The organism is Polaromonas sp. Polasp52 (genome assembly GCF_059491565.1).
On sequence record NZ_CP168513.1, the window covers coordinates 1009806 to 1122621 of the forward strand.

Annotated in this window: 109 protein-coding genes (1 of these 109 running past the window's edge); 73 read left to right on the top strand and 36 right to left on the bottom strand. The window is 63.7% G+C overall.

What is annotated here, in order from left to right; all coding sequences use genetic code 11:
• Window positions 1–21 precede the first annotated feature (21 nt).
• Both ACEN9P_RS04775 and purN read right to left on the bottom strand, forming a co-directional pair.
• A complete protein-coding gene (locus tag ACEN9P_RS04775) occupies window positions 22–576 on the bottom strand; it encodes a fasciclin domain-containing protein (RefSeq protein WP_495621240.1) in 555 nt (184 codons plus the stop codon).
• A 154-nt stretch (window positions 577–730) separates the two neighbouring features.
• Window positions 731–1327 (bottom strand): phosphoribosylglycinamide formyltransferase, encoded by a 597-nt coding sequence (purN, locus tag ACEN9P_RS04780; protein ID WP_495621241.1) that lies wholly within the window; start codon window positions 1325–1327, stop codon window positions 731–733.
• Window positions 1328–1483: 156 nt separating this feature from the next.
• Here purN and ACEN9P_RS04785 point away from each other — a divergent pair, with 156 nt between their 5' ends.
• Window positions 1484–2665, top strand: a complete 1182-nt coding sequence (locus ACEN9P_RS04785) for an acyl-CoA dehydrogenase family protein (protein WP_477661279.1) — start codon at window positions 1484–1486, stop codon at window positions 2663–2665.
• A 21-nt stretch (window positions 2666–2686) separates the two neighbouring features.
• Complete coding sequence (locus tag ACEN9P_RS04790) at window positions 2687–3802, top strand: acyl-CoA dehydrogenase family protein (RefSeq protein WP_495621242.1); 1116 nt, start codon at window positions 2687–2689, stop codon at window positions 3800–3802.
• A gap of 13 nt (window positions 3803–3815) precedes the next feature.
• On the opposite strand, the gene ACEN9P_RS04795 is transcribed toward ACEN9P_RS04790, so the two are convergent.
• A complete protein-coding gene (locus tag ACEN9P_RS04795) occupies window positions 3816–5084 on the bottom strand; it encodes a serine hydrolase domain-containing protein (RefSeq protein WP_495621243.1) in 1269 nt (422 codons plus the stop codon).
• A 10-nt stretch (window positions 5085–5094) separates the two neighbouring features.
• Window positions 5095–5652, bottom strand: coding sequence for an HNH endonuclease (locus tag ACEN9P_RS04800; protein WP_007863332.1), 558 nt, complete (start codon window positions 5650–5652; stop codon window positions 5095–5097).
• 152 nt (window positions 5653–5804) lie between these two features.
• On the opposite strand from ACEN9P_RS04800, the gene ACEN9P_RS04805 reads away from it, so the two are divergent.
• The 5 genes from ACEN9P_RS04805 to ACEN9P_RS04825 all read left to right on the top strand — a co-directional run bounded on the left by ACEN9P_RS04805 (window position 5805) and on the right by ACEN9P_RS04825 (window position 13283).
• Entirely contained in the window at window positions 5805–6836 is a 1032-nt protein-coding gene (locus ACEN9P_RS04805) for a bifunctional riboflavin kinase/FAD synthetase (RefSeq protein WP_477661282.1), read from the top strand.
• Window positions 6837–6943: 107 nt separating this feature from the next.
• Window positions 6944–9775, top strand: a complete 2832-nt coding sequence (gene ileS, locus ACEN9P_RS04810) for an isoleucine--tRNA ligase (RefSeq protein ID WP_495621244.1) — start codon at window positions 6944–6946, stop codon at window positions 9773–9775.
• Complete coding sequence (gene lspA, locus ACEN9P_RS04815; protein WP_495621245.1) at window positions 9775–10275, top strand: signal peptidase II; 501 nt, start codon at window positions 9775–9777, stop codon at window positions 10273–10275. Before ileS ends, lspA begins: the two co-directional genes overlap by 1 nt.
• Window positions 10276–10422: 147 nt before the next feature.
• Entirely contained in the window at window positions 10423–11628 is a 1206-nt protein-coding gene (locus tag ACEN9P_RS04820) for an AGE family epimerase/isomerase (RefSeq protein WP_495621246.1), read from the top strand.
• The gene (locus ACEN9P_RS04825; protein WP_495621247.1) at window positions 11625–13283 is read left to right on the top strand and encodes a Na/Pi cotransporter family protein; all 1659 of its coding nucleotides are present in this window, start codon (window positions 11625–11627) and stop codon (window positions 13281–13283) included. Before ACEN9P_RS04820 ends, ACEN9P_RS04825 begins: the two co-directional genes overlap by 4 nt.
• Before the next feature lie 16 nt (window positions 13284–13299).
• Here the strand turns inward: ACEN9P_RS04825 and ACEN9P_RS04830 are convergent, their stop codons facing one another.
• The 4 genes from ACEN9P_RS04830 to ACEN9P_RS04845 all read right to left on the bottom strand — a co-directional run bounded on the left by ACEN9P_RS04830 (window position 13300) and on the right by ACEN9P_RS04845 (window position 18725).
• The gene (locus tag ACEN9P_RS04830; protein WP_495621248.1) at window positions 13300–14118 is read right to left on the bottom strand and encodes an NUDIX hydrolase; all 819 of its coding nucleotides are present in this window, start codon (window positions 14116–14118) and stop codon (window positions 13300–13302) included.
• A gap of 693 nt (window positions 14119–14811) precedes the next feature.
• Window positions 14812–16113 (bottom strand): DUF1501 domain-containing protein, encoded by a 1302-nt coding sequence (locus ACEN9P_RS04835; protein WP_495621249.1) that lies wholly within the window; start codon window positions 16111–16113, stop codon window positions 14812–14814.
• Between the two features lie 76 nt (window positions 16114–16189).
• Window positions 16190–17623 (bottom strand): DUF1800 domain-containing protein, encoded by a 1434-nt coding sequence (locus ACEN9P_RS04840; RefSeq protein ID WP_495621250.1) that lies wholly within the window; start codon window positions 17621–17623, stop codon window positions 16190–16192.
• A 106-nt stretch (window positions 17624–17729) separates the two neighbouring features.
• Complete coding sequence (locus ACEN9P_RS04845) at window positions 17730–18725, bottom strand: quinone oxidoreductase family protein (RefSeq protein ID WP_495621251.1); 996 nt, start codon at window positions 18723–18725, stop codon at window positions 17730–17732.
• A 153-nt stretch (window positions 18726–18878) separates the two neighbouring features.
• Here ACEN9P_RS04845 and ACEN9P_RS04850 point away from each other — a divergent pair, with 153 nt between their 5' ends.
• Window positions 18879–19778 (top strand): DMT family transporter, encoded by a 900-nt coding sequence (locus ACEN9P_RS04850; RefSeq protein ID WP_495621252.1) that lies wholly within the window; start codon window positions 18879–18881, stop codon window positions 19776–19778.
• Between the two features lie 87 nt (window positions 19779–19865).
• On the opposite strand, the gene ACEN9P_RS04855 is transcribed toward ACEN9P_RS04850, so the two are convergent.
• The 9 genes from ACEN9P_RS04855 to ACEN9P_RS04895 all read right to left on the bottom strand — a co-directional run bounded on the left by ACEN9P_RS04855 (window position 19866) and on the right by ACEN9P_RS04895 (window position 28905).
• Window positions 19866–20726, bottom strand: coding sequence for an ABC transporter permease (locus ACEN9P_RS04855; protein ID WP_477661292.1), 861 nt, complete (start codon window positions 20724–20726; stop codon window positions 19866–19868).
• Window positions 20723–21613: an ABC transporter permease gene (locus ACEN9P_RS04860; RefSeq protein WP_495621253.1), complete on the bottom strand. Its 891-nt coding sequence runs from the start codon at window positions 21611–21613 to the stop codon at window positions 20723–20725. Before ACEN9P_RS04860 ends, ACEN9P_RS04855 begins: the two co-directional genes overlap by 4 nt.
• Entirely contained in the window at window positions 21613–22710 is a 1098-nt protein-coding gene (locus ACEN9P_RS04865) for an ABC transporter ATP-binding protein (RefSeq protein ID WP_495621254.1), read from the bottom strand. Before ACEN9P_RS04865 ends, ACEN9P_RS04860 begins: the two co-directional genes overlap by 1 nt.
• A 147-nt stretch (window positions 22711–22857) precedes the next feature.
• The gene (locus ACEN9P_RS04870) at window positions 22858–24009 is read right to left on the bottom strand and encodes an ABC transporter substrate-binding protein (RefSeq protein WP_477661331.1); all 1152 of its coding nucleotides are present in this window, start codon (window positions 24007–24009) and stop codon (window positions 22858–22860) included.
• Between the two features lie 78 nt (window positions 24010–24087).
• Complete coding sequence (locus ACEN9P_RS04875; RefSeq protein ID WP_495621255.1) at window positions 24088–25368, bottom strand: glucarate dehydratase family protein; 1281 nt, start codon at window positions 25366–25368, stop codon at window positions 24088–24090.
• A gap of 11 nt (window positions 25369–25379) precedes the next feature.
• Window positions 25380–26549 carry a Bug family tripartite tricarboxylate transporter substrate binding protein gene (locus ACEN9P_RS04880; RefSeq protein WP_495621256.1) on the bottom strand — a complete coding sequence of 390 codons (1170 nt, stop codon included), beginning with the start codon at window positions 26547–26549 and terminating at the stop codon, window positions 25380–25382.
• A 104-nt stretch (window positions 26550–26653) separates the two neighbouring features.
• Window positions 26654–27697, bottom strand: a complete 1044-nt coding sequence (locus ACEN9P_RS04885; RefSeq protein WP_477661297.1) for a LacI family DNA-binding transcriptional regulator — start codon at window positions 27695–27697, stop codon at window positions 26654–26656.
• A gap of 36 nt (window positions 27698–27733) precedes the next feature.
• Window positions 27734–28102, bottom strand: a complete 369-nt coding sequence (locus ACEN9P_RS04890; protein WP_495621257.1) for a hypothetical protein — start codon at window positions 28100–28102, stop codon at window positions 27734–27736.
• 8 nt (window positions 28103–28110) lie between these two features.
• Window positions 28111–28905: an SDR family oxidoreductase gene (locus ACEN9P_RS04895; protein ID WP_477661299.1), complete on the bottom strand. Its 795-nt coding sequence runs from the start codon at window positions 28903–28905 to the stop codon at window positions 28111–28113.
• Between the two features lie 70 nt (window positions 28906–28975).
• On the opposite strand from ACEN9P_RS04895, the gene ACEN9P_RS04900 reads away from it, so the two are divergent.
• The 3 genes from ACEN9P_RS04900 to ACEN9P_RS04910 all read left to right on the top strand — a co-directional run bounded on the left by ACEN9P_RS04900 (window position 28976) and on the right by ACEN9P_RS04910 (window position 32145).
• Complete coding sequence (locus ACEN9P_RS04900; protein WP_495621258.1) at window positions 28976–29554, top strand: SH3 domain-containing protein; 579 nt, start codon at window positions 28976–28978, stop codon at window positions 29552–29554.
• A 34-nt stretch (window positions 29555–29588) separates the two neighbouring features.
• Window positions 29589–30635: a M48 family metalloprotease gene (locus tag ACEN9P_RS04905; RefSeq protein WP_495621259.1), complete on the top strand. Its 1047-nt coding sequence runs from the start codon at window positions 29589–29591 to the stop codon at window positions 30633–30635.
• Window positions 30636–30783: 148 nt separating this feature from the next.
• Window positions 30784–32145, top strand: coding sequence for a tetratricopeptide repeat protein (locus tag ACEN9P_RS04910; protein WP_495621260.1), 1362 nt, complete (start codon window positions 30784–30786; stop codon window positions 32143–32145).
• On the opposite strand, the gene ACEN9P_RS04915 is transcribed toward ACEN9P_RS04910, so the two are convergent.
• A complete protein-coding gene (locus ACEN9P_RS04915; RefSeq protein WP_495621261.1) occupies window positions 32123–32746 on the bottom strand; it encodes an RBBP9/YdeN family alpha/beta hydrolase in 624 nt (207 codons plus the stop codon). The two genes, ACEN9P_RS04910 and ACEN9P_RS04915, sit on opposite strands and share 23 nt — an antisense overlap.
• A gap of 34 nt (window positions 32747–32780) precedes the next feature.
• Between ACEN9P_RS04915 and ACEN9P_RS04920 the strand changes: the two genes are divergently transcribed.
• Window positions 32781–33239 (top strand): Lrp/AsnC family transcriptional regulator, encoded by a 459-nt coding sequence (locus ACEN9P_RS04920; RefSeq protein WP_477661303.1) that lies wholly within the window; start codon window positions 32781–32783, stop codon window positions 33237–33239.
• A 35-nt stretch (window positions 33240–33274) separates the two neighbouring features.
• On the opposite strand, the gene ACEN9P_RS04925 is transcribed toward ACEN9P_RS04920, so the two are convergent.
• From ACEN9P_RS04925 to ACEN9P_RS04965, 9 genes are all read right to left on the bottom strand, one after another.
• A complete protein-coding gene (locus tag ACEN9P_RS04925) occupies window positions 33275–34177 on the bottom strand; it encodes a DMT family transporter (protein ID WP_495621262.1) in 903 nt (300 codons plus the stop codon).
• Window positions 34178–34186: 9 nt separating this feature from the next.
• Complete coding sequence (locus ACEN9P_RS04930) at window positions 34187–35797, bottom strand: gamma-glutamyltransferase family protein (protein WP_495621263.1); 1611 nt, start codon at window positions 35795–35797, stop codon at window positions 34187–34189.
• A gap of 145 nt (window positions 35798–35942) precedes the next feature.
• Window positions 35943–36923, bottom strand: coding sequence for a Bug family tripartite tricarboxylate transporter substrate binding protein (locus ACEN9P_RS04935; protein ID WP_495621264.1), 981 nt, complete (start codon window positions 36921–36923; stop codon window positions 35943–35945).
• Window positions 36924–37033: 110 nt separating this feature from the next.
• Window positions 37034–38545: a tripartite tricarboxylate transporter permease gene (locus tag ACEN9P_RS04940; protein ID WP_413330946.1), complete on the bottom strand. Its 1512-nt coding sequence runs from the start codon at window positions 38543–38545 to the stop codon at window positions 37034–37036.
• 13 nt (window positions 38546–38558) lie between these two features.
• Window positions 38559–39044, bottom strand: coding sequence for a tripartite tricarboxylate transporter TctB family protein (locus ACEN9P_RS04945; RefSeq protein ID WP_495621265.1), 486 nt, complete (start codon window positions 39042–39044; stop codon window positions 38559–38561).
• Between the two features lie 230 nt (window positions 39045–39274).
• Window positions 39275–41077: a type IV pilus assembly ATPase TfpB gene (gene tfpB, locus ACEN9P_RS04950; RefSeq protein WP_495621266.1), complete on the bottom strand. Its 1803-nt coding sequence runs from the start codon at window positions 41075–41077 to the stop codon at window positions 39275–39277.
• A 43-nt stretch (window positions 41078–41120) separates the two neighbouring features.
• A complete protein-coding gene (locus ACEN9P_RS04955; protein ID WP_495621267.1) occupies window positions 41121–41912 on the bottom strand; it encodes a class I SAM-dependent methyltransferase in 792 nt (263 codons plus the stop codon).
• Window positions 41912–42433: a DNA-deoxyinosine glycosylase gene (locus ACEN9P_RS04960; protein ID WP_495621268.1), complete on the bottom strand. Its 522-nt coding sequence runs from the start codon at window positions 42431–42433 to the stop codon at window positions 41912–41914. Before ACEN9P_RS04960 ends, ACEN9P_RS04955 begins: the two co-directional genes overlap by 1 nt.
• The gene (locus tag ACEN9P_RS04965) at window positions 42430–43275 is read right to left on the bottom strand and encodes a TatD family hydrolase (protein WP_495621269.1); all 846 of its coding nucleotides are present in this window, start codon (window positions 43273–43275) and stop codon (window positions 42430–42432) included. The genes ACEN9P_RS04960 and ACEN9P_RS04965 overlap by 4 nt, the downstream gene beginning before the upstream one ends.
• 207 nt (window positions 43276–43482) lie before the next feature.
• On the opposite strand from ACEN9P_RS04965, the gene ACEN9P_RS04970 reads away from it, so the two are divergent.
• The 12 genes from ACEN9P_RS04970 (at window position 43483) to ACEN9P_RS05025 (ending at window position 55174) form a co-directional block, all read left to right on the top strand.
• Complete coding sequence (locus tag ACEN9P_RS04970) at window positions 43483–44559, top strand: extracellular solute-binding protein (protein WP_477715696.1); 1077 nt, start codon at window positions 43483–43485, stop codon at window positions 44557–44559.
• Window positions 44560–44719: 160 nt separating this feature from the next.
• Window positions 44720–45820 (top strand): ABC transporter ATP-binding protein, encoded by a 1101-nt coding sequence (locus tag ACEN9P_RS04975; protein WP_477715695.1) that lies wholly within the window; start codon window positions 44720–44722, stop codon window positions 45818–45820.
• 7 nt (window positions 45821–45827) lie between these two features.
• Window positions 45828–46733 carry an ABC transporter permease gene (locus tag ACEN9P_RS04980; protein ID WP_495621270.1) on the top strand — a complete coding sequence of 302 codons (906 nt, stop codon included), beginning with the start codon at window positions 45828–45830 and terminating at the stop codon, window positions 46731–46733.
• A 16-nt stretch (window positions 46734–46749) separates the two neighbouring features.
• A complete protein-coding gene (locus tag ACEN9P_RS04985; RefSeq protein ID WP_495621271.1) occupies window positions 46750–47610 on the top strand; it encodes an ABC transporter permease in 861 nt (286 codons plus the stop codon).
• Between the two features lie 521 nt (window positions 47611–48131).
• The gene (locus tag ACEN9P_RS04990; RefSeq protein WP_495621272.1) at window positions 48132–48890 is read left to right on the top strand and encodes a S1C family serine protease; all 759 of its coding nucleotides are present in this window, start codon (window positions 48132–48134) and stop codon (window positions 48888–48890) included.
• Window positions 48891–48935: 45 nt separating this feature from the next.
• Window positions 48936–49949, top strand: a complete 1014-nt coding sequence (locus ACEN9P_RS04995; RefSeq protein ID WP_495621273.1) for an AAA family ATPase — start codon at window positions 48936–48938, stop codon at window positions 49947–49949.
• A 117-nt stretch (window positions 49950–50066) separates the two neighbouring features.
• Window positions 50067–51044, top strand: coding sequence for a DUF58 domain-containing protein (locus ACEN9P_RS05000; RefSeq protein ID WP_495621274.1), 978 nt, complete (start codon window positions 50067–50069; stop codon window positions 51042–51044).
• A 23-nt stretch (window positions 51045–51067) separates the two neighbouring features.
• Window positions 51068–52171 (top strand): VWA domain-containing protein, encoded by a 1104-nt coding sequence (locus ACEN9P_RS05005; protein WP_495621275.1) that lies wholly within the window; start codon window positions 51068–51070, stop codon window positions 52169–52171.
• A gap of 152 nt (window positions 52172–52323) precedes the next feature.
• Window positions 52324–53133, top strand: a complete 810-nt coding sequence (locus tag ACEN9P_RS05010; RefSeq protein ID WP_495621276.1) for a type II toxin-antitoxin system death-on-curing family toxin — start codon at window positions 52324–52326, stop codon at window positions 53131–53133.
• A complete protein-coding gene (locus ACEN9P_RS05015; protein ID WP_495621277.1) occupies window positions 53130–54149 on the top strand; it encodes a transglutaminase family protein in 1020 nt (339 codons plus the stop codon). The genes ACEN9P_RS05010 and ACEN9P_RS05015 overlap by 4 nt, the downstream gene beginning before the upstream one ends.
• Window positions 54150–54162: 13 nt before the next feature.
• Window positions 54163–54819, top strand: coding sequence for an RHS repeat-associated core domain-containing protein (locus ACEN9P_RS05020; RefSeq protein ID WP_495621278.1), 657 nt, complete (start codon window positions 54163–54165; stop codon window positions 54817–54819).
• A gap of 1 nt (window position 54820) precedes the next feature.
• Window positions 54821–55174: a hypothetical protein gene (locus tag ACEN9P_RS05025; protein WP_495621279.1), complete on the top strand. Its 354-nt coding sequence runs from the start codon at window positions 54821–54823 to the stop codon at window positions 55172–55174.
• A 4-nt stretch (window positions 55175–55178) separates the two neighbouring features.
• Here the strand turns inward: ACEN9P_RS05025 and ACEN9P_RS05030 are convergent, their stop codons facing one another.
• From ACEN9P_RS05030 to ACEN9P_RS05040, 3 genes are all read right to left on the bottom strand, one after another.
• Window positions 55179–55340, bottom strand: coding sequence for a hypothetical protein (locus tag ACEN9P_RS05030; RefSeq protein WP_495621280.1), 162 nt, complete (start codon window positions 55338–55340; stop codon window positions 55179–55181).
• A 151-nt stretch (window positions 55341–55491) separates the two neighbouring features.
• A complete protein-coding gene (locus ACEN9P_RS05035) occupies window positions 55492–55689 on the bottom strand; it encodes a hypothetical protein (RefSeq protein ID WP_495621281.1) in 198 nt (65 codons plus the stop codon).
• Between the two features lie 81 nt (window positions 55690–55770).
• Complete coding sequence (locus tag ACEN9P_RS05040) at window positions 55771–56931, bottom strand: serine hydrolase domain-containing protein (protein WP_495621282.1); 1161 nt, start codon at window positions 56929–56931, stop codon at window positions 55771–55773.
• A gap of 226 nt (window positions 56932–57157) precedes the next feature.
• On the opposite strand from ACEN9P_RS05040, the gene ACEN9P_RS05045 reads away from it, so the two are divergent.
• The 4 genes from ACEN9P_RS05045 to ACEN9P_RS05060 all read left to right on the top strand — a co-directional run bounded on the left by ACEN9P_RS05045 (window position 57158) and on the right by ACEN9P_RS05060 (window position 60522).
• Window positions 57158–57772, top strand: coding sequence for a TetR/AcrR family transcriptional regulator (locus ACEN9P_RS05045; RefSeq protein ID WP_495621283.1), 615 nt, complete (start codon window positions 57158–57160; stop codon window positions 57770–57772).
• 89 nt (window positions 57773–57861) lie between these two features.
• Complete coding sequence (locus ACEN9P_RS05050) at window positions 57862–58719, top strand: oxidoreductase (protein WP_495621284.1); 858 nt, start codon at window positions 57862–57864, stop codon at window positions 58717–58719.
• Between the two features lie 18 nt (window positions 58720–58737).
• A complete protein-coding gene (locus tag ACEN9P_RS05055; RefSeq protein ID WP_495621285.1) occupies window positions 58738–59739 on the top strand; it encodes an NADP-dependent oxidoreductase in 1002 nt (333 codons plus the stop codon).
• A gap of 78 nt (window positions 59740–59817) precedes the next feature.
• Window positions 59818–60522: an SDR family oxidoreductase gene (locus ACEN9P_RS05060; RefSeq protein ID WP_495621286.1), complete on the top strand. Its 705-nt coding sequence runs from the start codon at window positions 59818–59820 to the stop codon at window positions 60520–60522.
• 137 nt (window positions 60523–60659) lie between these two features.
• Here the strand turns inward: ACEN9P_RS05060 and ACEN9P_RS05065 are convergent, their stop codons facing one another.
• Entirely contained in the window at window positions 60660–60875 is a 216-nt protein-coding gene (locus ACEN9P_RS05065) for a YMGG-like glycine zipper-containing protein (protein WP_495621287.1), read from the bottom strand.
• Window positions 60876–61260: 385 nt separating this feature from the next.
• Here ACEN9P_RS05065 and ACEN9P_RS05070 point away from each other — a divergent pair, with 385 nt between their 5' ends.
• The 18 genes from ACEN9P_RS05070 (at window position 61261) to ACEN9P_RS05155 (ending at window position 74344) form a co-directional block, all read left to right on the top strand.
• On the top strand, window positions 61261–61647 hold the full coding sequence (locus tag ACEN9P_RS05070) for a hypothetical protein (RefSeq protein ID WP_495621288.1): 387 nt from the start codon (window positions 61261–61263) through the stop codon (window positions 61645–61647).
• 212 nt (window positions 61648–61859) lie between these two features.
• Entirely contained in the window at window positions 61860–64790 is a 2931-nt protein-coding gene (locus ACEN9P_RS05075; RefSeq protein WP_495621289.1) for an autotransporter outer membrane beta-barrel domain-containing protein, read from the top strand.
• A gap of 66 nt (window positions 64791–64856) precedes the next feature.
• A complete protein-coding gene (locus ACEN9P_RS05080) occupies window positions 64857–65324 on the top strand; it encodes a GNAT family N-acetyltransferase (RefSeq protein ID WP_495621290.1) in 468 nt (155 codons plus the stop codon).
• Window positions 65325–65394: 70 nt separating this feature from the next.
• Complete coding sequence (locus ACEN9P_RS05085; RefSeq protein WP_495621291.1) at window positions 65395–65856, top strand: tetratricopeptide repeat protein; 462 nt, start codon at window positions 65395–65397, stop codon at window positions 65854–65856.
• Window positions 65857–65938: 82 nt separating this feature from the next.
• The gene (locus ACEN9P_RS05090) at window positions 65939–66220 is read left to right on the top strand and encodes a hypothetical protein (RefSeq protein WP_495621292.1); all 282 of its coding nucleotides are present in this window, start codon (window positions 65939–65941) and stop codon (window positions 66218–66220) included.
• Window positions 66221–66244: 24 nt separating this feature from the next.
• Window positions 66245–66745 carry a DMP19 family protein gene (locus ACEN9P_RS05095; protein ID WP_495621293.1) on the top strand — a complete coding sequence of 167 codons (501 nt, stop codon included), beginning with the start codon at window positions 66245–66247 and terminating at the stop codon, window positions 66743–66745.
• Window positions 66746–66840: 95 nt separating this feature from the next.
• Complete coding sequence (locus tag ACEN9P_RS05100; protein WP_495621294.1) at window positions 66841–67290, top strand: hypothetical protein; 450 nt, start codon at window positions 66841–66843, stop codon at window positions 67288–67290.
• On the top strand, window positions 67287–67760 hold the full coding sequence (locus ACEN9P_RS05105; RefSeq protein WP_495621295.1) for a DUF3592 domain-containing protein: 474 nt from the start codon (window positions 67287–67289) through the stop codon (window positions 67758–67760). Before ACEN9P_RS05100 ends, ACEN9P_RS05105 begins: the two co-directional genes overlap by 4 nt.
• Window positions 67761–67783: 23 nt before the next feature.
• Window positions 67784–68233 carry a hypothetical protein gene (locus ACEN9P_RS05110; RefSeq protein ID WP_495621296.1) on the top strand — a complete coding sequence of 150 codons (450 nt, stop codon included), beginning with the start codon at window positions 67784–67786 and terminating at the stop codon, window positions 68231–68233.
• On the top strand, window positions 68230–68490 hold the full coding sequence (locus ACEN9P_RS05115) for a hypothetical protein (RefSeq protein WP_495621297.1): 261 nt from the start codon (window positions 68230–68232) through the stop codon (window positions 68488–68490). Before ACEN9P_RS05110 ends, ACEN9P_RS05115 begins: the two co-directional genes overlap by 4 nt.
• 2 nt (window positions 68491–68492) lie before the next feature.
• Complete coding sequence (locus tag ACEN9P_RS05120; RefSeq protein ID WP_495621298.1) at window positions 68493–68828, top strand: hypothetical protein; 336 nt, start codon at window positions 68493–68495, stop codon at window positions 68826–68828.
• The gene (locus ACEN9P_RS05125) at window positions 68809–69192 is read left to right on the top strand and encodes a DUF805 domain-containing protein (protein ID WP_495621299.1); all 384 of its coding nucleotides are present in this window, start codon (window positions 68809–68811) and stop codon (window positions 69190–69192) included. Before ACEN9P_RS05120 ends, ACEN9P_RS05125 begins: the two co-directional genes overlap by 20 nt.
• Window positions 69193–69708: 516 nt before the next feature.
• The gene (locus tag ACEN9P_RS05130; RefSeq protein ID WP_495621300.1) at window positions 69709–71613 is read left to right on the top strand and encodes an AAA family ATPase; all 1905 of its coding nucleotides are present in this window, start codon (window positions 69709–69711) and stop codon (window positions 71611–71613) included.
• 167 nt (window positions 71614–71780) lie between these two features.
• Entirely contained in the window at window positions 71781–72338 is a 558-nt protein-coding gene (locus ACEN9P_RS05135) for a hypothetical protein (protein WP_495621301.1), read from the top strand.
• A 32-nt stretch (window positions 72339–72370) separates the two neighbouring features.
• Window positions 72371–72862 carry a hypothetical protein gene (locus ACEN9P_RS05140; RefSeq protein ID WP_495621302.1) on the top strand — a complete coding sequence of 164 codons (492 nt, stop codon included), beginning with the start codon at window positions 72371–72373 and terminating at the stop codon, window positions 72860–72862.
• Window positions 72863–72922: 60 nt separating this feature from the next.
• Window positions 72923–73486: a prolyl hydroxylase family protein gene (locus ACEN9P_RS05145; RefSeq protein ID WP_495621303.1), complete on the top strand. Its 564-nt coding sequence runs from the start codon at window positions 72923–72925 to the stop codon at window positions 73484–73486.
• Between the two features lie 226 nt (window positions 73487–73712).
• Complete coding sequence (locus ACEN9P_RS05150; protein ID WP_157214509.1) at window positions 73713–74009, top strand: hypothetical protein; 297 nt, start codon at window positions 73713–73715, stop codon at window positions 74007–74009.
• 104 nt (window positions 74010–74113) lie between these two features.
• On the top strand, window positions 74114–74344 hold the full coding sequence (locus ACEN9P_RS05155) for a hypothetical protein (RefSeq protein WP_495621304.1): 231 nt from the start codon (window positions 74114–74116) through the stop codon (window positions 74342–74344).
• A gap of 66 nt (window positions 74345–74410) precedes the next feature.
• Here the strand turns inward: ACEN9P_RS05155 and ACEN9P_RS05160 are convergent, their stop codons facing one another.
• From ACEN9P_RS05160 to ACEN9P_RS05170, 3 genes are all read right to left on the bottom strand, one after another.
• Window positions 74411–74653 carry a hypothetical protein gene (locus ACEN9P_RS05160; RefSeq protein ID WP_477664613.1) on the bottom strand — a complete coding sequence of 81 codons (243 nt, stop codon included), beginning with the start codon at window positions 74651–74653 and terminating at the stop codon, window positions 74411–74413.
• Window positions 74654–74697: 44 nt separating this feature from the next.
• Window positions 74698–75372: a lipoprotein-releasing ABC transporter ATP-binding protein LolD gene (gene lolD, locus ACEN9P_RS05165; RefSeq protein WP_495622141.1), complete on the bottom strand. Its 675-nt coding sequence runs from the start codon at window positions 75370–75372 to the stop codon at window positions 74698–74700.
• Window positions 75373–75463: 91 nt separating this feature from the next.
• Window positions 75464–76717, bottom strand: a complete 1254-nt coding sequence (locus ACEN9P_RS05170) for a lipoprotein-releasing ABC transporter permease subunit (protein ID WP_495622142.1) — start codon at window positions 76715–76717, stop codon at window positions 75464–75466.
• Window positions 76718–76795: 78 nt separating this feature from the next.
• On the opposite strand from ACEN9P_RS05170, the gene ACEN9P_RS05175 reads away from it, so the two are divergent.
• Window positions 76796–77809, top strand: a complete 1014-nt coding sequence (locus tag ACEN9P_RS05175) for a hypothetical protein (RefSeq protein ID WP_495621305.1) — start codon at window positions 76796–76798, stop codon at window positions 77807–77809.
• 52 nt (window positions 77810–77861) lie between these two features.
• Complete coding sequence (recJ, locus tag ACEN9P_RS05180; protein WP_495621306.1) at window positions 77862–79586, top strand: single-stranded-DNA-specific exonuclease RecJ; 1725 nt, start codon at window positions 77862–77864, stop codon at window positions 79584–79586.
• A 190-nt stretch (window positions 79587–79776) separates the two neighbouring features.
• Here recJ and ACEN9P_RS05185 read toward each other — a convergent pair whose 3' ends face one another.
• Window positions 79777–80445, bottom strand: coding sequence for a glutathione S-transferase (locus ACEN9P_RS05185; protein ID WP_495622143.1), 669 nt, complete (start codon window positions 80443–80445; stop codon window positions 79777–79779).
• A gap of 203 nt (window positions 80446–80648) precedes the next feature.
• Here ACEN9P_RS05185 and ACEN9P_RS05190 point away from each other — a divergent pair, with 203 nt between their 5' ends.
• The 12 genes from ACEN9P_RS05190 to ACEN9P_RS05245 all read left to right on the top strand — a co-directional run bounded on the left by ACEN9P_RS05190 (window position 80649) and on the right by ACEN9P_RS05245 (window position 91895).
• A complete protein-coding gene (locus ACEN9P_RS05190; RefSeq protein WP_495621307.1) occupies window positions 80649–81704 on the top strand; it encodes an ABC transporter ATP-binding protein in 1056 nt (351 codons plus the stop codon).
• Window positions 81705–81781: 77 nt separating this feature from the next.
• Window positions 81782–83086 (top strand): ABC transporter substrate-binding protein, encoded by a 1305-nt coding sequence (locus ACEN9P_RS05195; protein WP_495621308.1) that lies wholly within the window; start codon window positions 81782–81784, stop codon window positions 83084–83086.
• A gap of 152 nt (window positions 83087–83238) precedes the next feature.
• Window positions 83239–84153 carry an ABC transporter permease gene (locus tag ACEN9P_RS05200; protein WP_495621309.1) on the top strand — a complete coding sequence of 305 codons (915 nt, stop codon included), beginning with the start codon at window positions 83239–83241 and terminating at the stop codon, window positions 84151–84153.
• Between the two features lie 101 nt (window positions 84154–84254).
• Window positions 84255–85136, top strand: coding sequence for an ABC transporter permease (locus tag ACEN9P_RS05205; protein ID WP_477715663.1), 882 nt, complete (start codon window positions 84255–84257; stop codon window positions 85134–85136).
• Window positions 85133–85855 carry a GntR family transcriptional regulator gene (locus ACEN9P_RS05210; RefSeq protein WP_495621310.1) on the top strand — a complete coding sequence of 241 codons (723 nt, stop codon included), beginning with the start codon at window positions 85133–85135 and terminating at the stop codon, window positions 85853–85855. The genes ACEN9P_RS05205 and ACEN9P_RS05210 overlap by 4 nt, the downstream gene beginning before the upstream one ends.
• Before the next feature lie 17 nt (window positions 85856–85872).
• The gene (locus ACEN9P_RS05215; RefSeq protein ID WP_495621311.1) at window positions 85873–86607 is read left to right on the top strand and encodes an aspartate/glutamate racemase family protein; all 735 of its coding nucleotides are present in this window, start codon (window positions 85873–85875) and stop codon (window positions 86605–86607) included.
• 64 nt (window positions 86608–86671) lie between these two features.
• Window positions 86672–87532: a 3',5'-nucleoside bisphosphate phosphatase gene (locus ACEN9P_RS05220; protein ID WP_495621312.1), complete on the top strand. Its 861-nt coding sequence runs from the start codon at window positions 86672–86674 to the stop codon at window positions 87530–87532.
• Window positions 87532–88437 (top strand): DMT family transporter, encoded by a 906-nt coding sequence (locus ACEN9P_RS05225; RefSeq protein ID WP_495621313.1) that lies wholly within the window; start codon window positions 87532–87534, stop codon window positions 88435–88437. Before ACEN9P_RS05220 ends, ACEN9P_RS05225 begins: the two co-directional genes overlap by 1 nt.
• Window positions 88438–88453: 16 nt before the next feature.
• Entirely contained in the window at window positions 88454–89089 is a 636-nt protein-coding gene (locus tag ACEN9P_RS05230) for an L-threonylcarbamoyladenylate synthase (RefSeq protein WP_495621314.1), read from the top strand.
• Window positions 89090–89217: 128 nt separating this feature from the next.
• On the top strand, window positions 89218–89892 hold the full coding sequence (locus ACEN9P_RS05235) for a site-2 protease family protein (RefSeq protein ID WP_495621315.1): 675 nt from the start codon (window positions 89218–89220) through the stop codon (window positions 89890–89892).
• Window positions 89889–91181 (top strand): tryptophan--tRNA ligase, encoded by a 1293-nt coding sequence (locus tag ACEN9P_RS05240; RefSeq protein ID WP_495621316.1) that lies wholly within the window; start codon window positions 89889–89891, stop codon window positions 91179–91181. Before ACEN9P_RS05235 ends, ACEN9P_RS05240 begins: the two co-directional genes overlap by 4 nt.
• Window positions 91182–91361: 180 nt before the next feature.
• Complete coding sequence (locus tag ACEN9P_RS05245; protein WP_495621317.1) at window positions 91362–91895, top strand: LuxR C-terminal-related transcriptional regulator; 534 nt, start codon at window positions 91362–91364, stop codon at window positions 91893–91895.
• A 341-nt stretch (window positions 91896–92236) separates the two neighbouring features.
• Here the strand turns inward: ACEN9P_RS05245 and ACEN9P_RS05250 are convergent, their stop codons facing one another.
• A complete protein-coding gene (locus ACEN9P_RS05250) occupies window positions 92237–93598 on the bottom strand; it encodes a sensor histidine kinase (protein ID WP_495621318.1) in 1362 nt (453 codons plus the stop codon).
• 486 nt (window positions 93599–94084) lie between these two features.
• On the opposite strand from ACEN9P_RS05250, the gene ACEN9P_RS05255 reads away from it, so the two are divergent.
• The 13 genes from ACEN9P_RS05255 to ACEN9P_RS05315 all read left to right on the top strand — a co-directional run.
• A complete protein-coding gene (locus ACEN9P_RS05255; protein ID WP_495621319.1) occupies window positions 94085–95425 on the top strand; it encodes an MASE1 domain-containing protein in 1341 nt (446 codons plus the stop codon).
• Complete coding sequence (locus ACEN9P_RS05260) at window positions 95347–96312, top strand: ATP-binding protein (RefSeq protein WP_495621320.1); 966 nt, start codon at window positions 95347–95349, stop codon at window positions 96310–96312. Before ACEN9P_RS05255 ends, ACEN9P_RS05260 begins: the two co-directional genes overlap by 79 nt.
• Window positions 96309–97091 carry a response regulator gene (locus ACEN9P_RS05265; protein WP_477664858.1) on the top strand — a complete coding sequence of 261 codons (783 nt, stop codon included), beginning with the start codon at window positions 96309–96311 and terminating at the stop codon, window positions 97089–97091. Before ACEN9P_RS05260 ends, ACEN9P_RS05265 begins: the two co-directional genes overlap by 4 nt.
• A gap of 61 nt (window positions 97092–97152) precedes the next feature.
• On the top strand, window positions 97153–98709 hold the full coding sequence (gene tssA / locus ACEN9P_RS05270) for a type VI secretion system protein TssA (protein ID WP_495621321.1): 1557 nt from the start codon (window positions 97153–97155) through the stop codon (window positions 98707–98709).
• Window positions 98710–99072: 363 nt separating this feature from the next.
• The gene (locus ACEN9P_RS05275) at window positions 99073–99699 is read left to right on the top strand and encodes a hypothetical protein (RefSeq protein WP_495621322.1); all 627 of its coding nucleotides are present in this window, start codon (window positions 99073–99075) and stop codon (window positions 99697–99699) included.
• The gene (locus ACEN9P_RS05280) at window positions 99699–100076 is read left to right on the top strand and encodes a hypothetical protein (RefSeq protein ID WP_495621323.1); all 378 of its coding nucleotides are present in this window, start codon (window positions 99699–99701) and stop codon (window positions 100074–100076) included. The genes ACEN9P_RS05275 and ACEN9P_RS05280 overlap by 1 nt, the downstream gene beginning before the upstream one ends.
• Window positions 100073–100681: a hypothetical protein gene (locus ACEN9P_RS05285; RefSeq protein WP_495621324.1), complete on the top strand. Its 609-nt coding sequence runs from the start codon at window positions 100073–100075 to the stop codon at window positions 100679–100681. Before ACEN9P_RS05280 ends, ACEN9P_RS05285 begins: the two co-directional genes overlap by 4 nt.
• A 184-nt stretch (window positions 100682–100865) precedes the next feature.
• Window positions 100866–101570 (top strand): OmpW/AlkL family protein, encoded by a 705-nt coding sequence (locus ACEN9P_RS05290; protein WP_495621325.1) that lies wholly within the window; start codon window positions 100866–100868, stop codon window positions 101568–101570.
• Window positions 101571–101821: 251 nt separating this feature from the next.
• On the top strand, window positions 101822–103510 hold the full coding sequence (locus ACEN9P_RS05295; RefSeq protein ID WP_495621326.1) for a prolyl oligopeptidase family serine peptidase: 1689 nt from the start codon (window positions 101822–101824) through the stop codon (window positions 103508–103510).
• A 946-nt stretch (window positions 103511–104456) separates the two neighbouring features.
• Complete coding sequence (locus tag ACEN9P_RS05300; RefSeq protein ID WP_495621327.1) at window positions 104457–104744, top strand: hypothetical protein; 288 nt, start codon at window positions 104457–104459, stop codon at window positions 104742–104744.
• A gap of 25 nt (window positions 104745–104769) precedes the next feature.
• Window positions 104770–105654: a hypothetical protein gene (locus tag ACEN9P_RS05305; protein WP_495621328.1), complete on the top strand. Its 885-nt coding sequence runs from the start codon at window positions 104770–104772 to the stop codon at window positions 105652–105654.
• A 42-nt stretch (window positions 105655–105696) separates the two neighbouring features.
• Entirely contained in the window at window positions 105697–106533 is an 837-nt protein-coding gene (locus ACEN9P_RS05310) for a hypothetical protein (RefSeq protein ID WP_495621329.1), read from the top strand.
• Window positions 106530–112816: the 5' portion of an SPM autocatalytic domain-containing protein gene (locus tag ACEN9P_RS05315; protein ID WP_495621330.1), read on the top strand. It continues 6844 nt past the right edge of the window; only the first 6287 of its 13131 coding nucleotides appear in the window; its start codon is at window positions 106530–106532; its stop codon lies beyond the right edge, outside the window. Before ACEN9P_RS05310 ends, ACEN9P_RS05315 begins: the two co-directional genes overlap by 4 nt.

Here is a 112816-nt window from a genome sequence, read left to right on the forward strand (position 1 = left end):
GGGCCTCAAAGCGCTGCTTTGTTACTTGGGCAGCAGCACCTTGTCCACCACGTGGATCACGCCGTTGGACTGGTAGACGTCGGCGATGCTCACGGTGGCGACGCCACCTTTCTCATCGGTCACCGTGACCTTGCCGCCGGCCGACTTGGCCACCAGCGTGCCGCCGGCCACCGTCTTGATGGAGGCCATGCCCTTGCCGTCGGCAATCATCTTGCTGATGGCCGCGGCGTCCCATTTGCCGGGCACCACGTGGTAGGTCAGCACGCCGGTCAGCATGCCCTTGTTCTCGGGCTTGAGCAGGGTGTCCACCGTGCCGGCGGGCAGCATTGCGAAGGCCGCGTTGGTGGGCGCGAACACCGTGAACGGACCCGGGCCCTTGAGCGTATCGACCAGGCCGGCGGCCTTGACCGCCGCGACCAGCGTGGTGTGGTCCTTGGAGTTGACCGCGTTGTCGATGATGTCCTTGCTGGCCAGCATGGGCGCGCCGCCCACCATGACCTGCGCGAACGAGGGAAGGGCCGCAAACGACAGGGCCAGCGCGACACCCAGGGAAGCGAGTTTGTGTTGAGTCTGCATAGGAAGTCCTTTGATGAAAGAAGTTGAACCAGAAGCCGAAATCACCATGATTCAAGCGGCTGTGATGAATACGGGGCGCGCGGCCCGCTGGATTCAAAACAGCTTCGGTTTCAACACTTTCAAGGCCATCACGGCCGCAAGAAGCCCGCAGGCTTCAGCCGCCGCGCTCGAAAAACCCGCGCACGGCCCGCGGATAAATCAAATGCTCCTGAGTCAGCACGCGCGCGGCCAGGCTCTGCGCCGTGTCGCCCGGCAACACCGGCACCACGGCCTGGGCCAGGGTGGCGCCGTGGTCGAGTTCGGCCGTCACCTGATGCACCGTGGCGCCGGCCACCGTGCAGCCGGCGTCTATGGCGCGCTGGTGGGTGTTGAGTCCGGTGAATGCCGGCAGCAGCGAAGGGTGGATATTGATGAGCCGCCCCGCGTAGTGCTGCACAAAGCCGGGTGTCAGGATGCGCATGAAACCGGCCAGCACCACCAGCGCCGGCGCGTAGCCGTCTATGCGCGCCATCAACTCCGCATCAAAGGCCTCGCGCGACGCAAACTCCTTGTGCGGCACCACGGCGGTGGCGATGCCCAGGCCGCGGGCCACTTCCAGCCCCGCGGCGTCGGCCCGGTTGCTGATGACGGCCGCTACCTGGGCGCCGAAAAGCCCGCGCCAGCCTTCCTTGTCCGCGGCGCGGGCGATGGCGGCCATGTTGGAGCCGCTGCCGGAAATCAGGATGACGATGTTTTTGTTCGCGCTGGACATAACCCCCTAGTTTAGAGGGGCGCAGACCGCTGGCCGGCCCGCCCCCTGCCCCATGTCCCACCTGAGACATAAAATTGCGAACGACCGTGCTAAAAATAAGAAATCCACCGCAGGCAAACCGCTGCGGCAGCCCGACAACCCCGGAGACATCCCGCCATGGATTTAGCTTTCACCCCTGAAGAACAGGCCTTCCGCGAAGAGATTCGCGCCTGGGTCCGCGCCAACCTGCCGGCCGACATTTCGCACAAGGTGCACAACGCCCTGCGGCTGACGCGTGACGATATGCAGCGCTGGGCCAAGATACTCGGCAAAAAAGGCTGGCTGGGCCACGGCTGGCCCAAGGAGTTCGGCGGCCCGGGCTGGAACGCGGTGCAAAAGCACCTGTTTGAAGAAGAGTGCGCCCTGGCCGGCGCGCCGCGCGTCGTGCCCTTCGGCCCGGTGATGGTGGCGCCCGTGATCATGGCCTTCGGCACGCCCGAACAGCAAAAGCGCTTCCTGCCCGGCATCGCCAGCGGCGAAGTCTGGTGGAGCCAGGGTTATAGCGAACCCGGTTCGGGCTCCGACCTCGCCTCGGTCAAGTGCCGGGCCGAACGCCAGGGCAACAAATACATCGTCAACGGCCAGAAGACCTGGACCACGCTGGGCCAATACGGCGAGTGGATTTTCTGCCTGGTGCGCACCAGCAACGAAGGCAAGCCGCAGACCGGCATTTCCTTTTTGCTGGTCGACATGAAGTCGCCCGGCGTCACGGTGCGCCCCATCGTGCTGCTGGACGGCGAGGCCGAGGTCAATGAAGTCTGGTTCGACAACGTCGAGGTGCCGGCCGAGAACCTGATCGGCGAAGAGAACAAGGGCTGGACCTACGCCAAGCACCTGCTGAGCCATGAGCGCACCAACATCGCCGACGTCAACCGCGCCAAGCGCGAACTCGAGCGCTTGAAGCGCATTGCCAAGGCCGAAGGCGTGTACGACGACCCGCGTTTTCGCGACGAGATCGCCAAGCTGGAAGTCGACGTGGTGGCACTCGAAATGCTGGTGCTGCGCGTGCTCTCGGCCGAAAAATCGGGCAAGAACTCGCTGGACATCGCCGGCCTGCTCAAGATACGCGGCAGCGAGATCCAGCAGCGCTACAGCGAACTCATGATGCTGGCCGCCGGCCCCTTCAGCCTGCCCCTGATCGAGGAAGCCATGGAGGCCGGCTGGCAGGGCGACTTCCCCGGCGGCCTGGCTGGCGACGCGCCACTGGCGTCCACCTATTTCAATCTGCGCAAGACCACGATTTACGGCGGCTCCAACGAAGTGCAACGAAACATCGTCTCGCAAGTCGTTCTCGGCTAAACCGGTTTAAAGGAAAGCATCATGGATTTCGATTTCACCGACGACCAGGAACAGCTGCGCGACGCCGTGCGCAAATGGGTGGACAAGGGCTACGGCTTCGAGCGCCGCCGCGGCATTGCCAAAGCAGGCGGCTTCTCGCGCGAGGCCTACGGCCAGATCGCCGAACTGGGCCTGACCGGCCTTTACATCCCCGAGGCCGATGGCGGCCTGGGCATGGGCCCGGTCGAGGGCATGGTGGTGATGGAGGAACTGGGCCGCGGCATTGTGCTGGAGCCTTTTGCCCAGGCCCTGATCGCCGGCGCGCTGCTCTCCGGTTATGCGCCCGCCGCGCTCAAGGCCACCTGGCTGCCGAAAATCGCCTCAGGCGAGGCCCTGGTGGTGCTGGCCCACCAGGAGCGTGCGGCACGCTACGACTTTGAAAAATGCCAGGCCACGGCAACGGCGGCCGGCGACGCCTGGACGCTGGACGGTAGCAAAAGCATAGTCCCGGCCGGCGACCAGGCCGAGGCCTTGATCGTGCCCGCCATGGCCAAAGGCAAGCTCGCGCTGTTCCTGGTCGAACGCACGGCAGCCGGCGTGGCGACGCGCGGCTACGGCACGCAGGACGGCGGCCGCGCCGCCGAACTCACGCTGAAGAACGCATCCGCCGCGCTGCTCACGCTGGACGGCCTCACGGCCCTGGCCCATGCCGTCGACATCGGCATTGCCGCCACCTGCGCCGAAGCCGTGGGTGTGATGGACAAGACCCTGGCCATCACCGTCGAGTACATGAACACCCGCAAGCAGTTCGGCGTGGCCATCAGCAGCTTCCAGGCCCTGCGCCACCGCGTGGCCGACATGAAGATGCAGCTGGAGCTGGCCCGCTCCATGAGTTATTACGCCTCGCTCAAGCTCAATGCCCCGGCCGACGAGCGCCGCCGGGCCCTGGCCCGCGCCAAATACCAGCTCGGCGTGTCCATGCGTTTTGTCGGCCAGCAGGCCGTGCAGCTGCACGGCGGCATAGGCGTGACCGACGAATACATCGTGAGCCATTACTTCAAGAAGCTGACCCAGCTCGAAATGAGCTTTGGCGACACGCTGCACCACCTGGGCGAGGTGTCCAGCCGCATGCAGGACACCGCCGGGGTTTTTGCCTGAAGCCCCGCGGCCCTCAGCGCTGGTAGAGGTCGGTCTTTCCCCCCAGCGCCTTGAGAAGGGCGCCGGTGAAGTAGTTGCGCTCGACAAAGATGTCACCGGGGACATCGGCCGACTTGAGCACCGAAGTCATCACGATCACCACCTTGGCTTCCGGCTGCACGATCAATTCCTGGCCGAACAGGCCGCGCGCCTGGAAGGTGCGCGTGTGGTACGGATACAGCCAGGTCTGGTAGCCATAGCCGAAGAACGGGGTGGCCTTGCGCGGCTTGAGGTGGTCGGGCTGGCGGCCGGCGTCGGTCGCGTCCAGCAAAAACTCGCGGGGGATGAGCTCGCGGCCGTCCACCATGCCGTCGTTGGCGAGCAAAACACCCAGCCGCCCATAGTCGCGCAGGCGGGCGTTCAGGCAGCAGTTGGCGGCCTCCAGGCCTGAGCGGTCGACCAGCCAGGAGGCATCCGCCTCCGCCCCCATGGGCTGCCAGATCTTTTCCGCGAGGTAGCCGCTCAAGTCCCGCTGGACGGCGCCGCGCAAGGCCACGCCGAGGGCGAAGGTTTCCGCGGAGTTGTAGTTAAAACGTGTGCCCTGCGCGTAATCGCTGTCCTTGACCCACGCGACGGCGGCCGCGCCGCCCTGCCCGCGCTGGTAGAACGATTCCGCCGCCAGCCGCGCGCCGTCCGTCGTCACGCCGGGCATGACCTTGTCGTTCCACTTCACCCCCGAGGACATGCGCAGGAGGTTGCGGATGGAGACCGGCCCCCAGGCCGAGCCCTTGAGGCCGGGCGCGTACTTTTCCGCGGGGTCGTCGAGCGAGGCGATCAGCCCGTCGCGCAGCGCAATGCCCGTGAGCAAGGCCGTCACGGTCTTGGCCATGGAAAACGAGGCCAGCTTCATCTGCGCGGTGCGCTCGTACTGGTAGCGCTCGATGACGACGGCGCCATCCTTGATCACCAGCAGCCCCGTGATGCGCTGACGCGCCAGGAAGTCCTCCAGGGTGTAGGTCTTGCCCTCAAAGGGATAGCTGATCGCCAGGGCCTGCGCCGCCGCTGACGGCAGGGGCGGCAAGGGCGAGGCGGCGCCCGACTTCACGCGGCGCGGCCACAGGATCTCGTCCATGTGGCTGAAAGTGCCTACCTTGTGGGTTTCGTCGAACAGGCTGAAGTTGGGGCCGAAAGACGGGACCGGGTAGCCGCGCGGCTTGCCCAGTGCGTCCTCGTCGGGCGCCGCGGCTACGGCGGAAGCCGCCATTGCCACGATGCAGGCCAGGATGCCGAGGCGCCTCCCCATGCCCCGGGCGCTAGGCGTGCAGGCGTGAGGTTTTGGGAATGTGCGCCATCAAAAACTCCATCTGGTCCGCCAGGATGCGGCGGTTGCGCAGGATGAAGTCTTCCCAGAGGCTGGGCACATAAGGCGTGTACAGCAGCGGCATGTGGGCCTGCTCGGGCGTGCGGCTGCTCTTGCGGTGGTTGCAGGCGCGGCAGGCCGTCACCACGTTCATCCAGGTGTCCACCCCGTTCTGGGCAAAGGGGATGATGTGCTCGCGCGTCAGGTCTTCCTCGTGGAAATGCCCGCCGCAGTAGGCGCACACATTGCGGTCGCGGGCAAACAGTTTGCCGTTGGTCAGGCCCGGCTTGAGGTCGAAGGGGTTGATGTTGGGCACGCCCTTGGTGCCTATGATGCTGTTGACCGTGATGATGGACTGCTGGCCCGTGATCGCGTTGTGGCCGCCGTGGAAGACCACCACCCGCGCGCCCATCTCCCAGCGCACCTCGTCGGCCGCGTAATGCAGCACGGCTTGTTCAAGGCTGATCCACGACTGTGGCAATCCCTGGGCTGAGAGCTTCAAGACCTTCAAAACGGACCTCCATCAAGGTGGACGACGCATGAGACACGGTACTGTGTATCAATATACAGTGAAATTGTGAAAAACGCCCCCAAATCCCCCATTAACCACGTTCAAGCCCCGTTCAACAGGGCTCCGGCGCTACAAAAACGATAATTGCCCCCATGAAAGTTTTCCGTGGCTACCACCATCCCCAGCTGGCCGAACACTGCGCCCTGACCATAGGCAACTTCGACGGCGTGCACCGCGGCCACCAGGCCATGCTGGCGCTGCTGAAAAACGAGGCCCAGCACCGCGGGGTGCCCAGCTGCGTGATGAGCTTTGAACCCCATCCACGCGACTATTTCGCGGCCGTGGCGCGCAAGCCCGAACTTGCGCCGGCGCGCATCGCCACCCTGCGCGACAAGCTCACCGAACTGGCGCGCTGCGGCATAGACCAGTGCGTGGTGCTGCCCTTTAACGCCGCGCTGGCCTCCCAGCCGGCTGAGGCCTTTATCCAGGACGTGCTGGTGCGCGGCCTGGGGGTGAAATACGTGCTGGTGGGCGACGACTTCCGCTTCGGCGCCAAACGCGTGGGCGACTACGCCATGCTGGACGCCGCCGGCGAAGGCCTGGGTTTTGACGTGGCCCGCATGAACAGCTACGAGGTGCACGGCACCCGGGTCTCCAGCTCCGCCGTGCGCGAGGCCCTGGCCCAGGGCCGCATGGACCGCGTCGCCGGCCTGCTGGGCCGGCCCTACAGCGTCTCGGGCCACGTGGTGCACGGCCGAAAACTGGGGCGCGACCTCGGTTTTCGCACCCTCAACCTGCGTTTTTCCCACTGGAAACCGGCCGCCGGCGGGATTTTTGCGGTGCAGGTGCACGGCCTGGCCGACAAAGCCATCCCGGGCGTGGCCAACCTGGGCATACGGCCCTCGCTGGACCCGGCCGACGTCAACGGCGGGCGGGTGCTGCTGGAGACCCATTGCCTCGAATGGCCCGCCGGCCTAGGCCCCGAGGGAGCATACGGTAAAATCATCCGCGTGGAACTGCTGCACAAACTGCACGACGAACTGAAATACGACAGCCTGGAGAGCCTGAAAACAGGCATCGCCAAGGACTGCGACGAGGCGCGGGCGTTTTTTGCCCTGCCCCAGTCGTTTTCAGCCGCCATGCACACGGAAACCAGCCGCCAGACCACGCGCGACCGAATTTAGACGATCTCGTCGCCTCTGGCCCCGCCCTGCTTTCACGGCGGATGGCTTTCCTCCCCACCGTATGGCCGGCGCCCCGCTTTCCCGGGCCGCCCTAACAAGAGCATCCCATGTCCGAGACCAAAACCGATTACCGCAGCACCCTGAACCTGCCAGACACCCCGTTTCCCATGCGCGGCGACCTGCCCAAGCGCGAAGCGGGCTGGGCCAAGGAATGGGACGACAAAGGCATTTACAAAAAGCTGCGCGACGTGCGCGCCGGCAAGCCCAAATTCGTGCTGCACGACGGCCCGCCCTATGCCAACGGCAAGATCCACATCGGCCACGCCGTCAACAAGGTCCTCAAGGACATGATCGTCAAGGCGCGCCAGCTCAAAGGCCTGGACGCGATCTATGTGCCCGGCTGGGACTGCCACGGCCTGCCGATCGAAAACGCCATCGAAAAGCTGCACGGCCGCAACCTGCCGCGCGACGAGGTGCAGGCCAAGAGCCGCGCCTTCGCCACCGAGCAGATCGAGGGCCAGCGGGCCGACTTCAAGCGCCTGGGCGTGCTCGGCGAGTGGGACAACCCCTACCGCACCATGGACTTCGGCAACGAGGCCAATGAGATCCGCGCGCTCAAACGCATCATGGAGCGCGGTTTTGTCTACCGCGGCCTGAAGCCCGTGTACTGGTGTTTTGACTGCGGCTCCTCGCTGGCCGAGTTTGAGATCGAATACGCCGACAAAAAGTCCAGCACGCTGGACGTCGGCTTCAAGTGCGCCGAGCCGCAAAAGCTGGCGCTGGCCTTCGGCCAGGCCACGCTCAGCAAGGATGCCTTCGCCGTCATCTGGACCACGACCGCCTGGACCATCCCCGCCAACCAGGCGCTGAACCTGAACCCCGACCTCGAGTATTCGCTGGTGGACACCGAGCGCGGCCTGCTGGTGCTGGCCTCGGTGCTGGTCGAAAAATGCCTGGAACGCTTCCAGCTGGAAGGGCGCGTCATCGCCGTCACCAAGGGTGAAAACCTCGGCAAGATCAACTTTGAGCACCCGTTCTACGACGCCGATCCGGGCTATCGCCGCTTCAGCCCGGTGTTCCTGGCCGACTACGCCACCGCCGACGACGGCACCGGTATCGTGCATTCCTCGCCCGCCTACGGCGTGGAAGACTTTAACTCCTGCGTCTCCAACGGCATCGCCCATGAGGACATCCTCAACCCGGTGCAGGGCAACGGCCGCTACGTCGACGAGCTGCCGTTTTTCGGCGGCCTCAACATCTGGAAGGCCGCGCCGCTGGTCATCGACAAGCTGCGCGAGCACGGCCGCCTCTTCGCCACGCAGGACATCCAGCACAGCTACCCGCACTGCTGGCGCCACAAGACGCCGGTGATCTACCGCGCGGCGGCCCAGTGGTTCATCCGCATGGACGGCGAGACCGCCGGCACCCAGGGCGTGTTCGCCAGCGACAAGGCCGGCAAGACCCTGCGCGAGCTGGCCCTGGCCGCCATCGAGGAAACCAGCTTCTACCCCGAAAACGGCAAGGCCCGCCTGCGCGACATGATCGCCGGCCGCCCCGACTGGTGCATCAGCCGCCAGCGCAACTGGGGCGTGCCCCTGCCCTTTTTCATCCACACCGCCACCGGCGAGCTGCACCCGCGCACCATGGAGATCATGGACCAGGCCGCCCGCATGGTGGAGGCCGGCGGCATCGAGGCCTGGAGCAAGGCCAGCGCCGAATCCATCCTGGGCGCCGAAGCCGCCGACTACATCAAGAGCACCGACATCCTCGACGTCTGGTTCGACTCGGGCACCACGCACGACCATGTGCTGCGCCACAGCCACGCCGCGCAGTCGACCTGGCCGGCCGACCTCTACCTCGAAGGCCACGACCAGCACCGCGGCTGGTTCCATTCATCGCTGCTCACCGCCTGCGCGATGTACGACCGCGCGCCCTACAAGGGCCTGCTCACGCACGGCTTCACCGTCGACGGCAAGGGCCGCAAGATGAGCAAGAGCGAAGGCAACGTCGTGGTGCCGCAGGAGGTCAGCGACAAGCTGGGCGCCGAGATCATCCGCCTCTGGTGCGCCTCGACCGACTATTCGGGCGACCTGGGCATAGACGACAAGATCCTGGCCCGCGTGGTCGATGCCTACCGCCGCATCCGCAACACGCTGCGCTTCCTGATGGCCAACGTCAGCGACTTCGACCCGGCCAAGGACGCCGTGCCGTTTGACCAGATGCTGGAAATCGACCGCTACGCGCTGAGCCGCGCTTCGCAGCTGCAGGCCGACATCCTGGCGCATTACGAGGTCTATGAATTCCACCCGGTGGTCTCCAAGCTGCAGATCTATTGCAGCGAAGACCTGGGCTCCTTCTACCTCGACATCCTGAAAGACCGGCTCTACACCACCGGCCCCAAATCGCTGGCCCGCCGCAGCGCGCAGACCGCGCTCTGGCAGATCACGCACGCCATGCTGCGCTGGATGGCGCCCTTCCTGAGCTTCACGGCCGAGGAGGCCTGGAAGGTGTTCGGCTCGTCCGAATCCATCTTCATGGAAACCTATGCCGAGTTCCCCGCGCCCGACGCCGCGCTGCTGGCCAAGTGGTCGCGCATCCGCGAGCTGCGCGACGCGGTCAACAAGGACATCGAAACCCTGCGCGCCGACGGCAAGGTGGGTTCCTCGCTGCAGGCCAATGTGATGCTCGAAGTGCCGGCCGAGGACCACGCGCTGCTGGCCGGCCTGGGTGAAGACCTGAAGTTCGTCTTTATCACCTCCGCCATCGAAGTGGCCGCCGCCAGCGTGGTTGCCACCCAGGTGACGCCCAGCACCGACGCCAAATGCGAACGCTGCTGGCACTACCGCGCCGACGTGGGCCATGACCCGGCTCACCCGACGATTTGCGGCCGCTGCACCAGCAATTTGTTCGGCGCCGGTGAAGCGCGGAAGTTCGCGTAATGGCAAAAACCACCTTCACGCGCTCCCCCAGTTCGCTGCTTCCCTGGCTGGGCCTGGCGCTGATCATCCTGATCGCCGACCAGTTCACCAAGGTGCTGATCCTGGGTTATTACCACCTGGGCGACTCCACCTACGTGACCAGCTTCTTCAACGTGGTGCGGGTGCACAACACCGGCGCGGCCTTTTCCTTCCTGGCCGAAGCCTCGGGCTGGCAGCGCTGGTTCTTCACCGCCATCGGCGTCGCGGCGGCGCTGTTCATCCTGTGGATGCTGCGCTCGCATGCGGGGCAAAAGCTGTTCTGCTTCGCGCTGGCCTGCATCCTGGGCGGCGCCCTGGGCAACGTGATTGACCGCGCCATGCACGGCTATGTCGTGGACTTCCTGCAGTTCCACTGGGCCGGCTGGTATTTCCCGTCCTTCAACATCGCCGACAGCGCCATCACCGTAGGCGCGATCTGCCTGATCCTGGACGAGCTGTTGCGGGTGCGCAAAACCAGTTAGGGCCTGTGCCAGGGTTTCCACAGCTTCGGGCAAGGCATCGCCCGATTCCGGGAAAAACAGCGATTTGGGGTGCAAAATCAGGTTCTGGCCGCGTAGCGGCCGCCTGACGAATAACAACTCACGCCCAACCCGCTTTTGCCACGCTTGATGCCCCCAGAGTCCTTCCCTGCTTTTCTTGCCGACACAGGCCGGCATGCCAGGCACTGGCTGTTCGAGTCGGCCCTGCCCCTGTGGTGGGAGCGCGGCGCGGACCACGCAGGCGGCGGTTTCCATGAAAAGCTGGGCCAGGACGGCCAGCCCATCGGCAAGCCGGTGCGCGTGCGGGTGCAGGCGCGGCAGACCTATGTGTATGCCCGGGCCGGCGCCCTGGGCTGGAGCGGCCCCTGGCAGGCGGCCATGCGGCATGGGCTGTCCTTCATGCTCTCGCGTTACCCCCGGCTCGACGGCCTGTTCCGCAGCACGCTGGACACCCACGACGAAAGCATAGACCTCTACGACCAGGCCTTTGTGCTGTTCGCGCTGGCGCATGCCTATGAAGCCGAGGGCCGGCCGCCAGAATTACTGGACACCGCGCAGGTCCTGCTGCGGCAGATTGAAGCCGCGCTGGCGCTGAGCGAGGGCGGCTATTACGACGGCCTGCCGCGGCAGCCCATCCTCAAGTCCAACCCGCTCATGCATTTGCTCGAAGCCCTGCTGGCCTGGGTGGCCATGGGGGTGGAAGGCCGCTTCCGCGCGGCGGCCCTGGCGCTGTGCGAACTGGCGGCCACGCGCCTGATCAACCCGGCCAACGGTGCCATCGGCGAACTCTTCACCACCGGCTGGGCGCCGCTGGGCCAGCCCCAGGAGCGCCTGTATGAACCCGGCCACCAGTTTGAATGGGCTTACCTGTTGCTGCAGGCCGAGGGCCTGCTGGGCATCAAGGCACGCAGCGAAGCCATTGCGCTCGAAAACTTCGGCCGCTCCTTCGGCATAGACAGCGAGCGCCAGGTCGCGCTGTTTGCCGTCGATGAGGCGGGCAAGCCCACCGACCGCAGGGCGCGGCTGTGGGCGCAGACCGAAAGGCTCAGGACCTCGCTGCTGTTCGCCACCCAGGGCCTGGGCGATGCGGCCAGCACCCCGGCTTTCCAGGCCGCCGTGGCCGGCAGTTTCTCGGGCCTGATGCGTTTCCTGGCCACTGGCGTGCCAGGCTTGTGGCATGAGTGGCAGCGCGAGGACGGCGGTTTTGATCTCGCGCCCTCGCCGGCCTCCTCGCTTTACCATCTGATGACCGGCCTCGAAGGCCTGTCGGCCTTTGCTCCCCTGACGCCCGCGGCACACCGCGCGGGCATTGTTGAACGGACAATCACCGCATGAAGCATTTGTTGAATCTCCTGGCGGCGATCGCGCTGCTGGTCTGGGGCACCCACCTGGTACGCACCGGCATCCTGCGCGTCTTCGGCGCCAACCTGCGCCATGTGCTGGCCGTCAGCATCAGCAACCGGCTGGCCGCCGCGGTCTCGGGCATAGGCGTCACGGCACTGGTGCAGTCCAGCACCGCCACCTCGCTCATCGTCTCTTCCTTTGTCGGCCAGGGCCTGGTCACCTTGCCGCTGGCGCTGGCCGTGATGCTGGGCGCGGACATAGGCACCAGCCTGATGGCCGTGGTGTTCTCCTTCGACCTGTCCTGGCTGTCGCCGCTTTTTATCTTCGCCGGCGTGGTGCTGTTCATCTCGCGCCAGGACACCAATGTCGGCCGCGTGGGCCGCGTGTTGATAGGCCTGGGCCTGATGCTGCTGGCGCTGCGCCTGGTCACGGCCTCCACCGAGGTGCTGACCCAGGCGCCGGCCGTCAAGGCCTTGCTGGCCTCGCTGAGCAGCGACCTGCTGCTTGAAATCACCGCCGGCGCCTTCCTGGCCGTGGTCTCGTATTCCAGCCTGGCCATCGTGCTGCTCACGGCCACGCTGGCCGCCTCAGGCGTGATCCCTCTCGACGTGGCGCTGGGCCTGGTGCTGGGCGCCAACCTGGGCAGCGGCCTGCTGGCCGTGCTGACCACCCTGCGCTCGCCCGTGCAAGTGCGGCAGGTGCCGTTGGGCAACCTGGTGTTCAAGCTGCTGGGCATTGTGGTCGCCGCGCCTTTTGTGGGCTTGTGGATACGCCACGTGCGGCCCTACCTCGGCGAGGCCGCCACCGTGGTCGTGCTGTTCCACCTGGCCTTCAACATGCTGGTGGGCGCGGTCTTCATAGGCTGGACGCAGGTGATCGCGCGCTGGGTGGAAAAACTGCTGCCCAAGCCCGACAAGAGCAAGGCCGGCGGGCGGCCGCACCACCTGGATCCGTCGGCTCTGGCCACACCCTCGCTGGCGATCTCCTGTGCCGCGCGCGAAGCACTGCACCAGGCCGACGTGGTGGAGAGCATGCTTCTGGGCGTGCTGCAGGTCATACGCAACAACGACCTCAAGCTGGCCGAGGACCTGCGCAAGATGGACGACATCGTCGACGAGCTGTATTCCTCGATCAAGTACTACCTGACCAAGATCTCGCGCGAAGCCCTGGCCGAGGAAGAAAGCCGCCGCTGGACCGACATCATCAGCTTCACCATCAACATGGAGCAGATAGGCGACATCATCGAGCGCGTGCTGATCGACATCGAGGACAAAAAAATCAAGCCGGGCCGCAATTTCTCGGAAGCCGGCATGGCCGAAATCGTCGAGCTGCACGAGCGCCTGGTCGACAACCTGCGCCTGGGCATGAGCGTGTTCCTGAACGGCACGGTGCGCGACGCGCAAAAACTGCTGGAAGAAAAAGCGCGTTTCCGCGACCTGGAACGCGCCTACGCCACCACCCACCTGGGCCGGCTCTCGGCCAACACGGTGCAAAGCCTGGAAACCAGCTCGCTGCACATCGATTTGATCAGCGAACTCAAGCGCATCAATTCGCACATCTGCTCTATCGCCTACCCGATTCTCGATTCGGCCGGCGCGCTGGCACCCAACCGGCTGCGCGCTTCCGCGCTGACCGACCAAGGCTGAACCTGCAGGGAAGGCCTCAGGCCAGGCCCATGGCGTCCGAGAGGATCAAGGCCGCCTCAGGCGTGAACTCGCCGCGCTGCATCGCGTCCAGCAGCTGCGCGGCATCCATCAGGCGGAACTGCTCGACCTCGCCATCCTGGTTGTCCGGCACCATGCCCTCGGGCACGGTGCAGACATACCAGTCTATGTCTTCCACCACATAACCCGCGCCGTCTCCATCGGTGGCCGGTCGCCGCGTCGCGAGCCGCCCGCCGTAGCGCATGGCCAGCAACTGCTTCACATGCAGGCCGGCCTCTTCCCAGGTCTCGCGCGTGAGCGCGGTTTCCACCGTGTCGGCAGCCGACACCATGCCCCCCATCAGCGTGTCCCACAGGCCCGGGTCGTTGGACTTGTTGAAGGCGCGCTGCTGCACCCAGAAGCGCCCGTCGGACGACTGCCCCACCAAATGCACCGCCAGCGTGGTGATGCCCAGCGGCCGCACGGCCGCGCGCTCCACCGTGCCCTTGCGGTGGCCGAACTGGTCGGGCACCGCAAGCTGCTCATCGCGCCAGGCGCCGGCCAGGCCGGCTTCGTGCAGCGCGACCGCGATCTTGTTGAGGCTGGTCGTGACGTCACCCATCACGCGCCAGCCCAGGGTTCCGGGGCGCTCTTCCTTGAGGAGGGGATGGTCGCCATCGGTCATGGTGTGCAGGGCGAGCTTGTGGAAGAAACCCGGTTCCACCGAACCGATCACGGATTCGCCGGCCCATAGCGGCACGCGCGGGTGCAAGGGTGGGACGATTGCGCCTGCTCGCAGGTCGCGCAACCAGTCTGGATTGTGGTTCGGGTTGGTCATGGTTTTTGAGGCTGTCAGTTTACTTCTTGGGTTTTGTTTTGAGGTGTGTTTTTCTTAGTTCAGCTGGCCGGGTCTCGCCCCGGCGGGCGAGGCACTTTTCTTTGCTTCGCCAAAGAAAAGTACCCAAAAGAAAGGCGACCCTGGTTCCTGCGTCCCTTCGCTTCGCTACGGGCAACCTGCGGTGCTCGGTCCAGCCGGGGTCAAAAACAACTCGCTTCGCTCAAACAAGTTTTTGCCCTTATCCGTCTGGCCCTGCGCTCCTCGGCGCATCTACAAGGGGGTGGGGACAGAAATACCAAACAGCCGAAAACCAATACCGAATACCTGAAGAAACAAGGACACGCCGTGGCGTGTCTTGTTTGTATTTGGAGTCCGGCTGTTTGGTATTTCGGACTTCCCCGTCCTGGCTGGGCCGAGGAGCGCAGAGACAAGCGGATAAGGGCTGGCGTTGTCTGAGCGAAGTGAAACGTAGCGAGTTTAGCCAGACCCCGCTTGGCTCGAGCACCGCAGGTTGCCCGTAGCGCAGCGGAGGGACCCAGACTGCGGGTCGCCTTTTCTTTGCTTACGTTCTTTTGGCGAAGCAAAAGAAAGTAAGTCGCCCGCCGGGGCGAGACCCGGCCAGCTGAACTAAGAAGAGGAAGGAGGAGGATGAGGAGGAAGAGCGCGTAAGGCCGGAGCAAGACCCGACCTCATTCAGGCCTTATTAAAAACCCCATCCAACCTCTTATCCCACTTAACCCCAGGCAACACCTCCGCCAACTGCGAATCCCCAAACGCAAAGGCGCCACGAAGCACCTGCGCCAGCACGGCGCGATAGTCGTGGTGCGCAGGCAGGTCGCGGCCTTCATTAAGCCGCGAAAGCCCCGTCCACGCCCCATGCCAGCGCCCACCGGCAACCCGGCTCCCCATCAGCCACATCGCATTACCGAAACCGTGGTCGGTACCACGGGTCCCGTTCTCCGCGCTGGTGCGGCCGAACTCGCTCATCACCACGACCACATCGCCGGGCTCCGCAAAATCCTGGCGCAGCTGCGCGATGCCGCGCGCAAGGTTGCCTAAGTTGTTGGCCAATTGGCCGGTGGCCGCACCCTGGTTGGCATGGGTGTCCCAGCCGCCGGCCGATAAAAAGCCCAGGCGCAGCTTGCGGTCGTTGCGCATCAGCGTGCCCAGGTGCTGCGCATCCAGCTGCAAGCCCACCGGGTCGGCCGCACCGTTGCTGGCGGCCAGCATTTGTGCGTTCAGGGCCTGCAGGTTGGCGGGCGTGCCGTCGCGGTCCAGCGTTCTGTCGGCCATGCGCCTGCTGTCCTGCGCCATCTTTTCGGCCCTGGCGCTTTTTTGTTCAGTCAATTCCTGCGCGCTCTGCATGCGGCTGCCCGCGCCCTGGCGAAAGGCTTCGCTGAGTTTGTCGTCGCCGCCATACAAATCCATCAGCGCCTGGCGGGTCTTGTCGTTGGCCAGCACGCCGGTGCGCTCGGCCGACTGGCCGCGCGGAATCAAACGCACGGCGGCGGCCTGGCCGGCCAGGATGGCGGGGTTGGCCTCGCCCACACCGAGCGCAACCGCGCCGCCCGCCCCGGCCCGGCCTATGCCCGCCGTGGTGTTGAGCCAGCCGGGCGCGCTGCTGGTCTTGCCGCTTTGCGCGATTTCCATCTGGTACTGCGCATCAAAGTGCGAACGATTCGGCGCCGGCAGGCCGGCCGCGGGCACAAAGCCGAGCACGCCCTGCTGCCACAGCGGCAGCAGCGGAGCGAGGGCCGGATGCAGGGCAAAGGTTTTGTCGAGCTTGATCGCGGTTTGCGCCGTGCCGTCGGGCGCGGCGATCGCGATGCTGGGGCGCAGCGCGTAGTAGTCCTTGTCCGCATAAGGCACAAAGGCCGACAGACCGTCATAAGCGCCGCGCAAAAAAACCACGACCAGGCGCCCCTTGTCCAGGCCGGGTGCGGCTTGCGCCCACACGCCGGGCGCGGCCAGCGACAGGGCGGACAAGGCGCCCATACCAAGCAAGCTTCGGCGCTGCAGTGAATGTGGCGATGAAGAATTGTTTGAGCTCATGAAATCCCCGCTGCCGTTTTTATTTACGCATGAAATCAGGACTCGCCAGCATCAGGCCGGTGCGCATCTGCGCGGGCTCCTGGGCGATGCGCTCGCGCGTCGCGACGCTGAAAAAAGCATTGAAGTAGGCCGGCTCGGCCGTGCGCTGGGCCAGGCCCATGGCGTAGTCGGCGCGCCGCGTCAGCGCCTCGGGCGCGAGCCAGGTGTTGGCGTCGGTCTTGTAGCCGTCGGGCGTCTGCCAGCCGTGCATGGGCTGGCCGGCCTGCGCGAGAAAGCCCAGGGTCTGGCCTATGTCACGCCTGTCCCTGACGCCGCCGGCTGCGGCGAGCGCCGAGCAGGCAAAGTCCAGCGGGGTCTTGAACAGCTGGTTGTCCTTGGCCCAGAACTCGGGCGATTCGATCAGGCTGCGCATCACCGCGCGCAGGTCGCCCTGGGTATCGGTAAACACAGCGGCCAGCCGGGCCACCAGCGCGGGCGGTGGTTTGTCGGCCACAAAAAAAGTTGCCAGCCGGGTGGCGACGCGACGCGCCGTCTCGGGCCGGCGCGCCAGGTAGCGTATGGCTTCCTCGCCCTCGGCCACGCTCCCGTTGCCGAAGGTGCGGCCCAGCAGGACCTTGCCGTCCTTGTCGTGCAGGCGCTCGGCAAAACGAAAGCCTTCGCCGTCCTTGAGGTTGACCGTCCAGCCGGTCAGGATGCGGGCCAGCTCGCGCACGTCTTTTTGCGTGTAGCCGCTGTTCACGCCCAGGGTGTGCAGTTCCATGAGCTCGCGCGCGTAGTTTTCATTGAGGCCGCGGCTGTTGCTTTGCGCCTGGTCCAGGTAAAACAGCATGGCCGGGTGTTTGGCGCTGGCCAGCAGCAGGTCTTCAAAACGGCCCAGGGCGTTGGCGCGTATCACGTTGATCTCATAGTGGCCGACAAAGGGGCGCACCGGGCCCTTGCCGACAAACACATTGAGGTGGTTGAACCAGAACTCGGTCATGCGCGCGAGCAGCGGGTTTTCGAGTGCGGGGTCGCTGCAGGACATCAGCCGCCAGGCGGCCGCGCCCTGGGCCATCTCGCGGCTGAATTTTTCATTGCCCGCTGCCGCATCGGCGGCGGCTGCCATGCCGGGCTTGGGCGTCTGGCGCGCGTTGCGGCGCGTCTCGCGCTCGGCCTGGAAGCTGCGCGCGATGTCACCCAGCGGCGCGTTGATGCCCGCAAGTTCGGCCGGGAGGTTGGGCGGGCGCTTGCTCGCGGCATAGGCCGCGTCAAGCTGCTGCAGCGCCCAGGCGCGGGGCGAGGCGGCGGCCTGGGGCCAGGCCGGCGTGGGTGCATAACCCAGGCGCGAGGCCGCGCGCCAGGTGGCCGAAAGATTGGCCGTGGGGGGTATGGCTTCGGTTTGTCCTTCGGCCTGCGCCGCGGGGCCGGCCAGCAAGGCCGCCAGCAGTGCGGCCACGGGTTTCGCTGTGGGCATGTTTTTCTCCTGCGATCCCTTCTAACGCACACCCCCCGGCTTGCGTTGAATCCCCTCCCGCAGCTTTACACAGCCTAGGCCCAGAGGCCGGCCATTTCGCCCCGGTTTACAAAGTCAGAATGGTGCAGCCCGTGGTCTTGCGGGCTTCCAGCGCGCGGTGCGCCTCGGCCACATCGGCCAGGGCAAACCGCTGGTCAATAGGGATATGGACCTTGCCGCTGGTCACCATGGCAAACAGCTCGTCGGCCATTTCCTGCGTGACTTCACGTGTGGCGATGTGGGTGAACAGCGTGGGCCTTGACACATAGAGCGAACCCTTGGCCGCCAGCACACCTATGTCCAGCGGCGGCGTCTTGCCCGAGGCATTGCCGAAGTTGGCCAGCAGGCCGAAGGGGCGCAGGCAGTCCAGCGACTTCATGAAGGTGTCCTTGCCCACCGAGTCATACACCACCTTCACGCCCTTGCCGCCGGTGATGTCCTTGACGCGGGCCGCAAAGTCCTCCTTCGTATAGTTGATCGCGAAGGCCGCGCCCTGCGACAAGGCCAGCGCGCATTTTTCGTCGGAGCCCGCCGTGCCTATAAGCTGCAGGCCCATGGCCTTGGCCCACTGGCAGGCGATCAGGCCCACGCCGCCGGCCGCCGCGTGGAACAGCACATAGTCGCCCGCCTGCAGGCCGCCCTGCGGCTGGGTGCGGCGCAGCAGGTACTGCGTGGTCAGGCCCTTGAGCATCATGGCCGCGCCGGTCTCGAAGGAGATCGCGTCGGGCAGCTTGCACACACACTTGGCCGGCATCACGCGCAGCTCGCAATAGCTGCCGGGCGGCTGGCTGGCATAGGCCGCGCGGTCGCCCACCTTGAGGTGGCTGACGCCCTCGCCCACGGCCTCGATGACACCCGAGGCCTCCATGCCCAGTTGCAGCGGCATGGCAAAGGGGTAGACGCCGCTGCGCTGGTAGACGTCGATGTAATTGAGGCCCACGGCCTTGTGGCGTATGCGTATCTCCCCCGGGCCGGGCTCGCCCACCGTGACGTCCACCAGCCTGAGTTCTTCGGGGCCGCCGTGCTGGTTGATGTGGACGGCTTTGGAGGGGTAAAAGGCCATGGGCGTGTTCCTTGCAGAGGGGGAAAGTAAAAGCAAAATAAAGACAAAAAAGCGTGGCTGCCATGGTGCCATGAATCGAAATGGGCCGCTCGGGCCGAGGGTTGAATCCCGGCAGGCCCACGGGCAAGGACGGCGCTTGTTAAAGTCGCCGCCATGACTCAGCGCCTGACTCCCGCCACCGCCTCGCTGCTGGTGCTTCCCCCCATGCTCTGGGCAGGTAATGCCGTGGTGGGCCGCCTGGTCACCGGCCTGGTGCCGCCCATGACGCTCAACTTCCTGCGCTGGGCCCTGGCCTTCGTGATCCTGCTGCCGCTGGCCTGGCGCCTGCTCAAGCCCGGCAGCAGCCTCTGGCCCCACTGGAAGCGCTTCGCCGTGCTGGGCCTGCTGGGCGTGGGCTGCTACAACGCGCTGCAATACCTGGCGCTCAAGACCTCGACACCGCTCAACGTCACGCTGGTGGCCTCCAGCGTGCCCATCTGGATGCTGGTGGTGGGCGCGCTGTGCTTCGGCCAGCCCGTGTCGCGGCGCCAGCTCGCCGGCGCCGTGCTGTCGATTGCCGGCGTGCTGGTGGTGCTCTCGCGCGGCCAATGGGAATTGTTGATGCAGGTGCAACTGGTGCCCGGCGACCTCTATGTGCTGCTGGCCACGCTGGCCTGGGCGTTTTACAGCTGGCTGCTGTCGCAACCCAGGGAGCCCAAAGAGATTCGCGGCGACTGGGCCGCGTTCCTGATGGCGCAAATCGTGTTCGGCCTGGGCTGGTCGGGCGCGTTCGCCGCCGGCGAATGGGCGCTGACCGACGCGCACATCGCCTGGGGCTGGCCGCTGGCCGCGGCCCTGCTGTATGTGGCCGTCGGGCCCGCGGTGATCGCCTACCGCTGCTGGGGCATGGGCGTGCAGCGCGTCGGGCCGGCCATCGCGGGTTTTTTCTCCAACCTCACGCCGCTGTTCGCCGCCCTGCTCTCGGCCGCCTTCCTCGGCGAGCTGCCGCATCTCTACCACGCGCTGGCCTTTGTGCTGATCGTGGGCGGCATCGTGGTGTCATCGCGGCGCTAAGCGGTTGCGGCAAAAAAAAGCACGGAGAACAGCCCGTGCTGCTTTCCGTGCCCAATTTCCACCAACGGAAATTTTTGACTGCCGTACTCAAGCCTTGACCGGATGCTCCTTGACGCGGCTGACCAGCTGCGTCGGGTTCACAAAACGCAGCGCGATCAGCAGCCACAGCACCGTGATCGCCATGTAAATCATGGCCATGGCATCCACCGACTGCCCGGCGCGCACGCCCGCGGCGAAGACCGCGTAATACAGCGCAACCACCAGGGTCTGGGTGTCGGGGCCGGCCACCAGAAAGGTCAGCTCGAACATGGCCACCGTGCGCACCAGCACCAGCAGGCCGGCCGCCAGCACGCCGGGCGCCAGCAGCGGCACCAGGGTATAGAGAAACATCTGCCGCGTATTGGCGCCGAAGACGCGCGCGGCCGATTCGATGTTGGTGTCCACCTGCTCGACAAACGGCGTCATCACCAGGATCACGAACGGCAGGGCCGGAATCATGTTGGCGATGATCACGCCCGGCAAAGTGCCGGCCAGGTGCAGCTGGTACATCACCGTGGCCAGCGGAATGCCGTAGGTGATGGGCGGCACCATGAGCGGCAGCAAAAACAGCAGCGTGAGCAGCTTCTTGCCGCGAAAGTCCTTGCGCGCCAGCGTGTAGGCGGCCGGCACGCCGATCAGCAGCGACAGAAACACCACCGAGAACACCACCACCACGGTGACCACCAGCACATGGCTGAGCTGGAATTCCTTCCAGGCCGACACATACCAGGCCGTGGTGTAGGCCTCGGGCAGCCAGGTGCCCAGCCAGCGTGTGGCCACCGAGTTGGTCGCGACCGCGAGGATCAGCAGGCCGACATTGACCAGGAAAAAAGCAATGACCCCCCAGACCAGCGCGCGCCAGGCACGGTCGCGCAGCGGGTGGGGATGGTGTTGTGCCGCGGCGCTCATCCCTTGCCTCCGGTGACCGGGCCGCGGTAGAACAGCCGGCGCAGGCCCAGCGCGGCGGCAACGATGGCCAGCTGGGCCAGGCCCATGATCATGGCGACGGCCGAGGCCAGCGAGTAGTCGTACTGTTCAAAAGCCGCTTCGTAGGCCGCAATCGCAATCACGCGCGTGGTGCCGGCGGGCGAGCCCAGCAGCACCGCCGAGGGAAAGACCGAGAAGGCCTGCACAAAACTCAGGCAGAAGGCCATGACCAGGCCCGGCGTGAGCAGCGGCAAATAAATGTAGCGAAAGCGGTTCCAGCCGTCAGCGCCCAGCGTGGCCGCGGCGCGCGGCAGCGCCGGATCTATGCCGGTGATGTAGGAGAGGATCAGCAGGTAGGCAAACGGGAAACCGGTGATGACCAGCGAGATCAGCACACCCCAGTAGTTGTGCGTCAGGCGTATCGAGCCTTCATAGAGGTTCAGCCAGTGCAGCGCCTGCGCCAGCCAGCCGCGCGGGCCGAAGTAGGTCAGCATGCCCTCGGCGATCAGCACCGTGCCCAGGGTCAGCGGCACCACCAGCAGGGTGGACAGCAGGCGCTGGTAAGGGCTTTTGACGCGGGTGGCGTAAGCAATCGCCAGCGCAAAGCCGACGTTGATCAGCGTGGCCGGCAACGCCAGCTGCATGGTGTTGCCTATGGTCTGCCACAGGTCGCGTGTCTGGAAAAAATGGATGTAGTTCTGCAGCACCCCGCCCTGCGCCGGCTGGAAGGACAGCAGCAGGCCGTAGGCAAAGGGGTAGACAAAAAACATGCCCATCACCGCGGCCGCCGGCGCGACCAGCATCACGGCCGGGTCCAGCGGCGGCCGCGCATGCTGGGCGGCGGGGGTTGGCGTGGCGAGCCCGGCCATCAGGACTCTCCCGCATAGACCAGCACCCGATCGGGCGCCGCGGCCAGCATCACGCTGTCACCCGGCGTGACGGCGCGCGACGAACGCACATAGAGCAGGTCCTCAAAAGCCGTCCTGACCTGCAGCAGCCATTCACGGCCGCCGTATTCCGCGGTTTCCACCGTGCCGGGGAAAGCATGTTCGCCTTCGGCAATCGCGATCTCGTCGGGCCGCACAGCCACCATCACGTTGGCGCCCGCGGCCAGGGCCTGCATGGCCGTGCCCGCCAGGCGCACGCCGCCCGCGCCTTCAACCGTGACGCTGGCGCCGTCGGAACGCAGCACCCGGGCCGGCAGCACATTGCGGTAACCCATGAAGCGCGCCACGTCCAATGTGGCCGGCCGCGCGAACACCTCCTGGGGCGTGCCGACCTGCTGCACCACACCGAGCTTCATCACCACCACGCGGTCGGCCATGGCCAGCGCCTCGTCCTGGTCATGCGTCACATAGACGGTGGAGCAACCCTGAGCGCGGTGTATGCGGCGTATCTCCGAACGCATTTCAATGCGCAGCTTGGCATCCAGGTTGGACAGCGGCTCGTCCATCAGGATCAGCGGCGGCTCGATGACGATGGCGCGCGCGATCGCCACGCGCTGCTGCTGGCCGCCCGAGAGCTGGCCGGGCAGCTTGTCGGCATGGCCTTGCAGCTGCACGGTGTCCAGCGCCGCGGCCACACGTTTGTCGATCTCGGCCGCCGGCACGCCGCGCATCTTCAGGCCGAAGCCCACATTGCGGCTGACAGTGAGGTGGGGGAACAGCGCGTAGTTCTGGAACACCATGCCGAAGCCGCGTTTTTCCGGCGGCAGCGTGTCTATGCGCTGCTGGTCCAGCCAGATGCTGCCGCCCGACAGCGGCAGCAGGCCCGCCATGCAGTTAAGCGCGGTGGACTTGCCGCAGCCAGAAGGGCCCAGCAGCGCGATGAATTCACCGCGCTCTATGGTCAGCGACAGCTGGTCCAGCGCGTTGGCCCCGCCGAACTGGCGGCTCACCCCCTCCAGGCGCAGCTGCTTGAACTCGTTTTTTTCCACGGGCCGTCCCGTGGTGTTTGGCATCACCATGTCGAAAACCTTTTGTTATATCTACTCCCTCTCCCCCTGGGAGAGGGTTGGGGTGAGGGCCAGCGGCGGCAATAACACCACGCTTTCGTGCACAGGCCGCGGCCCTCACCCCCGCCCTCTCCCAGAGGGAGAGGGAGCAATATCCTTTTATTTGCCTTTACCGGAGCCGATTTCCTGATCCCACTTCTTGAAAGCGGCAACCATGGCCTTGTCGTCCAGCGGCTGGGTGTGCGGCTGCTTGGCGATCCAGTCGGCGTACTCGGGGCGGCCGTATTCCTTGATGATGTCCTGGCTCTTTTGCGGCGCCGCGCTCAGCGGCACGTTTTTCACGGCCGGGCCGGGATAAAAATAACCGGAGTCATAAGTCAGCGCCTGCTGTTCGGGCTTGAGCAGATAGGCCATCAGCTCCATCACGGCCGCCTGGCGGGCGGGCGGCAAGCCCTTGGGCACGGCCATGTAGTGGGCGTCGTTGATCCAGGTGAAGCCATTGAGCGCCGCCACCTTGAACTGCTTGGGCACCACGCCCAGCGCGCGCGGGTTGATGTCCCAGCCGGTCACGGTGACCGTCATATCGCGCGAGCCTTCGCCGAGTTCCTTCATGACAGCGCCGGTGCCCGTGGGGTAGTACTCGATGCAGCTGTTGAGTTCCTTCAGGTAAGCCCAGGTTTTGTCCCAGCCGGCCAGCGGTTCCTTGGGGTCCTTGTCGCCCAGCAGGTAGGGCAGGCCCATCAAAAAGGTGCGGCCCGGGCCCGAGTTGGCGGGGCGCGCGTAAATCAGCTTGTTGGGGTTGGCCTTGCACCAGGCCAGCAGTTCGGCCGGCGTCTTGGGCGGCGCCTTGACCTTGTCGGGGTTGTACTCAAGCAGCGGGCCCGCGGGCATATAAGTCACCATGACGGCCTGGCCGTTGGCCAGGTCCTGCATCTTGCGGGCGCTGGGCAGGTAGTTGTCCATCAGGTTGGGAAACTTGGCGGCATGCGCGGGCAGCATGGGCTCCCAGAGGTTCAGCGCCATGCCGGCGGCCAGCGCATCGGTGCCGGTCAGCACCAGGTCGATGTCGGTGCGGCCTGCCGCCTGCATGGCGCGGATTTTTCCGGGCAGCTCGGGCGCGGGCGCCTTGGTGAAGGTGATGCGCGAGACCAGGTTGGGGTTTTTCGCCGCGAAACTCTCCAGCGCCTCCTGCGTGAGCGCCAGGTTGCCGGCCACGTCAACGACGTTGAGCGTCACGGGCTCCGCATGGGCCGCGCCCGCAAGCGCTGCCAGGATACCGGCGGCCCGCAGGCCCCCTCCCAGGCGGGACATCAAATGTTTGAACTTCGTCATGGTCTTGTCTCCTTCGTTGTTGCTGTGGACTGAAAACACGAGGCTCGTGGCGGCCTCTTAAAAACGCGGGCTGGCGCCGGAAAACCCCGGCTGGTACTTGCGCATCTGCGCCAGGTCGTTGCGGTTGCGTATGCCGCAATCCAGGTACTGCTGGTGCAGTTCGACCAGTTTGGCCGGGTCGAGTTCCACGCCAAGGCCCGGGGCTGTCGGTACCCTGACGGCCCCCTGCTCAAATTTGATGCGGCCGCCCTTGATGACTTCCTCCTCCTGCCAGGGGTAGTGCGTGTCGCAGGCATAGGTCAGGTTGGGAATGGCGGCGGCCGCATGCGTCATGGCCATCAGGCTGATGCCCAGGTGCGAGTTCGAGTGCATGGACATGCCCATGCCGAAGACTTCGCACATGCGCGCCAGCGAGGCCGTGGCACGTAAGCCGCCCCAGTAATGGTGATCGGACAGCAAAATTTTCACCGCATGCGTGGAGGCATTGCGCTTGAACTCCTCCATCGTGGTGACGCACATATTGGTCGCCAGCGGCATGCGGCAGTGCCGGGCCAGCTCGGCCATGGCCTCTTGGCCGGGTGCCGGGTCTTCGTAATATTCCAGCAAGTCGTCGAGTTCTTTTGCGGCGGCGATGCTGGTCTCCAGCGTCCAGTTGGCATTCGGGTCCAGCCGCAAGGGCACACCGGGGAAGGCTTTGGACAGCGCCTTCATGGCCGCGATTTCTTCAGCCGGCGGGAACACGCCGCCCTTGAGCTTGATGCTCTTGAAGCCGTAAAGGCTCACCATGCGCTGCGCTTGCTTCACAACCTGCTCGGGCGTGACGGCTTCGCCCCAGGCGTCAGGTGCATAAGGCCTGTCAGCGTGCTCCGCGTATTTGTAGAACAGATAGGCGCTGTAAGGCACTTCCGCGCGCACGGCACCGCCCAGCAAGTCGCACACGGGCATGCCCAGGATCTGCCCTTGCAGGTCGAGCATGGCGACTTCCATCGCACTGATGACCTTGTCGGCATTTTTGGCGGTGTGCGAGCCCGGCGCAAGCTCGAACTGCACGCTGCCGTCGGCGGCGTGTCCGGGCTTGATGGCTGCGCGTACGCGCTCTTCCATGGCGTTCAGCTCAAACGGGGACAGGCCGAGGATCAAGGTACGGGCCTGCTCCAGCACTTTCACCATGGGCTCGTCGCCGTAGGTTTCAGAGATGCCAAGGCGTCCGTCCGAAGTTTCCAGCTCGACAATGCTGCGCAGGGCCCAGGGCTCGTGGATACCGCTGGCATTGAGCAGCGGCGCATCGCGAAACGCGATGGGCGTGATTCGAACTGCGCTGATTTTGATATCTTTCATCCGTCCCACCACTATTCAGCCTTGATTCCGGCAATCTTGATGACCCGCGTCCAGCGGTCCAGCTCCCGTGCCACGAACCGCGTGTATTCCGCACTGCCCTGGGCCGGCACCACAAAACCGTTGGCCTCCATCCGCGCGCGGATGGCGGGGGACTGCATCGCCTGGACGGCGGCGGCTTCTATTTTGTCCACAATGGGCTTGGGCGTGCCTTTGGGGAGCGACAGGCCTGACCATGACAAGGCGGAGAAACCGGGGTAGCCCGATTCGTGAATGGTGGGCACGTCCGGATACAGGGGATTGCGCGCCAGGCTGGTCACAGCCAGGGCCCGGAGCTTGCCCGCCTTGATATGCGGCAGCGCCACGTCCTGGTTGATGAACATGAAGGGAATCTGTCCGCCGAGAAGGTCCGTCATCATGGGGCCGCCGCCCCGGTAGGGAATGCCCACCATGAACAGGGGCTTGCAGTTTTCTTTTTTCACGCCCGAGCAGGTGCCAACGGTTTGCTTGAGCAGCTCCATGGCCATGTGACCGGAGGCCGCAGGGACATAGCCATAGCTCAGTTTTCCGGGATTCGCTTTCCCGTAGGTGATGAGCTCCTGGAAGGTGGTGAAAGGCGTAGAGGGATGGACCACCAGCACGTTGGGCCCCGAGTGGACTTGCGTGATGTGGACGAAGTCCTTGAGGGAGTCGTAGCCGAGCTTGGGGTTGAGGCCGTGCGCCACCGCATTCTGGCCGACACCTGTTTGTATCAGCGTATAGCCATCGGGCGCCGCTCTGGCGCCCTTCTCCGTGCCGATGACCCCGCCGGCGCCCCCGAGGTTCTCAACGACCACGGGCTGCTTCAGGGCTTTGGTCAATTCATCCGCAATCATGCGTCCCATTACGTCGCTGGTGCCGCCCGCGGGAAACGGAACAATGAGCTTGATCGCCCTCGTCGGGTAGTCGGTCTGGGCCTGAACCGGAAGGGCCAGCAGGCCGGCGGCTGCAGCCACGCACACAAGCGCGGCGCAAAGCACTTTCCTGGTTGTTTCTTTTCCAGCCCGGGTCAGGCCATCGCGGCCCCGGTACCGGCAATGGTTTTGAGAAAGCTCCGGCGCGCGCATAGTGACTTGACTCATGCTTGTCTCCTTTTTTATTTGCCGACGGCGAGGTCGGCGGCCTGCATTGAATTCGAAAAACAAGGGCTGGGGCCGTGTGACAACAGGAAATCAAATCTACTGCGGTCTCAACCAATTTGTTAGCGCTAACAAATTAATGGTAGAGTAAGGGCCAGCCTTGCGTCAAGTCAGGCACTGGCTCTTTTTACTATGAGAAACCCTAGGTCTCGCACCCGTGCGCCGACGTCGCGATTTTCAGCGACGTCGAGGATGAACCGGGCCGCCTGACGGCCTATGGATGTGCCGTCGATACGCACCGTGCTCAGGGACGGATGGGTAAAAGCAGCAAACGGGAGGTCGCCAAAACCCATGACCGCCACATCACCCGGAATGGACAGGCCCAACGCCTGGGCCTCGGTGATGACGCCGTGGGCAATGACATCGGAGCCACAAAAAACCACATCAATATCAGGATGACGCGCGCGCAGGTCGGCGAAACCGGCTCTGCCGTTGGCCAGCGATGAAGGCGCAGGCACGGTGCAGACCGGGATGCCATGCACGCCCAGCTCGGCCAGCCGCGCCTCAAACCCGGCGCGGCGGCGCAAGGCGCGCTGGTCTTCCGCGATGACCACGCCGGGCCGGCGAAAGCCCTGGCCGTACAGGTAGTCGGCTACCGCCGCACCGACTTTCTCGTGGGAAAACCCCACGATCATGTCGATGGGCGTGGGCGTGATGTCCCAGGTCTCGACGATGGGAATGCCCGAGGCCAGCAGGCGCTTGCGCCCTTCGGGTGAATGCATGATGCCGGTCAGCACGATGCCGTCGGGCCGCCGGCCCACGATGGCGTCTATCAGCGCGTCCTCGCGCGCGCCGCTGTAGCCGCTTTGCCCCAGGATCAGCTGGCAGCCGGCCTCGGCCAGCGCATCGGTCAGCGCCTGTATGGTTTCCAGGAACACCGGGCCGGCGATGGTGGGCACCAGGGCCGCGACCAGCCGGCTGCGGTTGGAGGCCAGGCCGCCGGCGACCAGGTTGGGCACATAGCCGCTGCGCGAAATCGCGCCGCGCACGCGCTCCAGGGTTTCGGGCGAGACCGCCGCCGGCGTGTTGAGCGCGCGCGACACCGTGATGGCCGACACGCCGGCCAGGCTGGCCACGTCGCTCAGGGTGATGCCGCCGGTTCCGGGGCGCGGGGCGCGCTTGGCCTTGCGCAGCGTCTCAGAGGGTGATTTCATGCCCGGATGTTAACGCTAACTTGGCACCCATCGTACTCAATCCAGGCCGAACTGTTGCCGGAAGGCCTCGCAAAAGCCGGCGCTGCCGCTCAGCGTCAGGGTCAGGGTGTGCCGGGCCTTGCCGGGCGCGCCAGGCTGCACCGCCAGTCGCCCCGCCGCCTCGTCATACAGCAGCGCCTCGGGCGCCGTCAGTTCGCGCATGCCGTGCAGGTTGTAGTCCCAGTCAAAACCTTCCTCGAGCGGGCCGCGCCGGCCCGGGAATTCCGCATGGGCCCAGGCCAGCACCCGCACGACCTCGGCATGCACGGAGGGCACCTGCTCGGGCCAGGTGGAGGCCATGGCCTCCAGCGTGCCCGCGCCCTCATCGCCTTCCGCGTAATCGAAGTGGAGGTAGTCCAGGCTCAACACGGAGCTCAGTAGGTACCTGGATAGGCCCCGCCGTCGGCCAGCACGTTCTGCCCCGTCATATAGGCGGCATGCGTGCTGCAGAGGAAGGCGCAGATGCCGCCGAACTCCTCGGGCGTGCCGAAGCGCTGGGCCGGGATGTTCTTGCGGCGCGCATCCATGACGGCTTCCAGCGGCTGGCCGCTTTTTTGCGCGGCGCCGCTCATGGTGCCGCGCAGGCGGTCGGTGTCAAAAGCGCCGGGCAGCAGGTTGTTGATGGTCACGCCCTGGGCCGCGAGCTTGCTGCGCGCCACGCCGGCCACAAAGCCGGTCAGGCCGCTGCGCGCGCCGTTGGACAGGCCCAGCACGTCGATGGGTGACTTGACCGAGCTCGAGGTGATATTGACGATGCGGCCGAAGCCGCGCGCGGCCATGCCGTCGACCGTGGCCTTGATCAGTTCGATGGGGGTCAGCATGTTGGCATCCACCGCCTTGATCCAGGCATCGCGGTCCCAGTCGCGGAAGTCGCCGGGCGGCGGGCCGCCGGCATTGGTCACCACGATGTCGAAGTCCTTGCGCACCGCGAACACGGCCGCGCGGCCTTGCACGGTGGTGATGTCGGCGGCAACATATTGAACGCTGGTGCCGGCGGGTTTGGCCTTGTCCGCCGTGAGTTTTTCAGCGGCGGCCTTCAGCGTGTCCTCGCCGCGCGCCACGATCAGCACATGCACGCCCTCGCGCACCAGCGCCTGCGCACAACCCAGGCCCAAACCTTTGCTGGCGCCGCAGACCAGCGCCCATTTGCCTGCAATACCCAAATCCATAATAATTCCTCATTACAACCACGGGGGAGAGCGGCTCATGATACTGAGTAAATACAAAACACAGGCGGGGATGGTTATCGCTCCCCTGCTCATAGGGCTGCTGGCCTTCAGCGCCCCGGCGCAAGCCCAGCCCCAGGGCGAAGCGGTCCTCATCAAACGCGAATCACAGCTGCGCGACGCGCCCGGCGACTCGGCCCGCAGCCTGGCACCGCTTCCCGTCCAGACCTCGGTCACACGGCTCAGCGAACGCCAGGGCGCCTGGATCAAGGTACGCATGGCCGACGGCACCAGCGGCTGGGTCCATATGTTCGACATCACCTCGGCCAGCGCCCCCTCGGGCGGCGCTGCCGGCGGCGCGCTGCGCAGCCTCTCGAGCTTTTTCAACAAGGGCAGCGCGCAAGCGCCCTCCAGCACGGTGTCCACCTCCACCGTCGGCATACGCGGCCTGGGCGCCGAAGACCTGGCCAATGCGCAGCCCAACCTCGCGGCCGTGGCGCAGGCCGACGCCAACCGCGTGAATGCCGCGCAGGCCCGCCAGTTCGCCGGCAGTGCCTCATTGAACAGCCGCCAGGTCGACCCGCTGCCCACGCCGGCCCCACCACCGGCCGCCTCGCCCAGCGGCGCAGCAACCGAACAGTTCAGCCGCTGAGACATAAAACACACAAGAGACAAGAGGCATCGCCATGAATCTTCACCACTTTCCCAAGCCGGCGCGCCAGGCGGCCTGTGCCCTGGCCCTGCTGGCTGGCCTGCTGCCCTTGGGCGCCCAGGCCCAGGACGCCGGCAAGGCGCTGGGCGGCCTGTTCCAGTCGCTGATACGCCCCAACCAGCCCGCGCAGCCGGCGCCGGCGCAACCCAACACCGCCTCGGGCCTGGCCGGCGCGCTGCTGGGCGCCGGCCTCACGCCGGGCGGCCAGCAGGCCGCCCAGGGCGGCGACCTGTTCAAGCTGTTGTCGCAGTCGCTGGACCAGATCGACGAGCCGCGCGAAATCCAGATCGGCCAGCAGCTGGCCGCCGTGCTGCTGGGCAGCAAGCCGCTTTATCCCGACGTGGCCCTGCAGCGTTACATCAACCAGCTGGGCCGCTGGATCAGCCTGCAGTCCTCGCGCCCCGACCTGCCCTGGACCTTCGCCATCCTCGACGACCCCGGCTTCAATGCCTTCGCCACGCCGGGCGGTTATGTCTTCGTCACCAAGGGCCTGATAGACCGCGTGGCCGACGAGGGCGAGCTGGCCGGCATCCTGGCCCACGAGATCACCCACGTCACCGCCAAGCACCACCTGATTGCCTTGAACAAAAGCGCGCGCGCCGGCCTGCTGACCCAGGTCATAGGCTCGCAGCTCAAGAACGACCTGGGCGGCATGGTGTCCCAGCAGCTGCTGGCGCTGGGCCGCAATATGTACACCAAGGGCCTGGACCAGCAGGATGAGTTCGACGCCGACCGCAGCGGTGTGGCCCTGGCCACACGCGCCGGTTTCGATCCCTACGGCCTGGTCGCGGTGCTGCAGCAATTGCGCACCGCCGCGCCCGACGACGCGCTGTTCGCGCTCTCGCTGAGCACGCACCCGCCGGCACAGACCCGCCTGAACCAGCTCGAGCTGGCCATGGGCACGCGCCTCGACGCCTATGCCGGCCAGCCGGCCGTCACGGTGGCGCAGCGCCTGGGCGCCGCGAATCGCCGGCCCAGTGCCCAGGCACCCGCCGCGGGAAAAGCCCCGGCCAAGAAGTAGTACACAACTCCGGCCCTGGTTCAGGGACGGGCTGAAGGGCGGTATGGGATTCTGGAGCTGGCTGGGTCAAGCACGAAAAAAGGACAAGGAAGGGCCCGCCACGGCTGTACAGGCACCGTCCCCCGCCGGCAAGCCTAGCTCCACCGACTTGAAAAAGCAGGGCAACGCGCTGCTGGCCAGGGGCCAGCTGCATGAAGCCGGTTTGTGTTACCGCGCCGCGACCATGGCCGACCCGCAAGACGCCGCCGCCTTCGTCAACCTCGGTTACGTGCTGTGCGAACAAGGCCAGGGCCGGCAAGCGCAGCAGGCGCTGGAACAGGCGCTGAAAGTAGACCCCTCCCAGTTCGACGCCCATTTCATGCTGGCGACACTGGCGCAGGACCAGGGCGACATGGGCCGGGCGAGCGCTCACCTTCGGGAGGTGCTGCGGCTGCAGCCGGGCTTCGACTTCATGACCCATGTGTCCTATGAGGGCCAGTACGACAAAACGATCGCGCGCTACCGGGCCATCCTGGACATAGACCCCGGCAATGCCCCGGCGCACTGGGGCCTGGGTTTCGCCAGCCTGCTGCTGGGCGACTACGAACGGGGCTGGACCGAATGGGAGTGGCGCGCCAAAGTGAGCCACGGCAGCCACGACCGCCATTTTGCCCAGCCGCTGTGGCTGGGAGCAGAACCGGTCGCGGGAAAAACCGTGCTGCTCCACGCGGAATACGGCTACGGCGACACCTTGCAGTTCTGCCGCTACGCGGCCGACGTTGCCTCGCGGGGCGCGCATGTGGTGCTGCAGGTGCAGCGCGGCCTGGGTGATGTACTGTCCGGCCTGGCCGCCGACGCGCGCATTGTGGAAGACGGCCAGCCGCTGCCGCCCTTCGACCTTCACTGCCCCTTGATGAGCCTTCCTCTGGCGCTGGGCCTGCATACCCGGGAAATCGTGACCCTGCCCACACCCTACCTGCGGGCCGACCCCGGGCGCATCGAGCATTGGCGCAAACGCATGGATGGCTTGGGCATGCCGGCCCCGCGCATAGGCATCGTCTGCTCCGGCAACCCCGCGCACCGGCGCGACCAGCAGCGCTCCATCGCGCTGGGCCAGTTTTTGCGCGCCCTGCCGGACGGCATGCGGGCGGTGTGCCTGCAGCCCGACCTGCGCGAAGCCGACGCGGCGGCGCTCGAGGCCGACGGCCGCGTCAGCTTCCTGGGCCGGGAATTGGCAAATTTCGCGGACACCGCCGCGCTCATCTCCACGCTGGACCTGGTCATCGCCGTGGACACCAGCACCGCGCACCTGGCCGGAGCCATGGGCAAACCGGTCTGGATTCTGCTGCCGCATGCGCCGGACTGGCGCTGGCTGCTCCAGCGCGAGGACAGCCCCTGGTACCCCAGCGCGCGCCTGTTCAGGCAGGAAAAAGCCGATGACTGGAGCGCGCCCCTGGCCAGGGTCAGGGAAGCATTGACTCAAATGCGCGAAGGATCCACGGCAGAGATCAACTCGCTGAAAATTGCTTGAGCAATTCGATTCCGAAGGGCCAATCCCCAAGACCGCTTTGCGAATTGAGGTGCCCGCGCGGCCCGACCTCGACATAGCGGCCTCCCCAAGCCTTCGAACAGGAGCGGGCATACGACGCACTCCCGTAGGGATCGTCCGTGCTGGCGACGACAGTGCAGGGGAACTCCAGCTTTTTGAGTGGCACGGGTGAGAAGGCGATCGCTGAAGAAGCTGGAAAGGCCGCCGAGGCAGGGTCAGGTACGGCGACCAACATGGCGCCCCTGATTTTCTTTCCTTCCCGGGCCGCCCAGTGAATGACCGCCAGGCAACCCAGGCTGTGCGCCACGATGAGGGTGTCAGGCCCAAGCGACGCGATATGCCGGCTGATGGCCGATACCCAGTCATCGCAGACAACGTAATCCCAATTCTTGACTTGCAGTCGATGCCACTCAGGACCCCGCGCCTGCCAAAGGCTCTGCCAGTGTGAAGGACCTGAATTCCCAATGCCGGGCACGATCAGAACAGGAGACATCATTTCTTGACCACCTATAAAAAAGAGGTCCAGTCTAAAAATGAATGAGAATCCGCACCATGGAGAGTTCGAGGAATTGGGTGCGTCCATTCTTTAAATCATTTGAATTTTCAATCCCATGCAAATGAAATCAAAGCAGGCCGATCTTGACAAGCTCGACTGGAAAATTCTCGAGGCATTGCAGCTCAATGCGCGCATCACGAACACCGATCTCGGAATGCAGGTCGGCTTGTCACAGCCGGCCGTCACCGCACGCATCCGGCGCCTTGAAGAAGCGGGCGTGATCGAAGGATATGGGGCGAAGATCAACCTTCGCCAGGCAGGCTACCCGACCTCGGCCGTTATCCGCATACGCACCACGCACGCTCAAATTCCACTCTGCCTGCAGGCTTTTGCGGCCATGCCGGAGGTCATTGATGCACACCGGATCACCGGGGAAGACTGCTTCGTCGTGCGCGTGGTGGCCTCGGAAATGCCGGATCTGGAGCATACGATTGACGCGCTCGCGAAGCTTGGCGCTGTGTCGACGGCCGTCGTGCTGGCGAGCTACCCGGCGAAGATAGTCCGTGCGCCTAAAACTTGATCGGATTCCTACGGATTGAAGGCAGGACGGCGCGGCTAACGCCCTCTTGTGAAAACAAAGATGCCGGCGATCACCAGCACCGTCCCCGCCGCCACCCAGGCGGTAAACGGCTCGCCCAGGATCAGCACGCCCATCAGGATGGTGGACATGGGGCCCACCATGCCGGTCTGCGCGGCCATGCCCGCGCCTATGCGCTCAATCGCCATCATCACCATGAGCACGGGCGCCGCGGTGCACAGCGTGGCGTTGAGCACCGACAGCCAGATCACCTCGGGCGCCACGGCGGCGGCGCTCAAAGGCCGCAGCAGCACGAACTGCAGCAGGCAGCACAGGCACGCCACCGTCGTGGCCAGTCCCACCAGGCGCAGCGAGCCCAGGCGCCTGACCATCTCGCCGCTGTAGACCAGGTAGAGCGCATAACTGACCGCGCTCAGGAACACCAGCAGCGCGCCCCAGGCCGCGTCCGCGCCCTGCAAGGTGATCTCGTGGCCGAACACCAGCACCACGCCGCAGTAGCTGATGGCCATGCCTATCAGCTGCGGCGCGCTGACGCGGCGTTTGTACATGACCAGGCCCAGCAACAGCACCAGGGTCGGGTTGAGGTACAGGATCAGCCGCTCCAGCGAGGCGCTGATATAGGCCAGGCCAGCAAAGTCCAGGAAGCTCGCGAGGTAATAGCCCGTGAAACCCAGCCACAGCACGCCCAGCCAGTCCTTGCGCGTGAGCGGCGCCTTGCCGCGGCTGGCCCACCAGGCCATCACGGCGAAGATGGGCAGCGCAAACAGCATGCGGTACATGATCAGCGTGACCGCGTCCACGCCGTAGCGGTAGGCCAGCTTGACGATGATGGCCTTGCCGCTGAAGGCGATGGCGCCGAAGGTGGCCAGCAGCAGGCCGGGCGCGAGGCTTTTGGCGGCGGTGTGGGGTGGGCTGCTCAAAACGGTCGCTTAAAAACCCACGGCCTGGCCGTCGCGCCGCGCATCGCTGGCCGCCACATAACCTTCGGTCTTGGGGTTGCCGGCGCGCCAGATGAACTGGCCGGCGCCGAAGTCCTGGTAGGAGTCGTTGATGACTTCCACGCGGTGGCCGCGTTCCGTCAGGCCCTGCACGGTACGCACGTCCATCGCAGCCTCGACATTGATCTCCATGCCCGCGTTGTAGCGCCAGCGCGGCGCGTCGCAGGCGGCCTGCGGGTTCTGGCCGTAATCCAGCATGCGCACCAGCGTCTGCATATGGCCCTGCGGCTGCATGTTGGCGCCCATCACGCCGTAACTCATCACCGGCTGGCCGTCCTTGCTCAGGAAGGCCGGGATGATGGTGTGGAAAGGCCTCTTGCCCGGCGCGACCTGGTTGGCGCCCGGCTGCAGGCTGAAGCCGTGGCCGCGGTTTTGCAGGCTGATGCCGAACTCCGGCTCCACGCAGCCCGAGCCGAAGCCCATGTAGTTGCTCTGGATGAAGCTCACCATCATGCCGTCCTCGTCGGCCGCCGTGAGGTAAATCGTGCCGCCCTTGACCGGGTTGCCCGCGCCAAAGTCCTGTGCTTTTTTCATGTCTATGAGTTTGGCACGGGATGCGAGGTAGGCGTCATCGAGCATTTGCTCGGCCGTCACCGCCATTGACGAAGGCTCGGCCACATACTTGTAGACGTCGGCGAAGGCCAGCTTCATGGCCTCGATCTGCAAATGCTGGGAATCCACGCCGTCCACCGCCAGGCCCGCCACATCGAACTTGTCCAGGATGCCCAGCGCGATCAGCGCGGCAATGCCCTGGCCGTTGGGCGGGATCTCGTGCAGGGTGTAGCCCCGGTAGTCCTTGGCGATGGGCTTGACCCATTCGGGCTGGTAGCTTTCGAAATCTTTCGCCGTGATGCTGCCGCCGTTTTGCGCGGAGAACTTTTCAATCGCGCCGGCAATGGCGCCGCCGTAGTAGGCCGCGCCCCTGGTCTCGGCGATGGCGCGCAAGGCCTTTGCCGCGGCCTTGAACTGGAACAGCTCGCCGACATTCGGCGCGCGGCCCCAGGGCAGGAAGGACTGCGCAAAGCCGGGCTGCGACTTCAGCTCGGCGGTCGCGGCCGCCCACTTCTGCTGCACCACGGTGGGCAGCAGGTAGCCGCGCTCCGCGATCTCGATGGCCGGCTCCATGAGGTCGGCGAAAGGCTGCTTGCCGAAACGCTCGCTCATCGCCACCCAGCTCGCGACCGCGCCCGGCACGGTCACGGCATCCAGGCCGCGCTTGGGCGGCGCGGCCGCGTCCGCGCCGTATTTGCGCTTGAAGTAGTCCGGCGTCCAGCTTTGCGGCGCACGGCCTGAACCGTTGAGGCCGTGCAGCTCCTTGCCGTCCCACAGGATGCAGAAGGCGTCGCTGCCCAGGCCGTTGCTCACGGGCTCGACGATGGCCATGGCGGCCGCGGCCGCGATCGCGGCGTCCACCGCATTGCCGCCCTTGAGCATCATGCGCAGCCCGGCCTGCGCGCCCAGCGGGTGCGAAGTCGAGACGACGTTGCGCGCGAACAGCGGCAGGCGGGTGGAGGTATAGGGGTTGCTGAAATTGAAGTTCATGATTGGGCTGGCTGTTCAAGGTGAGAAATTCATATCCGCAGATGACGCAGATGAACACAGATAAAGACAAACGCGGCGCGCGGCCTGGTTTTTCATCTGCGTTCATCTGCGTAAATCTGCGGATGAACCAATCTCTGGGGATAAATCAATCAGCCGTGATTTTCCGCTCGGCAATGATTTTTTTCCACTTCGCGGTATCGGCCCTGACCATGGCCGCGAAAGCCGCCGGGCTGCCGCCCGTGGGCTCCGCGCCCAGCCGGGCGAAACGGTCTTTCACGTCGGCATCGGCCAGCGCGGCGTTGACGGCCTGGTTGACCTTGCCCACCAGGTCTGAGGGCATGCCCTTGGGGCCGTACAGGCCGAACCAGGTGACCGACTCGAAGCCCGGCAGGGTTTCCGCCACCGTCGGCAGCTCGGGCGCGAGCGACGTGCGCTTGAGCGTGGTGACCGCGAGCACGCGCAGCTTGCCGTCCCGCACATGGGGCATGCCGGTCACGAAGGAGTCGAAGAGCACGTCGACCTTGCCGCTGATCAGATCCGGCATGGCCAGCGCCGTGCCGCGGTAGGGAATGTGCAGGATGAAGGTGCCCGACTGGGCCTTGAAGTACTCGCTGGTCAGGTGAACGATGGTGCCGTTGCCGCTGGAGGCATAGTTCAGCCGCCCCGGGTTCTTGCGCGCATGGTCTATGAACTCCCGCATGTTTTTCGACGGCGAGGAATTGGGCACCAGCACCACGTTGGGCGAGCTCGCCACATAGGCGATGGGTGTGAAATCGGTCTCGGCGTTGTAGGGAATTTTCGGGTTGATGGCCGGGCCTATGCTGTGCGTGCTCGAGGTGGCCAGCAGCAAGGTGTAGCCGTCCGCCGGCGACTTCGAGGCGGTGTCCGCGCCTATGGTGCCGCCCGCGCCCGGCCGGTTGTCGACGATCACCGACTGGCCGATTTTTTCGCCCAGCTTTTGCGACAGCGCGCGCGCCAGGATGTCGGTCGCGCCGCCCGCCGGGAAAGGCACGATCATGCGGATCGGCTTGGAGGGATAGCTCTGGGCCAGGGCGGGGCCCGTCAAAATCACGGAAAAAGCTGCCGAAAAAACCGCCGCCAGGTGAATGATATGTTTACGTTTCATTTCACCATTGTGCAACGTTTTTTCGGGCCGACTACGTTCCAAAAGGGCAAAACAAAAGGCACCCAAGGTGCCTTTTGTACCGAATGGGGCCGAGGCCCCGGGGTTCGCGATCAGTCCTCGACGAAGGCCTCTTCGCGCTTGTTCTTGACCGAGGGCAGCAGCACGATGATCAGGAGCAGCAAGGCGGCGCCCAGCAGGCCGGCCGACAGCGGACGCGTGACGAACACGCTCCAGTCGCCGCGCGACAGCAGCAGGGCCCGGCGCAGGTTTTCCTCCATCATGGGGCCCAGGATGAAGCCCAGCAGCAGCGGCGCGGGTTCGCAGCCCAGCTTGACGAAAAGGTAGCCGATCACACCGAAGATGCCGACCATCCAGACGTCGAAGGTGTTGTTGTTGGTCGAGTACACGCCGATCGCGCAGAACAGCACAATGGCCGGGAACAGGTAGCGGTAAGGCACGGTCAGCAGCTTGATCCACATGCCGATCAGCGGCAGGTTCAGGATGATCAGCATGGCATTGCCGATCCACATCGAGGCGATCAGGCCCCAGAACAGTTCGGGGTTGCTGGTCATGACCTGCGGGCCGGGCTGGATGTTGTGGATCGTCATCGCGCCCACCATCAGGGCCATCACGGCGTTGGGCGGAATGCCCAGCGTCAGCAGCGGAATGAAGGAGGTCTGCGCGCCGGCGTTGTTGGCCGACTCGGGCGCGGCCACGCCGCGGATATTGCCCTGGCCGAAAGGCACTTCGCCCTTTTTCATGCGGATCTTCTTTTCCAGCGCGTAGGCCGCGAAGGCCGCCAGCAAGGCGCCGCCGCCGGGCAGGATACCCAGCGCCGAGCCCAGGAAGGTGCCGCGCAGCACGGCCGGCGTCATGTCCTTGAAATCCTGCTTGGTCGGGAAGAGGCCGGACACCTTGGCGGTGAACACCTCGCGCTCATGCTCGGGCTGTGCCAGGTTGCTGATGATTTCACCGTAGCCGAACACGCCCATGGCAATGGTCACAAAGCCGATGCCGTCGGTCAGTTCGGGAACGTCGAAGCTGAAACGCGCGACGCCGGAGTTCACGTCGGTGCCCACCAGGCCCAGCAGCAGGCCCATCACGATCATCGCGATCGCCTTGAGCAGCGAGCCCGAGGCCAGCACCACGGCGCCGATCAGGCCCAGCACCATCAGCGCGAAGTATTCGGCGGGGCCGAACTTGAAGGCCAGCTCGGTCAGCGGCGGCGCGAAAGCCGCCAGGATCAGCGTGCCCACGCAGCCGGCGAAGAAGGACCCCAGCCCGGCCGCGGCCAGCGCGGGCCCGGCCCGCCCTTTTCGCGCCATCTGGTAGCCGTCAATACAGGTCACCACGGACGAGGACTCGCCCGGCAGGTTCACCAGGATGGCGGTGGTGGAGCCGCCGTACTGGGCGCCGTAGTAAATACCGGCCAGCATGATCAGCGCCGAAACGGGCGGCAGGGCGTAGGTCGCCGGCAGCAGCATGGCGATGGTGGCCACAGGGCCGATGCCGGGCAGCACGCCGATCAGGGTGCCCAGCAGGCAGCCGATAAAGGCATACACCAGGTTGATGGGCGTGAACGCCACGCCAAAACCCAGCGAGAGATTTGCAATCAGATCCATTTTTGATATCTCCTTAGCCGATGAAGAAAGGCCACACCGGGAACTGCAGCTTGAGCAGGACAACAAAGGCGAGGTAGCTGCCGACGGCCAACACGGTCGCAAGGATGAAGGTGTTTTTCACTTTCCAGCCGTCTTCGGCCATGCTGGAAATAAAGGTCAGCGCGTAGATGGCCACGATCATGCCCATGGGAGGCAGCTTGATGCTGGGCAGGCCGCCCAGCAACACGCCGAAGACCAGGTTGGCCAGGATGATGAAGGCCAGCGGCTTCCAGGCCCACTTGCCTATCTTGTCGCCGCCCACGGCTTCCACCACCAGCGCCTTGAAGGTGATGGCCGCGCCCAGGATGGCCATCAGCACGCCCAGCATCAGCGGAAAGTAGCCCGGGCCCATGCGGGCGCCCTCGCCCACGTTGTAGGTCGTAGCCCCCCATGCGAACGCCACGCCGACGCCCATGAACATGAGGCCGGAGAAAAAGTCTTTTTGACTCTTGATATTCACGGCTGTCTCCTCAATACATACATAAAAGTAAAAGAAAGAATCGCTGGATTGTGCATTCAATCCCCCTGCCCCGACATGTGGCTTTCACTTACCTTTCGTTTATCTTTGGCTTACCCCTCACTTACAGGAAGGCCGGGCGCCGTGAAAAGCCGTGAAAACCCTCGGTATCGCCCTCTCCAACATGTGTTTACGGCCGGAACAGGGGCCTTGTTAAGGCCGCGGGCGCGCCCTCAAGACAGGGGCGGCGTGGAGGCCAGGATTTCCTCGATGGTCGTCAGGCCCTCGGCCACTTTCAGCGCGCCGGCCAGCCGAAGCGGGCGCATACCTTCGCTGACCGCCTGGCGCCGCAGCGCGTCGATATTCGGCTCCTTGGATACCTTTTCCTTGAAGCCCTCGGTGACCGTGAGCAATTCATACAGCCCCATGCGCCCGCAGAAACCCGTCATGCGGCAGTCCACGCAGCCCACCGGTTTGTAGGGCCGGTAGCCGCCGCTGATCTGCCAGGGTTTGACCAGCTCGGCCAGGGTCTCGCGCGCGGCGTCCTCGTCGGGTTCGCGGCAGCTGGGGCACAGGGTGCGCACCAGCCGCTGGGCCAGCACGCCCAGCATGGTGGCATTGATCAGGTAGGACGGCACACCCAGCTCCATCATGCGCGAGACCGCCGAGGGCGCGTCGTTGGTGTGCAGCGTGCTGAAGACCAGGTGGCCCGTGAGCGCCGCCTGCACCGCCATCTCGGCGGTCTGCAGGTCGCGGATTTCGCCCACCATGATGATGTCCGGGTCCTGCCGCATCAGCGCGCGCAGGCCTTCGGGGAAATCAAAGTCCAGGTGCGCCTGCACCTGCGTCTGGTTGAAAGAGGCCTCGATCATTTCGATCGGGTCCTCGATGGTGCTGACGTTGACCTCCTCGGTGGCCAGGCGCTTGAGCGTGGAATACAGGGTGGTGGTCTTGCCGGAGCCGGTCGGCCCGGTGACCAGGATGATGCCGTGGGGCCGCTTGACCAGGGCCTCCCAGCGGTCGCCGTCGTGCTGCGAAAAGCCCAGCGCGTCCAGGTTCTTGACCGTGGTGTCCGGGTCGAAAATCCGCATCACCATTTTTTCGCCGAAGGCCGTGGGCAGCGTCGACAGGCGCATTTCGATCTCGTCGCCGCGCGGGTTGCGCGTCTTGATGCGGCCGTCCTGCGGGCGGCGTTTTTCCACCACGTCCATGCGGCCCAGCAGCTTGATGCGCGCCGTCATCGCGTTGTGCACGCCCATGGGCAGCTGGTACACCGGGTGCAGCACACCGTCGATGCGAAAACGGATCACGCCCTGTTCGCGGCGCGGCTCCAGGTGGATGTCGCTGGCGCGCTGGTCGAAAGCGTATTGCCAGAGCCAGTCCACCACCTGCACCACGCCCTGGTCGTTGGCGTCCAGCTGCTTGTTGCTCTTGTTGAGCTCCACCAGTTGTTCAAAACTCGCCGAACCCGAGGCGCTGCCCGACTTGACCGCGGCCTTGACCGATTTGGCCAGTGCGAAAAACTCGGCCGTGAACTTGGTGATGTCCAGCGGGCTGGAGACCACCAGGCGCACGCTGCGCTTGGCCTGGCGCTCGACTTCCTGCACCCAGTCGGTGATGAAGGGCTCGGAGGTGGCGATCACCACCTCGCTGGGCGTGACCTGCACCGGCAGCACCTTGTGGCGCTCGGCATACATGGCCGACATGGTCTCGGCCACCTTGCCCACGTCGACCTTGAGCGGGTCTATGCGCAGGTAGCCCAGGCCCGCCCGGCCCGCCAGCCACTGCGACATGGTTTCGATGTCCAGCGGCTTGCCGTCGGCCAGCCGCGTCATGCCCACGCTGGCCAGCCGCATCAGCGGCGGCTGCGCGCTCTGCACCTGCGAGCAGCGGGCGATGGTGCGCTGCGCCTCGGTGGCGCTGATCACGCCGTCCTCGCCCAGCCACTCCACCAGGATGCGCCAGTCCAGCGGGCCGGCGTGGCCTTTTTTCGCATGCGCTTCACGATGGGGCTTGGGATGGGTCACGGCGCTCATGGGTGGCACTGTACCCCATCCATCATGGCTTTTGCTACCCGCCTCAAGCCACCGGCTTGAACAGCCGCAGCCACTTCTTGGCCGGCAGGTCCCAGCGCGATTCGATCACGCCGGCCTGCAACAAGAGCGCGGCGCGCTCGGGCCGCGTGGGCTCCTGCTGGGCCAGCACCACGGTGTTGCCTTCGCGCGTCGGCGTGAAGGCCCACACCGCCTCGGGGCCGAAGGCCTCGGCGATCTTCGTCAGCGACTGCACATAGCTGGAATCGCGGCCGAAGAGGTTCACCGTCATCACGCCGTTCTCAGCCAGCAGGCCGCGGCAGTCTTCATAAAAATCGGCGCTGTCCAGCACCGGCGCGGCCGCCTCATGGTCATAGAGGTCCACGTGCAGCAAATCCACCGTGCCCTGGTGCGCCGGTTTTTTGATCTCGGCCGCGGCATCGGCCTCGATCACATGCAGCCGCAGGTCGTCGCGCGGCAGCTTGAACCAGACGCGGCAGGCCGTGACCACCTGCGGGTTGATTTCAATCGCCGTGGTCTTCATGCGCAATTTTTTGTAGCAGAACTTGGTCAGCGCGGCCGAGCCCAGGCCCAGCTGCATGGCGTGCTTTTTGGGCATGGTTGCCGCGTCCATGAACAGCAGGCCCGCCATCATGCGCTGCACATACTCCAGCTCGATGTCATAGGGCGCGTCGCGCAGCATGGAGCCCTGCACCCATTCGGTGCCCAGGTGCAGAAAACGCACATCGCCGTAATCCGAAAAATTGACTTCGGGCAATTCCATCGCTTCTTTGGCCATGTCTTTGGTCATGTTTTTGGCCGCTTCTTTTCTTTGCATCAAACCAGTCCGTGTTTTTCAAAAACTTCCCGCCAGGCCGCGAGTTTGCGCTCAAAACTCCAGGAGGCATTCGCCGGGCTGGTCGAGGGTAACTTGTAGACCGGCAGGCCCAGCGCCAGGGTGTGCCTGGAATGCTTGAAACTTTCCCCCCCGTTGTGGGCAATCGCTTCCAGCGCCGGGCACAGGCGGCGCAGGCCGGCCAGGTCGTTGACCTCGGCATTGCGGATCGCGCTGTCCAGGCTGCCTTCGCGCTCGCAGGCCGCGTACACATCCCACAGGCCCAGGCCCCTGGACAGCAGCCACTCGCCGCGTATCCGGTAGGCATCCGGGCCCGTGTCCGCCGGGCCGGGCGGCCACAGCGCCTTGAGGATTTTCCAGAAATGGTTTTGCGGGTGGCCGTAATACTGCTGCGCCGCCAGCGAGGCCGCGCCCGGAAAGCTGCCCAGCACCAGCAGCCGCGTGCGGTCCGACACCAGCGGCGCCAGGCCGGTCAATGCTGTCGATACCGGTGTTGCCTTCATGCGAGCAGCGCCTTGAGGCCCGGCAAGGCCTGCAGGGCATTGGCCGTGGTGGCGGCCGCCAGTGCCTCCTCGGGGATGCCGCGCAGTTCGGCCACCTGCTGCGCGATGCGCGGCAGTTCGCCCGGCTCGTTGCGGCCCTGCGGCTTGCCGGCCTCGCGCTCGGCTGCCGTGGTGTACACCCAGTGCGGCGGGATGTCGGGCGAATCGGTCTCCATCACCAGCGAATCCAGCGGCAGCTCCACCGCCAGGCGCCTGAGCTGCCGCGCCGGCTCAAAGGTCACGGCGCCGCCAAAGCCGAGCTTGAAACCCAGCTTGAGGAACTCGCCGGCCTGCTGGTCGCTGCCGTTAAAGGCATGGCCTATGCCCTGCCAGCCGCCCTCGGGCGCCAGCTCGCGCAAATGTTTGAGCAGCTTGTCGGCCGAGCGCCGCACATGCAGGATCACCGGCAGGCCGTGCTTGCGCGCCAGCTTGAGCTGCTCGCGGTAAAAAAACTCCTGGCGCTCGCGCATCGGGCTTTCCGTCAGCGCCGGCACAAAATAATCGAGGCCGATTTCCCCGACCGCCACCAGCCGCGGGTCGCCGCGCCTGAGGGCCAGTTCCGCGTCCAGCGCCCGCAAGTCTTCGTCACGCGCCTGCGGCACGCACAGCGGATGTATGCCCAGCGCATAGCTGTCGGAAAACCGGTGCGCCAGCAGCCGCACCGCCTCGAAGTTGAAGACGCCCACGGCCGGGATCACGCAGTGCGCCACCCCGTTCGCGGCGGCACGCGCGCGCACCGCGTCCACGTCGGCGGCCAGTTCCCCGGCATCCAGGTGGCAATGCGTGTCTATCCAGAAAGTCATGCGCTAAAGGGGTGCAAAGGGGGTGCGGTCAAGAGAGGGAAGCTAGGGGAAAAAGAGCAAAGCCCCTGATGAAGATGTTGACACAGAAATGAAATCGGGACACCCTATGCTTTTTTCAGGCGGAACAGCCCTTCACGGGGCCCGGTTTTCGCCCCGGTTTCATTCTTTCGTCAACCCGTCCCACTCGACATAACAAAGGAAAGCCAAATGAAATTATCCCGCCTGATGAGCCAGATTCTCGGCACCGGCCTGCTCGCCGCCAGCCTCAGCGGCGCCGCCTGGGCGCAAGACCAGAAGCTGCGCTTGATCACCTGGGCCGACTATGTGCCGGCCGACGTCGTGGCGCAGTTCAAGAAGGAAACCGGCATCGACGTCGAGCTGACCCTCTCGAACAACGAAGAGATGATCTCCAAGCTGCGCGCCACCGGCGGCGCCGGCTTTGACCTGGCCCAGCCCTCGCAGGACCGCATCACCGGCCCGCAGCAGGAGTTCGGCATCTACAAGCCCATGGACCTCAGCAAGATCAAGTCCGAGCTTTTCATCCCCTCCATGCTGGAGGCCACCAAAAAGAACACCACGCTGGACGGCAAGGTCTACGGCCTGCCGCACATCTGGGGCACCGACGGCCTGGTCGTCAACACCAAGCTGGCCAAGATGACGGACTACCCCGACCTCTGCAAGGCCGACGTCAAGGGCAAGACCGCCGTGCGCCTCAAACGCCCCACCCTGCTGGCCTTTGCCTTCGCTTCGGGCAAGGACCCGTTTGCGCTCTACAAAGACCCGAAAGCCTACGGCGCGCTGATGGACGAAGTCGGCAAGACCATGGTCGCCTGCAAAAGCAACATCAAGTTCTACTGGGACAACAAGGACCAGCTGCTCAACGGCATGCGCGCCGGCGAGGTCGTGGGCGCCATGATGTGGGACACCGGCGGCTGGAAGCTCAATGCCGAAAAACCCGAGATCCAGTACATCGCGCCCAAGTCCGGCGCGCTGGGCTGGATAGACACCTTCGCCATCCCCGCCAAGGGCCGCAACGATGCCGCCGCCTACGCCTGGATCAACTTCAACATGCGCCCTGAAATCGCCGCCAAGGTCGCGGGCTCGGCCGGCAACTTCACCGCCTCCAAGGGCGCCGACCAGCTGGCCGACCCCAAGCTCAAGGCCCAGTTCGCCGCCAGCTTCCCCGAAGCCGCGCTGAAAAACGTCAAGTGGTATCCCGCTGTGCCCGCCGGCATAGAAGACATAGAAGGCCGCGTGCTGGACCGCATCAAGGCAGCGCAGTAAGTGCCTTCCCCCCTGAGTCGCTTCGCGCCTTCCCCCCAGGGGGACGAAACCAGCGGCCCGGCAAAGCCGGTTCCGCGCTTTCACTGGCCTTTCGCTCTTTGTGTGCAAGCACCCGTCCGCTGGCGCGCGCGGTAGATAACTAAAGCAGGCACGTCCACCCATGCACGCGGATTTGCAAGCCGAGCACGTCGGTAAAACCTACGCCGGTCAGCCCGCCGTGAAGGACCTGTCCTTCACGGTGGAGCGCGGCAGCTTTTTCTCCATCCTCGGCCCCTCGGGCTGCGGCAAGACCACGCTGCTGCGCATGATCGCCGGCTTTCTCTCGCCCGATGCGGGCCAGATCCACATAGGCGGCAAGCCCATGAACGGCGTGCCGCCCAACCAGCGGCCGGTCAACATGGTGTTCCAGCACCTGGCGCTGTTTCCCATGATGTCGGTCGGCGAGAACGTCGGCTACGGCCTGGCGCGGCGCGGCCTGTCGCGCATCGACATCGCGGCCAAGGTGGGCGCCATGCTCGAGCGCGTGAGCCTGCCCGGCATGCAGGACAAACGTGTGGACCAGCTCTCGGGCGGGCAGCGCCAGCGCGTGGCCATCGCGCGCAGCCTGGTGCTGGAGCCCACGCTGCTGCTGCTCGACGAACCGCTGGGCGCGCTGGACCTGAAGCTGCGCGAGCACATGAAGGTCGAGCTCAAGCAGCTGCAGGCCGCCTTCGGCACCACCTTTGTCTACATCACGCATGACCAGTCCGAGGCCCTGGTGCTGTCCGACCATGTGGCCGTGATGAACGCCGGCAGCTTTGAGCAGCTGGGCACGCCGCAGCAGCTCTATTACCAGCCGCAAACCCCGTTTGTCGCGGGTTTTGTGGGCGCCAACAACAAGCTCGCGGGCAGCACCGGCGCCGCGGGCGCCGAGGCCGGCAGCGTGGTCAAGCTCACCAGCGGCGAAGGCCTGGCCCTGCGCGCGCGCGCCGCCGGCCGGCTGCAGCCCAACCAGGCGGTGCAGGCCTTTGTGCGGCCCGAGGCCATCAGCCTGGCGCGCGACGCCACCGAGCTGCCGTCCAACCACACGGTGTATGCCGGCCAGGTGGAAAGCCTGCTGTTCGACGGCGCCAACTCGGCCGTGCTGCTGCGCGAAACCGCCAGCCGCACCGAGTTCCGCATCGCGCTGCCGCAGACCGGGCGCTTCGCCGACCTGCGCATAGGCGAGACCGTCGCCTTCAGCTTCGACCCCGAGCAGGCCGTCTGCTTCGGCAACGCTTAAGGCCGCCATGCCAGCCGCGGCCGTCCTGCCCTCCGCGCCCGGTTCAGGCGGCCGGGCCCAGGCCAGGCTGGTGCTGTTCCTGCTGCTGGCGCCGGCCCTGGTCTGGCTGCTGGGCCTGATCGTGCTGCCGCACATCGACCTGGCCGTGCTTTCGCTGCGCGTACGCGTGGCCCCGCGCGAATACGCGCCCAGCCTGGCGCAATACCGCACCTTTGTCGAGGAGCCGCTGTACTGGCACACCTTTGTGCGCACGGCGCTGATGTCCATCCTGGCCACCGGCATCACGCTGCTGCTGGCCTTCCCGATCGCCTGGACCATTGCCAAGCTGGTGCGCGGGCGCGCCAAGTCGTTGCTGCTGGTGATGTGTTTGATCCCCTTCTGGGTCAGCGAGACCGTGCGCACCCTGGGCTGGATGATCCTGCTGCGCGAATCCGGCGTGCTGCCGGCCGTGCTGGTGCAGCTGGGCCTCACCGATGCGCCGGTGGAACTGCTCTACCGCGACGCCACCATCCTGGTCGGCCTGGTCTACACCTCCATGCTCTTTATGGTGGTGCCGCTGATCAGCGCGCTCGAAAGCCTGGACGACTCGCTGGTGGAAGCCGCTTACGACCTGGGCGGCAACGGCCCCTCCATCCTGTGGCAAATCGTCATCCCGCATGCCGCGCCCGGCATACTGGCCGGCTGCATCGTGGTCTTTATGCTGACCCTGGGCAACTACCTCACGCCCACCCTGCTGGGTGGCAAAAATTCGCTGTGGTTCACCGAGCAGATCTACACCCAGTTCATCACGCGCTTTAACTGGGAACAGGGCGCGGCCTTTGGCTTTTTGCTGCTGGGGCTGTCGACCGCCATCGTCTGGCTGGGCTTAAAGCTGACGGGCCAAAAGTTCGGCGAAGTGATGCGGCGCTCATGACCATGGAGCACACCGCATGATCGCCTCCCTGCCCCGCCCCGCCTGGCTGCGCGCCGGTACCGTGGCCTATGCCCTGGTGTTTTTCGCCTTTTTGTTTTTGCCGCTGCTGGTGGTGGCGGTGTTTGCCTTTAACGACGCGCCCTACCCGGCGCCGCCCTGGCGCGGTTTCACCCTGGACTGGTTTTTCGGCGGCAAGCCCGGCCGCACCGGCCTGTTTGCCGACGGCCCGCTGCTGGCCAGCCTCTGGACCAGCGTGGTGGTGGCCGCCTGGGTCACCGTGCTGGCCGTGCTGGTCGGCACCACCAATGCCTTTTTGATAGAACGCGCCCGCTTCCCGGGCAAACAGGCTTTGTCCTTCCTGATGCTGGCGCCGCTGGTGATCCCGGGCGTGATTTTGGGCATCTCCATCCTGGCCTTTGCCAGCCGCCTGGCGCAGCTGGCCGACAGCTGGTGGGGCCTGGAGCTGGACTTTTTGCGCCCCGGCCTGCCGCTGGTGGTGATAGGCCAGTTTTCCTACATCGTCTCCATCGCCACCCTGATCATCACCGCGCGCCTGAAACGTTTTGACATCACCCTGGAAGAAGCCGCCTACAACCTGGGCGCCTCGCGCGCGGCGGTCTTCACCACCATCACCCTGCCTTACTTAAAACCCGCGCTGGTCGGCGCTGCGGCTATCTCTTTCCTGATGTCATTTGAGAACTTCAACACCACGCTGATGCTGGTCGGCTCCGACGCGCCCCTGACCGTCATGATGTACGGCCGCATGCGCGAAGGCGCGACGCCGGCGCTCAATGCGGTCAGCCTGTTCCTGATGCTGGCTTCGGCCGCGCTGGCGCTGACGCTGCTGCGCAGCCCCCCAGACTCCTCCGGGCGTTAACAGCCACTCACAAAACTTCCTGGTCTTGCTCCCTCTCCCTCTGGGAGAGGGCGGGGGTGAGGGCCGCGGCCTGTGCATGAAAGGTGGCGTATTGACCGCCGCTGGCCCTCACCCCAACCCTCTCCCAGGGGGAGAGGGGGTTAAAACCAAGACCGCTTCGCCGGGATCACCACGGAGCCGGCCGCCGCAACGGCGCTTTACAAACCCCTCCACGCCTATAGCCAAATCCCGTGCATGAATGCACAAATCGTGATACGGTGCAGCTGTGAATACGGGGCGTTCGCTCCCGTACCAGCCCGGTTTTGACACTTTGACCCCAGAGGTGAACGGATGCGCAGGCCAGCCCTTTACAGCAGCTCAAACCGCCCGGCGCAAGGCGCGGCTGAGGCCCAGGCGCAGCCGGCCGACGAGGCCGCCGGTGACCCCACCCTCTCCCCCGCACCCCTTCCCCCTCCCGCTTCCCCCGCGCCGCCCGCCTGGCCGGCTACCTGGCGCGCCACCAGCTCTACCTGCTGTGGTCCGTGGTCGGCCTGCTGGCCCTGCTGCTGGCGATCAGCTTTTCCTCGCCGTTGCGCCACCCGGCGCGCAAGCTGACCCAGGAAGACATCAACGCAGCCGTGCTCAAGACCCTGGAGACCACGGTGCTGCCCTCGCCCGGCACCAAGGCTTACGAGACCATCATCCCCTCGGTGGTGCGCATCACCGGCCTGGGCAAGGACAAGGACGGCAAGGAAGACAGCGAGCAGCGCAGCGTGGGCACCGGCGTGGTGATTGTCGACAAGGGCATCATCCTGACCAACCTGCACGTGGTGCAGAACGCCCAGATCATCAAGGTCACCTTTGCCGACGGGCTGGAGTCCACCGCCAGCATCACCGGCGTGCAGCCCGAGAACGACCTGGCCGTGCTGCAGGCCCACAAAATCCCCGACGACCTGATTGCCGCCACCATGCGCTCCACCGCCGACCTGGCCCCCGGCGACCAGGTCATGGCCGTGGGCTACCCCTTCGGCATAGGGCCCTCGGCCTCCCAGGGCGTGATCTCCGGCCTCAAACGCAACTTCCGCTCGCCCGAAGGCAAGCAGATGATGAGCAACCTGATCCAGTTCGACGCCGCGGCCAATCCCGGCAACTCGGGCGGCCCGCTGGTCACCATGGACGGCGAGGTGGTCGGCATCGTCACCGCCATCTTCAACCCCAACCAGCAGCGCACCTTTGTCGGCATAGGTTTTGCGGTGCCGATTGAAAACGCCGCCTCGGCCGCCGGCATGCCGCCCTTCTGACGACAGCTTCACCGACCTGACCTCACCCCGCCCAAGGACTGACGCATGGACCACCAGACCCCAGAAAACGCCAACCACGACACCGCCCAGCTCATGGAGCAGATTCTTTACGAGGTCAAGCGTGTGGTCGTCGGCCAGGACCGCTTCCTCGAGCGTGTCATGGTCGCCATCCTGGCCCAGGGCCATCTGCTGGTCGAGGGCGTGCCGGGCCTGGCCAAGACCCTGACCATCAAGACCCTGGCCAACACCGTGCAGGGCCAGTTCAAGCGCATCCAGTTCACGCCCGACCTGGTGCCGGCCGACCTGGTGGGCACCCGCATCTACAACCAGAAAACCGGCGAGTTCAGCACCTCGCTGGGCCCGGTCTTCACCAACCTGCTGCTGGCCGATGAAATCAACCGCGCGCCCGCCAAGGTGCAAAGCGCGCTGCTCGAAGTCATGCAGGAGCGCCAGGTCACGATTGCCGGCACCACCCACAAGGTGCCCGAGCCCTTCCTGGTCATGGCCACGCAAAACCCGATAGAAACCGAAGGCACCTACCCGCTGCCCGAGGCCCAGGTGGACCGCTTCATGATGAAGGTGCTGGTCGACTACCCCACCGACGAGGAAGAGTTTGTCATCGTCCAGCGCGTCACCGGCCCGGCCGTGGCCGTGAGCGCCGTCGCCACCACCGAGCAGCTCGCCGCCCTGCAGGCCGAATGCCGGCGCATTTACGTCGACCCTTCGCTGGTGCAGTACGCGGTGCGCCTGGTCTCGGCCACACGCACGCCCGTCAAGCATGGGCTCAAAGATTTGCAGCGCTTTATCACCTTCGGCGCCAGCCCGCGCGCCACCATCAATTTGACCGAAGGCGCGCGCGCCCTGGCCCTGCTGCGCGGCCGCAGCTATGCCCTGCCCGAAGACATGACGGACCTGGTGCCCGATGTGTTCCGGCACCGGCTGGTGCTGTCGTATGAGGCCTTGTCGGAAGGCCTCTCGGCCGACGGTCTCATCGCCAAGATCATGGCCAAGATCCCCCCGCCCGCAAAACCCCTCGAGCATGAAAAACTCGCCGCCTAGAAATGTGAGCCCCCACGCTCCGCCGCTTCGCGGGTCGCTGCCCCCCGAGGGGGCCGCTGCGCCTGCGGCCCGGCAAAGCCGGTTCCGCGGCCCCGACTTGGATGAAGCGACCCTGCCATGAAAACCTCGCCGCCTGAATCCACAACCAAGCTCGCTTCGTCGGGAGCAGGCGCGGAGCAACTGCTGCGCCGGCTCGAGTGGACGGTGCTGCGCCGCCTGGACGGCCTGCTGCAGGGCGACTACCGCACCCTGCTGCGCGGCACCGGCATGGATTTAGCCGACCTGCGTGAATACCAGCACCATGACGACGTGCGCCACATTGACTGGAACGTCACCGCGCGGCTGGAGCAGCCCCATGTGCGCGTCTTCACCGAAGACCGCGAGATGAGCGCCTGGTTTTTGCTGGACTTGAGCCCGTCGATGGACTTCGGCTCCAGCGAGCAGCGCAAGCGCAATGTGTCTGCCGAATTTGTCGCCGTGCTGGCCCGCATGCTGACCCGCCACGGCAACCGCGTGGGTGCCATGCTCTACGGCTCCGGCGTCGACGCCGTGATTCCTGCGCGCGGCGGCCGCCACCATGTGCTGCATTTGCTGCACACCCTGCAGACCCGACCTGAAATCACCCAGTTGGGCACCACCCGCCTGCATGAGCTGCTTGAATCCGCCGCCAACCTGCTGCGCCGGCGCTCCACCGTGTTCGTCGTGTCCGACTTCATCAGCGAACCCGGCTGGGAAAAACCTTTGGGCCAGTTGGCCCGCCGCCACGAGGTCGTGGCCGTCCGCCTGCTGGACCCGCTGGAGCTGGACCTGCCCGACCTGGGCCTGATCCCGATACGCGACGCCGAAACCGGCGAGCAGTTGCTGGTCGACACCCATGACGCGGGTTTCCGCAAACGCTTTGCGCGCATCGCGGCCCAGCGCGAGGCCGAGTTAAGGCAAGCCCTGGCGCGCGCCGGCGTCCACGCGCTGGAGCTGTCCACCGACGACAACCTGGTCGACGCCATCATGCGCTTCACCGAACTGCGCAAGCGCCGCAGCCGCACTACCGGCGCGGGGGGCAATGCGTTGCCCGCCCACCTCAAGCGCGCTGCCTGAAGCCGATCCAAGGACATCCCATCATGAACTTCAGCGGGTTCACTTCCTTTTTGGCCAAACTGCCTTGGCCGACCTTTTTGTGGCCGGAATTTTTGTGGCTGCTGCTCGTCATTCCGCTGCTGGTGCTGGTCTACATCTGGCTGCTACGCCGCAAGAAAAAAATGGCATTGCGCTATGCCAGCCTCTCCATCGTGCGCGAAGCCATGGGCCGCGGCCAGGGCTTCAGGCGCCATGTGCCGCCGCTGCTGTTTTTGCTGTCCATCGCCGCCATGCTGGTGGCCGCATCGCGGCCCTTTGCCGTCATCAGCCTGCCCTCGCAGCGCGAAACCATCATTCTGGCCATGGACGTCTCCGGCAGCATGCGCGCCGCCGACGTGTTACCGAATCGCCTGGTCGCCGCGCAAAACGCCGCCAAGGCCTTCCTCGCTGATTTGCCGCGCAACGTACGCGTAGGCATAGTCGCCTTTGCGGGCACGGCCTCCGTCGTGCAGCAACCCACGCTAAGCCGCGAAGACCTGGTCGTCGCAATCGACAAATTTCAATTACAGCGCGGCACCGCGATTGGCAACGGCATCGTGGTCTCGCTGGCCGAACTGTTCCCCGATGCCGGCATTGATTTAGCCTCCATGCAATACGGCCGCGAAAAACCGCGCGGCACCTCGATCGACCAGGCCCTGAATCCCGACAAAAACGCCGCAGCAAAAAAAGAGTTTGTCCCCGTCGCCCCCGGCTCCTACACCTCGGGCGCCATCATCCTCTTGACCGACGGCCAGCGCACCACAGGCGTGGACTCCCTGGACGCAGCCAAAGCCGCCGCCGACCGCGGTGTGCGCGTCTACACCGTGGGCGTGGGCACGGTGGACGGCGAAACCATTGGTTTTGAAGGCTGGTCCATGCGCGTCAAGCTCGATGAAGAAACCTTGAAGGGCATTGCCCGCACCACGCAGGCTGAGTACTTTTATGCGGGCACCGCGGCGGACTTGAAGAAGGTTTACGAGACGCTGAGTTCGCGGCTCGCGATTGAGAAAAAAGAGACCGAGATTTCCGGGCTGCTGGCGCTGCTGGCGGCTACGTTGGCGCTGGTGTCGGCTGGTTTGTCGCTGCTTTGGTTTAACCGGATTCTTTGAGAGTGTGGCACCTATAGCGAAGGCTTAGGTTAGAACCAAGAACACCCGATTAGTCTTATGCGCTAGTCCATTTGGAGGATGCGCCCTTGTATCTTGGCTCCTAGAATCGGGCGGAAGGTAGTGGTTTACTTCCAATCTAGTCGGCCTAAGGCGTGAACGCACCAAAGACATTACTCAGTACGCTCAGCGCAAGCGAGGTTCTGTCCATCCATGACTCTCTGACCGCGGATTTTGCCGCCGCCGACGATCCCATCAGTCCGCCAGGCATCAGATCGCACCACTTGCTGGAATCCGCTGTCTCTCGACAATACACGGGTTACGGTGGGAAAGCGAAATACAACACCCCTGTCCTGAACGCCGCGTCATTGACTTACGGCATCTGCAGCAATCACCCTTTCCACAATGGAAACAAGCGAACTAGCTTGGTGGCAATGCTATGCCACTTAGACAAGAATGACCAAACTTTTTCAGAGAAGGTATCGCATGATGAACTCTATGAGTTCATGCTTAAAGTCGCTCGACACGGATTTAGCGAGAAAGGGCGAGGAAATGATCAGTCAGATCAAGAAGTCGAGGAGATGGGGCGTTGGATCCGCAAGCGAATTCGGAAGGTTGAGCGGGGAGAACGCGTCGTTACCTTCCGTGAACTCAAGTCAATTTTGACAACATATGGATTTATCCTCGAGGATCTTCGAGACAACTCTTGCGACCTCGTTCGATATGAAGAAAAAAGTGTTTGGTTAGGCCTCGGCCGAAGAACTCATCGAACGCGGATCATGCGGATGGGCTATCCAGCTGACGGTCAAGTCGTTGGCCGAAATCTACTAAGGGATATACGTGAACGCTGCGAGCTGACTGATCGAGATGGCATTGACTCTCACGCGTTCTATGCTAAGGCACGACCTACAGATTACTTCGTTGCAAAGTACCGCGGCACCCTAAGGCGATTGGCTCGTGTATGAATTGCCAAACAATGCATCGGAAATTTTTTTCAACAGTCGTCCTCATATCACTGGTGCTGGCTTCAACGCCGCTCAAGGCAGAAGCCCAATCGTCAGAAACCAATCTTCGAGTAATCCGGAAAATTCTGGAACTCCCTGCGGAGAAAATCGACCTAGCCAGCGCCAAGGTTTCCATCGACCGCATGATCGATCCATCTATCGATGCCGGCGGCACCCTCCGGCAGCTTGACACCATGGCAGCTGACATCAGGGCCAGAATTCCGGCTACCGCCTCCAGCCGTGACAAACTCGAAATACTGCGCGCGTATATCTACAAAGCGGGCCCATGGAACAGCGACCGACCATTTCAATACGATCTCGCCGACCCATATGGGACCAACATCCGGAACAAGCTGCTCTCAACGTACCTGAGCACCCGAAAGGGCAATTGCATCTCCATGCCATTTCTCTTCATCATCCTGGGGCAGAAACTCGGCATTGACGTCACCGCTTCGACGGCACCATTGCACGTGTTCGTGAAGTACCGCGACGATACAGGTGCCTTCTACAACCTCGAAACCACAAGCGGCGCGGGTTTTACCCGGGATGCGTGGATGCAAAAGCAGTTGCCAATGACGGCCCAGGCGCTGGCAAGTGGCATCTACATGCAACCTCTCACAAAAAAAGAAACCGTGGCGTTGATGGCAGGGACGTTGCTGGAGCTATATAGCGATCAGGGTAAAGATGAATTGGTTGTTGCGTTGGCAAAAATAGCACTGCAGCACTATCCCAAGAATGTGGCCGCCATGTTGAATGCCAGTACGTCTTACTCCCGACTGCGGCGACAGCACTTTGTGAGCAAGTACGCGCGCAAAACAGACATCCCTGCAGAACAGCTGCCATATTTTGAGCAGCTCGAACACGGCATGGTGTACTGGCGCAACAGGGCGGAAGCCCTCGGCTGGCGTGAGCCCGATAAAGCGGCAGAAATTTCTTACAAAGAGAGCGTCAGTCGTGCAGAATCAATTAATAAATAAGCGGGGTGGAGTGATGATTTTCAATTTTTTGAAAGCTGGTGCGCTGGCTTTGATTTTTGCAAGCTATGCAGGCAACGCGTCGGCAAGATATATGCAGGCCGATCCTATTGGGCTTGAGGGTGGAATTAATAGCTTTGCCTATGTGGGTGGCGATCCGCTTGGGGCGACAGACCCATTTGGTCTCTACACCGAAGTCATTCAATGGGCTACGGACGGAAGCGCCAGTGGAGCTTGGGGGCATATCTCTGGCAATATCAACGGCATGAACTATTCATGGGGCCCAGGTGGATGGGACTCGCGAGCATCTGCGACGGATTACATCAAACGTCAAACGGATGTAATTCGCCGTGACGGCAAAGGAATAATTCTTCAATTAAGCCCGACAGAAGAGCAGAAGCTTGCGTCATGTTTGATTCGAAGCCGGGGTTCATACAGCGGAGTGTCCAACAACTGCGGGAATCCCTGGCTGCAGTGTTTGAAGGAGCTTAATGTTGTGAACACCAACAACAAGGCGACCGTCCTTCCTGTAGATGTTCTAAACATTATTGGAAAGTCTCCGCGTGCCATCGGACAGACGAACCATTCCAATATCGGTAACAAGTCATTCGATATATCGCCCGCCTGGCCGGTTGTTGACGGCATTCGCCGTGGCGTTGGAGGCGGAGATTAATATGCGCATCATTTACCTACTCGTATCGATTGCAATGCTTTATGGCTGCTCCGACTCAAACTCGACGTCAGAAGTCATCGTATTGGTGGCCTCCGAAGATGTTCGATTGGTTGAGCCCAGCTCAGTTGTTGGTGGGGCAGTTAAGTACGTTGGCGTTGTGCCGGCCGGCCAATCCGCGCGAGTTGTTGAATGCCGGCCAAGAAAAAGCGATATCGATGTGATCGTTTCCGTCAACGACAAGCAGTCCGTAGCATGGGAAGGGAAGTATCGACTCAACCGGCGAGCATTTGACGCAAAGCAAGACTCGCCAGCTCGTCAAACGAAGTCGTGCTGGGGCCTGCTTGGTGGTTCATGACCTTTCAGCCCCCGCCACCCAGCTTCAACAACAAAAGCCTGCAACCCAGCCATCCTCCCATCTCGAAAACATCGGAGATCGCAGCAGGCATGGCGAGCGGCCTTGCCGCTTCGCCTTTCAAAGTGATCTTGTCAACCGCCATGACAAAGTCGCTCTTGGCGACCATGCGATCAAGCTCGAGCTTTGGTAGTCCTATGATTGAGCGCTCTTCCAAAGTTTGCTCGCGTCAACACAGGGATGTGTCGGCAACGTAGCCGCCCCGCATGCAGGTAACAGGTGCTCTGCGGAACACGACCAGAACAGCACCACGTCAAACTCTAGCTCGGCCGATACCGCTCAACCACATCATTATTCAAGACCCCATCGGCGTTAAAGGCCTGCCTCACGGCGCCCACAATGGCGTCCCACACACCCGCCTGGGCCAGCACCGGCATTTCTTTGGCCAGTACCTTGCTCAGCTGGTCCTGGTTCTGTTCCATGGACCGCAAAAGCCGGTCGGCCTGGTGGTCGGGCATCTCAACGACGTCCTTGGCCAGTCGCGTCGATCAACTTGTCCCGCATCGCCGGCAGATTTCAGCGCGCCCCTGCCAAGGCACTCAAGGCCCCGCAACACCTGCATCGCGGCGGCTGCCGGGCGGCAGGTTCTGCCAGCGCCGGTAGGCTAGCCACTCCAAGCCCGGCTGCCCTCCTTCCCCCATGGCCAAGGCCACCAGGTCTGCTGCGATGGACAGGCCGTTCACGCTGTTTGCAAAGAACACGAGGCCACGGCTATGCGCGCGCGATACCACCGCGAAGGCCTTGGTGTTTCCGTTATCGCCCCAGTGCCAGAACGCTTCGTCCCCGTTTCGTTGTTGCAGCCCCCAACCGAGTCCCCAGCTGACTTCGTCCGAAAGCGGTGTTGCCGGCCGGCCAATGCTGCTCGTAAATGGCCCCACGCGAACCTGACTGCGCAGCATCTCCGCGGCGGTGTCCGGCTTCAATCGTTCGCCGTTTAACACTGCGACCAGGAAACGCCCGAAATCAGGCGCCGTGGTGCTCAAGCTGGAGGCCGGGTTCGCAAATGCCCAGCGCCGCTGCCCTTGCGGTTCGCCGCGCGCGTCATGGCCGAAAACCTTGTGTTGCGCATGGCTGTCTTGCCAGAGGAAGCTGCTGTGCAGCATGCCCAGGGGTTCGAAAACCAGCCGTTTGACCGTGCGCTCGGTGCTTTCCCCGGTGATGCGCTCCACCACACGAGCCAGGTAGACAAAGCCTTCTCCTGAATAGCTGAAGCGATCACCCGGCGTGAAATGAATCGTCAAGGGTGCGCCCGCCGGCCTCCAATTCGGAAAGCCCGTGCGATGGCTCAGCACATGGCGGGCTGTCATCTGCGCAAGGCGCGGATCTTCTCCCACGTCATAGCCACCCGGGAGGTAGCGCACGAGCGGAGTGTCCAGCTCAAGCAGGCCGGCGTCCACAAGTTGCAGCACCGCATAGGCGAAAACCGCTTTACTCAGTGAAGCGGCCTCAAACACGGTGTCTTCCACCACCGGCTCCCGCGTGCGCGCATTGGCCAGGCCGAAGGTACCGTGCCAGACCAATCCTTTGTCGGTCACGAGTGCCATGGACAGCCCCGGCACCCCGGCGCTGGCCATCAGCGTCGGTGTTTGGCCTTGCAGGCGCTCGGCTGCTTCGTCCAGCTGTGGAAGTACACCCACCTGCGCGGCGGACGCGGCAAGCGCATGGAGGACCAAAACGGCGGCGATAGCGAGGTGGCGCATGCAAATGACTCCTGCAGAGCAACGGCCTTGACCGCAGCTCACGACCGCAGCCTCTTGGGCCGGCCCCCTGTACGGCTGCTCACCGCGAGGGAAGTCTAGCCTACCCTGCTGTACTGGGGCATGGCGAACATATCTGGCATGGCGGCAGGATGAAGTCCCAAATACCAATTTCGTCTCTTCAATCTGCGGAAATCTGCGTCATCTGCGGATAATCCTCAATTCATGTATGATGCACATCATGCGAAACGCAAAACACCCCAAAATCAACGCCAGAACCGCCGCCAAGGAGGCCTCGCACGAACGCATCGTCTCCGTGGCCGCGCGGGCGATACGCCGTAGCGGTTATGGCGGCACGGGCGTGGCCGACATCATGAAAGAGGCCGGCCTGACCCATGGCGGGTTTTACGCCCACTTTGCCTCGCGCGAGGCCATGCTGGCCGAAGCCGCGACCCGGGCCTGTGCCGAGTCTGCCGCCCTGGTGGCGGGTGTGGTGGCCGCCACGCCGCCCGATGAGGCTTTGGCGACCATGGTGAGTGCTTACCTTTCGCCCGAACATGTGGCCCAGGTGGAAATGGGCTGCCCGCTGGCCGCTTTGGGCTCGGAGACGCCGCGCCAGGCGCCCGAGGTGCGCCGCGCCACCACACGCCACATCAAGGAAATGATTGACCTGGTCGCGCGCCAGTCGCCCGACTGGGGCCAGCCCGGCGCCCATGAACGCGCGCTGGTAACCGTGTCCACCATGGTCGGTACCCTGTTGCTGGCGCGCGCGGTGGATGAACCCGCGCTGGCGGGCAGCCTGTGCGAGGCTGCGATCAAGCAGCTGACGCCCGCCTCCGTTTGACTCCCCCTGAAGTACGCCTGCTTTTTTTCTTCGCCTTTATATATGACAGTCATCATGCCAAACTTGCTTCACACCGAAAGAGAAACACCATGAACACCCACAACAAGATTGCCCTGGTGACAGGGGCCTCCTCAGGCATAGGCGAAGCGACCGCGCTGCGGCTGGTGAAAGCCGGCTACAAGGTCTACGGCACCAGCCGGCGCGGCGCGCAGGCGGGCCAGGCCAAACCGTTTGAGATGCTGGCCCTGGACGTGACCCAGGATGAATCGGCTGAGGCCGCAGTGCGGACACTGATCGCGCGCGAAGGCCGCATAGACCTGCTGGTCAACAACGCGGGCTTCGGCGTCGCACCGGCCGGCGCCGAAGAAAGCTCCATCGCGCAGGCTCAGGCGATTTTTGACACCAACTTTTTCGGGCTGGTACGCATGACCCGGGCCGTGCTGCCGCATATGCGGCGCCAGGGCAGCGGGCGCATTCTCAACATGAGCTCGGTATTCGGCTTTTTGCCCATGCCCTATATGGCGCTGTATGCCGCGACCAAACATGCGGTGGAAGGCTATTCCGAGTCGCTGGACCATGAGCTGCGCACACGCGGCATACGTGTCTCTGTCATAGAGCCGGCGAACACCAACACGCAGTTCGACGCCAACCTGCTGGAGCCCGACGAAAAACTCGAGGCCTACCGCGAGGCCCGCGCGGCCGTGACGCAAAAAATGAACGAACTCGTTGAACAGGGCGACAGCCCGGCGGTGGTGGCCGACACCGTCTTAAAAGCCGCCCTTGCGCCGAACCCCAAGCTGCGCTACACGGCAGGCACCCGCGCGAGCGGCCTGCAATGGCTGCGCCGCTTTGCACCTGCCGCTCTGGTCGATGCCGGGATTCGCAAAAACCTGCAGCTGGACGCGGCCGTGGCGCCGCTGCCGCGCACGCCGGCTCTCGGCAAATAAACCTTCCAAGGAAAACACATGAAAGCCTTTGTCCTGGACCGATACGGCAAACAAGCCGCATTACGCCTGGCGGAACTGCCCGAGCCGGCGCTGCGCGAGGACGAAGTTCTGGTGCAAGTCCATGCCGCGGGTGTGAACCTGCTGGACTCCAAGATCCGTGGCGGCGAGTTCAAGCTCATCCTGCCTTATCGCCTGCCGCTGGTGCTGGGCCATGACGTGGCGGGTGTGGTCGTCAAGGTCGGTTCGCGCGTGCGGCAGTTCAAGCCTGGTGATGAGGTCTATGCGCGGCCTGATGATTTCCGCATCGGTACGTTTGCGGAGTTTGTCCCCGTGAAGGAGGCTTCGCTGGCGCACAAGCCAGCGAGCCTCACCATGGAGGAAGCCGCCTCGATTCCGCTGGTGGCCTTGACGGCCTGGCAGGCGCTGGTTGAGAAGGCCGGCCTGAAGAAAGGACAGAAGGTGTTTATCCAGGCCGGCTCGGGCGGCGTGGGCACTATTGCGATCCAGCTGGCCAAGCACCTGGGCGCGACCGTTGCCACAACCACCAGCGCAGCCAATGCCCAGCTGGTGAAGCGCCTGGGCGCCGACGTGGTCATCGACTACCGGACGCAGGACTTTGAAGATGTGCTGCAGGGCTACGACGTGGTGCTCAACAGCCAGGACGGCAAGACGCTGGCCAAGTCACTGCGTGTGCTCAAGCCCGGCGGCAAGCTGGTGTCGATCTCGGGGCCGCCTGATCCCGAGTTTGGCCAAGAGATCAAGGCTTCGGGTTTTGTGAAGCTGGTGATGCGGCTGCTGAGCGCCGGCATACGGCGCAAGGCCAGGGGCCGCGGTGTGGGCTATTCCTTCCTCTTTATGCGGGCCAATGGCAGCCAGCTGCGCGAGATCACCCGCCTCATCGACGCCGGCGCGATACGCCCCGTGGTGGACCGGGTCTTTCCCTTTGAAGCGACCAACGAGGCCATGGCCTATGTGGAAACCGGCCGCGCCAAAGGCAAGGTGGTCATCAAGCTGCGCTGAGTTTGTGTTCGTGCCGGTTCGGGTGGAAGCCGGCAGCCGGATTGTGTGTTCCCCACTTGTATTTTTCTGGAGAAGTTTATGAAGATCAAAGATTCCGTCGTCCTCGTTACCGGTGCCAATCGCGGCATAGGCCTGGCGTTTGCGCGCGAGCTGCTGGCGCGCGGCGCGCGCAAGGTGTATGCGGCGGCGCGCGACCCGGCCACCATCACCCTGCCCGGTGTGCAGGCCCTAAAGCTGGACGTCAACAAGCCCGAAGAGGTGGCGGCCGCCGCGGCGCTGGTCTCGGATGTGACGCTGGTGATCAACAATGCCGGTATTGCCCAGGTTGGCGGCTTTCTGGCGGCCGACAGCGAGGAGGTCGCACGGCGTATTTTTGAGACCAACTTCTTTGGCGTACTGCGCTTGAGCAAGGCTTTTGCGCCCGTGCTCAAGGGCAACGGCGGCGGCGCGCTGCTCAATGTGCTGTCGGTGGCCTCATGGGTCAACGGCGGTGAACTCGCAGCCTATTCCGCCAGCAAGTCGGCGGCCTGGTCGCTCACCAATGCGCTGCGCAGCGAACTGCTGGCGCAGAAAACCCAGGTGCTGGGCCTGCATATGGCCTATGTGGATACCGACCTGACGCGCGGCTTCGAAGTGCCCAAGACCAGCCCTGAAGACATCGTGAAGCGCGCGCTCGACGGGCTTGAAGCCGGCGCCGATGAAGTGCTGGCCGATGAGGTGACCCAACAGGTCAAGCAGGGGATGACGGCCGCGCGGCCCAGCTACCTGCCGCAGGCGGCCTGAACGCGGCGCTGGATCGCCGGCCGGCAGCTGGCAGCCAACGGGTTCCGGTGCCGGCCCGGGAAAGCGAAATGAGACAGCGAAAAGGCCCGCTTCGCGCTTCATACGCGAGCGGGCCTGCCGGCTTGAAATTCTCTGGTTTACCGTTTCGGCTTGGTGACTTCGTGGCCGATCACGCCGCCGACCGCGGCGCCGCCCACAGTGCCCAGGGCACTGCCGCCGGTCAGGGCCGCACCGGCCACACCGCCGACGCCGGCGCCTATGGCGGTGTTCCTGTCCTGCGTCGTCATGCCGCTGCAGCCCATCAGGCTGGCGACTGCCACTGCGCAAACCGCGCTGTATTTGATGCTGTTCATTTTCGGTCTCCTTCAGAAAGTGGATGAAAGTTAGAAGAGCGATAAATGCCGCTTGACTGATCACGCCATCAATCCGCCTTCACCGGAAATGAAGGGCCCGTCGTTCATGCTTGCAGCAAGCGAGGTGATGGGCTTTTCATTGCTGGTTTATTCATGCTAGGCCGCTGCCTGTTCGCGGGTGTAGGACGAAATGCCGTATCGCTGAGGACCGAGTCCGATCCGGGGCGGCGTCATTTCGCACGCGGGTCGCAGGTCGCGGCACCACGCGCCATCCCGTCGGTGCTACGCCAGCCGGAGCGCACAGTCCCTTGAGATGCAGTAGAGTAGCCCGCTATGCCGCTGCATGCCCATGCCTTTGCCTTCATTTGCCAAAACCAGGCGTCTTATGCGAAGTGACATTTTTCGCATTGTGTGCGGCCTTGTCTCACTGGCCGCGGGGCTTGTCTGGGTCCTCTTCCTGCTTCTTTTCGGCGGCGAGTTTGTTGCCGAGCTTCGGTCGTTTTCGTCGAGGCCATTGGGTATCGTCCCCGCTTTCCTGCTCTCCGCGCTTGCACTGGGCTTCGTCATCCTGTTTGCCGCCGGCATCATGTCCATGCGAGCCGGGCCGCCAAGACCGCGGCTGTGGCTCACATGCATCGTGGCCGGCCTGGTCACATGCCTGGCTGCCTGGTGGCTTATGGGCGGCCCTGCGATCCAGAAATCGGGCGTACACATGTCCTGGCTCCCATTCGACTTCGGCCTCGTCGTTTGGCGCATCACCAGCGCGGCCTGACGCGGCGAATCAGATACCGCATCCCTACAGCCACCCCGGCATCAAGGCAAGCCGCTTTTTTGATGGTTTTTGCAGTGTTGGAAATTGCCGACTTGACCGAACTTTGTTCTTATAAATCCTCGCCTCCCATGCGATGATCCGCGCGCTGAAAACCTTGAATCATATGTAGACGTAGTTGTTTGCGTCGGGTTTCAACAACACAGGGGGTCAGCATGAACAGTTCTTACCGGGTGATCTGGAGCCTGGCACATCAATCATGGGTGGCGGTGCCGGAAACGGCGACAGGCAAAGGCAAGACCTCGGTCAAGCTACCCGGCAGGCAAGCACCCGCTTCGCTACTGGCAACCCGCCTCTCGCCCCTGGCCGCGGCGCTGCTGGTTGTTTTTGCCGGCGGCGCGCTGCATGAAGCGCAAGCGGCCACTTACACCGCCGCCACGCAGGCCGAACTGATCACGGCCATCAACCAGGCCAATGCGGACGGCGATGCCTCTTCCACCATCAACCTGACGGCCAACCTCGCGATCACCACGCCCGCGCTGATCCCCGCGGTGACCAAGGCGCTGACCATTGCGCCCGGCGCCTTCACGCTGTCGACCACCGGCACCGGCAACTTCAATGCCTCGGCGCCGCTGACGATCAGCGGCAGGGTGACCAGCACCGGAGCATTCACCAAGGACGGCGCGGGCACCGTCGTGCTGACCGGCACCGGCAGCACCCTTGTCAACAACCTCAACGTCACGGCGGGGGCCTTGCGTGTGGAAGGCGGCGGCCAGATCGCCTTCGGCAGCGCCGGCAGCGGCGGGCTGACCCTGAGCGGCAACAACACCAGTGCGACCATTACCGGTGCCGGCTCCCGGATGAACGTCGTCGCAGGCCAAACCACGATTGGCTCAGTGGCGGGCAGCACGCTGAATATCGAGAACGGCGGTTTTTTCAACAGCGTCGGCACCTTCGTCATAGCGGGGGTGGCTGGCACCACAGGCACGCTCAACGTGACGGGCGCCAATTCACGGCTGACGATCAGCAATCCCATTAACGTCGCCAGGGGGGCCGCCTTTATCAACGTCACCAACGGCGGCAGGATACAAAGCGATAGCGCGACCCTGGGCGGCACCCCCGCGGCTTCGCAGGGCGGCACAGCCACGGTACTGGTCTCGGGTACGGGTTCGCGCTGGGACAGCATAGGCCTCTTCGTCTTGCACGGCGGCAGCTTGTCCGTTCTGGATGGCGGGGTTGTCAGTGTCAGCACCCTGAATCTCGCGACGGCGGCCAACTCCGCCTCCAGCACACTGGTGTCGGGTGCGGGCTCGCAAGCGATCTCCACGAACAACATCGGGCTCGGCAGCTCCGGCAACGGCACGCTGACGATTGCCAACGGCGGCCAGGTCACCAGCAACGGCGGCGCCGGAACCCTCAACGTCGCGCTGAATGCGGCCGGCAGGGGCACGCTCAGCATAGGCGGCGCCAGCGGCCAGGCCGCCACGGCGGCGGGCACGCTGAATGTGGCCACCGTGCAGTTCGGCGCGGGCACCGGTATTGTGAACTTCAACCACACCGACGCCAGCTATACCTTCAACCCCGTCATTGCCGGCAATGGCTCGGTGGTGCTGAACGGCCCGGGCACGACACTGTTTGGCGCCGCCAACACTTATACCGGCAGCACCACCATCAACGCAGGCACCTTGCGCGCCAGCGGCCTGAACCGACTGGCCGCGGCCTCGGCCCATACCGTGGGCGCCGCCGGCACGCTGGACCTGGCGGGTTTCAGCCACACACTGCCGTCACTGAACAACAGCGGCATGGTGTCGACGGCAGGCGCCGCGCCCGGCACCAACCTGACCGTGACCGGCGCCTATGTGGGCAATGGCGGCACCTTGCGCCTGGGCACCACGCTGGGCGCGAGCAACAGCCCGACTGACCGATTGATTTTGAACGGCGCGGGCGCAAGCGCCAGCGGCAACACCAACATCCAGCTCGTCAACTTCGGCGGCCTGGGCGCGCAGACCAGCGGCAACGGCATCGCCGTCGTGACGGCACAGGGCGGCGCGACCACCACGGCCACCGCCTTCACGCTGGCCAATGGCCATGTGGACGCCGGCATTTATGAGTACCAGCTCTACCGGGGCACGGCCGACCAGAACTGGTACCTGCGCTCGGAAGCCGGCGTGCCACCCGCCACCGTGCCCACCTACCGCGCCGAAGTGCCGCTGCTGTCGGCCCTGCCCACCCATGTGCGCCTGGCCGACACCGCGATGCTGGGCAACCGCACCCTGCGCGGCGGGGATGCGTCCGTGGGCGCCACCGACAAAACTGTGATTGGACACAATGCCTGGGGCCGCCTGGTGTCCACCGACATCGACGTGACGCAGCCCGGCCTGGCCAGCCCCAACAGCGCGGGCCGGCTTAACGGTTTCCAGAGCGGCACGGATCTCGTCGCCAACACGAGCTGGCGTGCCGGTGTGTATGTGGGCGCGCTGGACGGCAGCGTGCAGGTCAGCGGTTTTGCCCGCGGCGTGCAAGGCCCCATCGGCAACAACAAGCTGCGCGCCCGCTACCTGGGCGGCTACGCGAGCTGGGAGACAGGCGGCGGCTTTTACGCCGACGCGGTGCTGCAGGCCGGCTACCAGGACTACACGCTGCGGCCCAGCGGCAACGCCTGGTCTTCAGCCCGGAGCAGCAGTTTGTTGACCTCGCTGGAAATCGGCCAGTCCTTTGCGATGGGCAATGGCTGGAGTGTGGAGCCGCAGCTGCAACTGGTCCACCAGCACATCAAGCTGGACGACCTGGCACTCTCGGGCGCCGGCGTGCAGCAGGACAACCCCGACAGCCTGACCACACGGATAGGCGTGCGCGTGAAGACCGAGATGGGCACCGCCATGGGCGTCCTCAAGCCCTATGGCCGGCTGAACTTCTACCGCGCCTCCAGCGGCCTGGACACCGCGCGCTTCGGCAGCGCCGGTGCGACCACGGACGTCAGTACCCGCAGCGGCGGCAGCTGGACGGAAACAGCCTTGGGCGCGACCCTGGTCATCGACAAGACCTGGAGCGTGTACGGCGAAGTCGGCCGGCTGTTCAACAACGGTGGTGACGTGGCGGTGCGCAGTGATGTGAGTGCTTCGCTGGGCGTGACAGCGCGCTGGTAGGGGCCGTGCCGGGGGCTGCTTATCGCGGATACTGCGGAATAGATTAGCTGAGCCCCTGCCCGCCCCATGCACATCGCCCTCGAATCACCAGACCAGCCGGAAATCATCCGCCTGATTGCCGAGCTGGACGCCTACCAGGACACGCTGTACCCGCCCGAGAGCCGGCACTCGCTGGACCTCGCGTCGCTGAAACAGCCCAACGTGCTGTTCGCCGTCGCCCGAAATGCCGAGGGCCAGGCCATTGGCTGCGGCGCCGTCGTTATCAATGCAGAGTACGGCGAGCTCAAGCGCATGTATGTAGACCCGCAAAGCCGGGGCGCCGGTGCCGCCAGGAAAATCCTGGCCTTGCTCGAATCCACGGCAAAGTCGCGCGGCTGCAAACTGGTCAAACTCGAAACCGGGCCCCGCCAGCCCGAAGCGCTGCGCCTGTACGCCAGCTGCGGCTATAAGCGCCGGGGGCCTTTCGGAGACTACACGGACGATCCGCTCAGTGTGTTTATGCAAAAGCGCATTCAGGGCCAAGCCCATGCCTAAGCCCCGTTCGTTGGGGCCTGTCCTCTGTCAGGCTCGTCGCTATAAAGAGAGGTTTAAGAGAGGTCTACCCATGCCCGAACTACCCGAAGAGACCCACACGGAAATACAGCGCCTGTCCGCCGCCGGGGACCAGCGGGCCGAAGCCTCTCAATTTGCGGAGGCATTGCAACTCTATTGGGCCGCGTGGGATCTCCTGCCCGAACCAAAAACACAATGGGAAGCCGCCACCTGGATCCTCGCGGCCGTTGGCGACGCGAACTTTCTTTCCGGCGACTACGAGGCCGGGCGGGACAACCTGAGCCAGGCCATGCATTGCCCCGACGCTGTTGGCAATCCCTTTTTGCATCTGAGGCTGGGCCAATGCCAGTTTGAACTTGGCGTGCTGGACCGCGCAGCAGATGAACTCATGCGGGCCTACATGGGTGACGGCGGCACAGTGTTTGAAGGCCAGGATCCCAAGTACCTTCACTTCCTCCAGACAAAGGCCAAAGGCGTGAGCCCGCCGAAAAAACGCTGGCAGTTCTGGAAGTAAGGGTAGCTGCGCCATGCAAGAATATTCGCAGTTCGTGTGAACGACTCACGCTGAGCCAGCAAAAGCCGAATGGAGGGGAAAGATGGACAACAACCAGACCGCGCTGCTATCCGAGATCCGTGACCTGCTGAAAGAGCAAAACGCGCTCATCACGGACATCAAGGCCATGAATGCCGAAGCCGCGGGCCGGACCCTGCTGGCCATGGACCAGGCCAGCGAGTTGCAGGCATCGAATGCGGAAGCCTTGCAATACGCCCGCCGTGAGAACCGGAAAACCTTTATTGTCTTTGTGCTGTTCCTGCTGTTGATGGCCAGCTTTGCCTTCTACCGCTTCGGTTCATTGAGCCGGATGCTTGGGGCATAAGCGACACGCAAAGGCACTCTACACATGGCACGCATGATTCCCCCGCTGGTCGTCGAGATGGTGAACGAGGCCTCCAGCTCCGCCGGCTCAGACATTTCCCCCTTCTGGGAATCCGACAGCGAGGGCACGCCGGAGGAAGGCATGTACCAGTTGGCGTCTGAACTGGACGTTGAAAATACCGATCAGCTTCTGGCCCAGCTCCCGCCCGGCTACCGGATGGTGTATTCGATCTTTCTGTGGGAAGCCAGCCGCGCCGGCGAGGGATTCAAGACGGGCACCGACAACTCGGGGCTGGCACTGGTGCAGGCCGCGGCAAAAGCCTATGCCGAAGCGGGCATGCCGGAAGAAGCCGCGGCGCTGGAGCGCATGCTGGCGCAGTATGTTCAAACACCGCTGGATTACGACAGCATCGAGGCTGCGTACGAGGCCGTGGATAACCCCTACCAGGACGATTGGGAACGGATTCCGCGCCTGGTCAGGCATCTTTGCGAACACGCGGACCGTTACTTCTACATTGAGGCTTGAGTGCCGGCGGTCCGCCGCATGAGCGCATGGGATAAAAATATCCCGGGCTTTGCGTGCCGGGTGCGGTATGGTTCCGGCAAACCACTGGAAAACACATGAAACATATACGCGCGATGGCCTGGACCGCAGCAGGCCTGGGCTGGCTGGCGGCCTTCTTCTTTTTGGGATCAACCATAGGCGGCGTGCAGTGGATAGCCCACACCGGGCGCACCATTCCGGCCGCATTGAACATCGCGATGGCCGCCCTTTGTTTAGCGGCGGCTTATTGCCTGTTCTCCGGCGGAAAGCTTCCCAGAGCCCTCGCCATCCCCATCGTGCTGCTTGCGTCGCTGCACCTGCTGAACATTTTCACTTTTCTGCTTTTTGCGGCGCGTATCCAGTCCGATTTTTTGGCTCCGCTGTTCCTGCTGTCGGCCTTTGTTCCCACCAATACGGGCTTCACTGCGTGGATTCCCGGGTATCTCAATCTTTTCCTGCTTCCGGTGCTTTCCTTGCTGCTGGTCTTTTTTGGCGGCGACCAGGAGAAGGCGGCAGATCCGTCATGAAATTCCTCGCGCTGCTTTTAGTGATCTTCTCCGGCTTGTTTTATCTCTTTGGCTCCGAAGAGAAGGAGCGCGCTGAAACCATGGCTTCGGTCGCCAGGTCACCGGGCTTTGTCCGCGCCACACCGGACGGCATGACCAAGGTATCAGGCAAGCACGGGGACTCGTACCGGGTCCACTTCAGGTATGTGGTCGATGGCGTGGCCTATCGCACCACAACCACCTCCACAGACGAAGCCGGTGCCCGCTGGTACATCGCCGAGCCTGTTGTGGAGGTGGCCTACGACACACGAAAGCCATCGGTCGCCACCATGCGGCGCTATTACGACTTGCGGGACAAGCGGGAAAGTGTTGGCAGTGCCTTGTTCCTGTCGGGGGTTCTTTCGCTGGGCCTTGCCTTGCCCATTGCCTTTGGCATTGCCTGGCCCCTGGGGTGGTTGCGCCGGAAGAAGAAAGTTGCAGGACCGGTCTAAGCCCCTATCCCCAAAAACTGCCCATGCGGATTCACTTCCTTCAAATCCTGGCCTGCCTCGGGCTCGCGCTTTGCGCGCCGGCCAAAGCACAGGGCCGCTCCGCACCCTTTACCGGAACATGGTCCATAGACCTCAGGACACCGGCTGAAAAGAAAGACAAGGTCGAGTGCGGCACGGCGGTTTTTAAGCTGTCGCAAACAGGCGCCAAGATCGTTGGTGATCACGCCATGGCAACGCCTGGCTGCGGGCGCATGAACGAGGGAGGCGAAGCCAGCGTCAAAGGCCTTGTGCTTGGCGGGACCGCCGTGCTCACGGTGACAAGCGCAAGAAACGGCCAGATCGTGCTCGGATCGGCAAAGGTCCGCGGCGATTCCCTGCATTGGCAGGTGAGTGAGGAAATCAAGGCGGGAGAGCCGGAGGGGGACTCCGGCTTGATTCTTCAGAGCGGGGTTTTACATAGGGAACGCCGGTGAAAACATCCTCCAAGTCAAAGAGTCGGCCGCTGCAAATAGGGCAAACCGGCAAAATCATCGAAGGTGAACAGGCTGGGAGTTATGTCAAAGTGATTGACGATTCCGCGACGACCGGCGGCTTGCTGATCCTGACGTCAAAATCCGTGGACATGGGCTCCGTGCACGACAGCTGGGTGGCAGACGCGGCTGCACTTGCCGAATACTTCACCGAGTCTCGGTGGATCATTGAGTGGCTTCCAGGGCCCTCTGGCCATTGACCATGTTTGGCAGCCGAAAACCGGAGTTCGCAGTCGCCTGGGAACAGCCACCCTGGTGGCGGGTCCTGTCATTGACGGGCTGGGGTGTGCTCTTCCTCGCCGTTTTTTCCACAGCCAGTTTTTTCCTGGGCCTTGTATCCGGCGAGGTTTTGTTCTTCTTGAGCTTCAAGCAAAAGAGCGGCCCTCTTGCCCTTTCCTACCAAGCCTCGCCTATAGGATTCGCCGTCTGCATGGGGCTCAATCTGGTCATCGCCTTGGGTTTGTGGTGGCTGTTCGTGTCCTGGCTGCAAAGCCGGCGCCAGGCCTTCGGTAATTACCTTGGGAATAGCCGGCGATGAATCCATCCACCACAGGCAACAAGTCAAAATTTCGCGGCTGGCTTTTCTGCTTCGCTTTGTGCTTGCATGCGCCGTGCTGTCGGCGTTATTGTTCACGGCAAAAGTGAGTCAACTCTTGGCCGCTCGAGGCAGCGGCCCTCTGGCTTTGTTCATTATGCTTATGGTGTTCATACTGTTCTTGCCAACGATCTATTTTTTCTTCTCGCGCGCCATTCTTCCCAGATTGCGCGATATAGGCCTGTATGGTCCGTTTTGCATAGGCATAGCCTTGTTATGGTTTGTGCCGCCGCTGAATCCGCTGCTCATCCTCGCTCTGCTGCTCGTGCCCGGCAACTTCATTCCAAGCGAGTACGCCGAGCCCTGATCCTTTCTGGATCGCATGCGAAACGCCTCCCCCAACTAGAGGGAGGGAAATCAGGTGTGACTTTCCTCGGATTCCGGCTCAGAATTCTCGTAGCCGCGTGAAGCCCGTAGTGAGCGCCTAAGCGCCGTCTTTCGCATTCCAGAAATTCCTAAGAAGGAAAAATTGCATGGACACTGAAACTCAAAGCATCACGAGGGATAAATCGGACTACTTTTCCCAAAAAGGCGTCTATAAGAACCCCTATCCACTTTCGCCCGCCGAATTTAATCACTATGAACGAGAGTAGATGCAGCCTTTAAAGCGTGATGAAAGTCGGCTGATTCAGGTTGCACGTAGACCTTCTTCTCCGGCAGAACCCCACAGTGTTCCGTCGGAGAATCTATATGCTGAACTAAAGGGGCGAAGCGGGCCTCTCCGAAAGGCCCGGACGTCGGCTCATGATTGGTACGAACAGCGAGATTTCACTTTGCAGTCACTCATGCCAAAAAATGCTGCGAATTTCCTCGGAGGTCACTGATGAAGCTCAGAAAAATTGCATTAACAAATGTTGGTTGCTTTTTTGAGCGCCAGGAGTTGGTGTTGGATGGAGACATGTCCATCTTAATTGGACCGAATGGAGGAGGAAAAACCACGCTGCTTGATACCGCAGTTAGAGCCCTGAGGAAGTACTTTCTGATTGCGAGGCTTAGTGAAGTATCCGGAGGTGACGCAATCGCTCCAACTTTTGGTAGCTGGCTGACGATTGATGAAGTGGAGCGTATGGGCTTCAGTAAGCACTTCGATAACGAACGCTCTCCTCAAAAGATTGAATTAGATCTAGAACTAACCGAATCCGACCTACTGAATATTCAAGCCATCAAGCGCGATCTTCCAGAAATAAAGAGGCGATCTCCTCACGGAGAATTGGCAATCCCACTCACCGCCCCTAGCGGATGGAATTCTGAGGAAGTGAAAGCAGGAACGATTTTTCACTACGAAATAGCGGACGGAACAATATTAGGAATGACTGCTGACGCAAAAGAATTCGCAGCCTATTTGCAAGCTTTCGATACGCATCGACAACTTAGACAGGCCTATGGCCTGTCGCTCCTAGGGCCGCCAGTTGTTTATTTTCCTGTCGTCCGTCATCAGGGTATCAGCCCTCATGTTCAACTTTCCAACTCCTCAATGAGCAGTGTCAGACGACAGAGCGAGGCTTCACACTCAAAGAGCACTAACGCTGGTCTGTTTGAGTTGGCTATTCAGATTCTGGCAGAGCGAGCGCTGCAACTACATTTCGATGAATATCGTGATCCAACACTCCATATCAAAAAGGAACGTGGTCCAGCCTTGCTTACCGAGGTGCTTCTCGATTTTGGGTATACATGGGAACTCAAATGTACTCATCGTAGAAATAATAGTTGGGGAATAGAGTTTCGAAAGAATGGCCACCCCTTTAGACTTGATATGGCATCAACGGGAGAAGCTGAGATTCTCTACTACGCTGTCAGCATCACGTTACTGGATATTCGAGACACATTGGTCTTCATCGATGAGCCGGAAATTCATCTCCATCCCCGGTCGCAGCGAAAGCTCCTGAATCTGTTTCAAAAACTGAGCTCAGCCACTAACAATCAGTTTGTGTTTGCGACGCACTCTCCTTTGTTTGTCACTCCGGATTCGATCAAGCATGTAGCACGGGTGGCGTCTTTAAACGGGAAGACTTCTGTTACTCAAATAGATCCAAAAGGAATACCTGACGGGAAAAAGGCCTTTGATCTAATCAATGCATTCAATAACGAGAAGATATTTTTCGCCGACAAAGTCATACTCGTTGAGGGCTCGTCGGATGAGATTTTTTTCACTGCGTTGTTTAATCGACTTAAGTTTCTATCCTCTAAAGACATCGAAATTGTTCGTGTTGGGGGAAAGCATAATTTTGTAACCTATCAAGAGCTACTTGAAGCATGCAACATACCTTATGCCGTGATCGCAGATCTGGACTACCTACGTGAAATCGGATCCCCTGAGATCACGCAGGTTTTTGGTTTGAGAGCAGCCCGTATTAAGAAATGTATTGATAACGTTGGAACAAATCTGGATGGAGATGCGCTGGTCAAAGCGATTGAAAAATCCATCACCACCAGAGATGCAACTTGGTTAGATGGTGTGTGGACTTACATTTCGAGGCGACACACCGAGTTGATCGAACCTTTAACCGCTTCAGATCGAAATCTAGTTGACGCATTCATAGCTGATCAGCGCTCCAAGGGGATTTTTATTCTTAAGCTGGGCACGCTTGAGGACTATTTGCCAGATGGGTACAGGTCAAAGGACCTTAAAAAATTGATCGACCTGGTAAAGGCAGATGATTTTCTAGAAAAAATATCTGGATCGGCACTGGATGAACTAACGCTGATCGGAAGCTTGGCGACGACATAACGGTGCTTCACCGACACCCATATCGTAAAGCCAGCACCTTATCATGGGTGACCAGCAGCCACGCCGAGGTTGCCTGCGAGTTGCAGCATGAATTCAAACACACCGTCGGCCGTGCCGCAGTGCAGGCTTCCGGTGGACTCCCTAACAATGAATCAAGGGACCAAATCATGAATTACCTGTCGAGTGCGACCTTTGCAGGCCTGCTGCTTGCCTGCTCCTGCGCGGCGCATTCTGTGGAGCCTGTGAATGACCCGGTGAAATACCTGCAAGATCGCATCTTGTGGGTGACGGCAGGCGATATACGGGATGGATTTCCTGCAAAGTCTCTCGAGTCCAAACTCAACGTGACTTTTCGGCAAGCCATGGAGCTCAAGGGTCCCGAGGGAACGATCAATTTGGCCGGCGCGGCTTCCGTGCCGCAGTTTCTGGACATCGCCGGGACAAGCATGATCCAGACGCAAGCGGGTTCCAACAAGCCGCAAAGGGTGCTGCACGTCATGTTCAGCAGCAATGGACCGTGTGTCCCTCTGCAGGCAGCCGTCTCATCGCCCCGGTGCACATTCGCGAAGCCCTATATGGCGCCTGGAATCACCATGCCGGGATCTCCGCAGACCTTGAGCCTGCAAGGGATGATGTGCCCCAAGGAGGGAAATCGCGATGTTGTCGTCAGGCTGACCGCGCCGGATCAAAAATGTATTCGGGCGCTCACCGTGAGCGACAACTAGCCCTTGCTGGATACACGAACTTAGGTCTCAAGATGAAAATTTGCGCCGAATGCAAGTTGCCTGCGCCGGATGCGCTTCTGGCCTGTTCCGCCTGTGGTTGCGGCATCTTCACTGAACCGGACGCTCCAGGTTCCGGGAAGCGCGCCGAGTCCGATTTCGCCGTGCTGCTTAAATGGGCGGTCGGCTACTTGCTTTGCGCGATGCTGCTGGGCATGGCCACCACCCTGGTGGCGCATATGCTGTTGCGCGGCGGCTTCCGGACGGCGGCGGAGGGAATGGCTACATCCCCCGTCATGCTGGTGCCTGTTCTCACGACGCTGTTCTTTGCGCGCTATTCAAGCCGCTACCACAAGCCCATCGCCCGGGCCGGCGCGCTCTACCTGGCTATCTCGGTTCTTGGACTCGGTGTGCACTTGCTAGGGTCCGGGCACCCGGCCGGCTACCTTGGCGCAGCGGTAAACACCTTGGTTTTTGCGCTGGCTGGCACAGCCATCGGCTTTTTCTTCAGGCGCAAGGATGGCTGAACCGCCGCCCGCCAGACAGCAAACCAAATCACTGTTGAATCCACAGTGCATACTTCGGGCATGAACGGAATGACACCGTCGTCTCTGACTGCCCATTCAGAACGAGTTTTCAGCATTGATCATTTTCTTGCTTCGGCGGACTGTGCTGAACTGATGGGTTTGGCCGATGAACATGGATTCGAAGCGGCGGGCGTGCGCACTGCCGAGGGCCAGCGATCCATGCCCACGGTACGCAACAATGAGCGTGCCTTGTTTGAGTCTCCTCGCTGGGTGATGCGCCTATGGGAGGGCCTGGCGGGAGCCGCGCTACCGGCCTTGCAAGGGCAAAAGGCTGTGGGGCTGCCCAAGGACCTTCGGTTCTACAGGTATTCGCCGGGGCAGCGCTTCAAGATGCACAAGGACGGCCCGTGGACGGAGGGCGGCTTCACGAGTCGACTGACCTTCCTGGTCTACCTCAACGAAAACTTCGTTGGTGGGGAAACCGATTTCCGCGACTTCAAGATCCTGCCCCGAACCGGCCGTGCCCTGCTTTTTATCCATGACACCTGGCACGAGGGTGCAACTGTCGAGGAAGGAACAAAGTATGTTCTGCGTTCTGATGTGCTTTATGGGGTAGCGCCCTAATCGAATAATCATCTATCAACAAAGCAATGCCCTCAACCGAATGCCCCAATTGCGCATCAGGCAAAGATGTTCGCGAGAAAGTGCTGTTAGTCGACAAACTTAATGCGGACCGGTATTTTTATGTTGAGGATTGACTGTAGGCTCGAGTCACGAACAGTCCCCGCATACAAGCCCCTCCATTGAGCTAACCTTTCGAAAACTCACACACCCCCCGGCATCAAACCTTATGGCGCGTTCACGCAACGACTACGTCAAAAAGCGGGCCATCCGCTTTCAGAAATTGCGTGCCAGGCTGCTTGCCTGCTACCTTGTGCCCGGCATGGCTGCCTTGCTTGCGGCAATTGTTTCCGTTGTGATGGCCGCCTCTGCATGGCTGCAGCTTGCGATATTCGGTATTGCCTTCACGCTTTTAGCCATTGGTGAAACAAAGTACCGATGCCCCGTCTGCAACCGCACTCCGCCTGGAAATTTCAATCCGAAGTCTTGTGGCTATTGCAAAACCGTCCTGCGGTGGCGGAGATGATCGAGTGGTACAGGTCGCTCGCGGCCCTACTGTGTAAGCCTCGTCCTACGTCCAAAGATGACATCCATGGATGTCTTTTGACATAGCGCCGAATATGCTGGCGCATGGCTCCCAAAGACAAGCGTGAAAAAGGCGGCACCGCGCTCGACCAGATTCGGGCGTCGCTCAGGAATTTTTTGCGCGTCAGGGACTTGCAGGAAAAGCTGGCCCCGCACGGCACGGAAGAACCCGGCCGGCCGCTCGCGAGTGACGAGCTCAAGCACTGGCGGGATTCACTCGGCGAGGACAGCCGCACACGGTCGCGGGCCAAGCCACGTGGCGGCAAAAAAGATTAAGCCTGGCCGGGGCTCGAGCCCACTCCGACACGCACAGCGCAGCCCCGATGGTTGGTAGCCAATCTTCTAGCTGGGGCGAACCTTTTGGGCTCTTTTGATGGAAGGCCCGACCAACAGCAACAACAGGACTGGCGGGAAGATACACACGGCGAGAATCCGCGCGAAACTCACGTTGCTGAACCAACAGCGCAATGCCACAGCCATCCAGCCTATCGCGCCCATCAGGACAAACACAATCGTGATCTTGAAGAAAAAGAGCGCAAAAAGAAGCCCTAGGCCCAGCGCCAGCACAGCAGCACCGACGTACACATCGGTATCCTTGCGCTCGACGGGTCCCCGTCGTTCAGACGCGCTCAGCCCCACTCCGATAACCTCCCCGACACCAGCCTGAACCGCCGCCCGCAACGCGAGGCCAGCGTTTCATCATGCGTGACCAGCACAAAAGCCGTGCCGAAATCGCGCGCGAGTTTGAGCATCAGCTCAAACACGCCGTCGGCCGTGGAACGGTCCAGGTTGCCGGTGGGCTCGTCGGCCAGCACGCAGGCCGGCTGGGTGACCAGGGCGCGGGCAATCGCAACGCGCTGGCGTTCACCGCCCGAGAGTTCCGCAGGCCTGTGGTGGATGCGGTCCTTGAGGCCGACGGCCGCCAGCATCTCGGTGGCGATGCGTGAGGACTCGGCGGGCGCCTGGCGGCGTATCCACAGCGGCATGGCGACGTTGTCGAGGGCGCTGAATTCGGGCAGCAGGTGGTGGAACTGGTAGACAAAACCCAGGTGCTGGTTGCGCAAGTCGCCCTGCTGCTGGGGCGACAAGGCCGACAGCACTTTTCCCTTGAGTTCCACCTGGCCGCTGGTGGGCGCGTCCAGGCCGCCCATCAAATGCAGCAGCGTGCTTTTGCCGGAACCCGAGGCGCCGACGATGGCTAAAGTTTCGCCGGCGTGGACTTGCAGGTCCACGCCGTGCAGCACCGTGAGGTCTATTAACCCTTCGTGGAAGCGTTTGGTGAGGGCTGTGGCTTTCAAGACCACTTCGCCTTGGGTTTCAGGCCGCTGGCCCTCACCCCTGCCCTCTCCCAGGGGGAGAGGGAGTGAAGAAGCGGAAGCTGGGCTCATGGTTTGATCACTCATAGCGGAGGGCCTCCGCTGGGTTCACGCGGCTGGCGCGCCAGCTGGGGTAGATGGTGGCCAGGAAGGCGAGCACCAGGGAGATGACGACGATGGGCATGATGTCGGCGTATTGCGGTTCGCTGGGCATGCGGCTGATCAGGTAGATGTCTTTGGGTAAAAAACTGGCGTTGAGCGCGCGCTCTATGGCAGGCACGATGACGTCGATGTTGAAGGCAATGCCCAGGCCCAGGACCAGGCCCGAGAGTGTGCCTATCACGCCGACCAGCGCGCCCTGCACCATGAAGATTTTCATGATGCTTTTCGGGCTGGAACCCAGGGTGCGCAGGATGGCGATGTCGGCGCGCTTGTCGGTCACCGTCATGACCAGGGTGCTGACCAGGTTGAAGGCGGCCACCGCGACGATAAGCGTGAGGATGATGAACATCATGCGTTTTTCGAGCTGCACGGCGGCGAACCAGGTCTTGTTCTGGCGCGTCCAGTCGCGTATCAGCAGGTCGCCGCTCAGCGTGCGCGACAGCTCCAGCGCCACTTCACGCGCCTGGTGCAAGTCCTTCAGGCGTATGCGTATGCCGGTCGGGCCTTCGAGGCGGAAGATTTTCGCGGCATCGTCCTGGTGCATCATGACCAGGGCCGAGTCGTATTCATAGTGGCCGGAGTCAAAAGTGCCGACCACCGTCATCTGCTTCAAGCGCGGCACCACGCCGGCCGGGGTGACCTGGCCGCTGGGCGCGATCAGGGTGACGGTATCGCCCTCGCGCACGCCCATGGCGCGGGCCAGTTCACCGCCCAGCACCACGCCGAAATTGCCGGGCACCAGTTTGGCCAGCGTAGGCGCCGAGGTCGCGGCGAGATCGGTGACCTGGCCTTCAAGCGCCGGGTCTATGCCGCGCACGAGGGTGCCCTTCATGTCTTCGCCGCGCGCCAGCAGGGCCTGGGCCGCGACAAAGGTGGCGGCGCCCGTGACCTGGGGATTGGCCTTGATTTCAGCGAGGGTTTTGGCCGGGTCGGGCAGCGCGACGCCGCCGGGGGCGAAGACCTCGATGTGCGAGATCACGCCCAGCATGCGGTCGCGCACTTCCTTCTGGAAGCCGTTCATCACACTGAGCACGATGATGAGGGCGGCGACGCCGAGCGCGATGCCCAGCATGGAGACACCCGAGATAAAAGAGATAAAACCGTTGCGCCGGGTGGCGCGGCCGGCGCGGGTGTAGCGCCAGCCCAGGATCAGCTCATAGGGGATTTGCATACTCATCAAGCGGGTGCCCGCGCGGCGGCGGCTGCGTTTTTTTGGAGGACCCATTGTGGCATCCCGGACAATAGCCCCATGTCAGCCAATTCCCCCACCCCTTTCACCGGGCCGCAACTGCTGCTGCCCTTCGCGGCCTGCGGCGCGGAGGCCTGGCTGCCGGCCATGAAGGCGCTGCCGGCCGACAGCACACGCAATCTGGCCCAGCTGCTCAAGGGCATGAAGTCAGTGCACACTGATGAAGCCGATGCCCACACGCTGTCGCCGCCGCATGAACGGGCTTTGGCCCGGGCGCTGGGCATGGCGGATTCGGGCACGCCCGACGGCCTGATTCCCTGGGCGGCGCGTGATGCGGCGCTGCACCTGCCCGGCAGCACGGGCAAGGCCTGGGTCTGGATCACGCCCTGCCACTGGGCCATGGGCCGCGAGCATGCAACCCTGACGGACCCGGCCGCGCTGGGCCTGCAGGAGGGCGAATCGCGCGCCCTGCTGGCGGCCATGCAGCCTTATTTCGAGGGCGACGGCATCACGCTGCACTATGTGCCGGCCCTGGGGCCGGCGCGCTGGCTGGCCGAGGGCGAGCTGTTTCGCAGCCTGCCCACCGCCTCGCTGGACCGGGTGCTGGGCCGCAATGTAGACCCCTGGCTGCCCAAGCAGGACAAAAGCGACACCAACAGCACGGCACGCAAGGTCAAGCTTTTGCAGAACGAGATGCAGATGCTGCTGTACACCCATGCGCTCAATGACGAGCGCGCGGCGCGGCGCCAGCTGCCGGTGAATTCTTTCTGGCCCAGCGGCACGGGTGCGCTGGCCGCGGGCCATACGCCCGGCGAGTCGGCTGCGGTGCCGCGCAGCCTGGCGCAGGCGGTGTTTGCCGACGACTGGGCGGCTTATGCCCAGGCCTGGGCCGCGCTCGATGCGAACGAGATCGCCGCCCTGCTGGCGCGCCAGCGCGCGGGCGAAACCGTGCGGCTGACGCTGTGCGGCGAGCGCGGCGCGGCCACGTTTGAGACAGCGAACCAAGGCTTTTTTGCCAGGATCACGGCCAGCCTGGCCCCCACCCCTTTGCTGGCGTTGCTGGAGCGGCTGTAAACGCCCCGCGCCCGGCACCCCCTCATATATATAGAGAGTTTGAAGACCCCTCATGAAAATCCAGGTACGAGAAGTCCCGCCGCGAAGCGTCTGGGCGCTACAGCAGGCCGGCATACACCCGCTGCTGGCGCAGCTTTATGCGGCGCGGGGCGTGCATTCGGCCGACGAGCTTGACGACGGCCTGGGCCGGCTGCTGCCGCCTTCCTCGCTGCGCGGCGCGCTGGAGGCGGCCAAACTGCTGGCCGATGTGATGGCCGCCGGCCAAAAGATCTGCGTGGTAGCCGATTACGACTGCGACGGCGCGACCGCCTGCGCCGTGGCGCTGCGCGGCCTCAGGCTGCTGGGCGCGCGCGATGTGGGCTACCTGGTGCCCGACCGCGTGACCGACGGCTACGGCCTGACGCCGCCGATTGCCGAGCGCGTGAAAGCCAGCGGCGCCGACCTGCTGGTGACGGTGGACAACGGCATTGCCAGCATGGAAGGCGTGGCGCGCGCCCGCGCGCTGGGCATGCAGGTGCTGGTGACCGACCACCACCTGCCGGCGCTCAAGGACGGCCTGGTGGTGCTGCCCGAGGCCGATGTGATCGTGAACCCGAATCAACCGGGCTGCACGTTTGAAAGCAAGTCGATTGCCGGTGTGGGCGTGATGTTTTATGTGCTGCTGGCGCTGCGCGCCGAGCTGCGCGCGCGCGGCGCTTTTGACGCGGCGAATCAACCGAAGCTTGATACGCTGCTGCCGCTGGTGGCCTTGGGCACCGTCGCCGACGTGGTGAAACTGGACGCCAATAACCGCCGCCTGGTGGCGCAAGGCTTGAAGCGCATACGCGCGGGCCATTTGCCGGCCGGCCTGGCGGGCCTGTTCAGCGCCGCGGGCAGGCAAGCAGGCGCGGCCACCACCTTTGACTTTGCCTTTGCGCTGGGCCCGCGCATCAATGCGGCGGGCCGGCTCAGCGACATGACCTTGGGCATTGAATGCCTGCTGACCGACGACGCGGCGCGCGGCGAAGAGCTCGCCAAGACGCTGGACGGCATCAACCGCGAGCGCCGCGACATCGAGGCCGGCATGCGCGAGCAGGCGCAGCTGGCGGCCGACGCGATGATCGATGAAGACGAGGAGCCGCCGCCGGCGATCGCGATCTTTGACCCGGAGTTCCACGAGGGCGTGGTCGGCATCGTGGCCTCGCGCGTGAAGGACAAGCTGCACCGGCCGACCTTTGTGTTTGCCGCCAGCCAGGCGCCGGGCAAGGAGCACGAGCTCAAGGGCTCGGGCCGGTCCATCCCCGGCTTCCACCTGCGCGACGCGCTGGACCTGGTGACCAAACGCCACCCGGGCGTGCTGCTGCGTTTTGGCGGCCATGCGATGGCGGCCGGCTGCACCATCGCCGAGGAAAATTTCGAACTCTTCGAGCAGGCGCTGCAGCAGGTGGCGCATGAATGGCTGGACGCGGCCACCCTGACGCGCCGCATGGACACCGACGGCCCGCTGGCGCCCGAATACCGGCGCGCCGACCTGGTCGACACCTTGCACAAGGAAGTCTGGGGCCAGGGTTTTGCCGCGCCCACCTTTAGCGAGGTGGTGGAAGTGGTGTCGCAACGCCTGGTCGGCGAAAAACACCTGGCGCTCAAACTCAAGCACCAGGGCCAGCCGGTGGACGGCATCTGGTTCGGCCACACCGAAGCGCTGCCGGCCCGGGTCAAGCTGGCCTTCCGGCTGGACGCCGACGAATGGCAGGGCGTGAAGCGCGTGCGCTTTCTGGTCGAGGGCGCGGAGATCTGAGTTTTCCGGCGAACGCGCCTTCAAAACACTCCTTCCCCCTCTGGGGGAAGGTTGGGATGGGGGCCCGCGGCGATGGATGGCAGGGCCGGCTCTGGATCGCAGGCCGGAGAGCCCCCATCCCTGCCCTCCCCCAAAGGGGGAAGGAGGAAGAAAAAAGCCGCCCCTCCTCTTCTCTGGTGGAAGGGGGACCTCACTGCAGTTCAAACTCCCCGCCGCGCTCTAGCGCGCGCTGGTAGGCGGGCCTGGCGTGTATGCGCGCGAGGAAGTCCATCAAACCCGGCCGGCTTTCGTTGAGCCCGCCGCGCGCGGCGGCGGCTTCCAGCGGGAAGCTCATCTGGATGTCGGCGCCGCTGAACGCCTTGCCGGCAAACCAGCCGCCCTGGGGCAGCGACATTTCAAGAAAGTCCAGGTGCTGCCTGAGCTGCGGCTCGATAAAGGTCTTTTTGACCTTGCCGGTGATGCCGCGCGCGATCGGCTTCACAAAAAACGGCATGGGCGAGTTCTCGATCTTGTCGAAGACCAGCTTGAGCAAGAGCGGCGGCATGGCCGAGCCTTCGGCGTAGTGCAGCCAGTAGGTGTAGCGCAGGTGCTCGGGCGTGCCGGCTGGGGGCGCGAGCCGCCCGGCGCCGTAGCGGCCCACCAGGTAGTCGATGATGGCGCCCGATTCGGCCAGGGTGAGTTCGCCGTCGGTGATCACCGGCGACTTGCCCAGCGGATGCACCGCGCGCAGCGAGGGCGGGGCCAGCATGGTCTTGGGGTCGCGCTGGTAGCGCTGGATCTCATAGGGCAGGCCCAGTTCCTCCATGAGCCAGAGTATGCGTTGCGAGCGGGAGTTGTTCAGGTGGTGCAGGGTGATCAAGAGGTGGCTCCGGACATAAGCGATGAACGCATGGTAGGCCATGCCGCACCGCCTTGACGCCGCCACTGCCGCCACGGCGCGCACCGCCGCCGGCCGCTTCCGCACCCCGCAGGGGCGGCCGGGCACCAGAAACAGGCATTTTGTACACAATCTTCTGAAAAATCGCATACAAAGCTGGCACAGGCCTTGCACACAAGGCCGGCATGAACGCCCCAGCCAGCCCCGCGCCCGCCGCCATTGAAGCCATCGCGCTGACCAAACGTTATGCGCAGCAGGACAAGCCGGCGGTGGACGGCATTAACCTGCGCATTGCCGGCGGCAGCTACTGCTGCCTGCTGGGGCCTTCGGGCTGCGGCAAAAGCACGACGCTGCGCATGATGGCGGGCCATGAGTCGGTCACCAGCGGGGACATCCTGCTGGAAAACCGCAACATCACCGACCTGCCGGCCGCCGGCCGGGGCACGGCCATGATGTTCCAGAGCTTCGCGCTGTTCCCGCACCTGTCGGCGCTGGACAACGTGGCCTTCAGCCTCAAGATGAAAGGGGTGGACAAGGCGGCGCGGCGGCGCCAGGCCCAGGAACTGCTGGAGCGGGTGGCCATGGGCCACCTGGCCGAACGCAAGCCGGCCGAGCTCTCGGGCGGGCAGCAGCAGCGCGTGGCGCTGGCGCGCGCGCTGATCACCCAGCCGCGCGTGCTGCTGCTGGATGAACCGCTGTCGGCGCTGGACCCGTTTTTGCGCATCCAGATGCGCGCCGAGCTGCGCCGCTGGCAGAAGGAGCTGGGCCTGACCTTTATCCACGTCACCCATTCGCAGGAAGAAGCGATGGCGCTGGCCGACACCATGGTGGTGATGAACCACGGGCGCATCGAGCAGCAGGGCTCGCCCCACGAGATCTACAACCGCCCGGCCAGCGAATTCGTGGCGCGCTTCATGGGCGGGCACAACGTGCTGGACACGCCGGCGGGCCGCATAGGCGTGCGCACCGACCAGATGCGCATCACGCCGGCCGGCGAGGCCGCGCCCGACGCACCGCACAACCGGCGCGCCGTGGTCACCGACGTCGAATACCAGGGCACGTATGTGCTGCTGGGCCTGCAAAACCCGGGCGTGTCGCACACCGCCAGCAGCACGGCCGAGCTGTCGGTGATGCTGCCCGAGTCGGCCTTCGCAGCCCGGCCCTATGCGCCCGGCGACGCGGTGCAGCTGTCGTGGGCGCCCGAGGCGGCGCACACGCTGCGCGCCGCGGCCCCGGCCTGACACCGCTTTTGTTTTGCCCACCGTTTTCCAACCGCCCCTTCGCAAGAAGATTTCCACCCCAGCACAGGAGTTTCACCATGTCCGACGCCTTTCCTGATCAAAAGAACCCGCCAGCCATCGCCGACGGCACCCCTGCGGGCGGCCTGCCGCGCCGCGCCCTGCTCAAGGGCACGGCGGGCATCCTGGCCACGGGCATGTTCCCGGCCGTGCATGCGCAGGAAAAAATCGTGCTGCGCTACCTGGGCACCGCGGTGAACCAGGACAAGGCGATCGCCGAGAAGTTCAAGGCCGACACCGGCATCACCATCCAGTACGTGGCCGTCACCACCGACGACGTGACCAAACGCGCGGTGACCGCGCCCAACAGCTTTGACCTGATAGACACCGAGTACTTCTCGCTCAAGAAGATCGTGCCCACCGGCAACCTGAAGGGCATAGACACCAAGAAGATCAAGAACGCCGACAAGATCACCACGCTGTTCACCACCGGCACCGTGGCCGGCAAGGCCGTGGGCGACCAGGGCACGGCGCCCAAAAAGGTGATTTACCTCGAGGGCGAAAAGAGCAAGGTCTTCGCCAAGAGCCCGACGCAGTTCATGTCGCTGATCCCCACGGTGTACAACGCCGACACGCTGGGCATACGCCCCGACCTGATCAAGCGCCCCATCAACTCCTGGGCCGAGCTGCTGAACCCCGAGTTCAAGGGCAAGGCCGCGATCCTGAACATCCCGTCCATAGGCATCATGGACGCGGCCATGGTGGTGGAAGCCGAGGGCATCTACAAATACCCGGACAAGGGAAACATGACCAAGAAGGAGATCGACCTCACGATCGCCACGCTGATCGAGGCCAAAAAAGCCGGCCAGTTCCGCGCGCTGTGGAAGGACTTCAACGAGTCGGTCAACCTGATGGCCTCGGGCGAGGTGGTGATCCAGTCCATGTGGAGCCCCGCCGTGACGGCCGTGCGCACCAAGGGCATTGCCTGCAATTTCCAGCCGCTCAAGGAAGGCTACCGCGCCTGGGCCGCCGGTTTCGGCCTGCCCGCCACGCTCTCGGGCAAGAAGCTGGACGGCGCCTATGAGTTCATCAACTGGTTCCTCGACGGCTGGGCCGGTGCCTACCTGAACCGCCAGGGCTATTACAGCGCCGTGCTGGAAACCGCCAAGGCCAAGATGGAAGCCTACGAATGGGCCTACTGGATGGAAGGCAAGCCCGCCTCGCAGGACATCAAGAGCCCCAACGGCGACGTGCTGGCCAAGGCCGGCGCGGTGCGCGACGGCGGCAGCTACGAGGCGCGCATGGGCGGCATCGCGTGCTGGAATGCGGTGATGGATGAGAACAACTATATGGTTCAAAAATGGAATGAATTCGTCGCGGCCTAGGCACACCCCCGTTGACGCTCACTTCGTGTAGCGTCCTCCCCCCTTGCAGGGGGCGCCCGCTGCGGCCCGGCGAAGCCGGTTCCGCGCGGACGCTGGGCTGATTCGGCTCGCTTCGCTTGCCTTGGGTGGTTCTTTTTTTACTTCGGGTCGTCATGAGTACACCGGCAATCACTGCACATTCCGCTCCGGCCAAGGCGCCGGGGCACAGCCTTGCCGCCTGGTGGCAGGCGCTGCCGCTGGCGTCGGTGTTTGTGCTGTTCTTCCTGATTCCCTTGGCGCTGGTGCTGACGGTGAGCTTCTGGGACTTCAATGAATACGAGCTGCTGCCCGGCTTCACGCTGAAGAATTACTCCGCCATTTTTGCGGGCTGCGGCAGCGGTACGGACCTGTGCGTGACCTTCAAGACCTATCTGTCGACCTTCAAGTTCAGCCTGCTGGTCTGGCTGATCACGCTGGTGACCGGTTTCACCGTGTCCTATTTCCTGGCCTTTCACGTTCGTTCGCAGGGCGCGCAGACGCTGCTTTTTGTGCTGTGCACCATCCCGTTCTGGACGTCGAACGTGATCCGCATGATCTCCTGGGTGCCGCTGCTGGGCCGCAACGGCCTGGTCAACCAGAGCCTGCTGGGCATGGGCGTGGTGAGCCAGCCTGTGGAGTGGCTGCTGTTCTCGGACTTTTCGGTGGTGCTGGCCTTTGTGCACCTCTACACCATGTTCATGATCGTGCCCATCTTCAACTCCATGATGCGCATAGACCGCAGCCTGATCGAGGCGGCCAATGACAGCGGCGCCTCGGCCTGGCAGACGCTGTGGAACGTCATCGTGCCGCTGTCGCGCACCGGCATCATCATCGGCTCCATTTTCGTGATCACCATCGTGATGGGCGACTTCGTGACCATAGGCGTGATGGGCGGGCAGCAGATCGCCTCCATCGGCAAGGTCATCCAGGTGCAGACCTCCTACCTGCAGTTCCCGCTGGCGGCGGCCAATGCGGTGATCCTGCTGGCCGTGGTGCTGATGATCATCTGGGCCCTGACGCGGCTGGTCGATATCCGCAAAGAACTATGACCCCCACGCTTGTCACTTCGTGTACTACGCTGCCCCCCGAGGGGGCTGGCCTTGCTTGGGGCGGCCCGGCGCTGCGGCCCCTCCTGCGGAGGTTCTAAGCCATGTCCGATAAACGCTCTGCCGGCTTCTGGCTCCTCGCCGCGTTCTTCGCGCTGTTCGTGCTGTTTCTCTACGGGCCGATGTTCATCATCGTGCTGCTGAGCTTCCAGGGCCCGGAAGGCGGGCTCACCTTTCCGCTGCGCGGCGTCTCGCTGCACTGGTTCCACAAGCTGGCCGAAGGGCTGGGCGTGGTCGACATAGGCGCGGCGCTCAAGCGCTCGCTGGGCCTGGGCCTGGCGGTGACGGCCTTCACGGTGCTGTTCTCGGTGCTCGCGGGCCTGGCTTTTCGCAAAAAACTCGCGGGCGGCAACACCCTGTTCTTTGTGGTGGTGGCCAGCCTGATCATGCCCTCCATCATCGTCTCGCTGGGCATAGGCCTGGAGTTCCGCCTGCTGGACGGCGGCATCAAGAAGCTGCTGGAGCTGCTGGGCATGGCTGGTGCGCTGGAGGACTACGGCACGGCGCTGGGCCTGTTTACCTCGGCGCTGGGCGCGCACCTGACCTGGACGCTGCCCTTCGGCCTGCTCATCATGTTCGCGGTGTTCAACCGCTTCAACCCGGCTTACGAGGAAGCCGCGCGCGACCTGGGCGCCACGCCCTGGCAGGGCTTTCGCCACGTGGTGCTGCCGCTGATCGCGCCCTCGGTGGTGGGCATAGGCATGTTCGGTTTCACCCTGAGCTGGGACGAGATCGCCCGCACATCCCAGGCCATAGGCGATGTGAATACACTGCCGCTGGAACTGCAGGGCCTGACGACCACCGTCACCACGCCGGCCATCTACGCGCTGGGCACGGTCACCACCGTGGTGTCGCTGGGGGTGGTGGCCCTGGCCATGGGCCTGGCCTGGTGGCTGGGCAAGCGGCAGAAAAAAGGACAGCGATGACACCGACAACCACGGCGGCGCCCGCCGCGCCCCCGACCGACACCGAGATGTATGAACGCGTGGTCTCGGCCATCCTGGACCACCGCCTGCCGCCGGGCACCAAGCTCGGGGAAGACAAGCTGGCCGGCGCCTTCGGCGTGTCGCGCACGCGCATACGCCCGGTGCTGATGCGCCTGGCCAATGAGCAGGTGGTCACCCTGGTGCCCAACCGCGGCGCCACCGTGGCCCAGCCCACCGAGCAGGAGGCGCGCGAGGTCTTCGAGGTGCGCCGGCTGATAGAACCCACGCTGGTGGAACTGTTCATCGCCAAGGCCGACGAGGCCGACATGCGGCAGCTCAAGCGCTGCATCGACGACGAGGAAGCCGCGCGGCTGGCCGGCGACATGCACCGCGCGATCCGGCTGTCGGGCGACTTCCACCTGCAGATCGCCGAGCGCGCCGGCCACCAGACGCTGGGGCGCATCCTGCGCGAACTCACCTCGCGCACCTCGCTGATCCTGATGACCTACGGCACGGCTCTCGGCGACATCCGCGAGGACCGTGATGGCGCGGCCGCCTGCCGCTGCCGCGAACACCGCGTGCTGCTGGACGCGATACGCCTGCGCGACGCGCGGGAAGCGGCGCGCCACATGCGCGAGCACCTGACGCGCCTGGAGTCGCAGCTGCAGTTCACGCCGCCGGCGGGCGAGGCGCCCGACCTGTCGGCGCTGTTCTCCTGAGCCTGGGCGGGGGTGCCATGCGTAGGCTTTTGGTCATCAATCCCAATACATCAGCCTCGGTCAGCGCGCTGCTGCAAACCCATGTGCAGGCGGCTGCCGGGCTGCATGTGCAGGTCAGCACCGTCACCGCGCGTTTCGGCGCGCCCTATATTTCGGACGAGGCCAGCTACGCGGTGGCCGCGCATGCCGCGCTGGACGCCTGGGCGGCTGCGCTCGCGGTGCCCGGCGCGGCGCCCGACGCGGTGCTGATCGGCTGCTTCGGCGACCCCGGCCTGCTGGCGCTGCGCGAGAGCAGCCCGGTGCCGGTCACCGGCCTGGCCGAGGCGGCCTTTATCGAAGCGGCGCGCCACGGCCGCTTTGCCATCGTCACCGGGGGTGAGCGCTGGGGGCCCATGCTGCAGCGCCTGGCCCAGGCCCTGGGCCACGCGCCTTCACTGGCCGGCATCCACACCGTCGCGCCCACCGGCGCGCAGCTGGCCGCCGACCCGGCCGCCGCGCGCACCCTGCTGGCCCAGGCCTGCCGCGACGCGGTGCGCCAGCTGGGCGCGCAGGCGGTGATCCTGGGCGGCGCGGGCCTGGCCGGCATGGCCGCGGCCCTGCAGCCCGGGCTGGGCGTGCCCCTCATCGACAGCGTGCTGGCCGGCGCGCACTGGGCCTTGCGCAGCCACGCGCCGCCGCCGCAGCGCGGCAAGCCGGGCTTTGATGTGCCCTGGGACAAGCTTTCGCCGGAGCTGACGGCTTTGGGTTTGTAGCCCGGCGGGCAAGGATATGTGAGTACGCACTGCAGCCGCCAGGCATAAAGCCTAAAATGGCTTGGTGAGTCCCCAAAACATCCTGAATGCCGACCTGCATTGCCACTCTGTGGTGTCGGACGGCACGCTCACGCCGGAAGCGCTGGCGGAACGGGCCAAGGCCAACGGGGTGGAACTCTGGGCCCTGACCGACCACGACGAAATCGGCGGCCAGCAGCGCGCCGCGGCGGCCGCCAAGGCCCAGGGCATGCATTACCTGACGGGCACCGAGGTCTCCGTCACCTTCGCCGGGCAGACGGTGCACATCGTGGGCCTGGGTTTCGACGCCGGCAACCCCGACATCATGCAAGGCCTGCGCAACACGCGCGGCGGGCGCGAGCAGCGCGCCATGGAAATGTCGGACTCGCTGGCCAAGGTCGGCATCAAGGGCGCTTACGAGGGTGCGCTGAAGTTCGTCGGCAACCCCGAGCTGATCTCGCGCACGCACTTCGCGCGCTTTCTGGTCGAAAGCGGCGTGTGCCGCGAAACCAATGAAGTCTTCCGCAAATACCTGACCGAAGGCAAGCCCGGCTATGTGCCGCACCGCTGGGCCACGCTGCGCGACGCCGTGACCTGGATCACCCAGGCCCAGGGCATCGCGGTGATCGCCCACCCGGGCCGCTACAAGTTCACCCCCAACGAGGAATACGCCTTGTTCACCGAGTTCAAGTCCCACGGCGGGCGCGGCGTGGAGGTCGTCACCGGCAGCCACACGCCCCAGGAATACCTCAAATACGCCGAAACAGCGAAAGAGTTCGGCCTGGCCGCCTCGCGCGGCAGCGACTTCCACAGCCCCGACGAAAGCCACACCGACCTGGGCACCCTGCCCTTTCTGCCGGGCGAGCTGACGCCGGTGTGGGAGCTGCTGGCGGACCGCATCCAGTGATGGCCGGCCCCGCGAGCAACACCTCCCGCGCCCCGGCCGGCATCGCACTCCTGGTAGGCGCCGTCGCCTGTTTCGCGGTGCTGGACACCACCACCAAGATTATTTCCACCAGCGTGCCGCTGCTGATGGCGCTGTGGTTCCGTTATGCCTTCCAGGCCGTGGCCACCACGCTGGCGGTGCTGCCTTCGCGCGGGCTGTCGGTGCTGCGCACCGCGCACCCGAAATTCCAGCTGCTGCGCGGCCTGCTGCTGCTGCTCACCAGCCTTTTTGCGTTCTACAGCCTGAGGCACATGCCGGTGGGCGAGTTCACCGCCATCGTGATGATCACGCCGCTGGTCATCACCCTGCTGGCCTCGCTGGCCCTGGGCGAGCGCGTGTCCTGGCTGCGCTGGGCGCTGGTGGTGGGCGGCTTTGCCGGCACGCTGATCATCATCCGGCCCGACGGCGACGACTTCAACTGGGCCATGCTGCTGCCGCTGGGCCTGGTGATCTGCAATGCCTGGTTCCAGATCCTGACCAGCCGGCTGGCGCGCACCGAAGACCCTCTCACCATGCATTTCTACACCGGCTGGGTCGGCACGCTGGCCGCCTCGCTGGCCCTGCCCTTTGTCTGGGCCGCGCTGGACTCCTGGACGCTGTGGGCCGGCCTGGCGCTGATGGGCCTGATGGGCACGGTCGGCCATTTCATGATGATCCTGGCTTACGGCCGCGCGCCGGTGTCCACGCTCACGCCCTTCCTCTATGCGCAGATCGGTTTTGCGATGCTGGGCGGCTGGATCGCGTTCTCGCATGTGCCGGACCGCTGGTCCATGCTGGGCATGGTGATGATCGCCGTCTGCGGCGCGACGGGGGCCTGGCTCGCGGTGCGCCAGAGCCGCGTGCTGATAGAACCCGTCGAATCCTGAACCCGAGCGACACGCCATGGCCCAGTTTTTTGAAGTCCACCCCGAGAACCCGCATACCCGGCTGCTCAAGCAGGCGGTGGCCCTGCTGGAGCGCGGCGGCATCGCGGCCGTGCCCACCGATTCGAGTTATGCGCTGGTCTGCCACCTCGACGACAAGGCCGCGGCCGACAGCCTGCGCCGCATACGCGGGGTGGACGACAAGCACCACCTGACCCTGCTGTGCCGCGACCTCAGCGAGCTGGCCAACTACGCGCGCGTGGACAACAAGCAGTTCCGCCTGCTCAAGGCCGCGACGCCGGGGCCTTACACCTTCATCCTGGAAGCCAGCAAGGAAGTGCCGCGCCGCGTGAGCCATCCTTCGCGCAAGACCATAGGCCTGCGCGTGCCCGAGCACAAGGTGCTGCAGGCGCTGCTGGAGCTGCACGGCACGCCGCTGTTGGCCACCACCCTGATCCCGCGCGGCGGCGGCGAGCCGCTCAACGACGCGCACGAGATACGCGGCCTGCTCGAGCATGAGCTGGCCGCCGTCATAGACGCCGGCGCCTGCCACCAGGAAGCCACCACGGTGATAGACCTCACGCCCATGGGCGAAGGCGGCGATCCGGTGGTGGTGCGGCAGGGCCGCGGCGAGCTGGCGGCCCTGGGGCTTTAGCGGGCCAAACGGGAATCCGGTCACGTGCCTCGCCTCCCCCTTCAAGCAGGGGCCGCGGAACCGGCTTTGCCGGGCCGCAGGCGAAGTGAAACGCGTGGGGGCAAACCGTCCAATGAGACAATCCCGGCATGGATATCGCCAACCTGATTCAAACCGTCGCCATTTACGCGCTGCCGGTGCTGTTCGCCATCACGGTGCATGAGGCCGCGCATGGCTATGTCGCGCGTCACCTTGGCGACAACACGGCTTACATGATGGGCCGCGTGACGCTGAACCCCGTCAAGCATATCGACCTGATAGGCACTATCCTGATGCCGCTGGCGCTGTATTTCGTCACCTCAGGGACGTTTTTCTTCGGTTACGCCAAACCGGTCCCCGTGAATTTCAGCAACCTGCGTAACCCCAAACGCGACATGATCTGGGTGGCGCTGGCAGGGCCTGCTGTCAATTTCATTCAGGCGATTGCGTGGGCGGTCGTCTACGCGCTGCTCGGTGGGGCCGGTATCCAGGAGCCCTTCTTCCTCGTGATGTGCCAGGCGGGCGTGCTCATCAACCTGGTCGTATTCGCCTTCAACCTGTTTCCGTTTCCTCCGCTTGATGGCGGACGGGTTTTGATGGGCTTATTGCCCTGGAAACAGGCGCAATTTGTCGCACGCCTTGAGCCCTGGGGCTTTTTCATCGTCATGGGCCTCTTCTTCGCCGGCATCGTCGGTGCCTATTGGCTCAGACCATTGGTGGTACTGGGATACGGCATGCTTGATCTGTTCAATCTCTCCATTTCTCTGCCTCCAAGACTGCTATGACCTCCCCGTCCCCCACCCGCTTCCTGACCGGCATCACCACCACCGGCACGCCCCACCTGGGCAATTTTGTCGGCTCCATCCGGCCCTCGGTGCAGGCCAGCTTTCGCGACGACGTGCGCAGCTTTTATTTCCTGGCCGACTACCACGCGCTGATCAAGTGCGACGAGCCGGCCCGCATCCAGCAGTCCACGCTGGAGATCGCGGCGAGCTGGCTGGCCGCCGGGCTGGACCCGGAGCGCGTGACCTTTTACCGCCAGTCCGACATCCCCGAGATCCCCGAGCTGACCTGGCTGCTGACCTGCGTGACCGGCAAGGGCGTGCTCAACCGCGCCCATGCCTACAAGGCCGCGGTCGACAAGAACGAGGCGGCCGGCAGCGACCCTGACGCCGACGTGACCGCCGGGCTCTTTATGTACCCGGTACTCATGGGCGCGGACATCCTGCTGTTCAAGACCCACAAAGTGCCGGTGGGGCGCGACCAGGCCCAGCACCTGGAGATGGCGCGCGACATGGCCCAGCGCTACAACCACCTGTACGGCGAGCACCTGGTGCTGCCCGAAGCGGTGATCGAGGAATCGGTCGCCCTGCTGCCCGGCCTGGACGGGCGCAAGATGAGCAAGAGCTACGACAACACCATTCCGCTGTTCACGCCGCGCGAGCAGATGCGCAAGCTGATCGCCGGCATCGTCACCGACTCGCGCGCGCCGGGCGAGCCCAAGGAGGTCGAGGGCTCGGCCCTGTTCCAGATCTACCAGGCTTTTGCCAGCGCCGAGGAAACCGAAGCGTTACGCAAGGCTTACGCCGCGGGCATCGCCTGGGGCGACGCCAAGCAGACGCTGTTCGAGCGCATAGACCGCGAAATCGCCCCCATGCGCGAGCGCTACCACGCGCTGATGGCCGACCCGGGCCGGATAGAGGCCATCCTGCAGGCCGGCGCCCGCAAGGCCCGCGCCGAGGCCACGCCCTTCATGGCCGAGCTGCGGCGCGCCGTGGGCCTGCGCAAGCTGGACAGCCGCCCGGCCGCCGCCGGCAAGGCCAAGGCGGCCAAAAGCGCCACCCCGGCCTTCAAGCAGTACCGCGAAAAGGACGGCCTCTTTTATTTCAAGCTGCAGGATGCCGACGCCCGGCTGCTGCTGCAAAGCCGGGGTTTTGAGTCGCCCCGCGAGGCCGCGCTGGCCATTGCCGCACTGCAAAAAGACGGCCTGGAGGCGCTGCCGGGGCAGGCCCAGGCCTTGCCGGGCGTCACCGAGGACGAGCTGACGGCGGTTTTGCGGTTTTTCGCCGACTGAGCTTGTTGTTGTTTTTTTGGAGCAGCGTTCTGAAAAAATACCGCAACTGCCTGTTTATTTATGCCCCAAAGTTGACATACAGCAGTTATGCTCACTGGCTAATAGGAACAATTCTTCACATTTGACTTAATGAGTATTTTCGTAATAGATGACCATCCGCTCATGCGGGAAGCGGTTGTCATGTTGATCCGCCGCCTGAGCAGCAAGGCCACCGTGACCGAGCTGGACCGGCTCGCCGCCGTGATGCCCGCCGTGCAGGAACAGGGCATTCCCGAACTCATCTGCCTGGACCTGCGCCTGCCCGACACCAACGGTGTCTCCGGCGTGCGCGAGCTCAAGCAGCAATTCCCCAGCGTCCCCCTGGTGGTGCTGTCGGCCGCCCCGGCCCAGGACTACGAGGACCTCTCCATCGAGGCGGGCGCGGATGCCTACATCCAGAAGTCCGCCGGCGCCACCGAGATCTCCAACGTGCTGCGCGTCTTCCTCAGCGAAGACCTGGACCCGGAACCCAGCACCCCGACCGAAAAGCTCTCCAAGCGGCAAAAACAGCTGCTGGTGATGCTGGACAAGGGCATGAGCAACCGCGACATCGCCGAAGAACTGCAGATCAGCGAGCACACGGTGAAAGTGCACCTGTGGCGCCTGTTCCGCCGCCTCAACGTCAAGAGCCGCTCCCAGGCGAGCCACCTGGCCAGAACCCAGGGCCTGCTCTAAACAAAACAAAAAGGACACGCAAGCGTGTCCTTTTTTCTTCATGCATCCGGTATCGGGTATTGGTATCCGGCTGTTCGGTATTCCTTCCCCACCCCTTGTGGATGCGCCGAGGAGCGGAGGTTCAGGCGGATAAGGGCTGGCGTTGTCTGAGCCGAAGGCGAGTTTAGCCAGACCCCGCCTGAACCGAGCACCGCAGGTTGCCCCGGAGCGAAGCGCAGGGGACGCAGGAACCAGGGTCGCCTTTTTTTGCTTACTTTTTTGGCGAAGCAAAAAAAGTGAGTCGCATGCCGGGCGATCCCGGCCAGCAGCCCTTAGCGGAGGGCGCGCCGGTAGAGCAAGCCCTACCCCCGAAGCTCAACCCAAAACACACTACCGCGGCCAGCCCGCGACGCCAACCCCACCGGATGCCCCAGCGCCGCGCTGAGGCGGGACACGATGGCCAGCCCCAGGCCGAAGCCCTCCTCGGTGCCTTGCAGCGGGATCCGGTAGAACTCCTGGAAGATCGCCTGCTGGTGTTCCCTGGCGATGCCCACGCCGGTGTCCCAGATCTCGATGCGGGGCACGCCGCCCCTGTGGCGCACGGCCATCAGCACGCCGCCGCTGTGGGTGTTGCGCAGCGCGTTGGACAGCAGGTTGCCGACCAGGCGCTGCAGCAGCACCGGGTCGGACCTGACCTTGCCGGGCGCCGCGCGTACCCTGAGCCGCAGGCCGCGCTCGCGCGCGAAGGGCGCGTACTGCGCCTCCAGGTCCTGCAGCAGCCCGGCCAGTTCCACGTCCTGCAGGTTGACCCTGAGCGGGTCGGTTTCCAGCCCGGCCAGGTCGAACAGCGAATTGAACAAGTCGTTGACGGCCTTGGTGGAGCGCACGATCTTGGGCGTGATCTGTTCGACGAATTCGGGCTCGGCGGCCAGCCAGCCGGCGTACAGGTCCAGGGCATGCACCGGCTGGCGCAGGTCGTGGGCGGCGCTGGCGATAAAGCGGTTCTTGATCTCCACCGCCTCCAGGGCCGCCCGGCTCTGCTCGGTCAGGGACTTGATCAGCATGGAGTTGTCGTACTGCAGCTCGAGGTTGATGCGCTGCACCTCGTGAAAGCGCTGGCCCGAGATGCGGATCACGGCCCAGTAAATAAGCACCAGCGCCAGCATGCCGTAGGTGTTGAAGCTGGAGGGCAGCCCGCGCTCCATGGCCAGTTCGTAGAGCAGCGCGGCCACGACCGACACCCCCAGGCCGTTCACATAATTCTTGAAGCAGGGCAGCCAGGACGAAAACGTGCCCACCGCGAAACCGGCCATGCCCACCAGCACGACCATGCAGAGGAACTGGTCGTACACCGGCGCGCGCAGGAAGTAGACGAACATGGACGCCCCCCAGACCAGGGCGCTGGCCGACCAGGTCCAGCCGTATTTGGCCATGAAGGCCCGCAGGGGCGGGCCGCTGACGCCCGCCAGGCTGCGCTGGTAGATGCTGATGACGCCGTAGCGCACCACGGTCACGGCCGCCGCGGCCGCCGCCCACAGGCCCAGGGACAGCATGTCGACGCGGTGGTAAAGAATGGCCACCATGACCACGATCAGCACCAGCGCGGAATGCAATGCCGGGCGGGCATAACGCATGAAGGTGTGGATCAGCCGCATCTCCACCCACTCCTCGCGCGAGAGGTCGGCGACGCTCTGGGCCGGCCGTGTCATTGGGGGGGAGTCCATGCAGCCGAGTTTAGGGCCAGTTAACACGCCCAGGCGGCCGCCGCGCACGCGCGCCCTGGGGCCATGGCGCGAATGTTGCGCGGGGCTGACGAAATCGGGTGCCCGGTAGGGCCTGTTAACGCTATTGATGCCAATGCGAATGGGGTGAAAACGGCGCCAATCAAGGCGCGCGACGACGCCCAGACCGGGCGTCTGGGCTAGGAACGCAACGCCGAGTGGCGCCGTTTTAACCCCATTCCCTCCGGGTTGCGATCAAAAAGGCCCTGCGCGGCGTTGCAAAGCCTTGGCGGGGTCTACCCCGCCTGCGTTTTGCGCCTTGCTCAAGGCCTTTTTGACTCGCAACGCATCTTGCATAAATAGCATTAACAGGCCCTAGCGCCAATTGCGTACACTGGACGCTTCCCCGGAGGGCGACACCCGTGCCTGGACGCCGGACACCCGCGGCGGCATCCATGCACAGGCACCAAAAAAATGCAGGACCCGCAGATGCAACGCAACGCGCACGCCGAGCTCGCCCCCGTGAGCCCGGCGAAAGGGACCCCGGCCGGCTTGCTCGCCATGCCGGCCCTGGACGACCCGGCCAATCCCTTCCGGCTGGCGCTGCTGGCCGTGCTGCTGGCCTTTGTCTACGCCATCCTGTCCACGCCGGCCGCCTACACCTCGCGCCCCGACACGCTGGCCGCCATCATCTGGCCCGCGCCGGCGGTGGCCGCGGCCCTGCTGTGGAACCTGCCCTACCGGCGCTGGCCGGTGTTCCTGCTCGCGGTCTTCCTGTCCATGATGCTGGTCGGCGACGCCGACCCCCTGTCCGTGGGCGCCGACGCGGCCTTCGCGCTGCTCAATGTGTTCGAGGTGGCGCTGTTTGCCTTCCTGGGGCGGCGCCTGGTTTGCGAAAAAGGCGACATCGACAGCACCCGCAAGCTCGCGCGCTTCATGTTCCTGCTGCCGCTGCTGGCCACCAGCGTGGTGGCGGCCCTGGGTGCCACCATAGGCGCGGTGACCAAACACACCGAGTGGGTGGAGGAATGGCGTGTCCTGCTGGTCGGCAACGGCCTGGCCGTGCTGGTGCTGCTGCCGGCCCTGCTGGCCTGGTGCTCGCGCCAGGCCGGCGCCGACGCTTCGCCCCGCGACAAGCCGGTGGCCGTGGCAGCCGCCGTGCTGGCCGCCACCTTGATGGCCGCCGCGGCCCTGCTGCCGCGTTTTCCGCTGGAAGTGCTGCGCGCCCTGCTGTCGCTGGTGCTGGTCTGGGCGGCCATTGCCGGCGGCCTGCGCGCGGCCTCGCTGGGCGTGCTGGCGGCGGCCAGCGTGGGTATAGGCCTGGCCGTGGCGGGCTACGGGCCCTATAGCGCCGCCCACGGCGGCGAGGAGGGCACCTGGGAGCTGCAGGTGGACCTGGCCGGCATGGCGGTGCTGTCCTTCTTCGTGGGCATCGCGGTCCACGAGCGGCAAAAACTCAACCTGCGCCTGGAGCGCGCCCGGCGCTTTGAAACCATGGGCTTTCTGACCGGCGGCATCGCGCACGATTTCAACAACATCCTGGGCGCGGTCGGCGGTTATGCCGAGCTCGCGATGGAACGCGAACAGGCCGGCCTGCCGGTGCGCGCCCCGCTGGGCGAGGTGGCGGCGGCCGTGGCGCGCGGCAAGGACCTGACGGAGCAGATCCTGCTGGCCGGGCGGCGCGGCGCGCGCCCGCGCCAGGCCCGCGACCTGCGCGACCTGGTCTCGGAAGCGGTGGCGCTGGCCACCCCTTGCTGCCGCCCGGCGTGCGGCTGGCGGTGCGCGTGCCGCTGGCGCCCGTGCCGGTGCGCGTGCACCGCGGCCAGCTGACCCGCGCCATCCTGAACCTGCTGCGCAACGCCTCGCAGGCCGCGGCGGGCCGGGTCGAGCTGCGCCTGACAAGCTCGGCCGGCGAGTTGCCGGCCGGCTATGCGCGCGAGGCCGACACCGGCGTCGGCGACACGCTGGAGCGGGACTGCGCCTGGCTGGACGTGCTGGACGACGGCAGCGGCGTCGCGCCGGCGCATGTGCATCAGCTGTTCGACCCCTTCTTTTCCTCGCGCTCCTCGCAGGGCGGCAAGGGCCATGGCAAAGGCCACGGCACCGGGCTGGGCCTGGCCATCGTCGCGGGCGTGGCCGCCGACCACGCCGGCGGCGTGGCGGTCTGGACCGGCCGCGGCGAACGCACGCGTTTTTGCCTGATGCTGCCGCTGCTGGCCGAACAGGAAGTCCTGCAACTGCCCCTGGTCGCCCCGCCACCGCCGCTGGGCCAGGGCGAGACGGTGCTGGTCGTCGCGCAGGATGCCCAGGCGCGCGAGCGCACCGAGGACGCGCTGGCCGCCCTGGGTTTTGAACCGGCCGGCTACGAGCCGGCCGCCCTCGCCGGTGGGCTGCACGGCTCGCAAGGCCTGCAGGGCCTCGATGAACATGCCGAGCTGCTGGTATGGCTGGATTCGCCGGCCGCGAGCGACAGCCTGCTGGCCGCGCTGCGCCAGTCCACCGGCCTGCCGCTGCTGCGCTGCAGCAGCGCGCAGGACTCGGGCGGCCAAGCCCTCATCACGCAGGAAGCCGGCGTGGTTACCATAAGCGGGCCCTTTGATGGCGCGGCCCTGCGCCAGGCCGTCAAAATGGCGACCGGACGCTCCGATGCCCCGCCTGCCCGGCGTGACGGCGATGTTGACGAAGAAGAAGACAAAGAAGGCAAGCTCCAGCCATGACGCAGCCCAAACAAGCCCTGTCCATCCTGGTCGTCGACGATGACGACGCCCTGCGCAAGCTCCTGATCGACTACCTGACGGGCCACGGCCTTTCAGTGACCGGCGTGGGCACGGCAACGGAAGCCGTGCAGGCCGTCGCCAGGCAGGACTACAGCCTGGTGCTGCTGGACCTGAACCTGCCCGACGGCGACGGCATAGACTTGGCGCGCAAATGGCGCGCCGAGGCCAACATCGCCATCATCTGCCTGACCGGCAGGCTTGAAGAAGCCGACCGCGTCATGGGCCTGGAGCTGGGCGCCGACGACTACATCACCAAGCCGTTTTCGCTGCGCGAGGTGCTGGCCCGCATACGCGCGGTGACGCGGCGCGCCGGCGGCGCGGCCGCGGCGGGCGAGCCGGCCGGCGAGCGCCCCAGCCACAGCGGCGTGCAGGTGCCCGTCACGCGCGGCAAACACCCGCGCGCCTACCGCTTCGCGGCCTGGGGCCTGAACCTCAACACGCGCCGCCTGACCTCGCCCGAAGGCAAGCCGGTGTCGCTGACCAATGCCGAGTTCAACCTGCTGGCGGTCTTCCTCGGCACGCCCGGGCGCATCATCTCGCGCGAGCAGCTGCTCGAGCGCACGCGTGCCTTCGACGACATCTACGACCGCGCCATCGACGTGCAGATACTGCGGCTGCGCCGCAAGCTCGAGGCCGACGCAAAAAACCCCAAGCTGCTGTGCACCGAGCGCGGCGTGGGCTACTTCCTCAATGCCGAGGTGGAAGCGCTGTGGGAATAAGCCTGCCGGTCCCTTCTCCTTTCTTCTCCATGGCATCTTTTGTGACCTCTTGTGAATTTTTATGAGCACTGACCTGATCACCGAACTCGGCACACAGCCCATCGCCGGGCCGCAGCCCGCCGGCAACGAAGTGCGCGAAGAACCCGCCTTCGAGCTGCTGGAGGCCGAGGTCGCCAAGCTGGCCAGCCCGGTGCACAGCGTGACCATGGACTGGAACAAGGTCAACCAGTGGTCGGTCGAGCTGTTGTCGACCAAGGGCAAGGACATGCTGGTGGCCTGCTACCTGGCCGGCGGCCTGCTCGAGACGCGCGGCCTCTACGGCCTGGCCGACGGCCTCAAGGTGCTGGCCGACATGCTGCAAAGCTACTGGGACACGCTGTACCCGGGGCTCAAGCGCATGCGCGGCCGGCGCAACGCGCTGCAGTGGCTGATAGACCGCGTGCAGCAGCGCGCCACCGAAACCGACTGGGGCGCGCTGCCGCCGCAGGAGGCCGAGCTTGTGGCGCGCCTGACGGCCAGCCTGCAGGCCATGGACACGCTGCTGGCCGACAAGGACAGCGAGGCGCCCTCCATGCGCGCGCTGCTGACCCTGGTCGGCAGCCTGACCGTGATCGAAGAAAAACCCGTAGAAGAACCAGCCCCCGTGGAGGCGGCCGCCGCCGCGCCCTCGCCTTCGCCCGCGGCGGCCGCCGGCCCGCCGCCGGCCACGCTGCTGTTGGACTCGGCCGACAACGTCGAGCGCGCGCTCGAAGAGGCCTGCTCGCGCCTGGGCAGCCTGGCCGAATGGTTTCTCGCCAATGACAGCAGCAACCCCCTGTCTTACCGCCTGAACCGCACGGCGGCCTGGTCCACCCTGGAGGCCCTGCCGCCGGCCGACGGCGGCCAGACCCGCATCGCGCCGCCGATTTCGCAGGTCAGCGACGCGCTGGCCCGGCTCAAGGACAGCCAGTCGGATGCCGAACTCGTGGCCTTTGCCGAAGCGCAGCTGGCGGCCTTCCCCTTCTGGCTGGACCTCAACGGCGTCTGCGCCGCGGCGCTGGGGCGCATGGGCAGCGGCTACGCGGCCGCGCGCCAGGAAGTCTGCAACGAAACGGCACGCCTGCTCGCGCGCCTGCCCGGCCTGGAAAAACTCTCGTTTTCCAGCGGCATGCCTTTTGCCGCGAGCGACACCCTGGACTGGCTGGCCACCCTGCTGCCCGGCGTGGCGGCCGGCGGCGGGCCCGCGGCCGGCGGCCGCGCCAGCGACGCGGTCACGGCCGCCATCGGCAATGCGCGCGCGCTGGCAGCCAACGACGACCTCGCGAGCGCCGCGGCCTGCCTGCAGGAGCAGCTCGCGCTGCAGCCCACGGCGCGCGACCAGCTGCTGCTGCAGATCCGCCTGTGCGAGCTGCTGCTGCAGCACCGCCCCGGCGCGGCTCTCAAGGCCTTCGCGCAAGCCGTGGTGGAAGCCATAGACCGCCACCAGCTGGGCGCCTGGGACCCGGCCATGGCACTGGACGGCCTGCAGGTCGCCTACGGCGTGATGGCGCGCAACGAGGAAGACCGGGACGCGGCCGATGCGCTGCTGGCGCGCATTGTTGCCTTGGATGCGGCGACCGCGGTCAAGCTGGTGACCTGAGCGGAAGGCGCTCGCACGACCCTGCTTGCCGCGCCGAAACCGCTTCGCCGGATTTTTGCGAGCGGCGCCCGGCGAGCTTCACGCAGGGCACATAGAAGACCCCTTGCGGTAAGCCACGCCCGGACTTCCCGGTTTTAACGATCCGGCGTCGATAAATCCAACAAAGATTGGCCGCGCACGGACAATCCGCCCCGCCCCTCCTCGCGGGCTCGCATACCGTTCACCCTTGCCCCAAAAAAGCTCAGCCAGCCCATGGCAAGCAGCCGGCGGCGGCACATCAAAACACCTCCCCATCCAGCGTGATCGCCAAGAGCTTTGCTCAGCAGGCAAAGCGACGGGAGGTTTCTGTAGCGAAGGGGAGCGATGAGGACACACACAAACGGAAAGCCAGCCGCCAGTTCCCGGCGGGCCTGGCTGGCGCAGGCCGGCTGTTTTGGTATCGGCATGCTGCAGCTTCGCGCAAGCTGGGCGGCAGAGCCCAACAAAAAGAGGCCTGCCACAAAAACCGCACCCAAAACCCACTACCTGGTCTCGGCCATCCTGCGCGAAGGCGTGCGGGACTTCACCTTCAGGCTGGTCCACTCGGTGCAATCAGCCACCAGCGTGGACGAAGCCATTGGCTTCTTCACGCGTCTGGTACAGGAGGCATACCCGGGCTATGCCGTCGCACAAACCACGGTGACCGACATCATCCTGCCGCCGGGCACCTGCACCGCCGGCAAGCCGGGCAGCCCCAGAAAGCCCGGCCTCACCCTCTACATCGTCTCCGTTGCGATGAGCAATAGCGGCGCCAGGGACCTGGACACCCTGCTGGTCAACGGCTGGCTGCCGGGAAAGAGCGCTGACGAAGCACTGGCCCGCGTCCTGAGTGATGTGAAGGCCAGATACCCGGGCTTCACACCCGCCAGCACCCTGGCCACCGAGCTGGATTTAACCCTGGCCGGCTGCCCGGTACCCGGCCCGATACGTAGCTTTGGGGAGAGAGCCTGATGATGACCACGCGCAAGACCTTGGTGAGCCGCACTATGCTGGGCGCTCCGCAAGCAGGCATCACGGTGACCCTGGCCGCTTGCGCTGCCGCCATCCAGGTAAACGCCCCCTCCAACGGCCAGCCCAACCCACAAGCCACCAGCGGTACTCCAGCCATTCCCCCAGGCCAGCGCCTGGAGCAATTCACCCTGTGCTACGAACTGCGCCACGCCCGGGCATCGCCGGCGGAGAAACCCATCAAGCGCTTCTCCATAGACGTCAGCACCCTGGTCCCGCAAGACGACTGCCTGGCGCTGGATGCCAACGGGTGGCTGCGGGTGGTGCCTGGGCAGTGCACTCGCATACCGGCACCCAGCTCTTGTGAGGAAACGCCATGAGCAAACGACCGGAGGCGTCGAGCCGACGCCTTGCTTTTCTCTTGCTGCTGGCCGGCGCTTGCGCCGCGTGGCTCCAGGGCTGCGCGACAAAATCGCAGGCCCAGTACAAGGTGTACTTCTGCAACATGGAAGACACCATGGTGTCGGAGATCCGCATCAATTACGGCGGTGCCCTGTGGACAATTCCGCCGCTTCCCGCCCATGCCAAGGGTGGCGACGAAAGATGCCTGGGCGGCTACGCGATCACGACGATGGAGGTGCTGCCCGAAGGTATGGCGCTGAAATGGGTGCTGGGCGGCCGACGGTATGAAGTGGGCGTGCCCATCAAGTCCAGGCTCAACGGGCTCTACCCCACCGGCGGCATCCAGGTGGTTTTCCAGAACAAGCGCGTGGACGTGTTTGAGTATGTCTACCCGACCAACAACCACCTGATGCGGTTGCGGATATATCCGCCTGTTGCGCCAAAGCCGGCGCCAACGCCTAAACAGCCCATCCAAGTAACGGATATCAGCGAGCAAAGGGCAGTGCAGAGCGAACTCGGGTCTACGCCTTTTATTTCTCTTCGCCTTCAAACTCCCAATTCAACTCATCAGGCACGAGTTTGATAAATCAAACAGGAAAAGCCCATACCCAGACAATCACACCGCTCGCGCGCATAGAACTCGAATATCTTAGAGCAGTCGGAAAAATTTTCGACTGTAACTGCTCAAACGATTGTTCGTGGGTTAGTGGGTCACAGTGGTCCAGCGAAGTTTTTTTCATCAAAAAGACCAAGAAAGGACGAAGGGAATGTACAAGGCGCCCCCGGACGGCGCGTGGCTGTTAGGCCCGCTTCTCGCTACCTGTTGCGCCACTGCCACCGCGCAATCTGACGACAGCAGCCATACTCTCAAACTCGGGTATGCCGCGATCAACTTTCATGCGAAGCCCGGCGAGCTGACCGGCCCGCCCGGCACAACCCCGGCCGGCGCGAGGACCGAAATCGACAACGGCCAAACCGCAGCGCTGGTCTATGAATACAGAATCGCTGGGCCATGGTCCTTCGTGGCCCAGATAGGCGTTCCGCCAACCCTTCACTTCAAAGGCGCAGGGACCGCCGCCCCGCTGGGTCAAATCGGCGCCGCCAAGGCCTGGTTTCCCGCGGCCCTTGTGACCTATTCATTTGCCGGCCCACAGACGCTGAGGCCCTATGTGGGAGCCGGCGTCAACTACACCTTCTTCACCCAGGCGCAGGCCAGCCCCAGCTATAACGCGGCATTCGGGGGAAGCAGCAGCACTGGCGGACTCAAAAGCTCCGTGGGCGCCGTGGCCAAGCTTGGCTTGGAGATTCCCCTGTCCAACAACTGGCTCCTTGACATCGCCTACGCCAGGTACTGGGTCAGGACCACGGCCACTATCGTCACTGCGACACCCGGTGTTGGCAACATCGAGCGCAAGGTGGACATCAAGGCAACGCCCGAAGCCCTTGGGGTGTTTCTGGGCTACCGGTTCTGACATGGCAGAAGCACTCTCTTTTTGCTGCCCGCATTGCCAACATCCGTACAAGGATGATCTGGAGCCTCTGGACCCCGATGAGGCGCATGTCTTTTATTGCGAGAGCTGCTCAAAGCCTTTCTCCGTTTTGATCAAGGAGTGCTCGGTCTGCACCGAGGCCACATCATTTGTCCAACTGGAACTGGCCCCTGCTATTCCCCCTGCCCCATTTCGTTGCGCCGGCTGCGGGGAGTCATTCGGTTAAGGCAGACATGGCGAATAACATTTCGAATCAACAACCAGGTTGGGCTATCGATCATTTTCCGTGGCTGACTCCCGGCTTCTCGGCTGGCATCCGTTTAACATTAGCCGCGTTGCTCCTCTGCAGCGTCTCGCCGCTAAGAGCCCAGGACTGGATGGTACAGACCTTAACCACCCGCGTATCGCCAGGTGGACATAAGGTCACAGTGGGGGTCGCCATACACACTCCCGCCTCCAGTGGTACGCAGCCGGTCAAGCATGTGCTTGTCTACCCGCGATCCAGCGGCATTCCCCAACTTAAAGTTACCAGTGGCGCTACTTCATTGGACCTCAACGGACTCTGGATGCGTGCTCCGATGCATTTCCGGGAACGCGGTGTCGCATTGATCTACGTAGACCCTCCCAGCGATGCCGAACGCCGAAACCTGAACGAAAGGCCGCGGCGTGAAGTGCAGCAAGACCTCGCTGCGGCGCTCAAGCAAGCGCAGCAGTCGTTTCCCGGAGCACAAATCCATCTGGCTGGTTTTTCCCTGGTGGCGCCCTTGCTGGATGTCGCCGGTGACATAGAGGGATTCAGCAAAATCGTTCTGGCCTCCACTGCATTGAGGGACAGCCGAACCAGTGACTGGAGCGCCTTGCGCAAGCCCGTGTTGATGTTGCAAGCGCCTGGTGCCCAGTGCGATGGCGCGCCCTTCCTGGAGGCGCAAGCCTTGGCCCAGCGCAGCCGTTTCACCTTCGTTCAGGTCGGCTACGAACAGCAAGACAAAAAAGAAGACTGCGGACGTACCAGCCAGTTCGCACTGCAAGGGCAAGAGGCTGTTATAGCCAACGCCGTCATTGACTGGCTTGAGGGGCGGCAGGAGCCTCCTCCAGTGATTGGCTATGCCAGCCCGCCCATCGCGTGGCGGGAAGAGATCATTACCTATCAAGTCCCAAGCACCTTCGGCAGCAACCGCCTGGAAGCTACCTTGTTGCGGCCCGAGGCGCGCCGCTTTGGCGCCGGCCCTTATCCTGCGATCCTCTGGAACCACGGCGACGTCGAGGCAGATCACGTTTTCATGCGCTACAAGAGCCGCATCCGTGACATGGTGATAGCCCGTGAGTTCCTGCAGCTGGGTGTGGCGGTTTTGATGCCCGCTCGCCGTGGGGTGGGCATGTCTGAAGGCACCTACCCGTTCAAAAACTTCCAGCGCGGTGATGCTGACACGACCTACAAGGCCCGGGAGCACGCCAAAGACATATTGCCAGCACTTGAATATTTGAAATCTCTCCCTGAGATCGATGCCAACCGCATCTTGATCGCCGGCCAATCCGCAGGAGGGTATGCGGCTATGCATGTTGCCAGCTTGAATCTACCCGGTGTGGTGGGCCTAGTGAACTTCTCGGGTGGACGCACTGACATGAGCACCAGCCAAGCACCAGGCTACCTGCATCAGGTTATGGTCGACGGCTTTGCCGAATTCGGCAAGACCACCCGCGTCCCCGGTTTATGGGTCTTCGCTGAAAACGACAGCCGCTACACCGCCAACACCATCCGCGCCTCCTACGAGGCATATCAGGCGGCTGGCGGCAAAGCCCGCCTGTTGCTCAACCCCTCCATTGAGGGGGATGGGCACTTTATCTATCAAAAGCCCGCTTTGTGGCGCGCAGCGCTCAAGGAGTACCTGGGCGAGATCGGTGTGGTGTCTAGTGGCAATTAGCACTTCAACGGCTTAGCTGCCGTCCGGTCGATGGGCGTTCGTACGGCATGAATCAGCAAGAGCTCGCAGGGGGTTTCCACCTTGCGGGTCTACACCGAAAACGACATGTCTTTCGGCTCCAGGTTTCCCAAGCAGTGGGTTGACGCCTTCAAGGTCGCAGGCGGCGTCAGCGAGTATGTCCTGTTTCCTCTCAATGGCGAGAACGGGCATGGCCTGTTCATCCAGGTGCCGAAGTCTGGCATGTCGGGTGATCGCGTCTTTTGCAGGCTAACGGCTATCCCGATATCCGCATACCTGAGGCCAAGACGCTTCAGGCTCCGGCAGACAAAAAAGAATAAGCCGGCTCCCCGAAAGCGTCCGGCGAAAGGTGTGTGCACATTGACACTGGTTGGGTGACAAGTCTGTACGCATTGACACTCATTTGTTGGGCCGCTCACATGCTTTGCGTGGGCGTGAATATTCACCAAAACCCATGAATCGCTCTTTAAAAGTCCGCATGCGGACAAACCTCGCGCCTGCGCACAGGGGCATCTGAATAATCGGCCCGTACTTTAAAGGCAGGCCCGAGATTCCCGGCCTGGGCAACTCGTCAAACCAGATTCGTCCTCGCCACGCAAACCTGATTCCACTGCAACCCAACTCCACGCAAAGCGCGAAATAAAAACCTAGCGATGACTGAAAAACCAAGCATCTTCAAGTTCTCTCCCCACCCAAGCTCCCAGTCGCGTGCTGCCCGCGAGTCATCGCCGGTGAGCGCCATGCGTTGCGAGACGCCAACCACAAGCTTGCGCCATCTGGGCCGCATTTTGATGCTGGCGTTGTCAGGCCTGAGCGCAGGTTGCGCCACCGAGGTGACAGAAGATCCCAAGACCTGCGGGGCTTGGAGCTTGGCCACCAATTCACCCATCCTTTTGTTTGAACAGTCTTCACCTGCACGAGCAAACCCATGAATAAATCCCTGTGCGACGTTTCTCGCTTCAGCGCAAAAACCGCATGCCGGCGCCGCCTGATCCGCTTCGCCATTGTTTTTATCGTGATCGTCATCCTGGCGGTGGGCAGCGCACTGATCCTGGCCTTCGATGAGTCGGCACCGCTGCCGATCTATGTTTTTGACTTTTCGCTGGACGACAGCGCCCCGGGGCTTCTTTCTTCCGTTTGCCAGGGCTGGCGGTGGGGAGTCGGGTGTCTCGACTTACTGTTCTGTGTCAGTCCAATAAACCACAGCCGAGTTTGATTACCGATAAGAGGAGAACGTGCATATGAAACGCTATTTTTGGGAGGCAGCGATTTTCTGGCTAGCTTCTGTCGCCAGTGCGCAGGGTGACTATCGAGCAAGCCCCGAGTCGAAGTTGCAGGCTGCGAAGCAGCACATTCAGGGAATTCTGGATGAGGATGCCCGGCCCAAGCAGGACTTCTACGGCAGAGAAGTGAAGTTTCCGATGTGGAAGGACCAAGCTTATCTGGACTGTGCGAGCCAAATGATGGTGCGCGCCATCGAGCCCAAAGAGCCTTATTTTGAAGACAAGCAAGAACGTGTGGTGGTTGTGCCGGTGTGGGCAGAGCTGCTATTGGTTAGCGCGAGCCAGAGCGGCGGCCCCGATGCGGCGAGTGATGGATCGAAGCCATCGATGTGCGCATTTGAATATGAACGGTGGTCCTTTGAGCGTAAGCGTTTCGAAAAAATCGAAGGCTTTCGCAGTCGTGTTCACTACGACGAATTTCCTCGTTGGGGAGAAAGCATTGTCAATGATCAGGTCGATCGTTGGGTAACGATAGACCTCGACAAACGGTATGTGAGGTTTCTAACCCGGGTGAGCGTGGTCAGGGAGTTGCCGTACCAGTTGGGCCCGCAGTTTCCAGTGCATTACCGCGCTGATCATGCTGTGCGATTGTTAAGGACTTACAACCTCCACAAAGCAATTCTTCTTGCAAAACGCAAATCTGATCGAGATTCGCGTGCCGTTGGTGAAGACCTGGAAGCTGACCTGGCAAGAATGAAACGGCAGTTGACCAACGACAGTTGGGCTTTTGATCATCTGGCTGATTCATTAAAAAAATTAGAAACCATTAAACCTTTCGAGGAGCTTCAGGCTGGTGGCGGGGTGTCGAGTGTCCCGGCTCACTTTTCTGTGTCAGTCCAATAAACCACGACCGAGTTTGATTACCGATAAGAGGAGAAAGTGCATATGAAACGCTATTTCTTGGGGGCAGTAATTTTCTGGCTGGCTTCTGTCGCCGGTGCGCAGAACGACTATCGAGCAAGCCCTGAGTCGAAGTTGCAGGCTGCAAAACAGCATATTCAAAGCATTCTGGACGAGGATGCCCGGCCCAAGCAGGGCTTCTATGGCCGAGAAGTGAAGTTTCCGATGTGGAAAGATCAAGCTTATCTGGACTGTGCAAGCCAGATGATGGTCCGCACTATTCAGGCAAAAGAGCCCTATTTTGAGGACAAGGCAGAGCGTGTGGTGGTTGTGCCGGTGTGGGCGGAGTTGCTGCTGGTTCGGGCGAGCCAGAGTGGAGGTCCTGATGCGGCGAGTGATGGATCGAAGCCATCGATGTGCGCATTTGAATACGAACGATGGTCCTTTGAGCGCAAGCGTTTCGAAAAAGTCGAAGGCTTTCGCAGTCGTGTTCACTACGAAGAATTTCCTCGTTGGGGAGTAAGTGTTATCAATGATCAGATTGACCGTTGGGTTGCGATAGACCTCGACAAACGGTATGTGAGGTTTCTAACCCGGGTGAATGTGACAAGGGAATTGCCTTATCAGCTGGGGCCGCAGTTTCCTGTGCACTATCGGGCATCGCATTCATGGAAGATTTTGCAAGTGTCCAACGCAAGAACTACCCAGCTGTTGTCTGAAGGAAAGTCAGATCGCGATCCCAATGCCAAAGGCGAGGAGCTGGAGGCAGATTTGGTGCGAATGACATGGCAACTCAAGAACAAAACATGGGCCTCTGAGCATTTGGGAAACTCATTAAAAAAACTAGAAGCCATTAGGCCGTTCGAGGAGATTCAACAATGAGTGACATTCTGTACAACAGCTATCGTTTCAGCGCCGCAAATTCCGCGCGTATTGATGAAATAGGTAGTAATCGCGGTCAGCTGACGGAGGATGGTCGCTTCGGTTTTGACTGCAGTGGGTTTGTGAATTTCTTGCTGGACAAGAGTGGTTATCGTGTAAGTGAAGGTTTTTCCACTGGTTCCATCATGGCGAAGAAAGGGGAACTTTCTTCGGCAGGTCAGCAATGGCAAAAAACCGTTGAAGATGCCAATGTCAAATCTGGTGATCTCGTATGGTTCAGTGGTCATGTGGGCATCGTCGTCAGCTTTGATGCCACCAAAGGCACTGGAATATTTCGCAGCTCCGCGGGCGCCAATTCCGATGGCAAAGGCGTTGTGGACGCGGATTTTTCAGTAAGCGCAGAAGGGAAGACCTTCTGGGGTGGCGGCGCCAAACCCTTCTTTGGCTTTACCCGGGTGACCAAGGCATACGATCCAGATCAGGACATCTGGAAAGGCGCCGACACCACTAAATTCCCACCACTGCAACCCGCCCCCATTCTGAGTGCCGCTGGACTGGCAAGCGACTCCTACCAGGTTAGCTGGTTCACCCAGATGCAGATGTGGGAAGCTGGCGGTGAGAATAAGTACAACCTGGTGAACAAAAGCGGCACCGCATTTGGGTCATACCAGATGCAGCGCAATGCGCTTCAGGCGATTGGCTGGATGGACGAAAAAGGCAATTGGAAAGATGGGCGCAGCCTGGAGCAGTTCCTTAAAACCCCCACTGTGCAGACCGAGGCCGCCTCGCTTTATGCCGATGTGCTGGAGGCGCGACTGAGTAGCTTGAAAGCCTGGGACTATGTCGGCAAAGTCATAGACGGAAGGTTGATCACCAAGGAAGGCCTGATGGCCATTGCCTGGCGCTGGGGTGCTGATGGCGCGACCAGGGAACTGGCCGCAGCCTACAACTCAGGCGGCAAGTTACGCGTTGAGACAGGTGCCCGGCTGGATAACTTCCGGGGCACCAATCCCCCCACCGATGCGGGTGCGGATGGCATCGCTCCGGGTGTGACCATTTCCGCCCCATCCTCTTCATCTTCGTCACCCTCGGTGGGCCGTTCGCCGAATGCACCGGTGGAAACGCGTGGTTCCGCCAGCGTCATTCATCATCAGGATAAGTCTGTCTCTTATGTTGGCGAGGCCACGGAGGATGCCCCCGATGGTGCTTACAAAAAAGGCGACCTGACATCTTTTACCTACAACGCGGATGGCATACCTATCGACAGCACCGTCTGGCACGTCGATGGCACGGTGGAGTGGTGGCGTGTCAACGGGGACCGCACACAACAGACCTACACCAAATGGAACAAGGAGGGGGACAAAATTGAGCAGAACACCACCCGAATCACGGGCGCCGGTGTTGGTAGCCTCGTCGGTGAATTTATCGTCGGTGGCCAGCGCTATGGAGAGGATGGTCATCCCATTGTCGAACCAGGGCAAACACCGCCTGCCAACATCAACCCAGCAACCGTCAGAACACCCTCCAGCGGTACGCCCACCAAACGCGACGCTGAAACCAAAGTCAAAACCGCATTGGCAGATGGTAACTATGGTTTCGACGATTTCGACACCACCAGTCTTCCCCAGTTGGCTCTTGGCTTCCTGCCTCAGGGTGATACCAGTCAGATGATCGATGTTTTGCGTGCCCGCGGATTTAGCGTAGAGCAAACAGGCAACGCCATCTTCGCGCAGAAGGGCGATGAATACCTCATCATCTCTGATGGCGTTATCGAGATAGGCAAGGGCGACCGCTATGGCCGTATCGATGTCGTCAACGATACCCTGATTGTCCAGGATACGTCCTGGGGCAGCGCGACCCGCTATGTTTTGTCGGAAGCCGGTGGCTCGTCTGTATTGCTCAAAGGCCAGGTCACTGTGCCGATGGCCGACGATGCGGAGGTCAACCTTGATACGCTGACCTTCAGCAGTATTGAGACCATCAACGGTCAGATTCCTACGAACAGCACGCTGCTCAATGCAGCCCTGCAAAACAGTGACATCAACGCCAAAGACATTCTTTTTAGCAGAGGCACCGGTGAACTCGCCCAGCTTGCTACGGCAGGCGACGCAGGCGACAGCGATGGCTGGGAAAGCGTCGAAGGCGCCAGCACCACCAACCCCACCGCCTGGTACCAAACCGCAGAAGCCCAAGAGTTTGGCCGAACCCTGACCGACATTCAAAGCCTAGTGGCCGCGCTCAAAGGCGGCAGTCCGTTGCCAGTGGCCGTTGCCGCCTTCAATATTGCTGCCACCTTTACCCACAGCGCCGAACTCGGAACCATTGGCGGCGGTTTGGGCGCTGTGGCCAGCCTCAAAGGCTTTCGCGATTCCATGGCCCGAGGCGACGAACTCAGCGCCCTGGCCAGCGGCTCCGTGTTTATCAAGACTGCCCTGCAGGGTATGCAAGGCCTGCTGGGCGCGCAGATCAGCAACCAGTACGGGAGCGTGCTTGCCGCACGTGTCGCGATTGATGAAGGCGACCAGCTGGCTCAGGAAATGGTGAGCCAGTTTGATGGCGTGGGCGCCGTCATGGACGGCATAGGCAAAGGCCTGCCCTACTTAAACCTCATCAACGCGATCTCCAAAGGGGACGTGCTGGGCATGGCCAGCGCAAGCCTGGCCATCGCGAGCCAGTTCACCACCCTGGGCTGGGCCGGCCCCGCCGGCTGGATCATCGCCGGCATCCAAATCTTCAGCTCCCTGCTGGATGACGATACACCCGATATTCACGGCAGTGCGCAGTGGCTGCAAAGCGGCGACGGCAAGAACGCCTATGCGGTCCTCACCGACCAGGGCGGAGATGGGGGCGGCACCCCGGTGATGAGCACCATGGCCAATTTGCTGGCCGGCCTGCGGACCGTGGTCCAAAGCGAGTTTCCGCAAAGCGACATGGGCTTGATCGCGGCCCGCCTGCCCTGGTTGAGCTTTAGGGGAGAGGCTGGCGGTGGCGGTGAATTCACGCTGCACTGGAAAGACAGCCATAGCGGCGAAACGTACGCCCGGCGCTTTAATTCGGAGGGCGACTTTATCGGGGTCGGCGTGCCCTTTACCGGATATGGGAATGTGCCCCCCACCCAGCTGAGCCCACAGGATGCCGGGATTACCGAAGTCGCCAATTCGCCCGATTTCTTCAAAAACATGAGCCAGCAGTTTGTGGAAATCGCCAATGGCAAGCTGCAGGGCGACTCTGCCTTGGTCCAGGCCTGGGAAAGCCAGACGGCATTGTCCCAAACGCAGCGCGGAGATCTGCTGGCGGGCCTCAACACCGAACAGCGCGCCCGCGCCCAGGGCCAATGGCTGGCCACCAACCTCGGCGATGCCGCACCCGGCAATGCCGGCGGCATTACCGCCGTCAGCCGGCAAACCATACGCCCCATCGCCCTGGACCTTGACAACAACGGCATCAGCATCACCACCCGGGCCATGGGCGGCAGCGTGCTGGCCGACGTCGATGACGACGGCTTTGCCGAAGAGACCGACTGGATCAACCCGCGCGATGGCATCCTGGTGATCGACAAAAACGCTGACGGAGCGATCAGCGGCGGCGCCGAGATGTTTAACGATGCCCAGGTCAATATGGCTGCACGTGGCCTCAATGTGCTGCAGGCGCTGGATGCCGATGGCGACAACAGGCTCACGGCCAACGATGCGGCCTTCAGCCATCTGCAGGTCTGGCAGGACATCAACCATGACGGGATTGCACAAAGCTATGAGCTGGCCAGTCTCTCGGCCAAGGGCATTACCCAGCTCAATGTAGGAACGGGCCAGTTTGTGATGGGCGGCGCGAGCCGGGCCATGCAGGCCATGAGCCTGCAAGCCGACGCGGCCGGGTTTATCACGCAGGACCTGGGCAACAGTTTGCTGACAATTCAGGAAACCGGCGAAACCAGGCTGATGGCCACGGCACTGGCTGATTACGGCCAGAGCAGCGATGCCGCCGTGCGCGCGGCGCACACCCACAGCAGTGCCGACGGCGTGCTGGTGGCCGTCGATGAATTGATGGACGGCGTGGAGGACACGGCCATCCAGGTCGGCACGGCGCAGTTGCTGGACAACGATCGGGCCGGTCTGAGCGGAGTGCTGGGCATCAGCGCGGTGGGCAATGCGGTGGGCGGTAGCGTGAGCCTGGACCAGACCCGGGGCTTGATCACTTTCCGGCCCGGCGTCAATTTCAACGGCATGGCGAGCTTTGGCTACACCGTGGTCGACGGTCAGGGGCGCAGCAGTATGGCCACGGCACAGGTCGGCGTGGCGGCCGTCAATGACAACCCGGTCATTTCCAACAGCCAATACACGCGGGCGGCGACTTGGGATGACATGTCGGTCACCATGAAACCTGCCGACACCGGCGACCATGGTTCCGGCCAGGTGACGGTATACGGCCTGCCGCGGGGCCTGGTATTGGGGGCTACGCAGGCGGACACCCGTGGGCTAGCGGTGTTCAGCACCATAGGCAGCTCGCAGCTTGTAGGCTTCAAGGACGGCCAGATGTATGTCGGCAACAGCAGCTCGGTGCAGACCGCCCAGTGGCAGGCCGCCTATTTCCGGGATGGGCATCGAGGCACCGTGAGTGCGACGGACATTGAAACCCCAGTCGGCTTGAGATACGAGGTGGTCGACACCACGCGCTTTGGTGTCTTGAACTTGAATAACCAGACGGGTAACTGGAGCTATATCAATACCGGTGGCACGGGCCTGGATGACGCCTTTGTCGTGCAGGTGACCGATGCTGGGGGCGCGACCTCGCAATTGAGGGTGGTGATTGAGAACGCGGAGCCCAGTCCGGTTTATTACGCCTCGACGGGCGGTGATGGGAATGACAGTTCGTTGGGTAATGAGTCCAGCATGCCAGGCCCAGGCGCACCGAGCCAGTCGGATGATCCGGACGACTCAGCCCTGGGGAATACCGACCCAGGAAGCCCTGACCTGGGAAGCCCTGACCCAGGAAGCCCTGACCCAGGAAGCCCTGACCCGGGAAGCCCTGACCCGGGAAGCCCTGACCCAGGAAGCCCTGACCCAGGAAGCCCTGACCCGGGAAGCCCTGACCCAGGAAGCCCTGACCCGGGAAGCCCTGACCCAGGAAGCCCTGACCCGGGAAGCCCTGACCCGGGAAGCCCCGATCCAGGAAGTGCCGATCCAGGTGGCGGTGATTTCGGGGGAGACGCTGAGGGCTCGGGAGCAGGCGGCGACAGCGGTGGTGATAGTAGCGGTGGGGGAGATGGTGGTGGCAGCGGGGGTGGCGGCGACCCCATCGTGCTGGATCTCAACGGCGGAGGCTTTCATTTCATCTCCTCGCGGGATTCGCAGGCTTTCTACGATTTCACAGGGGATGGTGTGCGCGAGCGCACGGGATGGATTTCCGGGCAAGACGGCCTGCTGGCCTATGACGTCGACGGCAATGGGGTGATCGGCCTGCGCGACGAGATCCGCTTCAAGGGCTACAAGGCCGGCGCGCGCACGGACCTGGAAGGCCTGACGGCCTTCGATACCAACCATGACAATAAGTTGTCCGCGGCCGACACGCCGTGGAACGGGTTCTTTGTCTGGCAGGATCGCGATGAAAATGGCCTGCAAACAGTCGGCGAATTGACCACGCTGGCGCAGCGCGGTATTACCTCCATCAGCCTCGTCAGCGACAACGTGGTGCAGACCATAGAAGGCAACACGGTCTACGGCATGAGCACCTATACGCGGGTGGACGGCAGCACGGCCAAGCTGGCCGACGTGAAATTCAACGTGAGTTCCGAACAGCAAGAGACCAATGCGGCCGACAACGTCACGGCCGGCTCTGCGGGCGGTTTGATCAGTACCGGCTCCGGTAATGACAAGGTGCGCGGCGGAACTGGTGTGGGCAACATCTATGCCGGCTCGGGCGATGACCGTGTGACGGCGGGAGCCGCCGACGACGTGGTGCATGCCGATTCCGGCGACGACATCGTGAGTGGCGAAGCGGGCAATGACCAGCTATTTGGCGGCAAGGACAATGATGCGCTCAGCGGAGGCGTCGGCGATGACCTGCTGCATGGCGACGATGGCAACGACCGTATCGACGGCGACGCGGGCGCGGACCGTGTCTATGGCGACGTCGGCAACGACGTGCTCAATGGCGGCGACGGCAACGACCTGCTTTCGGGTGGCGATGGCATCGACGTCCTTTACGGCGGGGCCGGCCATGACTGGCTGTATGGCGGCAGCGGCGCCGACCGCATGCAAGGCGATGCGGGTAACGACGTTTATGTGAG

Coding starts and splice junctions, on each gene's coding strand:
- ACEN9P_RS04775 (WP_495621240.1), bottom strand. CDS start 576: ATGCAGACTCAACACAAACTCGCTTCCCTGGGTGTCGCGCTGGCCCTG.
- purN (WP_495621241.1), bottom strand. CDS start 1,327: ATGTCCAGCGCGAACAAAAACATCGTCATCCTGATTTCCGGCAGCGGC.
- ACEN9P_RS04785 (WP_477661279.1), top strand. CDS start 1,484: ATGGATTTAGCTTTCACCCCTGAAGAACAGGCCTTCCGCGAAGAGATT.
- ACEN9P_RS04790 (WP_495621242.1), top strand. CDS start 2,687: ATGGATTTCGATTTCACCGACGACCAGGAACAGCTGCGCGACGCCGTG.
- ACEN9P_RS04795 (WP_495621243.1), bottom strand. CDS start 5,084: ATGGGGAGGCGCCTCGGCATCCTGGCCTGCATCGTGGCAATGGCGGCT.
- ACEN9P_RS04805 (WP_477661282.1), top strand. CDS start 5,805: ATGAAAGTTTTCCGTGGCTACCACCATCCCCAGCTGGCCGAACACTGC.
- ileS (WP_495621244.1), top strand. CDS start 6,944: ATGTCCGAGACCAAAACCGATTACCGCAGCACCCTGAACCTGCCAGAC.
- lspA (WP_495621245.1), top strand. CDS start 9,775: ATGGCAAAAACCACCTTCACGCGCTCCCCCAGTTCGCTGCTTCCCTGG.
- ACEN9P_RS04820 (WP_495621246.1), top strand. CDS start 10,423: ATGCCCCCAGAGTCCTTCCCTGCTTTTCTTGCCGACACAGGCCGGCAT.
- ACEN9P_RS04825 (WP_495621247.1), top strand. CDS start 11,625: ATGAAGCATTTGTTGAATCTCCTGGCGGCGATCGCGCTGCTGGTCTGG.
- ACEN9P_RS04830 (WP_495621248.1), bottom strand. CDS start 14,118: ATGACCAACCCGAACCACAATCCAGACTGGTTGCGCGACCTGCGAGCA.
- ACEN9P_RS04835 (WP_495621249.1), bottom strand. CDS start 16,113: ATGGGCGCCTTGTCCGCCCTGTCGCTGGCCGCGCCCGGCGTGTGGGCG.
- ACEN9P_RS04840 (WP_495621250.1), bottom strand. CDS start 17,623: ATGCCCACAGCGAAACCCGTGGCCGCACTGCTGGCGGCCTTGCTGGCC.
- ACEN9P_RS04845 (WP_495621251.1), bottom strand. CDS start 18,725: ATGGCCTTTTACCCCTCCAAAGCCGTCCACATCAACCAGCACGGCGGC.
- ACEN9P_RS04850 (WP_495621252.1), top strand. CDS start 18,879: ATGACTCAGCGCCTGACTCCCGCCACCGCCTCGCTGCTGGTGCTTCCC.
- ACEN9P_RS04855 (WP_477661292.1), bottom strand. CDS start 20,726: ATGAGCGCCGCGGCACAACACCATCCCCACCCGCTGCGCGACCGTGCC.
- ACEN9P_RS04860 (WP_495621253.1), bottom strand. CDS start 21,613: ATGGCCGGGCTCGCCACGCCAACCCCCGCCGCCCAGCATGCGCGGCCG.
- ACEN9P_RS04865 (WP_495621254.1), bottom strand. CDS start 22,710: ATGGTGATGCCAAACACCACGGGACGGCCCGTGGAAAAAAACGAGTTC.
- ACEN9P_RS04870 (WP_477661331.1), bottom strand. CDS start 24,009: ATGTCCCGCCTGGGAGGGGGCCTGCGGGCCGCCGGTATCCTGGCAGCG.
- ACEN9P_RS04875 (WP_495621255.1), bottom strand. CDS start 25,368: ATGAAAGATATCAAAATCAGCGCAGTTCGAATCACGCCCATCGCGTTT.
- ACEN9P_RS04885 (WP_477661297.1), bottom strand. CDS start 27,697: ATGAAATCACCCTCTGAGACGCTGCGCAAGGCCAAGCGCGCCCCGCGC.
- ACEN9P_RS04895 (WP_477661299.1), bottom strand. CDS start 28,905: ATGGATTTGGGTATTGCAGGCAAATGGGCGCTGGTCTGCGGCGCCAGC.
- ACEN9P_RS04900 (WP_495621258.1), top strand. CDS start 28,976: ATGGTTATCGCTCCCCTGCTCATAGGGCTGCTGGCCTTCAGCGCCCCG.
- ACEN9P_RS04905 (WP_495621259.1), top strand. CDS start 29,589: ATGAATCTTCACCACTTTCCCAAGCCGGCGCGCCAGGCGGCCTGTGCC.
- ACEN9P_RS04915 (WP_495621261.1), bottom strand. CDS start 32,746: ATGGACGCACCCAATTCCTCGAACTCTCCATGGTGCGGATTCTCATTC.
- ACEN9P_RS04920 (WP_477661303.1), top strand. CDS start 32,781: ATGAAATCAAAGCAGGCCGATCTTGACAAGCTCGACTGGAAAATTCTC.
- ACEN9P_RS04930 (WP_495621263.1), bottom strand. CDS start 35,797: ATGAACTTCAATTTCAGCAACCCCTATACCTCCACCCGCCTGCCGCTG.
- ACEN9P_RS04935 (WP_495621264.1), bottom strand. CDS start 36,923: ATGAAACGTAAACATATCATTCACCTGGCGGCGGTTTTTTCGGCAGCT.
- ACEN9P_RS04940 (WP_413330946.1), bottom strand. CDS start 38,545: ATGGATCTGATTGCAAATCTCTCGCTGGGTTTTGGCGTGGCGTTCACG.
- tfpB (WP_495621266.1), bottom strand. CDS start 41,077: ATGAGCGCCGTGACCCATCCCAAGCCCCATCGTGAAGCGCATGCGAAA.
- ACEN9P_RS04955 (WP_495621267.1), bottom strand. CDS start 41,912: ATGCAAAGAAAAGAAGCGGCCAAAAACATGACCAAAGACATGGCCAAA.
- ACEN9P_RS04960 (WP_495621268.1), bottom strand. CDS start 42,433: ATGAAGGCAACACCGGTATCGACAGCATTGACCGGCCTGGCGCCGCTG.
- ACEN9P_RS04965 (WP_495621269.1), bottom strand. CDS start 43,275: ATGACTTTCTGGATAGACACGCATTGCCACCTGGATGCCGGGGAACTG.
- ACEN9P_RS04970 (WP_477715696.1), top strand. CDS start 43,483: ATGAAATTATCCCGCCTGATGAGCCAGATTCTCGGCACCGGCCTGCTC.
- ACEN9P_RS04975 (WP_477715695.1), top strand. CDS start 44,720: ATGCACGCGGATTTGCAAGCCGAGCACGTCGGTAAAACCTACGCCGGT.
- ACEN9P_RS04980 (WP_495621270.1), top strand. CDS start 45,828: ATGCCAGCCGCGGCCGTCCTGCCCTCCGCGCCCGGTTCAGGCGGCCGG.
- ACEN9P_RS04985 (WP_495621271.1), top strand. CDS start 46,750: ATGATCGCCTCCCTGCCCCGCCCCGCCTGGCTGCGCGCCGGTACCGTG.
- ACEN9P_RS04995 (WP_495621273.1), top strand. CDS start 48,936: ATGGACCACCAGACCCCAGAAAACGCCAACCACGACACCGCCCAGCTC.
- ACEN9P_RS05000 (WP_495621274.1), top strand. CDS start 50,067: ATGAAAACCTCGCCGCCTGAATCCACAACCAAGCTCGCTTCGTCGGGA.
- ACEN9P_RS05005 (WP_495621275.1), top strand. CDS start 51,068: ATGAACTTCAGCGGGTTCACTTCCTTTTTGGCCAAACTGCCTTGGCCG.
- ACEN9P_RS05015 (WP_495621277.1), top strand. CDS start 53,130: ATGAATTGCCAAACAATGCATCGGAAATTTTTTTCAACAGTCGTCCTC.
- ACEN9P_RS05020 (WP_495621278.1), top strand. CDS start 54,163: ATGATTTTCAATTTTTTGAAAGCTGGTGCGCTGGCTTTGATTTTTGCA.
- ACEN9P_RS05025 (WP_495621279.1), top strand. CDS start 54,821: ATGCGCATCATTTACCTACTCGTATCGATTGCAATGCTTTATGGCTGC.
- ACEN9P_RS05030 (WP_495621280.1), bottom strand. CDS start 55,340: ATGGTCGCCAAGAGCGACTTTGTCATGGCGGTTGACAAGATCACTTTG.
- ACEN9P_RS05035 (WP_495621281.1), bottom strand. CDS start 55,689: ATGCCCGACCACCAGGCCGACCGGCTTTTGCGGTCCATGGAACAGAAC.
- ACEN9P_RS05040 (WP_495621282.1), bottom strand. CDS start 56,931: ATGCGCCACCTCGCTATCGCCGCCGTTTTGGTCCTCCATGCGCTTGCC.
- ACEN9P_RS05045 (WP_495621283.1), top strand. CDS start 57,158: ATGATGCACATCATGCGAAACGCAAAACACCCCAAAATCAACGCCAGA.
- ACEN9P_RS05050 (WP_495621284.1), top strand. CDS start 57,862: ATGAACACCCACAACAAGATTGCCCTGGTGACAGGGGCCTCCTCAGGC.
- ACEN9P_RS05055 (WP_495621285.1), top strand. CDS start 58,738: ATGAAAGCCTTTGTCCTGGACCGATACGGCAAACAAGCCGCATTACGC.
- ACEN9P_RS05060 (WP_495621286.1), top strand. CDS start 59,818: ATGAAGATCAAAGATTCCGTCGTCCTCGTTACCGGTGCCAATCGCGGC.
- ACEN9P_RS05065 (WP_495621287.1), bottom strand. CDS start 60,875: ATGAACAGCATCAAATACAGCGCGGTTTGCGCAGTGGCAGTCGCCAGC.
- ACEN9P_RS05070 (WP_495621288.1), top strand. CDS start 61,261: ATGCGAAGTGACATTTTTCGCATTGTGTGCGGCCTTGTCTCACTGGCC.
- ACEN9P_RS05075 (WP_495621289.1), top strand. CDS start 61,860: ATGAACAGTTCTTACCGGGTGATCTGGAGCCTGGCACATCAATCATGG.
- ACEN9P_RS05080 (WP_495621290.1), top strand. CDS start 64,857: ATGCACATCGCCCTCGAATCACCAGACCAGCCGGAAATCATCCGCCTG.
- ACEN9P_RS05085 (WP_495621291.1), top strand. CDS start 65,395: ATGCCCGAACTACCCGAAGAGACCCACACGGAAATACAGCGCCTGTCC.
- ACEN9P_RS05090 (WP_495621292.1), top strand. CDS start 65,939: ATGGACAACAACCAGACCGCGCTGCTATCCGAGATCCGTGACCTGCTG.
- ACEN9P_RS05095 (WP_495621293.1), top strand. CDS start 66,245: ATGGCACGCATGATTCCCCCGCTGGTCGTCGAGATGGTGAACGAGGCC.
- ACEN9P_RS05100 (WP_495621294.1), top strand. CDS start 66,841: ATGAAACATATACGCGCGATGGCCTGGACCGCAGCAGGCCTGGGCTGG.
- ACEN9P_RS05105 (WP_495621295.1), top strand. CDS start 67,287: ATGAAATTCCTCGCGCTGCTTTTAGTGATCTTCTCCGGCTTGTTTTAT.
- ACEN9P_RS05110 (WP_495621296.1), top strand. CDS start 67,784: ATGCGGATTCACTTCCTTCAAATCCTGGCCTGCCTCGGGCTCGCGCTT.
- ACEN9P_RS05120 (WP_495621298.1), top strand. CDS start 68,493: ATGTTTGGCAGCCGAAAACCGGAGTTCGCAGTCGCCTGGGAACAGCCA.
- ACEN9P_RS05130 (WP_495621300.1), top strand. CDS start 69,709: ATGAAGCTCAGAAAAATTGCATTAACAAATGTTGGTTGCTTTTTTGAG.
- ACEN9P_RS05135 (WP_495621301.1), top strand. CDS start 71,781: ATGAATTACCTGTCGAGTGCGACCTTTGCAGGCCTGCTGCTTGCCTGC.
- ACEN9P_RS05140 (WP_495621302.1), top strand. CDS start 72,371: ATGAAAATTTGCGCCGAATGCAAGTTGCCTGCGCCGGATGCGCTTCTG.
- ACEN9P_RS05145 (WP_495621303.1), top strand. CDS start 72,923: ATGAACGGAATGACACCGTCGTCTCTGACTGCCCATTCAGAACGAGTT.
- ACEN9P_RS05150 (WP_157214509.1), top strand. CDS start 73,713: ATGGCGCGTTCACGCAACGACTACGTCAAAAAGCGGGCCATCCGCTTT.
- ACEN9P_RS05155 (WP_495621304.1), top strand. CDS start 74,114: ATGGCTCCCAAAGACAAGCGTGAAAAAGGCGGCACCGCGCTCGACCAG.
- ACEN9P_RS05170 (WP_495622142.1), bottom strand. CDS start 76,717: ATGCAAATCCCCTATGAGCTGATCCTGGGCTGGCGCTACACCCGCGCC.
- ACEN9P_RS05175 (WP_495621305.1), top strand. CDS start 76,796: ATGTCAGCCAATTCCCCCACCCCTTTCACCGGGCCGCAACTGCTGCTG.
- recJ (WP_495621306.1), top strand. CDS start 77,862: ATGAAAATCCAGGTACGAGAAGTCCCGCCGCGAAGCGTCTGGGCGCTA.
- ACEN9P_RS05190 (WP_495621307.1), top strand. CDS start 80,649: ATGAACGCCCCAGCCAGCCCCGCGCCCGCCGCCATTGAAGCCATCGCG.
- ACEN9P_RS05195 (WP_495621308.1), top strand. CDS start 81,782: ATGTCCGACGCCTTTCCTGATCAAAAGAACCCGCCAGCCATCGCCGAC.
- ACEN9P_RS05200 (WP_495621309.1), top strand. CDS start 83,239: ATGAGTACACCGGCAATCACTGCACATTCCGCTCCGGCCAAGGCGCCG.
- ACEN9P_RS05205 (WP_477715663.1), top strand. CDS start 84,255: ATGTCCGATAAACGCTCTGCCGGCTTCTGGCTCCTCGCCGCGTTCTTC.
- ACEN9P_RS05210 (WP_495621310.1), top strand. CDS start 85,133: ATGACACCGACAACCACGGCGGCGCCCGCCGCGCCCCCGACCGACACC.
- ACEN9P_RS05215 (WP_495621311.1), top strand. CDS start 85,873: ATGCGTAGGCTTTTGGTCATCAATCCCAATACATCAGCCTCGGTCAGC.
- ACEN9P_RS05225 (WP_495621313.1), top strand. CDS start 87,532: ATGGCCGGCCCCGCGAGCAACACCTCCCGCGCCCCGGCCGGCATCGCA.
- ACEN9P_RS05230 (WP_495621314.1), top strand. CDS start 88,454: ATGGCCCAGTTTTTTGAAGTCCACCCCGAGAACCCGCATACCCGGCTG.
- ACEN9P_RS05235 (WP_495621315.1), top strand. CDS start 89,218: ATGGATATCGCCAACCTGATTCAAACCGTCGCCATTTACGCGCTGCCG.
- ACEN9P_RS05240 (WP_495621316.1), top strand. CDS start 89,889: ATGACCTCCCCGTCCCCCACCCGCTTCCTGACCGGCATCACCACCACC.
- ACEN9P_RS05245 (WP_495621317.1), top strand. CDS start 91,362: ATGTTGATCCGCCGCCTGAGCAGCAAGGCCACCGTGACCGAGCTGGAC.
- ACEN9P_RS05250 (WP_495621318.1), bottom strand. CDS start 93,598: ATGGACTCCCCCCCAATGACACGGCCGGCCCAGAGCGTCGCCGACCTC.
- ACEN9P_RS05255 (WP_495621319.1), top strand. CDS start 94,085: ATGCAACGCAACGCGCACGCCGAGCTCGCCCCCGTGAGCCCGGCGAAA.
- ACEN9P_RS05265 (WP_477664858.1), top strand. CDS start 96,309: ATGACGCAGCCCAAACAAGCCCTGTCCATCCTGGTCGTCGACGATGAC.
- tssA (WP_495621321.1), top strand. CDS start 97,153: ATGAGCACTGACCTGATCACCGAACTCGGCACACAGCCCATCGCCGGG.
- ACEN9P_RS05275 (WP_495621322.1), top strand. CDS start 99,073: ATGAGGACACACACAAACGGAAAGCCAGCCGCCAGTTCCCGGCGGGCC.
- ACEN9P_RS05280 (WP_495621323.1), top strand. CDS start 99,699: ATGATGACCACGCGCAAGACCTTGGTGAGCCGCACTATGCTGGGCGCT.
- ACEN9P_RS05285 (WP_495621324.1), top strand. CDS start 100,073: ATGAGCAAACGACCGGAGGCGTCGAGCCGACGCCTTGCTTTTCTCTTG.
- ACEN9P_RS05290 (WP_495621325.1), top strand. CDS start 100,866: ATGTACAAGGCGCCCCCGGACGGCGCGTGGCTGTTAGGCCCGCTTCTC.
- ACEN9P_RS05295 (WP_495621326.1), top strand. CDS start 101,822: ATGGCGAATAACATTTCGAATCAACAACCAGGTTGGGCTATCGATCAT.
- ACEN9P_RS05300 (WP_495621327.1), top strand. CDS start 104,457: ATGAATAAATCCCTGTGCGACGTTTCTCGCTTCAGCGCAAAAACCGCA.
- ACEN9P_RS05305 (WP_495621328.1), top strand. CDS start 104,770: ATGAAACGCTATTTTTGGGAGGCAGCGATTTTCTGGCTAGCTTCTGTC.
- ACEN9P_RS05310 (WP_495621329.1), top strand. CDS start 105,697: ATGAAACGCTATTTCTTGGGGGCAGTAATTTTCTGGCTGGCTTCTGTC.